The organism is Ferruginibacter sp. SUN106, assembly GCF_050611765.1.
GTDB lineage: Bacteria > Bacteroidota > Bacteroidia > Chitinophagales > Chitinophagaceae > Ferruginibacter.
Genome location: NZ_JBODJC010000002.1, coordinates 461,372 through 576,714, shown reverse-complemented (window position 1 = coordinate 576,714; position 115,343 = coordinate 461,372). Strand labels below are relative to the sequence as shown.

Sequence of the window (115,343 nt, the reverse complement as noted above, 5' to 3'; positions counted from 1 at the left end):
TTTCCAGGCCACTTACTTCTGGCATAATGCTGTTATTATATCTTACGCCATTTTTAAAAGTATTGTTGCTGTTAAATGCAAAACCTCTTGATGCCAGTTCTTCCTGGTAACCGCCGGTGGTACCCATTACATAAACGCCATTTAAATTCTGTACTGCATCACCTAATGTTTGTACCTGCTGGCGTTCAATTACCTGGCGCTCAATTACAGCAGTGGCTTGTGGCAGATCCATTGGTTTAACAGGCAATTTACCAATAGTTGCTATCCGGTCTAATTTAGTTTTAGTGGCAGCAATAATGATCTCTGTAAGTTCGGTGTAGTTTTCCACCAATATAAAATTGATGATTTCTTCGCCATTCTCTTTTATAATAGTAAAGTGTTTTACCTGTGTTGCAAGGCCTGTATAAGAAACCACTAAATTGTATTTCCCCGGGTTGAGTTTCGAAAAATGATAGCTGCCATCTTCAGCAGTGATCGCTGTTTGGTTGGTTTCTGTAAGCTGCACATTTACTTTAGCTGCAGGTTTACCGTCGCTGGTAGTTACCATTCCTTTTAATAAAAAATTTTGCGCCCCGGCTGTTATAAATAAAAAGGAACTTATAGAAAGCAGGAGTAGTTTTTTAAGCAGTGTATTGTTCATAAATAAAATTTCTGTTGGTTGATTTGATAATGAACGCAAAGAAAGTTTAACTGAACTGACTGGTTGTTACGCAATCGGTAACTCGGTTTACATAAAACGGAAAACTAAAAATTAGTGGAGTAATAATTCACAAGGCTTAATGCCGGTGTGTTTTTTAAACGCAGTGCTAAAGTGAGAGATAGAGGAGTAGCCCAGTAAAGAAGATACTTCGGTTACACTCAACCCTTTATCGTACAATAAATATTTAGCATGTTCCATTCTCTGGGTTTGATAAAAATCAAAAATGGTGGTGCCGAATAATTCTTTAAATCCTTTTTTAAGATAACATTCGTTGATGGCAACTTTACGGCTTAAAGCTTTAATGGTTAAAGGTTCGCCGATATGCTGCAATAAGATAGCTCTTGCATTGGTGATCTTTTCCCTGTCATCGGCATTAGCCAAAAACTTACAACTGAATTTTTCTTCGTGGTTATGATCACCCATCATACAATCCATGCTGTACAGCAACAGAATTTGTGTCTGGGCATTTAAAAAGATATTCTCTAAACTTTCGGTATAGGTATGATTCAGTAAAGCTTCAATGGCCATTCTGGTTTTACCGCACAAAGGCAATGTTTTGGTAAAAGAAGTGGTATGATCAAAAGAAAGCACATCATCCGAAAGCGTAGCATTCTTTTTGCCGCTGGTAAATTGTTTTAAATAAGAAGGAGAGAAGCTGAAACTCAATACATCCACACTATCCACTTTTTCCACGCAGGTTTTAGAGGAATTGAATTTACAGTAATCACATTCCGTCTTTTTTTCACGGCAGTATACATTGCCACTCACGCAAAATTTAAGCTGGATATAATTTTCTGAAGGATTGTTCTTTTCGGTATGATAAATGAGCATACCGGTATCATCAATATTCCACTGTGGTTCCTTAGCGTACCTTTTAATGGAATAATTTACGCTACCCGGAATCTGCTTTTCCTTATGCATTAATAGTTGCATCTGGTTCTGCATCAACGGCTGACGGTAGGCTAATTCTAATATGTCTGCGTGCTCTGGCATCTTTGTATATGCAAATATAATGCATCCTGCATTATCCTGCAAACTGATATTGATCAGGGCTTAAATTTTCCGCTTTTCGGCAATTAAAATTTTGTGGAAAAGTTATCGATAATTAACAGTTTTAAAGCCGTTTTGCATCACCAAAAACCCTTTATTTTTAGTATATTTGCCGATAATCGATTTTATAAAAAAATAAAGCCAGATTAACCCATTTATGAGTACAGAAACAGTAGAAAGAACCGAAGCCCAGAAAGCCAGCTATGGCGCCGACAGTATCCAGGTTTTAGAAGGTTTGGAAGCCGTACGTAAACGCCCCGCCATGTATATTGGCGATATCGGCGTAAAAGGTTTGCATCATCTTGTTTACGAGGTTGTAGATAACTCCATTGATGAAGCATTAGCGGGCCATTGTAAAAATATCAGCGTAACTATTAATGAAGATAATTCCATCACTGTTGAAGATGATGGCCGTGGTATCCCTACAGGCATGCACACTAAAGAAAATCGTAGTGCACTGGAAGTGGTAATGACCGTTTTGCATGCCGGTGGTAAATTTGATAAGGATTCTTATAAAGTATCCGGCGGTTTGCATGGCGTGGGTGTAAGTTGCGTTAACGCATTAAGTACTAAACTGCATGTTACCGTTAACCGTGATGGTAAAATATTTGAACAGGAATATGGTATCGGTATTCCAAAATATCCCGTAAGGGAAATCGGTACATCTGATACACATGGTACCAAAGTACAGTTCTGGCCCGATCTTACCATATTTACATCCGGTATTTACAATCGTGAAATCTTAGAGGGCAGATTAAGAGAGTTGGCTTTCTTAAACAGGAAGATCACTATTCACATCAGCGACTTACGTGAAAAAGATGACGAGGGAAAAGTTTACAGCAAAACATTTTACAGCGAAGGCGGTATTGTGGAGTTTGTGGAAATGATTGATAAAAATGCCAATCGGTTGCCCTTAATACCAAGAGTAATTTATTGCGAAGGTTTAGATACCGGCAGTAATGTAATGGTGGAAGTAGCCATGGTGTACAATGCAGGCTACCAGGAAAATATCTTCAGTTATGTAAATAATATCAATACCATTGAAGGGGGTACGCATGTGGCAGGTTTCCGCCGCAGTATTACCAGGGTATTTAAAAGCTATGGCGAAAAACAAGGTTTGTTCGAAAAAGCCAAAGTGGTAATTGAAGGAGATGATTTCAGGGAAGGCCTATCAGCTATTATTTCTGTAAAAGTTCCCGAGCCACAATTTGAAGGACAAACCAAGACCAAGCTGGGTAACAGTGAAGTAATGGGTGTGGTGGATACTACCTTAAGCCGTGTTTTAGAAGCTTATTTAGAAGAAAACCCTAAAGAGGCTAAAACCATCATCCAGAAAGTAATACTGGCAGCACAGGCAAGAGCAGCAGCCCGTAAGGCAAGAGAAATGGTACAACGTAAAAGTGTACTCACCGGTGGCGGCTTGCCTGGTAAACTGGCCGATTGCAGCGATAAAGATCCCGGAAAATGTGAGTTATTCCTTGTGGAAGGAGACTCGGCGGGAGGTACAGCCAAGCAGGGGCGTGACAGAAGCTTCCAGGCTATTCTGCCTTTGCGTGGTAAAATACTGAATGTAGAAAAGGCAATGGAACATAAGATCTACGATAATGAGGAAATAAGAAATATGTTTACCGCATTGGGGGTTAAAATTGGTACAGTAGACGATCCTAAAGCATTAGATACTTCTAAACTGCGTTATCACAAGCTGATCATTATGACGGATGCGGATGTGGATGGAAGCCATATCGCTACTTTGATCCTTACTTTTATTTTCCGTTACATGAAAGAATTGGTGGAACAGGGAAATGTATACATCGCACAACCACCATTGTATTTAATTAAAAAAGGTAAAGAACAGGAATATGCCTGGACGGATGAAGAACGTAAAGGGTTGATACAATTATTCGGACAAGGAAAAGATGAAAGTGTAAATACACAACGCTATAAAGGTTTGGGTGAAATGAACGCCGAACAATTATGGGAAACTACCATGAATCCTGTAACAAGAACATTGAAACAGGTTACTATTGAAAGTGCTGCAGAAGCTGATCGTGTATTTAGTATGTTGATGGGTGATGAAGTGCCGCCACGCAGGGAGTTTATTGAAACCCACGCCAAATATGCAAAGATTGACGTGTAGTTTTGAAAATAATTTTAAAGGGTTGAATTTTCAACCCTTTTTTATTGGTACTAACCTGGTTAAACAACTTGCAATAATTCCTGCTCCTGGATAATTTAGGTATCATTGCCAAATACTGTAAAGCTGAAGCTGTATTATGCCTTAGTGTAACATTTTTTCAATATAAAATAGTATAAGACACACTAAAGGATAGTCGTATCAACGCCCCGGCTAAGCCGTACTAAAGCCGGCATTACTCCGTACAGAAGCCGGCATTACTCCGTACCAGATTCGGCTTTCTTCCTTATCATCTTCTATACAACCTCTGCGAATATACGTTCTGGCATCAACTATTGTTCTCCTTATTAACCGTCACAAACCAATTGTTAAAGTCGGGTTTTTAACAAGTGTCAATGCAACATTTCAGTAATTTCAATGTCTGAATAAAAAAATACCTTTTATGAAATGGAATAAAAAAATTGGATTTACAATTCTAACGCTTGTATTAGTAGTGGCATTAAACAGTGATATATCAGCACAGCGTCGTCATTACGACCGTGGTGGTTACCGTAACAATTATTATGCTTACAATTACAGGCCATCACGCCCTTATGTTTCAGTAAATATCGGAAGGCCTTATAACTATAATTACCGCCCTTACGCCTATGCCAGGCCGGTTTACAGGGCACCTTATTCGTATGTGCATTTTGGCCCCTCATTCGGGGTACATATAAATGTGCTGCCATTTGGCTATTATCCTTTTTATGTAGGCGGCAATCCTTATTATTATAATGATGGGGTGTATTACCGTCCTTACAGTGGTGGCGGTTACGAAGTAACAGCTCCGCCATTGGGCGCTACTGTTAAACATTTGCCTTCCGGAACTAAAGTAACAGTTATTGATGGCGTAAAATATTACGAACTGGGCGGTACTTTTTACCAGGAAGAAATTACCGACAAAAATAAATTGCGTTATATAGTAGTAGGTACCGATGGTGTTTTAAATACAGGTACAGGTGAAGACACCAACACCGATGGCGCTCCTGCACCAAACAGCAATACCGTAACACCAAACAAAAGTGCTGTTACACCACAAAATAATACTCCTGCCGAACAACTTCCGGAAGTGGGAACAAGATTTGATAAATTACCCGAAGGTTCTAAAACAGTAGTACTTAAAAAAGAAAAATATTACGTATCGCCGGCCGGCGTTTATTACCAGGAAGTCATCGATGGCAATAACATCCGTTACGAGGTAACAGGCAATTCTGAAACTGAAAAATAGCGTCAAAAGCCGTTTTTAAGCTGAAAAATCAGAAAAGTTATTAAGATTTTCAATCACATAAATCAGGTAAACAAGTGGAGCTTAACGGCTCCATTTGCTTTAAAGACAGCACACCCTAAGCTTAAGCCGGCTCTGTAAAAGCCTGTAAGCAAGTGGATTTGAGCTGGTGCCAGGCTTTCTACGAGCGACTGATAAAGTAAAAATTAATCAAATGTGAATGGCTGCAAACTGACTGAATACTGAGGCTATACTGTGGAAAATCAGCCTGTTCAATACGGTCAGGTTTTGGTAAATGCGCTATTTTCTGTAGCTTGTACCCCGAAGCCAACTACTTCATTCATTATTTCTAACTATAAATTCTACAAAAATGAGTAACATGATTACAGCCTACTGCATGAAAACCAAAGAAAAGAACGTTCCTATGCAGGATGCAGTTATTACAAAAACTTCACGTGGCGGTTATATGGCGCAGGGCCACGACGGTAAAGGCAACAAAATGACCACCATGCTGGGCGAAGCAGCTGCATTAAAAGCAGTAGCAGATGGCGTAGCTAAAAAAGGTTGGGACTAATAAAATTTTTTTAAAAAATTGCTAAGGCTATCCTATTTTTGGATAGCCTTATTTATTTCGCTTGCTATAATACAAACAATTAAATTTATTTTTATAGCATGAGAAATCTGCCACTCAAAAGATGTTTATCTTTTATAATAGTTACGCTTTTAGCATCGCCTCTTTTTGCGCAATACACGGTTAATGGCTTTGCAGCACAAATTACTTGTAACGAGTATAGGCTTACTCAAAATTTTGGCCAGCAAAACGGTTCTGTCTGGAATAATATAAAGATAAACCTCACTCAATCTTTCGATTTTAATTTTAATGTTATACTTAGTACTCCCGGAGTACCGAATGATGGCGGTGCAGATGGGATCGCATTTGTAATGCAACCAATAAGTACTATTGTGGGTTCAAGTGGCGGAGGTTTAGGTTATGAAGGCATCAGTCCTGCTGTTGGTGTTACAATCGACACTTACCAAAACGCAGGTGACCCTACCTACGATCATATTGCAATACAACTAAACGGAGATATAGGTCATAGTTCCGCAAATAATATTGCCGGACCGGTTACAGCTTTAAGTGGTAATGATAACATTGAGGACGGGATATGGCATTCACTACGTATTGTATGGGATGCACCTACAAAAACGTTGACTGCATATATGGATGGGGTTTTAAGAGTTACGGTAGTAAAAGATTTTGTAACAGATGTATTTGGTGGTAACCCATTAGTATATTGGGGCTTTACCGGCAGTACAGGAGGATTAAGTAATTACCAGGGATTTAAAACTGCGTTAAGCCCTGCTTATACTTTCAGTACATCACAAAAAAGATGTATAAACGAACCCATCACTTTTAATAACACTACTGTTTCATTTTCAACCATAGCAAAATTTTATTGGGATTTTGGAGATGGCAGTCCTTTGGATTCTGTTAACTACAGCCCCACACATACCTATGCAACCGGAGGTACTTTTACAGTTAAACAAAGAGTGGTAGGAGCCGATGGCTGCGAAGCCACTAATACGCAGGATATTTTTATTGGCAGTAAACCAATAGCAGCTTTTACTAATAATGGGAATTGCATTTTTTATCCGTCGAATTTTCCTTTAGTTTTTTCGGATGCATCAACTACACAATTTGGAACGGTGCAGTATTACTATTGGGATATGGGGAATGGACAAACTTCTGTGGGGGCTACTGCTCAGCCTACTTATCCAACCCCCGGCGATAAACTTATCAAACATGTTGTTACCAGTGTAGAAGGATGTGAATCAGATACACTATTCAAAACTGTACACATGTATGGAGAACCGTTAGCGAATTTTACTTTCACTGATTCAGTTTGTTTGGGCCAGCCTACTTTGTTCTTTGGTAATCTAACACCTGCTGTTGGAGATACAGCTACACTTAACTGGAGTTGGAATTATAATGGTAATGTACAAGACTTAAATGTTTTAAATCCTGCACACACATTTACTGTACCCGGTATCCAGAGTGTTCTGCTGGTAGCCAGGCCAGCCTACGTTTTTGGCTCCGGCGCCTGCCTGGGAATTGCAACAAAAGCTGTTTTTGTGGTTAATAAACCTACGGCTTATTTTAAATTCAACACTATCTGCCAGGGCACTATAACTACATTTACCGATTCTTCTTATACATCTGATGGTACACCTGTAAATCAATGGTGGTGGGGTTTAGGCAATAGTGGTACATCAATACTCCAAAACTCTTCCGGCATTTATCCTATTCCTGGTAATGATACTATTAAACTGGTGGTGCATAATAGCAAAGGCTGTGCATCTGATACTTTAAAACAACCGGTTGTGATTAATAACAAGCCTATTGCTAATTTCGGTTACAGCACACCGGTATGTAATGGATTGCCGGTATCTTTTTCTGATTCATCTAAAACAACAACAGGTGCAATCAGCAAATGGTCGTGGGTGTATGCAGGAACTGAATTCAGTACACAGCAAAATACTACCCATATTTTTACACCAGGATTGCAAACCGTAAAACTGGTAGCAACAAATAGTCTGGGCTGCGTAAGCGATACTGCTTTTAAAACCTTTTTGGTAAACCCTAGTCCCAGTGTTAGTATTAATTTTAAAGATGCCTGCAAAAATGCACTGGTTGATTTTACAGCTGTTGATAATTCAGCTACAGTTACGCAATGGAAGTGGGTATTTGGTGATGGCGGCACGGCACTTACCCAAAATGCACAACATGCTTATAGTGCCAATGGTACTTATAAAGTGAAATTATATGCTACAGCAGCCAATGGCTGTTATTCTGATTCACTTACAAAAGATATTGTTATTTACAGTACCAACGTATTTGCCGGTAATGATACTATTGCAGCAGCCGGACAGCCGGTACAGCTAAACGCAACAGGTGGATTAAGTTATAGCTGGACGCCGGCAACACCACTTAACAATCCTAATATTGCTAACCCTGTTGCTATACTAAATGCCACGCAAACATTTACTGTAAGGGCATTTACTCCCGAAGGCTGCGAAAGCTTTGATGATGTAACCGTAAATATTTATAAAGGCCCGGATATTTATCTGCCTACAGCATTTACACCCAATGGTGATGGCAGGAATGATTTGTTCAGGGGTATTCCTGTAGGCATAAAACAATTTAATTACTTAAGGGTGTTCAACCGCTGGGGGCAATTGATATTTGCCACTTCAGATTATAACAGGGGATGGGATGGCAGCTGGCAAGGTCAGCAACAACCTGCCGGCGTATATGTGATAACTGCCAATGGTATTGATTTCAGGGGAAATGAAATTGATAAAAGACAAACGGTGATGCTGATCAGGTAGTCATTTTATTCTTCAACAAAATCTAAATCTTTACCATAGGTTTCTTTGGTAAAATATAATGCTGATACAGCAATGAGCATAACGCCAATACCAATAAACCCGGCAGCTTTTAAATAATGCTCGCCCTTATCACCTCTTGTTAATGTAAAGATCAAAAGCAGCAGCGGCGTAAAACCTCTTACAAAATTTGTAATGGAAGTGGCTGCAGATGCCCGTAAGTTGGTGCCAAACTGCTCGGCACTGCTGATAATATATAGCACAGAAATGCCCGAGCCAAACCCAAGGCCTGAACATATAAAATAAAACCAGGCAGCAGAACTGTTTTGCTGGGTAAAAAACAGGATCATAAAAACAATAAAGACCGAATAAAAAATATACAATGCTTTTTTCCGGCTTTTTAATTGGTGGCTTATTAACCCTGCTGCAACATCGCCAAAACCCAGGCCGATATACTGGAACAGAATGGCATTACCGGGTGTAATACCGGTGATTCCCATTCGTTTTGCAAATTCATCGGCAAAAAATATCAGTATGCCAATGCAATACCAAACAGGCATGCCTATTAGTATTCCTTTTGCATAGCGGTAAAACCGGCTTTTGTTATTAAAGAATTGTAAATAATTACCTCGTTGCACTGTTGATTTTTCTAAAGAAGAAAACATGGTGCTTTCTGCAACGGATACCCGTAAAGCCAGTAATACCAGGCCAATACCTCCGCCAATAAAATACAAGGTCCGCCAATCAGTGATTACTTTTGAAAGCAATGCCGCAGTAATACCACCCAGCACTCCACAGGTAGCAATAATGGTGCCTGCAAGGCCACGTTTTTCTTTAGGTAAGATTTCTGAAGTTAAAGTAATGCCAGCACCTAGTTCGCCTGCCAAACCCACGCCTGCAATAAAACGGATGACCATATACCAGTTAATATCATGCACAAAACCATTGGCAATATTGGCAATGGAATATAAAAGTATGGAACCGAATAAAACTTTTAACCTGCCGAATTTATCGCCGATAATGCCCCAGATAATGCCACCCACCACCATGCCAATTAACTGAATACTGATGGTTAATTCTCCTTTTGATAATACTTCTGCAGAGGAAAGGCCTGTACCTAATTCAGCAAAACTGCTTTTACGCACCACGCCAAATAATAGGAGGTCAAAAATGTCAACAAAAAATCCGAGGGCAGCAACAATTACAGGAAGCGACAGAAGGCCGTATTGTTTTTTAGTCATGTAAACAGGTTATAGCAAGGAAAAAAGTAGTTGATAACAAATGTAAGGAGAAAAATATTCTGTATACAATTAAGATTTTACGCAGGAATACTCTCCATCATCCGCTTCAAAAACAAATGCAGGCTGTTCATTGTTTTTACATCTTCCACTACCAGGATGCCATTTTTACCTACCTGTTTTAGTTTGGCTTTATTGGTACCTTTTTGTAAAAATTGTAAAATGCCGTTAAAGGTGGTGCTGGTAAAATACGGACTATCAGGGTTGCTTACAAAGAAGCATTTTAATGTTTCATTTTTCAGGAACATTTTTTCAAAGCCTAATTCAATAGCTAATTTTCTGCAGCGCACAGTTGTAAATAAATCTTCTACCTGGGGTGGTATGGGGCCAAAGCGATCTGTCATTTCTTTATGAAAATCCTGCAGGTCTTTTTCATTTTCACAATTATCCAATCTGGAATAAAGCGAAAGCCTTTCAGTAATACTTTCTACATAACTATCAGGGATAAGAATTTCCAGGTCGGTATCAATACTGCAATCACTTACAAAATCATCCTGCTGCTGAATTTCTTCCTTGTATAATTCTTTAAACTCTGTGCGTTTTAATTCACGTATCGCTTCATCTAAAATTTTCTGGTACATTTCAAAACCGATCTCTGCAATAAAACCACTTTGTTCACCACCTAACATGTTGCCTGCACCACGAATGTCTAAATCTCTCATAGCAATTTGAAAACCACTACCCAAATCACTGTATTGTTCTAAAGTAGATAATCGTTTCCTGCTATCAGGCGGCAAGGTGCTCATGGGCGGTGCCAGTAAATAACAGAATGCCTTTTTATTACTTCTGCCAACTCTTCCTCTTAATTGATGCAGATCGCTCAACCCAAACTGGTGGGCATTATTTACAATAATGGTATTTACATTGGGAATATCCACGCCACTTTCTACAATGTTGGTACAAACCAAAACATCATACTTTTTATCCATGAAATCGAGAATGGTATCTTCCAGTTCATCACCATCCATTTGCCCGTGTGCAAAAGCAATGCTTAAGTCGGGACAAAGGCCTTGTATCAAACCTTTCATTTCTGACAGGCCATTTACACGATTGTGTATAAAGAACACCTGTCCGCCTCTTTCTGTTTCGTAATAAATGGTATCACGTATGGCATCTTCATTAAACACCATCACTTCCGTTTGTATTGGCTGTCTGTTAGGCGGTGGTGTGTTAATAATACTCAGGTCTCTTGCCCCCATTAAACTGAATTGCAAAGTTCTTGGGATAGGAGTAGCCGTTAGCGTAAGCGAATCTACCGTTGCTCGTAGTTGTTTTAATTTTTCTTTTGCGGCCACACCAAATTTCTGTTCCTCATCAATGATCATCACACCAAGGTCTTTAAACTTTACATCCTTGCCCAGCAATGCATGTGTGCCGATGATGATATCTACTTTCCCTTCGGCTAACCTGGCGAGGGTTTCTTTTTTTTCTTTAGAAGATTTAAAACGATTGATAAAATCCACAGTAACCGGAAAATCTTTTAACCTTTCTCCAAAAGTTTTATAATGCTGGTAAGCTAAAATAGTTGTAGGTACTAAAACAGCTGCCTGCTTGCCATCGCAGCAAGCTTTAAAAGCGGCACGAATAGCAATTTCTGTTTTACCAAAACCTACATCACCGCAAACCAGCCTGTCCATCGGTGATGGTTTTTCCATATCACGTTTTACATCTTCTGTTGCCTTGCCCTGGTCGGGGGTATCTTCATAAATAAAGCTGGCTTCCAGTTCGGTTTGCATATAATTATCAGGGCTGAATGCAAAACCTTCCTGGCTTTTTCTTTGAGCGTATAATTTTATCAGGTCGGTGGCAATGTCTTTTACCTGCTTCTTTGTTTTGTCTTTTAATTTTACCCAGACATCACTTCCTAATTTATTCATTTTAGGAACACTGCCTTCTTTACCACTATACTTTCCGATCTTATGCAGTGAAGAAATGTTTACATACAACAGATCACCATCTTTATATTGAATGCGAACAGCTTCCTGCAATCTTCCATTGGCTTCAATTTTTTGTAAGCCGCTATACACACCTACACCATGATCGATATGTGTTACATAATCTCCCGGTTGTAATTCCCTCAGCGTTTTTAAAGTAAGTGCTTTGTTTTTGCTGAACGCCTGTTTTACTTTGTATTTATGGTAACGCTGAAAGATCTGGTGATCGGTATAGCAAATACATTTCAGGTCATCATCAATAAACCCTTCGTGTATAGAAGTTGGAACAGGAATAACATTGATCTCTGCTTTCAGATCAGTAAAGATCACATGCAGCCTTTCTAATTGTTTGGGATTTTCTGCAAACAAATAGATATTGTATTTCTTAGCTTCGTATTCTTTTAAATTTCTTATTAAAATTTCAAATTGCCTGTTGAATGCCGGCTGTTCTTTTATTGAATATTGAACATTGATTATTGAGTGTTGAGTATTATTTTGAAAATGAGCTTTACTTCCGAACTCAATGATATGCCTCGATTGAATTTGTTCTTCAACCAATTTTGCAGTAACAATATCATTAGGCGTAAAATCTTTTCTGCTTAAGGTATCTTCGCTTTCATCAATCTTCGGACGGTTACCAAATTCGCTGGTCCATATTTCAAAATCCTCTTCCTGCTGTTCAATTTTTTCTTTGATGAAATTCCAGTCCTCACTCCACACCACGGCATTCTCCGGCAAGAATTCTAAAAAAGAAATTTTTTCACCGGTTTCATTTTGCAAAATATCTACATTGGGAATAATATTGACCTGCAGTAATTTTCTTTCACTCAATTGTGTTTCCGGATCAAAAATCCTGATGCTGTCTACTTCGTTGCCAAACAATTCTATGCGGTAAGGTTTTTCGTTACCAAAAGAATAGATATCCAAAATACCACCACGTACCGCAAATTGCCCCGGTTCATACACAAAATCAGTTCTTTCAAAACCATAATCAACAAACTTTCCTAAAATGCCATTTACATCCAATGTATCGCCCTGCTTTATCGAAATAATATTTTCGGAAAGTGTTTTGGATAACACCACTTTTTCAAACAATGCTTCCGGGTAAGTGATGATGATATTCTTGTTGGTGCCGGCCGCCAGCCTTGTTAAAGCTTCTGTCCGCAACATTACATGGCTGGGGTTTAGCAGGCTGTAATTCTTTTTATTTTTAAAAGAAGAAGGAAAATAAAACAGGTTTAAAGCACCAGTAAGATTTTCTAAAGTATTATGAAAATAGGCCGCTTCTTCGGCATCCCTTAACACGATCAGGTGGTTGAGCTGGCTTGCCGAAGGGTGATTAAAAACAGCTGCAATAATAAATTGAGAAGCACTGCCATGCAGCCCTGATAAGTGCAAGCGCTGCGGTTTAGACAAAGTGATGCCATCCACTATTTTAAAACAGCGGGGGTCATTAGCGTATTCTTTCAGCAACACTTCCAGGTTCATCAGGGCGCAAATATACGATAAGTAGAAAAAAAGGGCAATCAAATAAAGAATTATACGTTATCAAAGGCACAAAAGCCTTGCACTGACTGTCTTATACCAGTATTTGTGTATATTTTTGATACCAACAGACAAGGAGATCCAAACACATGAATAATTACCGATTCTTACTACCGCTATTTGCAAGCCTTTGCTTTTCAGCTTTTTCGCATGCACAAACTGCTACAGTGCCGGTGCATTTTGCCAAAGGCGATTTTATTACCGGTAATAATGTTACCAGCAAAAATTTTGCTCAAAGCAATCTGCAAAGTTCTTTATTTGGTGGCCAATATTTTTCATTGATCCAGTTTGCGGCATTACCTTCTTTGGAAACGAGGCAACAATTAAAAAATGCTGGTGTTGAATTGGGCGAATACATTCCCGGCAATGCTTACCTGGCCGCCATACCTTCAAATTTTGATTTTACTTCAGCTGCTAATTACAAAATAGTATCCATTAATACTTTGCCGGCAATGTATAAAATTGATGCGGCTGCATTGAATATTAAAAATAGTGTTGCTAAAAACGATACTAAACTTATAGCGGTAACCTGTAATGCTGCTGTAAATAAAATTACTGCTGGGGATGAAATTAAAAAGACAGGCGCACTCATTGTGCCTACAAAATTTGACCGGCCAGATATTATTTTTATCAAAGCAACATCTGCAGATATTATCAATACTATTGCTGCACTGCCTTTTGTAAACTACATCGGTGTACAACAAATGAATGCTACGCCAGTTAATTATAATGATATTGCTTTGCATGGCATCAGCAGCGTGCAATCTTACCTTGGAAGAAACCTGAGAGGAAAAAATGTAACTATCGGTGTAGGGGATAATGCAGATATTTCTACGCACATGGATTTTACCGGAAGATTGATCAACCGTGTGTTCAGTGTGCCATCAGGCCATGGTACACATACATCTGGCACAGCAGCGGGGGCTGGTATTATCAACCCGATGTACCAGGGCATGGCGCCTAAGTCAACTATCATCAGCCAATGGTTTACGGATGTAATCACTAATACCCCGGTATATGTTACCGATAATAACATGATTGCGACCAACAATTCTTATACCACAGCGGATAATGCCTGCCCCGGCGAAGGCGTGTATGATGTTACCAGTAATTACATAGATGCCCAGATGAAAAGTTATGATGAAGTGCTGCATATTTTTGCAGCAGGTAATGATGGCATTTACACTTGTAGCCCTTATCCGGCTGCATTTGGTACCGTAAAATCAGGATGGCAATGTGCTAAAAATGTATTGACGGTAGGAAATATTGACGGAGCTACGTATACTGTTTTTTCAACCAGCAGCCGTGGCCCGGTGCAGGATGGAAGAGTGAAGCCGGAAATTGTAACCAGCGGTACCAGTATCACATCAACACAATTGAATAATGCCTATGGCACCAGCTCCGGTACCAGTATGGCTACACCAGTTGTTACAGGTGCCAGTGCATTATTAAATGAAAGGTATCATCAATTGCATGGCAGCAACCCTAAAGCGGCGTTGATAAAAGCATTGATGTGTAATACTGCAGAAGACCTTGGAAACAGCGGCCCTGATTATACTTATGGTTTTGGTTTGCTGAATGTAAGAAGAGCGGTGGAAGCAATGGAAGCCAACCGGTATATCATCAGCAGTACACCTAATACTTCCTTCCCGGTTACTATTCCTGCGGGAGTACGCCGTGTAAAAATAATGTTGTATTGGGCAGATGCACCAGCAGCTGTTGGCGCAGCAGCTGCATTGGTAAATGACCTTGACCTTACAGTAACGGATAACCCGGTAACTGTTACACACCTTCCCTTAGTATTAAATGCAACACCAGCTAACGTTAATGTTGTTGCAGCGGAAGGCGCTGACCACAAAAATAATATTGAACAGGTGGTGATTGATAATCCTGCACCTGGCAATTACCTGATGAACGTAAATGCATTTGCTTTACCGCAAGGGCCGCAGGAATATGTACTCACTTATCAGTTTGATATGAATGGTATTACTGTAGAATATCCTTTTGGCGGAGAAACACTGGTGCCATCGCAGGCTGAAAAAATACGGTGGTCGGCTTACGGAGACGAGAGCAATACTTTTACCGTGGAATATTCCACCAATAATGGAGTGGCATGGACTACAGTAAATAATAATGTTGCAGCTACGGCACGTTCAATAAACTGGACGGTGCCTATTGCGGTTACCAATGATTACCTGGTAAGAGTTAAACGTAACAGCAGCGTATACACTGATCAGAGTGATTATAATTTTTCTGTAATTGGCCAGCCCGTTGTTACTGCTACTATACCCTGCGAAGGATTTGTACAGCTCAATTGGGGCGCTATTACAGGTAATACGGGTTATGATGTAATGCAATTGAAAGGAGATAGTATGGAAGTGATTGCAACTACTTCGGGTACTTCTTATTTAGTACAAGGGCTTAATGCCAATACCACCTATTGGTTTGGAGTAAGGGCAAACAATGGCACTGTTCATGGAAGACGTTCGGTATCGGTGAGTGCATTACCAGCAACAGGAGTTTGTACGTTATCAAATTTTGATAACGATTTTAAGGCCGCTTCTATTGATGCACCCGTAACCGGAAGACAATTTACTTCTTCTGCATTGGGTGCTGCTGAAATTATAAAACTTACAATAAAAAATTTAGACAATATAGCGTCAGCAGGAACTTATGATCTGAGTTACCAGGTGAACGGCGGTGCAGTAATTACCGAAACCGTTTCGGCAATTGTTCCTTCACTTGGTACATATACGCATAGCTTTGCTGCAACTTTCGATTTTTCCCTAACCGGAATATATACTATTAAGGCATGGGTGAAAAGGCCGGGAGATACGCAGGTGCTGGATGATACCATTAGTGTAACAATAAAAAGCTTAGCAAATGCTCCGGTAACACTTCCTGTAACAGATGGATTTGAAACAACTACCAATAAAGAGTACACGAATACAAAGATTGGGCTGGATGGCGATGACAGGCTGGATTTTAAAACCAACAGTGCAAGGGGAAGAGGCAGAACATTCGTAAATACAGGCTTTGCATTAAATGGAAGCAGGGCAATCACACTGGATCAGTTTCCTAATGGCGTATTAAGTACGGATAGTTTGCTGATGACGTATAATGCAGCCACTTATAATAGTGGTAATCAATTACGCTTAGAGTTCAATTATAAAAATCACGGGCAGGATAATAATCCTGACAATAAAGTATGGATAAGAGGAAGCGATACCAGCCCATGGATATATGCGTATAACCTGGTAAGCAACCAGGCTGCACTAGGGCAATGGAAAAATGGTATCATTAATGTAAATGATGTATTAGATACGGTATTACCTGCTCAACCCATAACGTCCAGTTTTCAGATTAAATTCGGGCAGCAGGGTAATACTTCTGCTAATGTGCCCAATCCTTTAGTTGACCAGGATGACGGTTATACTTTTGACGATGTAAAATTTTTAGAAGCATTCGATGATGTGGCAGTGCAGGCTGTTGTATCTCCTGTGTTAAGTGGATGCAATGCTACAGGTGTTCAGCCGGTTTCTGTAACAATAAAAAATTATAGCGGCACAACCTTTAATAATGTACCGGTAAGTTATCGTATTAACGGTGGCGCTATAGTGGCCGATATTATTCCTGTGATAGCACCTAATACTTCTACCGCATTTACTTTTGCTGTTCCGGCAAACCTTACGGTTAATACTGATTATAGTTTTAATTTTTGGGTAACTGCTGCAACCGATACTTATCGTGGTAATGATAGCATTCTTAATTATTCATTTCACACCAGTGCAGTAATGCAGGTAACTTCTGCACAGCCTTATCTTGAAGGTTTTGAAATTAACGATGGCGGGTGGTACACCAAAGGAAATAATACCAGCTGGCAATGGGGTACACCTGCTAAAACGATTATTAATAAAGCGCCAAATGGCGTTAAAGCATGGGTTACCAATTTAACCGGTAATTATAATGATAATGAATTTTCTTACCTGTATTCGCCCTGCTTTGATCTGAGTGCACTAACACATCCGGTTTTATCATTCAGCCATATATTTAATGTGGAAACAGATTATGACTTTACCTGGGTGGAATATTCTGCTGACGGAGGTGTGACCTGGAACAAACTTGGTATTTCAGGAACGGGTACCAACTGGTATGATATGGCTGCTCCGCCACGCTGGCGTTTATCACAAAATAAATGGCATGTAGCCAGTACCGATATACCCGTTAATTCTTCCAATGTACGTTTCAGGTTTGTAATGGCAAGCGATGGCGGACTGGATATGGAAGGTGTGGGTATAGATGACATCCATATTTTTGAAAAGGCAAATATTTATACGGGTGCAAATATCACTGCAGGCATCACACAGCCGGTTTCAGGCAATAACTGGATACATTTTGAATCAGGGGGTAAACGCATCGCCTCTGTAAATCCTAATGGAAATAATCTCGGATCAACAAGTGCCTATGTATATTTTAATCCTGCTGTTCCTGTACGGTTTAGTAGTAATAAACAATATTACCTGGACAGGAATATTGTACTTAAAGTTTCGGCACAGCCCACCGGGCCAGACGTTGGGGTACGTTTTTATTTTACCGATGCAGAAGCTAAAGCGCTGATGAATGCAACAGGTTGTGCCCTGTGCACCACTATCAGTGATCCATATGTATCGGGTGTTACACAATACAGCGAAACCGGTAACACCAACGAAGACGGAGACCTGGCTAATGATGTGAACGGGTTCTTCCAGTTTAAATTGCCAGCCAATGTTGATATCATACCTTATGATACAGGCTACTACGCTGAGTTTTATGTGAACAGTTTTAGTGAGTTCTGGATAAATAATGGTGGTTTAGGTGCTAACCAGCCTTTACCAGTCAGCCTTCTTTCTTTTGAAGCCAGTAAACAAAACGGAAGTGTATACCTGCAATGGGTAACCGAAAATGAAGTAAATCTTGCTTCATTTATAATTGAAAGAAGTAGTAATGGAGGCAGTTTTTCTGCAATCGGAACAGTTACCGCAAATAATACCAATGGAACAAGCCATTATAATTTCACTGATGCACATCCGCTTGAAGGAAACAATTATTACCGTTTAAGAGTGATAGACAGGAATAATGTTTTTAGTTATTCACCCATAAGAAAAGTGAATTTTAAAACTGATGGGGGCGATATTGTTATCTATCCAAACCCGGTAACTAACTCAATACTTACTATAACTTCCTCAGTTAATTGCAGCAGGGCAGAATTATTTGATGCCGCAGGAAAACAGGTGCGTCAATTTGTATTGAATGGCCGCAATAATGTTTTAGGTTTAACCGGAGTTGCCAAAGGCATATACCAATTAAAAATTGTGACAGAAAAAGCTGTATACACCAATAAGATAATTGTACAGTAATTACGTAATTACTTCCCGGAATACACAATTTTACAAGCTACAATAATGGCTTGTTTATGCCTGCAATTTCTTCTTTTTGCTACAAAAATGTAAACTTGCATTATTCAGTTTATTTGTATCTTCCAAAAAAATTAACTCATGGCACTTGAACCGTGGCGTATTGCCAAAGTAATAAAAATTGAAAATGAAACATTCAATACAAGGCGTTATTGGATGCAGGTACCGGAACTGGATAAAGTGGATTTTAAACCCGGACAATTTGTAACACTTGATCTGCCAATACATGAAAAGAAAAATAAGCGCTGGCGTAGTTATTCTATTGCCAGCTGGCCCGATGGTACCAACGTGTTTGAACTGGTGATTGTATTGCTGGAAGATGGCGCAGGCACTTCTTATTTATTTAATGAAGTTAAAGAAGGCGATGAAATTTCTTTTCGTGGACCGGTAGGTGTTTTTACTCTACCTGATGTTTTAGATACGGATTACTATTTAATTTGTACAGGAACGGGCATTGCACCATTCAGAAGTATGTTACATAGTATTGCTATCAACAATATACCACATCAAAACGTGTATTTAATTTTCGGTACCCGAAAAAAAGAAAATTTATTGTACTACGAAGAATTAAAAAATCTGACTGCTGCCCATCCGGGCATTCATTATATTCCTGTATTATCGAGGGAAGAGTGGGACGGCGCAACAGGTTATGTACACCAGGTATACAAAGATCTGATATTGGCAAAAAAACAAGGTGCAGAATTACCGGCGGCGCATTTTTATTTATGTGGCTGGAAGAATATGATTGACGAGGCAAAAAAAACAATTACTGAATTGGGCTATGATAGAAAAATGATTCACCAGGAACTGTACGGATAAATTTAAAATTATGCGATACCTGCTATTGGTTTGTTTTGCAATTGCAGTACAATATGGTTTTGCACAAGATGCTGAACCGTATATTAAAAAAACATTTGTAATTATACAATCAACCAAAAACTATGCTGCTGCAAAAGCAACCGCAGAAAAGGCAACGAAAGAATTAAAACAAAAATTGGATTTCCGTGGTTTAAAGCCCCATAAAGAAACAGGATTAACTTTTTCAAACGCTATTTGTAAAAATGATGGCGGCTATCCCTGTTACATAGCAAGAGGCCGTTACGATGACGGCGATTATATAAGCATAGAATGGAGTGATGCTTTTGATAAATTTGCAAAAGGGTATTATGTGGTGGTGATATATAGTGGCAATAAAACAGCTGCAGAGATAACTTTGCAAAAAGCAAGAAAGACATTTAAAGACGCTTACGCTAAAGATGCAGCAATTTATGTAGGCTGTATGCACTAAAATACATTTTATAAACTGAAAAATTAATTGCTAATGGAAGTGAAAAATTTATTTGATACCAGTGTTAAACAGGATATCATCACCAGGATAAATAAATTAACACCGCAGAGCCAGGCGCAATGGGGCAAGATGAATGTGGCGCAAATGCTGGCGCACTGCCAGATGCCTTTGGGTGTGGCTACAGGAAAACATACTTTAAAGAGAAATTTTTTTCTGAGCCTTATTGGTCCTTTATTTAAAAAGCAATTGTTTAATGAGCAGCCGTTCAAACGTAACCTGCCTACAGATAAATCTTTCATTATTGCTGACCCGCAAACATTTGAAAAAGAAAAACAAAACCTTATTGATATGGTGAATAGTTTTTCAGCAACTTCTATGTCTGGTGAACCTCACCCTTTTTTTGGTAAACTCACCAAAGAAGAATGGAGCAAGGGTACGTGGAAACATTTAGACCATCACCTGCAACAGTTTGGTGTATAATTCCGTCTTTTATACAATTAATTAATTTGTACAATGAAAAACATACTCTTTTTAATTTTACTGGTTTTAATGGCACCATTTGCAGTACAGGCGCAGGAGTTTCCTGATTTTGGAAATGTAAGTGCAGAAGAATTGCAACTGAAAGAATGCGCATTTGATAAAGATGCCAATGCGGTGGTATTGCTGGATGAGGCCATTTCTGATCATGATGACGAACGTCACCTGCTTACGTACCATCATGTACGGATAAAAATTTTAAAAGAAAAAGGTTTTGATGAAGCCAATGTGTCACTGCACTTTTACAGGAAAGATGATTTTGAATTTATAGACAGGCTGGAAGCAGTTGTAATTAATGGAAATGACCCGGCAAACATTACAACACAAAAATTATCTAAAAAAGATTTTTATACCCGTGATTTTAATGACCGTTTGGGTGTAGTAACATTTACTTTTCCCAATATAAAAGTAGGTAGCATTATTGAGTATAAGTACCGGAGTTTTATGAAGCATTATGGCGGCTTGCAGGATTGGTATTTTCAACAGGAATTGCCAACGGTAAAAAGTAAATACACACTTACAGTGCTGCCCAACCTGGAGTTTAGTTATCGCATTAGTAAAAGGGAAGACCTTGCTGTAATTGCAAAAACGGATAAAGAAAGTGGTAAAGTGTATTTTGAGATGAATAATATCCCCGGGCTTACTGATGAGCCGTATATGGATGCCAGGAAGGATTATATACAGAAGGTAGATTTTCAATTGAGTGGTTATAATACCGGTTTTGGAAAAACAAATTATATGACTTCCTGGGATGAAGTGATCAGGGAATTACTTACCACGAAAGAGTTTGGAGTTCAATTAGGGAAAAATATTCCCGGTACGGGATCATTTACCGACGAGGTAAAAAAACTTACAGCAGAGGAAGATAAAATGAAAGCTGTTTATAAATACGTTCGTAGCAATATGAGCTGGAATAATATACACAGCAGAAATGCCTATGATGGGGTGAAAGATCCCTGGGAGAAAAAGAAAGGCACCAGCGGAGAAATAAACCTGATATTGGTGAACCTTTTAAAAGATGCAGACCTGGAAGCTTACCCGGTTCTGGTAAGCGAAAGGTCGTATGGCAAAGTAAATGCACAGGTGCCTTTTGTGGATCAGTTTAATTCAACTGTTGCCTGTGTGGTAATAAAAGGAAAAAAGTATTACCTGGATGCTACAGATACTTATACACCGGCACATATAACTCCCAATGGTATTCTTAATACCACAGCATTGATCGTACACAAAAAAAATGGCGGATTAGTTAGTATTACCAACGACTCTTTGCAGTATAGTGATTATATAAGTGCACAAATGCAACTTGATACCAGTGGTGTTCTTTCAGGAGAAGTGTATATAAAAAGTGAAGGGTATTCCCGTATAAAAAGGCTGAGTGCATTTAAAAAAGAGGGACAGGAAAAATATGTGAACTTTTTTTATCAGAAGAATGGAGTTACGGTAAAAGATTTTGAATTTTTAAACCAGGACAATGATTCGTTACCTGCGGAACAAAATTTTAAATTCAATACCAACCTTACAGGCGGAGACCAGTATTTGTACCTGCCGGTAAACATGTTTTCGGGCTTTGAAAACAATCCTTTTACCAGGGCCAGCCGTTTCAGCAATATAAATTTTGGGTATAAAAGAACCATCAGCACTTTTGCTACCGTTACCTTACCTGCCAACTATACCATAGATGCATTGCCGAAAAATATAAGGATGACCACGCCTGATAAAGATATTGTGTTTAGTAAATCAGTAACTTATGATAAAGAAAATAATTCGGTGACCTGTATGCTGATGTTTGATTTTAAAAAGAGCTTATATACCGTAGACGAATACCCTGTTTTAATGGAAGTATATAAAAAGATGTTTGACTATTTAAAGGAGCCGGTGGTACTGAAGAAAAAATAAATTGGTTTAACTTATTCTACATATAGTTTCTGGTAGATATCTGATACCACAGTACTGGTTTCATTAATATTCTGAAGGCTAAGTTGTAGCCTGTTGATGTAATCCACACAGTTTTTCCGGGAGTAAAACCCTTTTAAGGCAGATGGATCCTGGTAAGCATCAAAAGTGTTTTTGGCATCCCATTCTATAGCTTTTTTTGCCAGCACCTTATTACCCGTTTGTGCAGCCAGGAAGCCGAGCACTTTGCAGGCTAAAGGTTGATTAATGGAAAGGTCATTGAATTTACCGGCCATCAATTCCACCCATTTTTTAGCATTGCCGGTATCTTTTTTAGCCAGGTAGTACTGAATGATAGCCATATGTATTGTCACCAAGGTATTATCTCCATCAAAAGAAACAAAGCTTTGCGCTGCTTTATAATTGCTTGTAACGGTCATGTGTTTTTCAGTGATAAATTTCTCCAGGTCTTTTATTTCTCTCGTATCAGGATCGGTGCCGGGTTTTCTGGAAAAATTTATTTTGTACACAATGCCCGATGGCGAAAGATAATTGCTGAAATAATCATCAGCAGCATTGGTAGTATAAATGGGGCGTTTTAAAATATTATTATCAATGATATCCAGGATCAGAAAATCGTTGATGAACAAATAGTTCTTAAGTTCAATAGTAACCGGCTTAGCGGTTGCAATAGCCGGGGGAATAATAATTTTTTTTGAAGCATAAGCAGCAGCTGCACCGTTTTCCTGCAGGGCCGATAGCAATAGCTTTTTTGAATAAATGGATTTGATAAACTCATGCAATGATAATGGCTTAACCGTTTTTGTCTTGTCTTTTGGTTCTTCAAAATAAGCGATGTCTGATGCGACATCTTCTAAATACGATTCAGGTGTTGAAAAACTAACCAACCCTTTTTTTCTTAGCAATACCGGGTAAACAGGCAAGCCTAATAAACTGTTGTTGATGACAACGATATCTTTTCTGTAATTTAATTTTTCCTGCACATACCATAATTGGTAGGTATCATTATCACCATAGGTAAACAGGATAGCATTTTTGTCGCAGGAGTTTAAATAGTTTTTTGCCTGCTTGATGTAACGTTCATCAAGAGAAATTTTATCCATGTATCGTTTAGCTTCTTCATCACGGCCACACATGAATAACTGGTTGTAGTAATTCATGTATTCATTAAATAATTTCAGGTTGCCGTTCCCTATTAAAGTTTGATAACTTGGATTTAATGCATTTAGTTTTTCAAACTGCTCAATACCATGATTGATATTTAATTTTACTTTTTCCACTCTTGCATCAGAAGGAAACTGTGTTCTTTTCAATGGCGTTTGCAATGAATCATCTGACTCGTAAGAGCCACCCTGGCTCCATAAGTAAGTATAAGCCATATTATCATAAGCCCTGCCCAGGCCATCTAACATTGTATCAGAAAGATTGCCGGCATTACCAAAATCGCTGATCATATCACGCTGCCAGTTTTTGTAACCGTAATAACGGATATGATCGTAGTTATACCAGCCATCCTGCAGATAAGGTTCCAGTTTGGTTTCAAACTCAAGACTGTCAGAGGTTGTGGAATAAGTATTCGTTAAATCACGGTACATTCCATCTGCAAGGCTCCAGAATATTTTTTCACTAAGCAGTGCCTCTTTTTTTATCCTGTTTATTTGTTGCACATACCAGCCATCTTTTTTTTTGGCAAAACTGGTAAAATTGTCATAACTCTCCTCAGTAGTATATTTTGTAAAAAAAGTTTTTAAAACATCGTAGTAAGTGGGTATTTTATGCTGGGCAACAACAACAATGCTTAGCAGACTTACAACAATACTCAATACAATTTTTTTCATAAAAAGGCTTTAGCTGAAAATTAAGGTAAGACTAAATTATTATTCTTCACTGAAAAGGTGGGTTATTGTTTTGAAATTAAAATACAAATGAAAAACCTTTACCTTTTGTTCCGCTTTTTTGGGATTGTTCAAATTTATCAATTTCCTGCTGCAGGTACCTGGCATACTGTGTGTACATAAAATTTTGAAAGAGCGTAATATTTTCTTCCTTTCTTGTTTGTTGCAATGCTTCAAAGTAAGCGGCTTTGTCTTCTTTAAAAACAATGCTCAATGGCAAATCAAAAAACAACTGGAGGTAATTCATCAGCAGGCGGCTGGTTCTGCCATTGCCATCATAAAAGGGGTGAATAGTTACCAGATCAAAATGAGCATCAAAGCAAACATTCAGTTTTTCTATTACTGAATTGGAGGTACTTATTTTTTCATTAATACCGGTGCAAAGCTTTTTTACCAGCGGTTCAACTTTTTCGTAGCCCACAAAATAGGTGCTGCCTGCACTTACATTTCCTTTTCTGAAAACGCCTTTTGTAGCATTCAGCTCTCCAAATACAGTCTGGTAAATGCTGCCTGTTTGTTTCATTACAGTAGCATTTATCTGTTGTATAAATTGGGGGGTAACTGCAATTTTTTCTTTGGCTTTTTGCGTAACTAACAATAATGCATTGTAATGGTCCTGCACCATCAGGCTATGCAGCAGTGGTTTGCCCGCAGGTGTGATACCTTCATCTAATAAAAGCCTTGTTTCAATTTCGGTTAATGTGCTGCCTTCAATGGTGGTGGAGTGATGGGTAATAGCATAGCCATTAAATTTATCAAAGTCTATTATAGCAGATAAATTTAAGGATTGAAATTTTTCGATTAATGATATAATGGTTTGTTCGTTCACTTAGATGTAAATCTACAAAGATATTTGTGATTAGAATATAACTGCATTGATTATTGCCTTTATTACAGGAATAAAAAACCTGCTGTATTTTATTACAGCAGGTACAAAATATCGGGTAGTTATTATTAAATTATTTTCTCCAACACCAGTTTCTTTACTTCACTCAACGCAATTCTTTCCTGCACCATGGTATCCCTGTAGCGAATGGTAACGGTATTATCTTCTTTTGTTTGATGATCGATAGTTACACAAAACGGTGTACCAATGGCATCCATGCGGCGATAGCGTTTACCAATGGCATCTTTCTCTTCGTAAAAACACATGAAACTACCTTTGCAATCATTCATCAGGTCTCTTGCAATTTCGGGCAAGCCATCTTTTTTTATCAATGGAAGAATGGCTAGTTTGGTAGGTGCAATTTTTGCAGGAATGCGTAACACTACACGGCTATCTTCGGTACCATCTTCTTTCAGCCATTTTTCTTCGGCATAAGCTAAACTCATAATGGTTAAAAACAAACGATCTAAACCAACAGAAGTTTCTAACACATACGGCACATAATTACCATAAGCTTTGCCGGTTTCAGGATTGATATCATTATCGAAATACTGTATTTTTTTTCTGCTGTAGGTCTGATGTTGGGTCAGATCAAAATCAGTACGGCTGTGGATACCTTCCAGTTCTTTCCAGCCAAAAGGAAATTCAAATTCTATATCCAGCGCAGCATCTGCATAATGCGCTAATTTTACATGGTCATGAAAACGCAATTTCGCTGCAGGTATACCCAAACTTTCATGCCATGCTTTTCTTTCTTCTTTCCAGAAATTATACCATTCCATTTGTGAGCCGGGGCGAATGAAGAACTGCATTTCCATTTGTTCAAATTCTCTCATCCTGAAAATAAATTGCCTTGCTACAATTTCATTACGGAAAGCCTTACCGGTTTGTGCGATACCAAAAGGTATTTTCATACGGCCGGTTTTTTGCACATTTAAAAAGTTTACAAAAATACCCTGAGCAGTTTCGGGGCGTAAATACACTTTATTGTCTTCCGGGTTATCTGCTGCCACAGCACCAAATTCTGTGGAGAACATCAGGTTAAACTGGCGTACATCTGTCCAGTTGCTGGTTTTGCTAACGGCGCATTTTATTTTATTGTCTTCAATTAATTTTTTCAATCCTGCATAATCATCTTTGGATAGCAGCAAATCCATAGCAGCCAGTAGTTCTTCTGCTTCTCCCTTGCGGCCTGCAGCTTGCAGCTCATCTGCATACCCTTCAATCAGATGATCTACACGGTAACGTTTGTTACTGTCTTTATTATCAATCATCGGGTCGCTGAAATTATCTACGTGGCCACTGGCCTTCCATGTAGTAGGGTGCATAAAGATGGCCGCATCAATACCCACGATATTGTCGTGCAGCTGCGTCATACTTTTCCACCAGTAATCCCGGATATTCTTTTTTAACTGGGCACCATTCTGGCCATAATCATATACTGCTGCAAGACCATCATAAATTTCACTGCTTTGAAAAATGTAACCGTATTCCTTGCAGTGCGCAATAAGTTCCTGAAAATTGTTTGTTTCGTTTGCCATAATGCTGCAAATATAAAGATTGATTAGCGGCTCATAAAAATAAGCTGCGCTATTTTTATGAGCCGGGCTAAAACAGCAGCTATGGCCGGCATCGTTGTGTCACTCACTTGTACAGAAAATCTTTATTGAACTTTTACCAAAGCGTAAATGACATATTGGGAGCTAAAATATATAATGAATGATAAATCTACCTGGGTTGCTCTTCTCCCTTAGCGTTTATTTTTATTTTTTTTGAATTGCTCTCTACTATTGCAATACCGTTCTCAAAGTCCTGCGCTACATCATATAAAAGCGGTATTGCCAGGTTGCCACCGGTATCTATATAGCCCCATTTATCTCCTGATCTTACTTTGGCCATTCCGTTCTTAAACAAGCCACCTTCGTCATATAGATAAGGGATTATTTCTTCTCCATTTAAATTCACGTAAGAAATTCTTTCAAAAACATTTTCCGGGTCACTCTTTCTCGCCATGCTTCTGCTTACAGGCGACAATCCTTCATTAAAAATAAGCCAGGTGTTATAAATGCAAGGAATTTTAAGATTGAAATTCCGGTCTATGCATCCCCACAACCCATCGTTTTGAACACTGATTAATTCATCTGTTGAATTCCAGGCAAAAACCTGTTCATAATCAAAAGTTCTTAAGATATTTCCATTGATATCTATTGCACTCCAGGTATTGTTAAGGTATACGAATGCACACTCTCCATTATAACCCCAGGTATCATCATAAATAAATGCGGTCATTTCATTTCCGGAAGGGTTAATAAAACCGTATTTATCATTCAGCTTAACAGCCGCAAATCCATTTTTAAAATGTCCTGCATATTCGTATTGTAATGGAATAACGGTGTTATTGTGCATGTTTATGAATCCATACTTATTATTATTTTTAACGGCGGCCAATCCCTCTGCGAATGGTTTAATTTCATCATAATCTGCAGGAATAAATTCTTCTCCTTTTGAATTAACATAGCCCCATTTGCTGTTAACGGAACACCTGGCAATGCCTCCGTGTTCTACATCTTCTATACTATCATATTTAAAACGGCTAAGTTTTTTGCCACTTTCATCAATCAGTCCATACTTGTTGCCTATCCTTGCTTTTGCAACTCCATTAATATACGGAGAAGTGTGATCATATTGATCCCGGAGTTCGGTTTGTCTATCAGTTTCGTTATTTAATTCAACCAGCCATTTTTTATCAGCTTCACTAAGCCCGGGTGCTTCGTTGGTAAATTTATAACGGGATAATTTTAAACCAGGTTCTAATTCATAAATGCTGCTGCCAATAATCGATTTTATTAATTCAATCATTAAATCAAAACCGTTGGAATACGCAATGCCAAAATTATTTATTTGCTTATTTATTTTATTCCCGTTGAATTCTATTAATGAAATTTTAGTTTCAATGTTTTCAAAATAATCAACAGTATAAACCATTGATGTTTCTTCAACAGCAAACGACCCTGTTTTGTTGCCAAACGAATTTTTCCTTGCGTCAAGTTTTTCTAAAGCTTTAGGAGAAGCGCCAAAAATAAGTGTTCCCTTTTCTAAAAATAAAATATCAATATACTCAATGTTATAATTGATAGTCATGCTCTCTTCAAGATAAACTTCTTTTTCAAACATTAATCTGTTGCAAAAAAAACGGCAGGAAAAAGAATCCATTTCATTGGCTGAGAACGTGTCTGTAGTGGCTATTGCCGAAAACTTAAACCCCATTAAATAATTTTTGTTTGATTAGAATATTGCAATAAAATTATGCTACAGGCGGCACATCCGGTGTTTTTATCACTGCCTTTTCTTCCGGCTGCTGCTGAATAGATTTTACAGATTCCACTTCTATCTGCTGTACCCATACCGCATAATCATTGGGATAGATTCTTGAGCCGGTATGCACAGCATACACATGCGTGAACACTGCTCCAAAATACAATATCATAGCAGAGTAATATACCCACAACAACATTACAATTACAGAACCTGCTGTGCCATAAGTGCTGGACATTTTGCTATGTCCCAGGTAATAACCAATTAAAAATTTACCCACCATAAAAAGTGCAGCGGTAGTAAAAGCACCTGCTCTTACATGTCTCCACCTTATCCTGGCATCGGGCAGCACTTTAAATATCATGGCGAATAGTAATGCGGTAATGCCAAAGGTGAGTACCAGGTTAAGGATATACACCAGTATCACCGTTAGCTGCGGAAACATTTTAGTAAGATGATTGATCAATGCATCCATGGCTCCATTGATGAGTAAAGAGACGAGCAATAAAAAACTAAGGCTTACTACTATGGAAAAAGAAAGCAAACGGTTGAGCACCATCTTAATAAAACCTTTTCCTTTTTTGGGCCTGGCTTTTAATTTCCATATCAGGTTAATCGAATCCTGTATTTCACTGAATACACTGGTGGCACCAAACAATAAAGTAATGATACCAACAATAGCTGCAAAATTACTGTTGTTGGATAAAGCTGCGCCACGTATAGTTTGTTGAATTTGTATAGCGGCATCGGTACCCACAAAGGCTGATATCTGGTGGTATAATGTGCCTTCTATTGCAGCCCTGCCATAAAAAATATCACTGACAGAAATAATGATGATGAGCATAGCAGGCAAAGAAAATATCGTATAAAAAGCCAGCGCTGCACTCAGCTTAAACACTTTGGTGTCTATAAAATCAGCAAAGGATTGTTTAGTGATTGTCCATATATCTTTTACTGAAAATTTCATGTGGTCATTTTAATTTATCATTGTTCTTATGCCTTTCTCCATCCCTTATATTTTTCTTTTCAAAATTCTTTTGCAGCGCAGTCGTTAAATCTACACCTGTTTGGTTGGCTAAACAAATCAATACCCACAAAACATCTGCCATCTCATCACTCAACTCTTTTCCTTTATCACTTTCTTTAAAAGATTGCTCACCATATTGGCGCACCATCAACCGGGATAATTCACCAACTTCTTCCATTAGTATGCCAAGATTGGTCAACTCACTGAAATATTTTACGCCAACTGTTTTTATCCATTGGTCAACATCTTGTTGTGCCTGCCTGATTGTAATGTCATTCATACTTACATTGTTTAATGGGCTAAAGCCCGAAAGGAATTTGATGCATTGCCCCCGGCTTAAGCCAGGGGCAATGCAAGTATAATTAGCCCATCATTCTTTGTTTTTACTGTCAATGATAATCGTCACCGGCCCGTCATTCAGCAATGAAACTTTCATATCCGCACCAAATTCTCCTGTAAAGATTTTCTTCCCCAGGTCATTTTCCAATTGCACAATCATTTTTTCATACAGAGGGATAGCCACATCGGGTTTGCTTGCTTTAATATAAGAGGGACGATTTCCTTTTTTGGTTGCGGCATGCAAAGTAAACTGGCTGACCAATAAAATATCACCATTAACCTCTTTTACTGAAATATTGGGCACTTTATTGTCGTCATCAAAAATGCGCAGGTTAATGATCTTGTTGCTTAACCATTCGATGTCTTCCATAGTATCTGCATCTTCTATACCCACTAAAACAAGCAGGCCTTTTGTGATAGCCGATTTAATATGGCCATCAATAGTTACTGATGCATTATTTACTCTTTGAATTACAACTCTCATTATCGCATATTTAATTCGGCATCTAAAATGATATCTTCCATTGCCACATCTTCTTTGTTTATACTTTCCACTACATAGGTGTTGGTCATGGTATCGTGCCAGCCTCTCGGCTCCGCACCAAAAAAACTAAATGCTTCAAAGGGAATTAAGCGACAGAAAGTTCTTCCCAGTATTTTTGCAAAACCAGGGCGTACGCCATACTCATTTACAATGGTAGTACCTGTTGCACATTTACCTGCAGTAGTATTAAATATTCCTTCTAAAACAATATAATAGATCAGTAAAACAGGTATTTCAATAGCAATAAATATTTCTGTAGAAAATTCAAAATGACGCCTTAACTGACTACTGAATACCTGAAGGTTAGTGAGAACGATAAAAGCAACTACTATTGCATCTACCAACCTGTTGATAAAACGCAATCCTGCCGATGCCGGCCAAAACTGACCGGTACGTTCATTACCCAGCTCAATAAAATTCAGCTTGGCAGTTTTATTAAAAGACAACATCCGTAGTCCTGTAATGCTGCATATGATTAATGACAGGTTAATTACACAGCCCACATAAAAGGTCCAGTTTACATCCGGTGGCCTGTTATCCGGCCCATAGGTTTGAGAAAAAAACTGCACATACCAGAATACCAGAAAAGGAAAAGACATTATTTCCAGGCACATGATTATCCGCAATAAATTACTGCGTTTAAATTGCGATGCAATAAAAATAACCACGCCTGCTATACCTGCAAAAACAGGAATGTACCTGATGAAAGCACCGATCTGAAAACCATAATCACCGGCATCAATTAAAGTTCGGAAAAACCAGTATAAATTATAGCCGTAAGTAACGGCAAAAACAATGGCAATAACAGTGTATATTTTTTTAGGGTTCATCAGGACAATTTTACTCAAAGAAATAGCTAATTATCTACACCAAAAAAAATTAAAAAAATAAATGGCGGGAATGATGGAAATGTCAGATAAAGTACTTTGAAATTTTCACCCGGAAGCGAAAATGCCCTGAAACACAGGGAAAGAAATTTTACTGAAAAAAACAAGATTTTAAACGAACATTTTTTTTAATAAAGTGGGGAAAAGTGAGCAAACGCAATACAGGATTGCGTCTTTAAAATTATCCACCAATTTTGTCCACAAGTGTTAATATTAAAAAGTTTGTTTGTTCGTCTGTAACAAATATTTTCGTTTGCTTAACAATTACTTAACCCACTTTAAGCACTTATTATATGTCAACGAAGAAACCATTATCCCCCAAGGCGTTGCAATTCAGCCGCCAGTTCACTAAAGAAGGTGTTAGTCCGTACGATATGTTTGAATATGATTATCGTACCTCTGTTATCAAAAACCCAACAGGCGAAGTAGTATTTCAAATGGACAATGTGGAAGTGCCGAAACAGTGGAGCCAGATAGCAACAGATATCCTGGCACAAAAATATTTCAGAAAAGCTGGCGTACCACAGGCAGATGGTACTACAGGAAGAGAAACAACAGTGAAACAAGTGGCCCACCGCATGGCACATTGCTGGCGGGTATGGGGCGAAAGATATAATTATTTTGCAACCCCCAACGATGCAGAAGTTTTCTACGACGAATTGGTGTATTCAATTTTAAACCAGGCTTGCGTACCAAACAGTCCGCAATGGTTTAATACCGGCTTACATGAAGTGTATGGCATTACCGGCAAACCTCAGGGACATTATTATGTAGATGCCATTGACGGGCAATTAAAAAAATCTGCCAATGCCTACGAACGTCCTCAACCACATGCCTGCTTTATCTTAAGTGTAAATGATGACCTGGTGAACGAAGGTGGCATCATGGACCTATGGGTTCGTGAAGCAAGAATTTTTAAATATGGTAGTGGTGTAGGTACTAACTTCAGCAGCATCCGTGGCGAAGGTGAAAAATTGAGCGGCGGCGGTACATCAAGTGGTTTGATGAGTTTCTTAAAAATTGGTGACCGTGCGGCAGGTGCAATTAAGAGTGGTGGTACTACAAGAAGAGCAGCTAAAATGGTTTGCTTAGATCTTGATCATCCTGAAATTGTAGAATTTGTTACCTGGAAAACCAAAGAAGAAGATAAAGTGGCGGCGTTAATTGCTGCAGGTTATTCTAACGATTACGAAGGCGAAGCATACAGAACTGTCAGCGGACAAAACAGTAACAACTCTGTTCGTATCCCTAACTCATTCTTTAAAGTATTAGATGAAGACGGAGAATGGGAATTGAAAGGCAGGAGCGATGGCCGTGTGATGAGAAAAGTAAAAGCAAGAGATCTGTGGGAAAAAATTAATTACGCTGCATGGCGTTGTGCTGATCCCGGAACACAATACGATACTACTATTAATGAATGGCATACTTGTCCCGAAGGCGGGCCTATCAGGGCTTCTAACCCATGCAGCGAATACATGTTCTTAGATAACACTGCCTGTAACTTAGCCAGTGTTAACCTGCGCCAGTTTTTTGAAGAATCAACCAACACTTTTGATGTAAAAGGTTTTGAACATACTTGCCGTTTATGGACAGTAGTACTGGAGATATCTGTATTGATGGCACAATTCCCCAGTAAAGAAGTAGCGCAATTAAGTTACGATTACAGAACATTAGGTTTGGGGTTTGCCAACTTAGGTAGTATGTTAATGGTAAGTGGTATTGCCTATGATAGTGAAGAAGCAAGAGGTATTGCAGGTGCTATCACCGCAATTATGACGGGTGTTGCTTATTCAACATCTGCTGAAATGGCCGGCTTCCTGGGTGCATTTGATAAATACGAAGAAAATAAAACCCACATGTTACGTGTAATGCGTAACCACCGTGCGGCTGCTTATGATGCACAGGATGCATTTGAAGGCATTGAAATTAAACCACAAGGTATACAGGCAAAATATTGTCCTGATTACTTGTTGAAAGCTGCCACCAAAGCATGGGATGATGCAGTACAGCTGGGTGAAAAATATGGCTACCGTAATGCACAAACCACTGTAATTGCTCCAACCGGTACCATTGGTTTGGTAATGGATTGCGATACAACCGGTGTAGAACCTGATTTTGCTTTAGTGAAATTTAAAAAATTAAGCGGCGGTGGTTACTTCAAGATCATCAACCAAAGTGTGCCTGCTGCATTACGCAATTTAAAATACAGCGAAAGCGAAATTGAAGAAATTGTAAACTATGCCAAAGGCCATGCTTCATTAAATAACTCTCCTTTCATTAATGCCAAAACATTAATGGAAAAAGGATTTACCACAGAAGATATTGAAAAGGTAAATAAAGTTTTAGGCGCTGCATTTGAAATTGGTTTTGTGTTCAACGTATATACTTTAGGAGAAGATTGTTTGCAACGTTTAGGATTTAAACCTGAACAATACAATGATTTTGGCTGGAGCTTACTGGAAGCATTAGGATTTAGTGATGAAGAAATTGAAGCAGCCAATACTTATATCTGCGGAACCATGACTGTGGAAGGTGCGCCTTATTTAAAAGACGAACATCTTTCTGTTTTTGATTGCGCTAATAAATGCGGACAAATTGGTCAGCGTTACATACATGCACACGGCCACATCCGCATGATGGGTGCAGCACAACCATTCTTGAGCGGTGCCATTTCTAAAACTATTAACCTGCCTAACGAAGCTACCCAGGAAGAAATTGCTGATGCATACCGCATGAGCTGGGAACTAGGTTTAAAAGCGTGTGCACTATACCGTGATGGTTCTAAATTATCACAACCATTAAGCAACAAATCTGATAAGAAGAAAAAACTGGATGACCCTATCAGTGAAGATAAAGCAGCAGAATTAGCAGCTAACATTTCTACCATGGTGGATATGGGTAAACTAACCATTGAAGAGTTGCTGGATGAAATGAACAAACGTGTACAGAACAGCGCCGATACTTCTTTAAAACGCCAGCTGGCAATGATTGTTGAACGCAGGGCTTTACCGGCAAAACGCAGGGGCTTTACACAAAAAGCAAAAATTAATGGCCAGGCATTGTTCCTCCGCACCGGCGAATACAATGATGGTACATTAGGTGAAATATTTATCGACATGGCAAAAGAAGGTGCTACCATGCGTAGTATGCTTAACTGTTTTGCTATCGCTATCTCTATCGGCTTACAATATGGTGTGCCTTTAGAAGAGTATGTAGAAAAATTTGTATTCACCCGTTTTGAACCAAGTGGAATGGTGGAGCATCCGAATATCAAATCAACTACTTCTATCATCGACTTTATGTTCCGCTCATTGGCGTATGAATATTTAGGCCGTAACGATTTAGTTCATGTTTTAGATAAACAACCGGAAGTACAAAATACAGGTAATGAGCCATGGGATGAAACCACACCCACTATCGGCGACCGTAAACCGGAGTTGAGTGAAGTAAGGGTAATGGGTAGCGCAGCACCACAGCCTGTAAAAGCAGAGCACCGTACTGCAGCAGCACCAAGGGTACACAACCCGATGGATGCGGTAAATGCAGCTGCTAAAAGTATGCAAAGCGATGCGCCTGCATGTAACACCTGCGGACACATTACTGTACGCAGTGGTACCTGTTACAAATGTTTAAACTGCGGTAACAGCATGGGTTGCAGTTAATAATTCGTCAGAACACACAAGCACATAAAAAAGCCATCAGCGTAAAAGCTGGTGGTTTTTTGTTGACTGCCATTCTTCAAAATACCATTTACAGGGTATAGATTTCTTTCACTACAACAATAGCTTTACCAAAAAAAGAATGGCTACAGAATTTATTACGGGATGGGTGTACAAAAAAGGAGAACTTACCAGGCAGAAAATGGATAACTGGATCATTGGTATAGCAGTAGTTGCATCGCTGATACTCACTTTTACTGTGGCCTGGCCATTAACGCATACCGGCATTCCGTTTACTGGTAAAATAAATAAGTGGCTGTTGCTGATAGTATTTTTCGGTATTGCAATCCTGTTGTATTATAGCTTAAGATTTTTTTCAGGAAGTTTATTTATGCTATATGGTAAAATTGCGGGTATTAAAGAAGAAGAGATCATTTTCACCAATCATAAAATTACCAGCACTAATAAAACATGGGTGTTGAATGATGAAATAAAAAAACTGACAAAAGTAAGTTTTACTACAGCAAAAGATAATGAACTGGTATTTAAAGGAACAGCAACCAAACCCGGAAAAACTCCGGTGAACTATACCGTTACTATTCCCGTGCCACTGGGAGAACTGCGAAATGCAGAAAAAGTATATGAATACTTTAAAGCCCTTCAATCCTGATACCCTTCTTCCGGTAATGCCTTAACAAAAGCAAATAACGTATTAGTAGTACCTTTATCGTTTCTGGTGAACCATGCAAAAGAATTTTTTTACCCGGCCCGGTAAATTAATTAAAAGTGCTGCACTCTTAATTTTTATCCAGGTTGCTTGCCTTAATGGAATTGCCCAGTCTTATATTGGGTACCACTCTTCTGCCTATGCAGGCGTGTATAGCATTGTAACCAGCCCTGCCGATATTTTAAATCACCGTGTAAGAGGCGATCTTAATATAGTTGGTGTGTCAACAGGTATTGGCAATAATACCATCAAATTCAATTACAAAAAGCGCAACGATGATAATGGCGGTGTTACTTTTCCGAACCCCATCACAAAAAATGGCAAGATGAATTTTAATACCGATGTACTCGGTCCATCTTTATTGATAAGGTTATCAGATAAAAATGCCATTGCACTTACTACGAGAGCAAGGTTGTTTACCAACATACATGATATCAGTAGTGCTATTTTAAATTCAGAATTACCCGATACCATACGAGCACAATTTATCGGCACTACACTTTTAAATACCAATATGTCGGTGAATATGCATGGCTGGAAGGAAGTAGCACTTACGTACAGCAGGCAAATTGCCAATACCGATTTTGGTGTGTGGAAAGCAGGAGTATCGGTAAAGTACCTGGGAGGGATAGCCGCAGTTTCGCTAAGTACCAGTAAATTTTCTTTTATCCATGATTCTATTGTAGACCCTGTTGATAATAAAAAGAAGGATGCCCTCGTAAACGCACAGGGAAGTATTATTTTGGGGTATACTAAAAATATAGATTCGCTTTCGGGCAATGATTTTACATCATTTAAAAACAAAGGCCTGGGGCTTGATATTGGCGTGAGCTATGAGTTCAGGGATGAGATGCAGGTTTATGAAACCCGTTACAGCGATAGAACCGCTAACTACATCTGGAAAGTGGGTGCTTCTATTACCGATATAGGATTTATCCGTTATCACAGGCAACAAACAAAAGGTATCATAACCAATTTTAATGGCAACACCTATACTATCGATCAGCTAAGTCTGCCATCAGATTCCACTGATGTTTATCAAATAGCAAACTATTACAAAAATCTTTTTAATGCAAGAACAGAACCTCCGGAACTTACTATGCAATTACCCACCACCTTGCACTTAACTTACGACCGCAATTTTAATAAATGGCTGGGTGTGCAAGGGCAATTGAACGTACCATTGGTATTTTCAAAACTTAGTTATTATATTGGCAATTACAATCCTGTTGCAGTTTTTGTTACACCAAGAGCAGAAATTCCTTTAGGTGGTTTGTATTTACCGGTAAGCTATAATTCCATTTCAGGTTTCCAGGCAGGTGCAGCTTTACGTTTGGGCCCGTTGGTAATCGGGTCATCTTCAATTATCAATTCAAGAGTTTTGGGTAATACAAAAACAGCAGATATATATTTTATTCTAAGACTGCCACTATTTGGTTACAGGGAATACAAAAATAAAACGTACAACCAGGAAAATCCTAAGCTCACTAAAAAGCAGCGCAAAGCATTAGATTGCCCGAAATAGTTGTATCAACTATTATTTCCTTTTCACAAAATCTTTAAGATAACTGCAGCTGTTAAATGCTTCTTTATAAAAAGGGGTATTGCCATATTCTTTTACCAGCTGCGGAAAATATTTGTTGTGTTTAAAATTGTCGAAGAATTTTTTTTCTGCTACTTCCATCTGGTCGTAGTTATTACTGTATTCTTCATATTGTGGCCGGTGCAATTGTTTCTGGCTGCATTTGGCCATCATAAATAAACAACGGGCTTTAAAATTTTTATCTGTACTGGCCGCCATTGCCTTTTCAAAATATTCCTGTGCTTTATAGCAACCATAATATTCTTTTTGAAAACTGGTGGCTCCATCCGGAATATAATACCCATCACTGCCACTGCGGTAATATTGTACCAGTTGCCAGGCATGGCCGTAGTAGGTCATATTGTAAAAGCCATTAGCCATTTTGTATAAATATTTTGCAGCATTTGCTTTATCTGTTGCTGCTGCTTTTTGTAAGCGCAGCATTTCTTCTGCAAAAGCTAATTTGGTAGTGGTAAATTTAGCTTCGGCAGGCAATGCTTCTTCCTGGTCGTATAACAGATCAATAAAAGGATTGGTAGTAAGCACGCCGGTTTTTTTATCCGCAGCTTTTTTAAACCAGGCAATAGCATTTGCATAATCGTAATCTCTTAAATAAGCAGTGCCTGCAAAATCAGTCACGTCTGCTTTTTTTACTACATTATGACTGATAAGATAGGCTTCAAATTTATTGGGCTGTTTGCTGTCTAATAAAGCGTATAATTTTTCTACATCTTTACTCACCAGGTTATTCCTTAAAAAATCAATTGCATTACTATAGCTATAAGAAGAGTTGGGTGACTTTGTAATAAAGTCAGCTGCGCCAATAGCTAAAGTTTCTTTGTGCAAGTCGCCCTGCTGGTGGTAACGTTGTGCCAGTATTTCACTCATCAGGTTGCGGTAAAAAGTTTTCCACGGCTCAATGCTGCTATAGCTGATGGTTTCAGGCTTTTCTGTTTTTACTTTTTCTTCCAGCCATTTTATCGAAGGTAAAAGCTGTTCTTCAAAAGCCGCATCTATTGTTTCTTTTTCGTTAATGGTAACCAGTATATTCGTTAGTGCCCACTGGTCTTTCACTTTTGCAGTAAGATTCATTTTTTCTGCAGTGGCTAAATATTTTTTTGCAGTGGCATAATCTTTCGTCATGTAAGCAGTATATGCTGCGCCTGTTTCAAATAAGCCTGCATTTTGTACTTTACCTTTTGAGGCAACATCATGCAAAAACGAAGACAATTCTTTTACTCTTTTAGTGTTTTCATTTAAAGCGCTATCCGCAACATTGTCTGCCCAGGAATAATATAATGCTTTACCACCTTTTTCCTTTTGCAGTAACGGCGTAAAATATTTTTCTTCCAGTTTATTAATTTCTCTGATGGCTAAAACTTCCAGCACATCTGCATTGGCATCAATAGCATAGATTTCCTTCATGGTGCCGGTTTCATTATCTGCACTGCCAATGGCAAACATGGCCAGCATGGATGCTTTCTCGCTATTGTTTTTGCACAATTGTAAATATTCACTTCTTGGCGTATCATATTTCACACTCCACTTAAAGCCTAAATAATTAGAAATTCTTTTTACCATCGAAGCACTGAAAGCTTTGCTGAATAAATAAGCCGCTTCCTTATCATTTCCTGTTCTGAATAAAGCACCCGCTTTTAAGCCAAGGCACAGCGGCTGTAAAATACTATTACCGGTGGTTATGCTGGCTGCATAATCATCGTACCATTTAATAACATCGGTATAGCGGCCACTGTAATGTGCCAGGCGCAATACCTGGTAAGCATATTTTAATTTGAAAATATCTTTTTTAGCTACTGTATATAATTGCTGTCCATTCTTTATCAGCTTTGCCATTTTCATACTGTCACGTTGTGGCATATCCCAGCTGGTTTCGCCTCCATACGCATACGGCTCCGCAAGTTTTGCATACATGATATAACCCAGGCCTTCAAGATCTTTTTGTTGTAAAAAATAATCCGTCATGCCGTTGCGCTTTACACTATCGGGTATTTTTAAAGGCTGATTTTTTTCTATGTTGAAATAAAGATTGTTCAGGTCTTTCCAGGCAAACTTGTTCACAAATTTTTTGGCGTCAGTTTCGGTAACACCAGCACCGCAGTACGTACTCCATTCTTTTGCCAGCACATCACTTGCTGTTAATGGTTCTGTTTCGTCATACAAAAAATTATAGCCGGTATAGTAAAATGGTTTGTAGCCTTTTGCGTCAGACAGGTTTTGATGAAAGAAAGAAGTGTAATAATCATATGGGTCAGCATCGGGGCCGCAGCCAATAATATTTTGGGGAAAAGCGATGAGTGCAGCACTAACGCAGGCTATTGTAAATTGTTTCCAGTTCATGAAGGGAATATTTGCTTAAAATTACAGAATCAAGATGGTAGAGTGATACCCTTGGATGGGTATTTTTCAAACGGGTATTTATTGCGGCTGCCGCAGATAATATTTCGGAGTAATTACTCTGCTCATTGCGTAGAATGTCTCCTTTTCTCAGGTCATAACCTTGCAGTAAAGTGTCTTTGAGTAATTCCAACCTGTTTTCTTTTTTTATCACAAAGTCGTTGGTAAATATGGTGTCAGGCAGGTTTTCAATTAGCCCGGTATACATATTGTTGTGGAATAAAACTTTCCATTCAAATAATGGTAATGCCACATCCAGCGGTAATGGATAAGTAGAAAGGTTACCAATATATTTTTTTAGTTCTTCAGTTTCAAGAATAGAATTTTTTGTAGCGGGGTTTTTAAGGTTGCCCATATTGTAGCACATCAGTAAACCTTTATCAACCGGGGGCACGCCTGTTTTATAAAAAAATTTTACTTGGTGCAAACGAATGGTAGCAGAAAGCAGTACAATACCAGATTGTTTTTTTATAGCACTTAGCAACGCAAAATACTTGGCTCTTGTTACGGCCGTCCAGTCGCAGTCAATTTGTATTTCAGGAATATTTGTAAAATTGTTCGCCTTAATAATATCATTGACAAGGGTATGAATATTACCTGCTAGTGCTTGTATTTGTAAACTATCTATCTTTTGTATGCACTCATTGGTAATAAAAACTGTTGGAATAAGCTGCATACCCTCTTGTTGCTTGTTGCTTATAGTTTGCAGTTTTGCTACGGGTAATGGCGCTTTTGAAACATCGTCCCAGTCCACATCAAAAAATTTAATGTAGATAGTTTTTACATGCAGAGAATCTAGCCGTTGTTTCTCAAAATCACTTAGTTTAAAAACAGATTTCCAGTAATAAAATGCAGGCTCAGTATTCCTGGCCTCTTTATTTTCGTTGCAGGAAAAAAATACAGCCGTCAGTAGAACCAGTATGCTGCCAATGATATCTTTGTAGCTATATTTGTTAGCGGTTATTTTAAAATGCATCTTTCTTCTTAAAAATGATTCTTGCTTTTTGCACACTGTAAATATAAACAACATGAAATACTGTCTATTTTTTCTTTTTGGTTTCATAAGCCTTGTTGCCACAGCACAGGATTATAAACTGGAAGGCAACGAAGTGAAAATTGAAAAACAAATTGTATTTGAAACCAATGCTGCCATATTACAACCAGAAAGTACTGCAGCGCTGGAGATCATTAAAAAATATCTCGATGATAAATCCTACATCAGTTTATTAAGAATAGAATGTCATACCGATAATAGTGGCGACAATGATGCCAATCAAACACTTTCAGAAAAAAGAGCACTGGCTGTTTGTAAAGCACTGGTAAAAATGGGGGTGGATTGCAAACGCTTGATTGCAGTAGGTTTTGGCAGCACCAAACCTGTTGAAGATAATGCAACACCTGCAGGCAAGGCAGCTAACAGGCGGGTAAGCTTTATCAACGCCGCATTGCGCAATCATCCCATTGGTGGTATGCCCGTAGATGGTGGTGGCAAAGTTGCCGGCGATACCTGTAATTAAAAGAGTAAAGCCATTCCGTGGCAAATCATAAATCCAAAATCCAACATCATCAATCCCTTCATATCTTTGCAGCATGACTTCACAATACTTTACCTACAACAAACCAAAAGTAATCCAGGCATTGCGTTATCATTTTATTACACGCCGTGAAATAAAAATAATGATCATACTGGTAAATGTTTTTGCCATTTTATCTGCAGGCCTGTTCTTCTTTAAAAGGATTTCCCCGTTTGCTTTTTTAGTAAGTTCTGTTTTATGGTTTGTGCTGATGATCACATTTTGGTTTTTACTGCCCAATATGATCTATAAAAAAGCACCTGCTTTTCAAGACAGGCTTAAAGCAATATTAAGTAACGACGAATTCAGAATTGAAAATGAAAGGGGAGGAAGAAGCTGGCTCTGGGCTGATTTCAGCACCTGGATGGAAAGCCCGTATTTTTTTCACCTGTACTTTACCAGCCGCTCATTTTTTATAGTACCAAAAGATGCTTTTGTGGATGATGATGTACACGAAGCCAGGAAGATATTTAAGGAGAAGATTACAAAAAACAGTTAATAAAAAAGTTACGAGTTACGGGTTATTTGATTGTTTGCGAAGTTGTGAACAGCCATATCAAAACAACAATCAAATAACCCGTAACTCCCAAAACTCGTAACTGTATTGTTTACAAAGTTGTGAACAGCCATATCAAAACAACAATCAAATCACCCGTAACAAAAACAACCCGTAACTGTATTGTCACAATCTCTTCTCCATCACATGATGCGGTACGTTCACTTCAATAAATTCATTGCCCTTTACTTTAAAGTCAAATTTTTCGTAAAAGCCGATCGCAGTATTACGGGCATGCATCATTAATCTTTTGTATCCTTTATCCCGAGCCACAGTTTCGGCAAAGCTCATAATACTGGCGCCAATACCCTTGCCCTGTAAATTATTTTGTACTGCCATCTGCCGTAATTTAATAGTAGCATTATCTACTTTGGTCAAAAGGCAGCAGGCCAGAATTTTTTCCTCATCAAATGCGCCGATTAAAATATCCTCTTTTTCTTTCGCCAGTTCTTCTTCAGTAAAATTAAGTCCGAGTGGTTTGCGTAGTATTTCCATCCGCAACGAAATCATTTGCTGGTATTCTTTAGAGCCGTGGTCTATTTGTTTTAAGGCCATATTCAGTATCGTTTTAGTAAAGTATAGCAGCTTTGTGTTGGAGACACACTTACAATATACAATTTTTTTTATAATCTTTATATATGATTAAGCAGTACTATATAACGGTGTTGTTATAATTTATTCATTGATATTTTTTGCTATTGCAAATCTAAATCATTATCTGTTTGCTCCCTGTATTTTAATAAACTGGTAAGGATAAAATAACCCCGTTATAAAACAATTGGTTGGCAATATAAAAACCCTCATTTTTGCCCTTATTTATATTTCTTTGTAATTATTGCAAAATGTATATTTTTGCAGCCAGACAAACTAAATTTTAAAATTATGTCAGACATTGCAACAAGGGTAAACAAAATAATTGTTGACAAGTTAGGAGTTGATGAAGCCGAAGTAACCACAGAAGCTTCTTTTACTAATGATTTAGGTGCCGATAGCTTGGACACCGTTGAACTTATTATGGAATTCGAAAAAGAATTCAACATTTCTATTCCGGATGAGCAGGCCGAAACCATCACTACTGTTGGACAGGCTGTTGCTTACTTAGAAGAGCATGCTAAGTAATTTCATTTAACTATCACAGGCAAACTATATGGCTTTTAAACGTGTTGTAGTAACCGGGTTGGGTGCCCTTACACCGTTAGGAAAAACTGTTGACGAATATTGGCAGGGTTTAGCTAACGGCGTAAGCGGGTGCGATTTTATAAAGCAATTCGATTGCAGTAAGTTTAAAACCAGGTTTGCCTGTGAGGTTAAAGATTTTGACCCCACTACTTATTTAGACCGTAAAGAAGCCCGTAAAATAGACCGGTATTGCCAGTTTGCATTGATTGCCAGCGATGAAGCAGTTAAAGATGCAGGCATTACCAAGGAAAATGCCGATGGCGACAGGGTAGGTGTAATATTTGCCAGCGGTATTGGCGGGCTGATAACTTTCCAGGAGGAAGTTATGAATTTTGCCAGCGGCGACGGTACTCCCAGGTTTAACCCTTTCTTTATTCCCAAAATGATATTGGATATTGCCGCAGGGCAGATATCTATCCGCCACGGTTTTCGTGGACCCAACTTTGCCGTAGTTTCTGCCTGCGCTTCTTCTACTAATGCCATTATTGATGCTTTTGACAATATAAGATTAGATAAAGCTGATATTATTATCACCGGCGGAAGTGAAGCAGTGGTAAGTGCCGCAGGCGTGGGTGGTTTTAATGCCATGAAGGCCCTGAGCGAAAGAAATGACAGCCCCTCAACCGCAAGCCGCCCGTTTGATAAAGAACGTGATGGTTTTGTAATGGGTGAAGGTGCCGGTGTTTTGGTTTTGGAAAGCCTGGACCATGCTTTGGCAAGAGGTGCTAAAATCTATTGCGAAATTGCAGGTGGCGGCGCTACTGCCGACGCTCATCATATTACTGCGCCGCATCCCGAGGGCCTTGGCGCAAGAAATGTAATGAATGCAGCTTTAAAAGATGCCGGTATGGTGGCCAGTGATATTGATTATATCAATGTTCACGGAACTTCTACACCATTAGGTGATATTGCAGAAACAAAAGCGATACTGAGTGTTTTTGGCGATCATGCTTATGATTTAAATATCAGTTCTACTAAAAGTATGACAGGCCATTGCCTTGGTGCAGCAGGTGCTTTGGAAGCACTGGCCTGTATTATGGCGGTATCACAGGATATTATTCCTCCAACGATCAACCACTTTACCGACGATCCGGAACTGGACCCTAAACTTAACTTCACCTTTAATAAAGCACAACACCGTACAGTAAATGCGGCACTTAGCAATACATTTGGTTTTGGCGGGCATAATGCCAGTGTGATAGTAAAAAAATACAAGCCATAACAAACAAGCTAAGGCGACATATCTATACCCGTTTTAAGTCTTTATCTGGTAGAAAATGATTGTTTTAAATAGCAACCATTTATCTACTGCAAAAACAGTAATTTTACTATCATAATAAATAAGAGTAATTTCATCCAAACATTTTTCAAGCATTTTGCAATTCATAAAAGATTTTTTTAAAAGTCAGAATAAAACCAGGGAGTTTAAAAAGCAACTGAGTAATATACTCGGCTTTACACCAGGCGATGTTGCATTATATAAAACAGCACTCAGCCATCGCAGCGTACGTGAAGGTGCTGATGAAAATAATGAAAGGCTGGAGTTTTTAGGTGATGCCGTTCTTAGTTCTATCATAGCGCATTACTTATTTAGAAAATATCCCTACAAAGGCGAAGGTTTTTTAACCGAAATGCGTAGCAAAATGGTGAACCGCCAGATGCTGAATGATATTGCTTTAAAAATGGGCCTGAAGAAAATTACCTTTTACAATAAATACGATAACTCCCTTAAAATTTCCCAGATATTTGGTAATACATTAGAAGCATTGATTGGTGCGGTATATTTAGATAAAGGCTACGCAGGTACACAAAAATGGGTAGAGAAATATATCATCATGCCGCACTTGTTTATTGATGACCTGGAAATAATTGAGATCAATATTAAAAACCGCTTATACGGCTGGGCCAATAAAAATGGCAAAGCACTTGAATTTGAGACCTTAGATGAAAAATTTGAAAACGGCCGTCGTTTATTTACCATTGGCGCTACGGTAGACGGCGAATTGATTGCTGAAGCCAAAGGCTATAATAAAAAAGATGCCAGCCAGATTGCGGCGCAGTTGGCAGTGGAAAAATTAGGGTTATAAAATACGGGTTACGAGTTACGGGTTAACTGATCGTTGTTTTGATCTGTCAGTCTACTCCTTCGCAAACGAAAAATTAACTCCTAACCCGTAACTCGTAACAAAAAATAACTCGTAAAAATGACTTTCGGAATACTTGGAAGCGGCAGCTGGGGAACAGCCCTGGCAAAAATTTTAACTGATAACGGCAATAGCATTTATTGGTGGAACAGAAGCGAAGCTGCAATTAAACATATACAAACCCGCCATCACAATCCACACTATTTACCTTCTGCGCAGTTTGATGTTTCAAAATTGACTTTGACAACTAACGCAGCTGAAGTAATTCAACATTCGGATTGTATCATCATTGCTGTTCCTTCTGCATATGCAGCTGATGTTTTACAAAAACTGGATAAAAAAATATTGCAAGGCAAGAAGATCATCTCCGCTATAAAAGGGATTTTACCTGAGCAGAATTTATTACTGAACGATTATTTGAAAAATGAATTTCAGTTTGAATTGAAAAATTATTTTGCAGTATTAGGCCCTTGCCATGCAGAAGAAGTGGCAGCGGAAAAATTATCTTACTTAACTTTTTCGGGTATTGATGAAGCGATGACAATAGAACTGGCGGCCTATTTTAAAACCGATTACCTCAACACCATTGACAACAACGATATTTATGGTGTACAGTATGCCGCCATCTTAAAAAATATTTATGCGGTAGGTTCGGGCATGGCGCATGGACTTGATTACGGGGATAATTTTTTAAGTGTACTGATTGCCAACAGTGCCGATGAAATGGCGAGTTTTCTTATAAAATCAGGTATTAAACATATAGAAGTAGGCCATACAGATAACAGGCCGCAGCCCAGCGACCACAGAACGGCAAATTATGCAGCTTCGGTTTATTTGGGTGATCTTTTAGTAACCTGTTACTCCCTTCACAGCCGCAACCGGAGCTTTGGCAATATGATCGGTAAAGGCTACTCTGTAAAAGCAGCGCAACTGGAAATGAGTATGGTTGCCGAAGGGTACAATGCCAGCAAATGCATGCACCTTATCAATCAAACAGTTAAGGCGGATATGCCCATTGCTGAAACCATCTATAAAATTCTTTGGGAAAATCTGCCTGCAGGCAAAGGATTTAACGAAATTGAAGCAACATTGGTGTAAAATATTATTTAGCTGAAATTTTTTCTTGAGCAATAAATCTATCAAAAAGATCTTTCAGCGCACTTTCGTTTTTTGCTGGAGCATTTTGAATTTCAAAGCTATTGATATAAAAATTCTTGAACTTAGGGGCGGTTTTGCTATCATCGTGTTTAATAAAATATTGCACTTTTAGCAGTTTAGAATTATTTACTGAATCCAGGGTATTAGAAATTGTAAACCTGATAGTTCTTAATTCATTTGAATAATGAAAATACGCCGAGTCATAGAAATTAGGATTTGCAAAGTAATATTTGTCTATAAATTCATTTTCAGAAAGGCGTTCACGAACTATAGTGGTTTTACCCAGAGCTTTTAAACTATCAGCCATATCAAAATTTCTATTATCTCCATTAAATGCCCTTGCTGCTAAAATTGTATCCCCGGCAATTTTTTTACCTAAACTATCTCTGATATCTTTTAGCAAAAAGCCCTGTCTGTTATTTTCATTACAAATAAAGTATTCATACTTTACCGAATCGTAAACTAAACGTTCGTTAATAGAATAAGTTTTATGATAGGGTAATTCATAAATGGTATAATTCCGGTTATAGGTTATGAATATTTCAGTATCGAACCAATATTCTTTATCATCAATAATATAATCCGGGCTTTTGAAAACTACTTTTATTCTTGTATAATTATTGGGCTGGTTCTTTGTTGTAAATAAACAAGAATGGATTACTGCAAGAGTAATGAATAATAAGCGGCGGGCAGGCATTTTAAGTCTTTTTTAAATTGGCTATAAGATAATAAAAATTACCTTATAGCCAATTTAGATGGATGGAATATATATAATTTTATTACTCAACTATTACAAAAGTATTTGGGGCATTAAATGATTTTTGGCTATTCAAAACAGTTGTAACAGCCGGGAGACAATTTAGTGGCTTACTTGTTACACTATAGTCAACCCTATCCCAAACGCTGGTTCTGCCGGGGAGAATATTAATTGTAGCCCCTAGGTCAAGAAATGTTCTTGTGCCGCCAATATTGGCACCAATTTCGGCAAGGTGTTGGTGTTGAAAATCAATAAATTCCCACCTGTCTGTATTGTTTGATGCGTAATGAATTTTTTCAAAAGTTGCCTGATCGAAGCTTAATAAACCCCATGTACCTGCTTGGAAAATGAGCCAGTTATATGTTTTTTTCCAGATCATACCATTATTAAAAACATCAACGGAATTGAGGGTACCACTTTGGGCTGAACCTGCATTAAGAAAAGCTTGCGCTTGCTCACAGGTAGTACTGCCAGTACCGCCTCCACTACCATCTCCATCCTCACAAACAACAATTTGTGTGGTATACAAATATTCTTCATTAACTAAAACACCGTTTACATAAGTTTGCCAATACCAATCTACTGTTATATAGCTACACCCTTGATTTAAAGGAGCATAACCAGGTGTTGGTTCAGGAGATTTGCTTTTTCTAACTTCAATTTTATCAGTTTTGGGTGATAAATTTCCATTTTCAAAGTGATTAGATGAGACGAAGTTGTTGTCTTTGTCATATCTGATAATTGCTCCATCAAAATCTGCAGAAATTTTCTTTCCACTTAATAAATCGGGTGTAACGGCAACATTATTTTTGCCGGCACTTAGTATAACATAATAATTTTCAGCATTAACTTTTCCATTTTCATCCGTTTTAGTTACAAAATACTTTGTTGTAGCTATCTTTTTGTCTACAGAAACAAGATCTATCGGAACAATAGAAGTCCTACTATCCAAATAATAACTTGCTTTTTCCAGGTTAAAGCTGATAGGGACATTGACCATTTTTTGATCAAGCAAAATTTTTTGAAAAATAGTGTTAGCCAAAGAGTTAGGGACATTTGGCTTAGGTAAGGCTTCATCTCCCTTATTTTGTTTTTTGCAGCTTGCAAATACGAGAAGAGAAAATGAAAGGGAAACGATTGAAAAGAACTTTGCTTTCATAAACGAAAATTTTTGGTGATAAATGTGTAAAAATTTTTGTGTTATCGATTTTGCAGTTCAGGGGTTAATTAAAAGATGATAATTTTTTATATTTAGTTGCATGCGTTTACGCAATATTGAAACGTAACTATACAAATATTGAAGAGTATACTATCAGAAAAAGGGAGTATCAGTAAGACAATATCTCAAAGGAATTATGGTATTTGATAAAAATGTCGGTTGGTTTTTTTGTATTATGGAAAATTCAAAGTACAAGACAAAACGGAGCCTTAATCAAATTAATGAAATTGCAAAAATTTCAGAATATTCATCGAAAGTTTTTTTACCGGGAAAACAAAAAAAATATTGAATAATTTGTACTAACTTTAAGGAAGAAATTAAAACAATGCCTTTCTCTTTTTCAAATATCAGTAGTGCAGCAATAATCATAATGATTGTTTGCTTATCAGTTGCAGAGCTGGTAAAATATATAAGAAGACATACTCATCACTTAGGAAAATAAATCCGCTGCAATTCCATCAGCAAATAATTTCCCCTCTTTAGTTAAAATAATTTTTTCGTTTTCAATTTTCAATTTACCAGTGCTTTCATATTTGCGGCTTGCAGCTATTACCTTGCGGCTTTCTTCCTCCCCAAACTTGGTGCTGATGTACTTTGTGCTGATCCCTTCCATCGTTCTTAATGCCGTCATAATATATTCATTCAACTGCTGCGTTTCAGTTAACACTTCTTCTTCAAACGGAATAAGGCCTTTTTGTAAAGATTGAATGTATAAAGCATTGTTGGCAATATTCCATTTGCGTTTGGGTGGGTCACCCCTCAAGGGTGGCTCACCCAGTTGCGCCGCAGATAATTCACCCAGCGGAAAATAAGAATGCGCCGAAGGACCAAAGCCATAATATTTTTCACCACTCCAGTAACTGCTGTTGTGTTTACTTCGTAATCCCGGCTTTGCAAAATTACTGATCTCGTAATGTTCATAACCAGCTTCCTGCATCCAGTCCATCAATAACAAAAATTGTTGCGCCTGTCTTTCTGCATCAACAGGAGCTTTCTTCTTTGTTGCAATCATTTTGTCAAGCGCTGTCTTTGGCTCTACCGTTAATGCATAGCAGCTGATGTGCGGAATATCTTTTTCAATAATAGTCTGTACATTTTTTTTCCAATCAGCATCGCTTAACAACGGTGAGCCATAAATAAGATCAACAGAAAAATTAGTAAAACCTGCTGCTTTAATTTTATCAATACAAATTAAAGATTCTACAGCAGTATGTGCCCGGTTCATCCATTGTAATTCATCTTCTAAAAAACTTTGAACACCCACACTTAACCTGTTGATGCCAATGGCTTTCCATTCCTGCAATTTTGCATCGGTGATATCGTCCGGGTTTGCTTCTAAGGTAATTTCAATACCATCTGCAAACACAAAACGTTTTTGCAATGCTTCAAAAATAACTTTCAGCTCATCAATACTTAAAATACTGGGCGTGCCCCCTCCGAAGTAAAGCGTTGCAATAACTTCTTTATCCGTATCCGCACTCATCTCCTCTTTCACCTTCAGGGGATAGGGGCAGCTGATTTCCTTAACCAACGCCTCAATAAAATCACTTTTCAATTTGAACGAAGTGGAAAAATGAAAGTTGCAATAATTACAAGCCTGCTTGCAAAAAGGAATATGTATATATATGCCGGCCAAAGATTTTAGTTTACATCCTGATAACTATCGGGATATTATTTTAGATTTGATTATTAATGAACAAAGGTAAATCCACAAGTCTTGTTTTTTTTCTGCTGGCAGTAATTGTTTGCAAGGGTTTGTTTTTGCAGACTGTGTATGCTCAGCCACCTTTGATAAATAGTAAACCTTCAACCGGTAACAATCCAAAGTTTCAGCTTAAAATTCACCTGGTAGACAAAGATACCACCTTTAACCTGCAGGCATTACAATTACAAACTGTTTTTGATGATGCGCTGCAATGCAGAACTTATATCAGTACACTTACAACAGTACTGCATTCCAAAGGTTATCCTACAGCTTCTGTGGATAGTGTTTGGGAAGACAGCACAGCCGCAGGTATTCGTCTTTTTTTAGGACAGCAATACCATTGGATAAAACTACTGCCCGACAGTATAGAAAAAAAAGCCATTGATGAAAGCGGTTATTACGAAAAGAATTTTTCAAACAAGTTGCTTAATATGCAGCAATTGCAAACGGTGCAGTTGCGTATTTTAAATTACTACGAAAAAAATGGCTATCCCTTTGCCCAGGTTTTTTTAGATAGCATCCGTTTGCAGGAAGATAAAATTAATGCTTTGCTTAAAGTAAATAAAGGCCCCTTGTATCGTATCGACAGTATAAGAGTTTTTGGGAAAGCAAAAATTTCGAAAAACTTTTTGAATCATTATTTAAGTATACCCAAAGCAAGTTTGTACAATAAAGAAAAACTGGAACAGGTAAGTAAAAAGATCTTAGAACTGCCTTACCTGCAGGAGGCACAAGCAAATGATATAACCATGCTGGGCACAGGTTCGGTACTTAACCTTTATCTGCAACCCAAAAAAAGCAGCCAGTTTAATTTTTTAATTGGTGTGTTACCTGCTGCCAACCAGGCCAGCAAATTTCAATTAACGGCGGATGTAAACCTCAACTTAAAAAATGCTTTGAGCGGCGGTGAATCCATTTTATTTAACTGGCAGCAGTTGCAGAAAAAATCGCCCCGTTTAAATTTAGGGTATCAGCAGCCGTATATTTTCAATTCTAATTTTGGCTTCGATTTTTTATTCGACCTGTTTAAAAAAGATTCTACCTTTTTGCAGGTTAACGGACAAGTGGGTTTGCAATATCTTTTATCTGCCAATCAGTCGGGTAAGTTTTTTGTGCAATGGCAAAATAGTTTTTTACTGGCTAACGGGGTAGATACCAATCTTGTAAAACTGACTAAACAACTGCCTGTTAATATTGATGTAAGCGCCGCCAGTTTCGGACTTGATTATGATTGGATAAAAACTGATTACCGGTTAAATCCACGCAGTGGTAATGAAGTTAAAATAACCACATCAGTAGGTATAAAAAATATCAAACGGAATAATGATATCCTGGGCATTAAAGATCCTTCGTTTAATTATGCCAGTCTTTACGACTCTTTAAAAGAACGTTCTTACCAGTTCAGGATAAAAGCAATGATAGCACATTATTTTCCAATAGGTAAACAGTCAACACTTAAGGCGGCACTTAATACAGCGATCTATAACAGCCAGAGCATATTCAGGAACGAATTGTTCCAGATTGGCGGCTACAGGTTGTTACGTGGCTTTGATGAAGAAAGCATTTATGCCACACAGTACGCCGTTGCTACAGCAGAGTACCGCATAAGGGTGAGTTTAAATTCTTACTTTTTTGTTTTTACAGATGGCGGTATGGTAAAGAATAAATACCAGAATATTAACCTGAATAACACTTTTATATCAACCGGGTTGGGCATGGCACTGGAAACAAAACTGGGTTTATTAAATATCAGTTACGCTATTGGAAAAAGAGACGATATAAAATTCAATATCAGGGAAGCTTCTAAAATTCATTTCGGTTATGTGAATTACTTTTAAAAATCTGCGTTACTACATTTACTTTTGCAAAAAAATATCAGGGTTGTTAAACAGGTTATTTCTTTTACTTTATTTATTTGCTTGTGCGCCATTATTGGTAAATGCACAAAAGGGGGATACAACCCTGCCACCAAAGGTTGATACCAGTGCCTCCCAAAAAGTTGACACCATTCCAAAACAAAAAGATTCTCTACAAACAGCTGTTGTTATTGCACCCGGGCAAGATAAATACCAGTCTGCGATAGATTCACTTCTGGCCCGTAATATTTTTATAAACAGCAAAGGCACTCCGGTATCAATGGTTATAAAAACAAGAAGTGCAAAATCATACGACTCTTTATTTTACATACTGGCCGGCCTGGTGTTTTTGATGGGCCTGATCAAGTTTTATTTTGCCCGTTATTTCTCTAATCTTTTCAGGGTATTCTTTAATACGTCGTTGCGCCAAAGCCAACTTGCCGATCAGTTATTGCAGGCAAAATTGCCCTCGCTTTTTTTTAACGCCTTTTTTATTCTCAGTGGCGGTGTTTACATTTATTTTTTATTACTGCAATACAAACTGGTAACAGATGAACATAAATGGATGCTGTTGGCTTCCTGTATTGTTGTTTTAGGGCTCATCTATCTCGCCAAATTCAGTACGCTTAAATTTACTGGTTGGGTAACCGGTTATAAAGAAGCTACCAATACCTATATTTTTATCATCTTCATGATATGTAAGATCATCGGGATAGTTTTATTGCCTTTTACGGTACTGATGGCTTTTTCTGATTACCCCATTGCGGCAACAAGTGCGTTAATTTCGTTATTATTCATCGGCTTTTTGCTGCTGCTGCGCTTTTTCAGGTCCTATGGATTAGTTCAAAATCAATTGAAAGTCAGCAGGTTTCACTTTTTTTTATACATAGCTGGTGTAGAAATTATCCCCCTTTTGTTGATTTACAAGGGCTTATTGTTTTTATTGACTAAAAACCTGTAATTTTACAAAACCATTTTCCCCTTACAGTATGGTTAAAAACGGTTCAACAAAGGCTGATACTTCAGTTCCTAAAGTAAAAAAGATACTTATAACCCAACCAAAGCCCGAAGGCGAAAAGTCTCCGTATTTTGATTTGGCTAAAAAGCACAGTCTGACCCTTGATTTCCACCCCTTTATAGTTGTGGATGGCATCGTTGCAAAAGAATTCCGAAAGCAAAAGATTGATATTGTCAATTACTCCGCGGTAATATTTACCAGCAGGCATGCTATCGATCATTTCTTCAGGATCTGTAGTGAGATGAAGGTGAGCATTTCGCAGGATACCAAATATTTCTGCATTACGGAGGCTGTGGCGCTTTACCTGCAAAAATTTATTTTATACCGCAAGAGAAAGGTTTTTTATGGTGCTGATGGTAGCAATAAAAGCCTTTTTGATGTGATCAATAAACATAAGGATAACGAAAAATTCCTTTACCCTTGTTCAGAATCTTTTGATAGCGAAATTACCAACTGGCTTAAAGGTAATAATTGTGAATATGCCACACCGGTATTGTACCGTATTGTAAGCAATGATGTGAGAGAAGTAGTGGAAAGAAACTATGATGTGATTTGTTTCTTTACTCCCGGCGGTGTTAAAAGCCTGCTCGAAAATTTCCCTAAATTCAAACAAAACGGAACCAGGATCGGCGCCTTTGGTGCTAATACACTTAAAGCTGCAGAAGAGGCAGGATTAACCCTTGATATTAAAGCGCCGCAACCCAAAGCACCAAGTATGGTAAGCGCACTGGAATTGTATCTTTCTACTTACAAAAAGAAATAAAAGCAAAAAACATAACAAAAAAAGAGGCCTTCAAAAGGGCCTTTTTCTTTTTTAATAACAAATAACACGGCAAACAGTTTATGCTGATATTTGTAAGCCAGGCTTATCTGGAACAGCATCTTAAAAATCATTCATGACGCATCAATTCACTAACCGTTTAATTAACGAAAGCAGTCCTTACCTGTTACAGCATGCACACAACCCGGTAGATTGGTATGCCTGGGGAGACGAAGCTTTGCAAAAAGCAAAAGCAGAAGATAAGATTATCCTGGTAAGCATTGGTTATGCTGCCTGTCATTGGTGCCATGTAATGGAAAAAGAAAGTTTTGAGAATGAAATAGTGGCAAAACAGATGAATGATAATTTCATCAATATTAAGATCGACAGGGAAGAGCGCCCAGATCTTGATCATGTGTATATGGACGCTGTACAAGCCATTACAGGCAGCGGAGGGTGGCCTTTAAATGTTTTTCTCACGCCGGATGCAAAACCCTTTTACGGAGGTACTTATTTCCCCCCGGTTAAGGCTTATAACCGGTCTTCCTGGCCGGAGGTATTGACTGCCCTGGCACAATCATGGAGAGAAAAAAGAGGGGAGATAGAATCGCAGGCTGATAACCTTGTAGGGCACTTGCAGCAAGCCAATAACTTCGGACAAATACTGGCACCGGTAAACGACACTGTTTTTACAAAAGATAATTGCTATTCAATAACGGAAAACATTTTAAAACAGGCAGATAAAGAGTGGGGTGGTTTTGGAAAAGCACCCAAATTTCCGCAGACATTTACTATACAGTACCTGTTGCAATATCACTATTATACAAAGGATACCGCAGCATTAAACCAGGCATTGCTTTCAGTAGATAAAATGCTGGAAGGAGGCATTTACGACCATGTTGGCGGGGGCTTTGCAAGATACAGTACCGATAACGAATGGCTTGCACCGCACTTTGAAAAAATGCTGTATGACAATGCCTTATTGCTGAATATAATTTGCGATGCTTACCAGGTTACACAAGATAAAAAATACGAAGGAGCCATCAGGAAAACAATCAGTTTTGTACAAAGAGAATTGATGGATAAACAAGGTGGTTTTTATGCCGCTTTAGATGCAGATAGCGAAGGAGAAGAAGGTAAATTTTATGTGTGGACTAAAAATGAGATCGATACAATACTTGGAGATGACGCACCGTTGTTCTGTGAATTTTTTGATGTAAGTGAAAAGGGGAATTGGGAAGGGAATAATATTTTACGCACTTTAAAAAATGAGGCCGTTTTTGTTGCCGGAAAAGGGCTTGAAAAAGAACAATTTGCTGCTACAATAAACAAATGCCTTCAGCAATTATTAACTGAAAGAAATAAAAGAATAAGGCCGATAACCGACGACAAAATTTTACTGGGCTGGAATGCTTTAATGATAACTGCATTGTGTAAATCTGCAGCTGCCCTGCATGATGAAGAATACAAAAACCTGGCAGTTACTACCATAGATTTTTTATTACAGAAATTCAAGAAAAATACAGCTGGTTTTGAATGCCTGCATACCTATAAAAACGGCCTTGCAAAATACCCTGCTTTTCTTGATGATTATGCTTACCTGGTGCAAGCCTGCATTCAATTACAGGAAATAACCTCCAATACAAATTACCTTGATTTTGCAAAGGAGATAACACAGTTGGTGATCGATAATTTTATGGACGCTGATACAGGTTATTTTTTCTTTACACACCAGGGCCAGGAAGATATTATTTTACGAAAAAAGGAAGTGTATGATGGTGCCACACCATCCGGCAATAGTGTAATGGCCGAAAATTTATTTTATCTTGCTGTGGTGTTTGATAACAGAGTATGGTACACAATGGCTGAAAAAATCACTGCTTCCCTGGCTGCTGCCATAGTTAAGTACCCAACTTCTTTTGGTATCTGGGCATCTTTATTACTTAAAAATACGTTGGGGATAAATGAGCTGGTAATTGCCGGAAAAAATTTTAACAGCTTACGTGACCAGCTGTTACAGCTATACCTGCCGGGCAAAATTGTACAGGCAGCTGCAAATGAAAATAAAAGATATCCAATGTTAACAGGTAAAACTGCCGGCAACGAAACATTTTTTTACCTGTGCAGGCAATATAATTGCAAGACGCCTGTTAATACTCTGGAAGCACTGATGAAACAGATTACGGAAGAATAAAATTTAACAATTTGTCACAATAATTGGATTTTTTAGTCGTTTATCATTTTTGGGGATCATATTTTTCAAAAAATTTAATCCGGTAAAAATTCACAAAATGACGTTAAATCAAAATAATCGTTACATTTGCTTATCACCCTCAAAGTTAAAAACAATGAAGAACAAGTTGTTCTACATGGTAGCAGTTGTCGCTATCGCATCTACTTCTACAAGCTGTAAAATGCTTGGCGGAAAGAACAAATCCGGCGGGTCGCTTCCCAACGATGGACAGTTACACGGTGTTGCTCCGGCAGCAAGGTGGAGTTTGCCAAAACCTCCCGGAATGGTTTACATTAATCCAGGTACCTTTCATATGGGCCCAAGTGACGAGGATGTGAGCTATGCTTACACTGCCCGTAACAAACAGGTTTCTATCAGTGGCTTCTGGATGGATGCAACCGAAATCACCAACAACGAATACCGCCAGTTTACCAACTGGGTACGTGATTCTATAGCTGGTCATTTAATGGGATTTGAAAAACAGGCTTCAGATGGTAATACCTACCTGGACTGGAAAAGGATCAAAACCATCAAATGGGGCGACAAATCAACTTTAGAAAAAATTGATGCGATGATCGTTACTCCTGATAACCGCATCTTTGGCAAAAAAGAAATTGACGCTACTAAAATTTTATACGAATCTGAAACTTTCGATTATAAAGCTGCAGCTCAAAACAGGGATGCTACTATTCCAAGGTCAAAGTTCATGATGAAAAAACCAGTGAGTATTTATCCTGATACACTTTGCTGGATCAGAGACTTCTCTTACTCTTACAATGAGCCAATGGCTAAACAATATTACAGTCATCCTGCTTTTGGAAACTACCCTGTAGTAGGTGTTAACTGGAAACAAGCTACTGCGTTTTGCGAATGGAGAACTCATTACCTGAATGCATTCCTGGAAGGAAAGAAAAGAAATGCAGAATCAGATTTCCGTTTACCAACAGAAGCACAATGGGAATATGCAGCACGTGGCGGCAGAAGTCAGGCAGCTTATCCATGGGGCGGATATTATCTCAGAAACAAAAAAGGATGTTTGTTAGCTAACTTTAAACCAGGCCGTGGTAATTATCCTGAAGATGGTGGATTATATACGGTTAGAGCTGATGCTTACTGGCCAAATGATTTTGGTTTGTATAACATGGCAGGTAATGTTGCAGAATGGACATCTTCTTTATACTACGAAGGAGCTTATAACTTCCAACACGATTTAAACCCGGATATCAGGTACAACGCAAAAGATACAGACAAACCTCGTGACAAACGTAAAGTATTACGTGGTGGTAGCTGGAAAGATGTTGGTGCATTATTAAGGTGCGGTACCCGTAGCTACGAATACCAGGATACAGCTAAATCCTACATTGGATTCCGTTGTGTGATTGACTTGCCGCCTGCACCAAAAAAAGGCAAAAAATAAAGCATTTCCAAAACTAAAAAATTATTGAGACTGCCCGTGATACAAAATATTACGGGCATATCATAAACTTTTGTATAATTCAAACTAAAAAATAACCCCCAGTTAAAACTTTTAAAATTTAAAACGCCATGGCTAAGTACAAAAAAAGGACCTTCTTAACAGTGATTGATGTATTGGTGAGTGCGGGTGCCGCAGTAATCATTTTTGCTGCATGGGCAAAATTAACCCACAAATCTTACGCTGATGTAATGCTTACAACAGGTATGTGGACAGAAACAGCGATCTTCTTAATTTATGCGGCTATTGAATGGATAAAACCTAAACATCACGAAGAAGATGACGACATTCCTGAAGTTGCAGTTGCAGGCAGCAACCCACTGTTATCAATGGATAAAATGTTACAGGATGCAGATATTAATCCTGCCAACATGAAAAAATTAGGCGAAAGCTTTAATAAATTACATGGTACTGTTGCTAACATTGCTGATGTTAGTGATGTAGTTAAAAATACAAGTGACTTTGGTGCTAAAACTAAAGAAGCTACTGTTGCTATAGGAAGTATGAGTGCTGCATTTACTGCAAGTGCTAATTCTATGGCTTCATTCAATAATGCATCTGAATCTGCAAAAGGTTTCCACGAGCAGGTACAAGGCCTTACTAAAAACTTAAGTTCATTAAATACCATTTACGAATTAGAATTGAAAGAGGCTAATAACCACTTGAAATCTCTGAACAACTTCTATGGTAAACTGAACGAAGCCAGTGCAACTATGATGTCGAGTGTTGAAGATGCTACTAAAGCAAAAGAACAAATTGGCGCATTGGCTACTAACCTTGGTAAATTGAACTCAGTATACGGTGGTATGCTTAGCGCAATGCAGGGCAGATAATAACGTTTACGGTTTGTAGTTTATGGTTTTTTGATGCAGAGTGTTTTTAACTAAACCTCTAAACTTCTAAACCCCTAAACTCCTAAACCCCCAATAAAAGGAAACAACTATTAAATTAAACAACCCGTAAATTTATAATATTATGGCTTTACCTAAAGAGCCCCGGCAAAAGATGATCAATATCATGTACCTGGTATTGACAGCAATTTTGGCGCTGAACGTTTCGGCAGAGGTTATTGAAGCGTTTAAAACAGTAGATAAAAGTTTGACTACTTCAAGTTCAAACTTAGGTACATCAACAGCTGCAACATTTAAGTCATTAGGAGATAAAACGAAAGATCCTAAGACTGCGGAGCAGGCAACAAAATGGTACCCGAAAGCCGATGCAGCGGTTAAACTTACCAAAGCTTTAAATGATTATATAGAATCGTTAAAGGATTCATTGGAACTAGCTGCTGGTAGAAAGATGGTTGAAAAAGACGGAAAAATGGTTAAGGATTTTAAACTGGATGGTTTAGATGCTTCTACCCGTTTATTTGAAACAGAAGGCAGGGGCGATCAGTTAAAAGCAAAGTTAGATCAATACAAAAAAGACATGTTAGCAATTGATCCGGAGATCAAAGCAAAATATGAAGCAACTTTCCCGGTTAACACGGATCCAATTCCAAGTCAGGAAGGTGGAACTAAACCATTTACCCAGGGTTATTTTCATATGACTCCAACAATTGCAGCATTGACAATGTTGAGTAAGTTTCAAAATAATGTGAAGAATGCAGAAAACCAGATTGTGAGTTATATCCATAGTAAGGTAGGTGCTGTAGAATATGTTTATGATCAGTTTAAACCGATCATTGGTACAAGCTCTACTTACCTGATGCCTGGTGAAGATATGACGATCACTGCCGGTATAGGTTCTTTCAGTAGTTCAGCAAACCCAATAATTACTATTAATGGTGTATCAAAGCCAGCAGATGCTGACGGTGTTGCAACTAATACATTTAAAGTATCAGGCTCTGGCTCAGCTCATGTAAAAATTAGTTTTAAAAAGCCAGATGGAACCGAAGGAACTGTTGAAAAAGATATTCCTTATACAGTAGGACAACCAAGTAGTGCTGCTGTTTCACTTGATAAAATGGATGTATTTTATATTGGTCTTGATAATCCAATTACAATAGCTTCTCCAACAGGTATGGAACAGACAGGTGTATCAGGAACAGGATGTGTAATAAGTGGATCAGGACCTAAACGTACTGTATCAGTAAGTGCTCCGGGAACTTGTACAATTACTGTTTCGCCTAAAGGAAGTACACCTTTCTCACATACATACAGGATCAAGAGAATTCCTGAACCTGAATTTAAAGTGGGAAGTGGTAAACCAAGGATGCCATCTGTTGAGTTTAAAAATCAGACCGCCTGCAGAGCGGATATGGGGCCAGACTTTATCTATGACGTAAAATATTCTGTATTAAGTGCTACAGTTTATTTTTCCGGAGCAGGTTTTCCAAACGTAGCAACTACTACAATTAACAGTAATAATTTATCAGCTCTTTCTTCATACTTTTCAAGATGCGTACCAGGTACGTCAATCACGTTTGATAATGTGAAAGTGCAGGGGCCTGATGGTGTAAGAGTAATTGAGGGTAAAACTTTTTCTCTATTTTAATGTATAATATATCTCAACATGAAAAAGCAAGTAATTAAATATCTTTTCTTAGTACTCTGTTTCGGAGTATTTGTAACCCTGTCTGCTGAAGCTCAAAAAGCTAAGGCAAAGCCAAGAACAGGAACAAAACGCTCTTCCAACAAAACTGCCAAGGGTAAAACTAATGCAAAGATAAAACCTACTGCACCAGTTACTGATACAGTAAAAGCTGTAACTCCAGTGGCTGCGCCGGTTGTAAATAGTGATTTACCTATCAAAAAGGTATTGCCCTCTTTACGTCCTGACGAAGCTGTAGAAACATCTAACCTGCGTGACAGAACGCCGCTGCCTTACGAAAATTTAAGAGCAGATGATGCATTGTTCCGTCATAAAATATGGAGAGAGATCGACATCAGGGAAAAAATAAATCTTCCTTTCCGTTACTCAGCAGATGAGAATAATGGTAACCAGAGGTTTATATCAATTTTGTTACAGGCTATACAAGACAGTGCGGTTACTGTATTCGATAATATAGATGACAGGTTTACAACACCAATGACCAAAGCCAATGTAGCTAAGAATATCACTGGTGATCCTATTCCGGTTCACTTATATGACCAGAATGGTAATGATAGTGCTGTTATTTACAAAAACAGGGAATTCAATCCTGATTCTATTTATAAATTCCATGTAAAAGAAGAAGTTATTTTTGATAAAGAAAGTTCTCGTTTATTCTGGAGAATATTGGGTATTGCACCTGTAATGAATGTGATCAACTCACAAGGCGTTAATCTTGGTGAATCTGAATTATTCTGGGTATACTATCCTGATATGAGACCGGTATTTGCTAAGTACGAAGTGTATAATGGTAAAAACTTTGGTGCACGTATGAGTTGGGAAGAACTGTTTGAAAGCAGGATGTTCTATGGCCGTATTGTTAAAAGCACTATTGATAATCCGTATGATCTTAAGATCAAAAATTACCCAGGCTTAACAGATCAACCAATCCTGCAATTGCTGGAAGGAGAAAACATTAAAGAAAAAATATTTAATTACGAACAGGATCTCTGGAGTTATTAATATTTTATAAAATATATTTTAAAACCCTCGTATTTGCGAGGGTTTTTTGTTTTATAATACAATTACCAATTGCTAAATGAAAGATACCATTCAAAAAATACCACTTAAAGGGTATTTTTTGTAACTCAAACGGTCTGTATATTTGTATCGGTTTTTCATAGGATATTGGATTTTAAAACGGGGCAGGATTTCTATCCAGCCCCTTGTTTTTTTAATTACTTCCTGCAACTCCTATGTTTGTTTAAAATAATCAGTGAGTATTTTAGTTTTTGCTTTCCCGATAATCTTTTCAAGTTCGTCTACAGTTGCCAGTTTTATATTTTTTACAGAACGGAATTCTTTTAAAAGCAGATCTATGGTTGCATCACCAATACCCTTCACCTGTTCCAGTTCATTTTTAAAAGTGCCCTTGCTTCTCAGGTTGCGGTGAAAAGTAATACCATGATTATGTACTTCATCCCTGATGCGCCTGATTAGCTTAAGGCTTTCACTGTCCCAGGGAAGTTTTATAGATTGTGTATCTCCCGGAAAAAAGATCTCTTCTTCATTTTTTGCAAGGCCAATTACAGTTAAGGAGTCAAGACGGTTTTGAACCGTCAGACTTCCTGCAGAGGAGGGATGGTTGGGGGCTGACGGCTTGGAGCCGTCTTGACCCCTAAGTGTTGCAATGCTTTGCATAGCTGCGCTTAGCTGGCCCTTACCACCATCTATGATAACCAGCTGAGGTAAAGATTTACCTTCGTCTATAAGGCGTTTATAGCGGCGGTACACCACTTCTGCCATAGAAGCAAAATCATTGATGCCGGTTACTGTTTTTACTTTATACCTTCTGTATTCAGCTTTAGCAGGCTGCCCGTTTAAAAAGCATACCATTGCCGATACAGGGTAACTGCCCTGGAAATTGGAGTTATCAAAGCATTCTATATGTACCGGTATGTCAGGTAATTGAAGGTCTTTCTGCAATTGTACCAATACTTCCAGTTTTTCGTCTGCTGTTTTTTCTTCCAGGTTCAGCATTTTCTTTTTTCTCAGATCTTCCTTAAAATAATTTACGTTCTTCTCCGAAAGATCTAACAGCTTTTTCTTGTCGCCACCTTTTGGAACGGTGATGATAATATCAGTTTCGGGATAATCAATTTCAAAAGGAACAATAAGTTCTGTAGCATCGCTGCCAAAAGTGGAACGTAACTGGGCGATACCAAATGCCAATACTTCTGCTGCAGTTTCTTCCAGCTTTTTTTCCAGGATGATTGTTTTGGTTTGCACAATTGCACCATTGCTTACCGCCAGGTAATTGATATAGGCAATATTTCCATCTTCAAGAATAGAGAAGGCATCCACCTTTCCAATGCTGGTATTAACAACTGTAGATTTTGATTGGTAACTCAGCAGGTGTTCTATTTTTTTCTGGTAGATCTGTGCTTTTTCAAATTCCATCCTTTCTGCATGATCTTTCATCTCTTTTTTAAAATGCTGTACTACTGAAGAAAGATTACCTTTTAAAAGATTAGCCAGCTGATTCAATTCTTCATTATAATCTTCTTCAGTTTGCAATCCTTCGCAAGGCCCTTTGCAATTGCCGAGATGATATTCTAAACACACTTTAAATTTCCCTTTTTTAATATTGCTGTCGGTTAAATTTAATTTGCAGGTACGCAACAGGATATTTTGTTTTATAAAATCTAACAGCTCTTTTACTTTAACAACAGAAGTATAGGGCCCAAAATATTTAGATCCGTCATTGATTCTTCTTCTTGTAAAAAATACCCTGGGGAAAGGTTCTTTTTTTATTACGATAAAGGGATAACTTTTGTCATCCTTAAGGTTAATATTAAATTTAGGCTGAAACTCTTTGATGAGTGTATTCTCTAATAAAAAAGCATCCTGCTCACTATTTACAATGGTAAATTCAATGTGATGGATACGCTGTACCAGTTCGTGTGTTTTATAACTGGTAAAAGTTTTAGAGAAATAAGAACTTACTCTTTTACGCAGGTGCTTGGCTTTGCCAACATATAGTAATTCATTTGCAGCATCATAATATTTGTATATGCCGGGCTGCGTTGGTATTGTGGAAGCTATTTCAGCAAATTCTTGTTGTGTCATGATTAATAATCCCAGGAAATTTTTTCTTCTTTTTCTACCGTAGATGATCCGTCCGGCTTATGACTAAGAGTAACTATTTTACACCACAGGTTGCTTTGCCAGGTTAGCTGCAGGGTTTTGGTACTGCCATATTCCTTTATCATGTACACTCTTTTTACTTCGCTGGTTTCGGGATCAATGTATACATCCCAGTGTTTAAGATGAATAGAGTCGGGCAATTTAGCTTTGGGATCGTAGGTAAAAGTAAATGCATCTACTGTTTGGTCAAGAAATTTTGTTTCTGTAAAAAACGGCACCATATTTAAAGAATCAATTTCAGGATGCAAAAACTCTGTCAATAATGAATCTAACTGCTCCAGTTTTACAAACACAGAATCCGTAGTATGATTTACAGTAGTGTATTTTAACGGCGCTAAACCCTTTTGGTTAATATTATAGATCTGCCCTTTTAAAAAAGAGGTGACAGGGAAAAAATCCGGTTTTTCAACGGTAGTATCCGCAGCATTACTTTGCGGCTTTGGTTCAGGTACCGGATGGTTGTTACAAGCGTTTAAAAATATAATTACTGCAGCAAATAAATAAAGTCTCATGTTTCAAAATTAAACGTAATCTATCGTAAAACAAAGAATGGGTGTTCCAAAAGTATTGCTAAGATTGAAAGGCATTAAAACAAAAATGCAACAACCTTGGTTGTTGCATTTTTACTGAACTATATTTTTAAAAATTCTTTAGGATGCCAATTTTAAGGCCTACGTTATAAAGATTTTCTTTAACAGTGTATTTGTTATAATAAGTAGATAACAACTGGTAGCGGAATTGAGGGCCGGCCTGGAATGTAAAGCCATCCATTTTATAATTGATGTAAGTCTCAAATCCGGAGTTTAAATTCCATTTCCGGATCAGGGAAGGGTCAGCTACATAATTCTTCCTGTCTGCTGAAATTAAAAATGCCTTACCACCAATAACAAATGATGGTTGTATAGTGGCACCGGCATACCATTCCAGTTTACTATTACCGGCAAGTTTTAGAGCAAAGCCAATGGGTATAGAAACCTGGTATGTTTGATTATGAGTTTTGGCATGTTGTGCCCCCGGAAGATTGGATAATGTGCTGACTGCAGGATGCATATATGGATATCCCGAATTAGGATCCAGTAACAGTAAGGTGGTGAGAACCGGGTGATTGGTTTCATTTGCATTGATACCATAGCTGGTATAATTAGCTTGTAAACCGGCTTTAACACGTATATTTTTAGCCAAAGAATAATTGATACTCACCCCTGCTTCAAAACCTGCTCCCGGGTTTTGATTTACTGAGCTACTGGCATCAGCAACTGTAGTAGCTGCGAAAGATGGCGTAGCTGCAGGGATATTATATTTAGGGTCGTTGGTTATGGTACGATAAACAACACCTGGTGTAAAATAAAATTCAAATGCAGTACGATCCTGCCATTTCTTGCGCCTTGATTTATTGTGAAATGCGTAATCTTCCATCCAGGCCTTATCCTCTGTTAAAGTAGTTTTTTTAGCTACATCAGATTTTGATTTTAGCGTATTATCTTCTTTAATTTCTTTTTTATCAGTACTGTTTTTTTCGTTACTATTATTTTCATTTGCTGCAATAACAGTTTTGCTGGAATTATTATTAATAAAAGTATTTACAGGGTTAACAGTTTCGTCATTACTTTCAGCATGGTTTATTTTTTCATCAGTTTGTAAAGGATCAGCAAAGGCAGTAACTTCTGTTGCAGCCATTTTTGCGGCACTACTATTTATGCCGCTGATTGTAGCACTTACAGTTGCTTTGGTTCCGTTTTGTTGTAAGGATGAAATACCCGTTTTTGAATTTGTATTTGCTATGGCATTGGGTGTTACCGCATTCAATTGCTGATCATTATTACCTGTAGCAGCAATACCAGCAGTTGCTTTTTGAATTTTGATAGCGTTGCCAGCTTTTACATCAGCATTATTTTTTCCCTGTAAAGCAACATCATTATTATCTGCTGCTATTGTTGAAAGAGGGTTATTACTATGCACTTTAAATGTGCTGCCGTGTTTAATGGTTATGCTATTGGATGCAAGCCCGCTATTCACAGCAGGGGTAACTGCACTATTATTTTCCGGGGCATTTTTTGCAGCGGTATTGTTAGCAGAACTGACCTCAGTATTTACAACTGTATTCAACTGCGAAACAGTGTTTGCATTATTTTTTGTATTGCCTGTAAAAGCTGTAATGTTATTTTTTGGGGAAGAAGTTGAAGCAAGCGTTTTTGAAGCAGAATTATTATTCCAGTAACCAGTTAAGAGCAAAGCAATAATTAAGATCATACTTACAGCCACAGAAGGCCATTTTCGACCCGGGTGCAAATCGTTGTAAATGCTGTGCCAAACCCGTTTAGAAGGATACATCCTGAATTCATCCGACTTCTCCTTTAACAGTTGCTCAAAATTGTCCGTGTAAAATTTTCTTTCCATCTTTCACAAAAAGCTATTAGTTATTGGTAACTCACAAAATAATTTTTCAAATTGTAATTTACCCTTGTCCACCAGCTACAAAAAGCCTGGTTCTTTCTTTTGGTTTTTGAATAATCTTTTTCTTTATTAATATTTCTTCAAGCATAGCTTTTGCCCTGGTGTACTGACTACGGCTTGTACTTTCTTCAATATCCAGCATGCCTGCAATCTCTTTATGCGGAAATCCTTCAATAGCATAAAGGTTAAGCACAGTGCGGTATCCCAAAGGCAACATTCTTATACACTCCACCACCTGCTTTGCCTGCATAATAGAAGGTATCATCTCTTCATTAATGTGCACACTGTGTGCATGTATGATATCTAAACTGTCAGAGAACTTTTTGTTCTTTTTAAGATTGTTGATACAGGTATGAACGATAATCCTTCTTATCCATCCTTCCAACGCTCCTTCATTCCTGTATTGGTGCATTTGAGTAAATACTTTGATAAACCCTTCCTGTAGCATATCCTCAGCATCTTCCCGGTTTTTGGCAAAGCGGTAACACACACCAAGCATACGTGGGCTAAAACGATTATACAATGCCTCCTGTGCTGAGGCATTATTTTTAAGACATCCGGCTAGCATTAGCTCTTCCGTCATATTTGTTTGTGCTTTGGTTTACCCTATAAATTTAAGACAAATTATTGTAAACTATTGCTGCTTTTATTATTAAAAGACTTAAACTTTAATACGCTTTGCCTTTGAGGATGAGAACGGGATTTGCAGCGGACTGCCTTGTGGCGGTTGGCTAAACCATCAGTAAGAGAGGTGAAACGAAGGTGTTAATGATGTGGTTATCAGGCGTAAATAACTAAGGGTGTGTTAGTTATAGGGTTTTCAATAATTGTGGTATCTACCCCAAACACTACTTTTATAAGCGCCTGGTTTAAGATCTCTTTTGGCCGGCCATGGGCAATTAGTTTTCCTTGTTTTAAGAAAAAGAGTTTGTCACCGTATTGGGTAGCCAGGTTAATGTCGTGCATTACGGCTACCAGTACGGTATCTTTTTTTGCAAATTCCCCGGCTATTTGCAAAAATTCCTGCTGGTAATTAATATCCAGGCTGGCAAGGGGTTCATCTAAAAAAAGGTATCGGATACCTTCTTCCGGTTGCTCCCATACCTGGGCAAGTACACGTGCAAACTGTACTCTTTGTTTTTCGCCACCACTCAGCGTTAAATAATTTCTTTCTTTAAAGGAAGATAAATTCATCCGCTCTATCACTTCATCGCAAATAGCAAGGTCTTTTTTATTGGGAGAAAAATGGAAGTGCGGATAACGGCCCATCATCACTACTTCGTCTACCATTAACGGGAAGCTGAGTTCGGGTTGCTGACTCATTACCGCCCTGTACCTGGCAAGTGTTTCTTTTTTTTGGGTAGCGATATTTTTATTGTTGTATGAAACGGAACCTTTGTAACCATTTATCTCGCCACTGAATATTTTTAGAAAAGTAGATTTGCCTGAACCATTTGGTCCTAATATCATATTAAATTCACCGGGATTAAACTCGGCAGAAATATCATTTAAGATTGATTTTTTGCCAATGCTATAGTATATGTTTTTTGCTTTAAGCATTGTACCCTCCTTTTTGCTGCAGCAAATTAAATTTCTTTAGTAAGATGATAAAGACAGGTGCGCCAACTAATGAAGTGATGATGCCTATGGGAACTTCGGCTGGCGCTAATATCAATCTTCCGAACATATCCGCCAACGTTAGTAGTATGGCGCCAAGTAACATAGAGGCAGGGAGTAACCTTTTATTATCACTGCCGATAAGTAAACGCAATACATGTGGTACTATAAGTCCCACAAAGGTGATAACACCTACAAAGGCTGTTGCCACGGCTACCATGGCTGTATTCAGCAGCATGATCCTTCTTTTCAGTTTATCGGGATCAACCCCCAGGTAAATCGCTTCTTCTTCCCCCAACAATAAAGCGTTCAATTGTTTGGAATAACGTAGTGAAACTATAAAAATAATGGTAGCCACAGTGCCTACAATAAATACCTGTTGCCAGGTAGAACCGGAAAAATTTCCCAGGTTCCAGAATGTGATACTTCTTGCCTGCGCATCCCTTGCGATATAGCTCATAAAACCCATACCACTTAAGCAAACCGCATTGATGGCGATACCGACAAGCAATAGTGACATGATAGAAACCCGTTTTGCATTTTTTGCAAGCGAATACACTGCATAAGTGGCGAGCAATGCACCGAAAAAAGCAACTATGGGCATCAGTAATGGTCCTGCCAGTGATTTTATTGCCGGACTGAATTGCGGCGCCATTACAAATACAATGGATGCGCCCAAAGCGGCACCAGAACTGGTGCCTACCAATCCCGGCTCAACAATGGGGTTGCGGAATAAACCCTGCATCAATACACCACTAACGGATAAAATAGCGCCTGTAATAGCACACAATAAAACCCTGGGTAAACGCAATTGCAGAAAAACGCCTTCGTAAATATTGGCTGGCCCCTTGCCCTGTAAAAAATGTTGGAGGGCTGAGAACATATGGGCAGGTAGTATTGCAACTGCGCCAAATGCAATGGCGCAGAGCAATACTATAACCAATAAGACAATCAAAAACGGGAAGAAAAATTTATTTTGCCGGAACACTAGCGGGTGTATGTAGTAAGCTGATCAATTTAATAACATTATCTCCTGTGCGGGGGCCAAAATAAATCAGGTCATGTTCTTCGAAACGAACAATGCGTTTATTTTTTCCTGCATTGGTTAAAGCAACACCCGGAACGGTGGAAATAAATTTATCCATGCTGCCCATTCTGTCGTAACCAAAATCGGTGGCAACAATAATATCGGGGTTTGCTAAAGCAACAGCTTCAGGGCTCATTTCCCTTGCGCCTTTACCATCGTATGTGGCAGGGGTACAGCCAGCCAGGCGTAACATTTTATCTCCCACACCATTTCTTCCACTCATTACAAAATAGTTATTATTGCGCAGGCCAAAATGAATGATCATTACTTTAACAGAATCTTTAATGCCCAATGCTTTTAAAGTATCGGCAGCTTTGGCTACCCCCGCATCAAACACTTTAATCAGTGAATCAGCTTTTGTTTCCACGCCAAAAAACTTGCCTAATTCTGTCAATAATAATTTAGCACTGTCGATAGTATTAGCACCGCCAAAGGCTTTAATGTTTAAGCCTGCTTTGGTTATTTGCGGCAATACATTTTCGGGACCAATGTCATTACTGTGAATTACAAGGTCGGGATTCATAGCAATAATTGGTTCAGGTGCCAATGCCCTGTGATAACCCACAGTCTTCAATAATTTTGCGCTATCAGGATAAGTACTGCTTAAATCAACTGCAACAATGTTGTGGCCTTTGCCTAATGCAAAAACATACTCCGTTAATTGTTTGGATAAACAAACAATACGCATATCTTTTTTGCCATCAATTTCTTTATTGCCAAACCTGCCGCAGGACAATATTGCAATAGATAAAATAAGAAATGGAATAATTTTTTTCATATAAGAATTTTAATAAAGAGGCAGTTGTATCAACTGCCTCTTTATACATTTTAGAAATTATATTTTACATTAACGCCGCCATAAGAATTTGCTTTAACCGGCCCTACCATAAATGCATCTGGTATCTGATTTACAAAAACCATGATAGGGTATTTGGTACCGGTAATATTGTTTACACCAAAATACAGGTCCATATCAAAGTGTTTTGAAAGGCTTTTCTGATAGCCCAATTTAGCATTAAGCAAACTATAGCTTGAGGCATTGAACAACGGTGTACTTACGGTGCCATCTGCAGTGCCTAATGACGTAACAGGCATTTTATCTTTATAAAAATAACTCATGTTGAAATAAACACCAGGTTGCGTTGCAATATCAAATCCTAAATTTGCAATTATTTTAGGAACGCCAGCCACAGCATGGCCGCTGTAATCAACTACAGTTTTGTTAGCCGGTGTGGTACCGGTTTCAAAAGTATAGTTCTTGTATTTGAAATCAGAATAAGTAATATTGGCAAAAGGTGTAATGGTTTTAAAGAAACCTTTTGACGATTCATAAACAGTGTATTTTATCAAAGCTTCAATGCCTTTATTATCCTGCTTACCACCATTTACCACATAGCTGTAAAGTGTAGCTGTATTAGCTGGATTAGGTACAGCAACAGTGGTCATTTTTTTAGAGAATACAGCATTAAATAATGCTACCTGGTAAGTGAGTTTATTTTTTAGTATGTTACCTTTTGTGCCAATTTCAAACTGGTCACCAACTTCAGGTTCCAGGTGACTGTTTATTATTCCTGAATTAGGCCCCAAAGCAGCAGTATAAGGAATAAAGAAATAAGAACTTACCGGAGCTTTATAACCTCTGCTATAAGATACATACGCAGAGAATTGTTTGTTGAATACTTTATTCAGAGCAATGTGTGGAGATACCAGGCCTTTGTAAGTGGTATCATAATGTGTAGGTTTGTTGGCCACATAAAACCTGTCATCAAGTTTGATTACCATATTGCTTAAACCTAATCCTGCAGTTACTGAAAAATCTTTAGGTAAAGCCAATGTCCATTCTGTAAATAAGGAAGTGGTGGATTCTGCAGCATACAGGTCAGATGTAATTCCATTGGAACCGGCAGCAGTGCTGCCAATGATAAAATAGGGATCGCCTAACTTCCATACATGAGCAGTTCCCTGCGGATCAATCATACCATAACCAATAGTAGTTGCATTCTGGCGTTGTGTTTCTACACCGGTAATACCACTCAAAGTAATATTATTTTTTAAAGAGAATTTCGTATCAAAGGTTGAACGTACACCAAAATTAGTAGCCGCTTTATCTGTCCACCCACCGGCGGAACTTACGTTGCTGTTAAAGGCGGTAGCAAAAATAGTGGTGGTATTTGCTAAATGGCTATTAAAAGTATAAGTGTGGCCTAAACCTGCTCTTACAGTGTATACGTTACTGTGGCCATTTCTTTTAATGTATTCAATATTGCCCGAAAAATCATTGGCATCATATTGTGCTACCGTTAATTCACCACTTCTTTCATCATAGCTGTTGCTGTAGCCAAAATAGGTAGTGATAGTTTGTTTGGCATTAGGCTGAAAATCACCCACAAAATTTACAAAGTCTTTATGCGAAGCATTATGAATAGTAAAGCCGTCAGATTTCTGATGGCCATAATTAAGTAATAAAGAAGAACGTTCGCCACTGGTTGCAAAATGTGTGGTATAACGTTGCAAGCCATAATTCCCCACTAATACGTCCTGGCCAACAGAAGTTTTTCCTGTTGCAGGTTTAATAGTTTTAAGATTTACTGCGCCGGCAATTGCCAGGCCATATAAGGTTCCTGCAGGGCCTTTAGTAACTTCCACATTACCAATTGAACCAAAATCAAGATCATCCATGGTTGTGATGCCTTCTGCATCCGTTATAGGAATACCATTTAAATATACTTTATAACCTTGTCCATCAAAATTACTGCTAACGCCTCTTGTACCCCTGCTGCCATTACCATAACCTCTGATGTTGAATTGCTGGCCTGATGATACGCCACGTCTTTGCATGGTTACGCCAGGCACATTACCGTTAATAGCGTCATCTAAAAATAAACCGGTGCTGCGTTTTAATTCTACCGGTGATAATTTAGTAATAGATGCCGGCTGATATAAAATAGATTTGTTTTGAGCAGATGTAGCAGTAACTTCCACTTCGTCTAAAGTACTTGTGCCAGGCATCAGGCTAACTGTAATGTTATCATCACAGTTAGTAATAATAACTTTCCTTGGTTCAAAGCCCACATGCGATACTGTTATGTTGGATGCTTTGCCGCAATCGATAGCAAAACTTCCTTCCTTATCAGAAGTAGTTATGGCCTTGCCTGCAAAGGTTATAGTGGCACCTGCAAGCGGGTTGCCGGTAGCGGCTTCAATCACTTTACCCTTTAATGTTTTTTGTGCAAAAGAACCAATCGAAAAAATAGTAAGTAATAATATAGATAGAAATATACGTTTCATATTGAAATTTAGTTTGGTAAATAAAATAGACAACAGCGCAACTGAATTGAAAAATCAATTGCGGCAAAAGCCAATACTGGCAAAAAAATACTATGCGTATTTGGGTGGATGTGTAATTACAGTGAGATGGTGTTCGGGTATTTTTTCTTTGTAGTAAGGAAAAAAATGACGTTCAAGATGCTTCCAGTTATTCTGGCAAACTAAACTGGCAGGGTTATTATACAATGGTGGAAAAAGAAACTTTACTACTACATTACTCATGGGGGACGAAGCTCCGTTTTTTTGCTGCATAAAATTTTTCAACTGCTCATGCAAATGATCTTCATCTTTATCATATAGCCCCGTAAGGATTATTGTATTGCCTTTTGTAGTATAATATCTTACATCAAATAATTTATCATCAATAACGGCTTCTTTATTTTCCTTCAGCCATTGTATACCGGTAATTTTAACAGTAACGGTTTGAAGGCAGGCGGTCTCAAGCCTTTCTTCCATTTCATGTTCAATCAGTTTTTGTTTAATCCAGAAGCCGGTAAAAAAGAATAAGGGTGCAGCTACTGCAAGCAGCATTACAAAAGCCAGTATCTTTTTTTTGGTAAACATTATCGTAAAGCTAATCAATTATTTTGTTGGAGGTTGTTGTGGCCTCTGTGGTCTTTTTAAACTGTCTTCAGGGTAATGGGCTTTAATGCTATCTCTTACACTAGTTACCCAATTAGCTATGCTTAATTTTTGTTGTTCATTCAATATTGCATCTTTATGTATCAGCGTGTAAGAACTCAGCGGCATTCCCCCTTCTTTAACTTCGCCATTAATTTTTTCCAGTTTATTGTATTGCTTTCCTATCCTGTAAGATGCAAATTCCGAAAAATTTAATTCTCTTTTGCCTTCATTTACATGATCGGCAAGCCACCAGGCAACAGGCTGTATATTGTTGTACCATGGATACCTGGTGTTATTACTGTGGCAATCGTAACATGCTGTTTTAAGAGAAGCCTGTACATCTTGTGGTATAGCATATTTTGTTGTAATATCATTAGCACTAATACCTTCTGCTATATTTTTTGCCGGCCTGAAAAACTGGATCACAATAAATGCCAGTAACAACAGGAGGAATAATCTTTTAAAAAACTTTTTCATGATCGGTATTATTAAAGGTTAAAGCATGTTTTGATTTAGCTCAGTACATTGCCACTCATTTCTTTTGGTATAGGTAAACCCATCATGGTTAAAATGGTAGGAGCAATATCTCCCAATTTACCATTTTTGAGAGTGCCTTTCCAATTGTTGTCTACAATAAAAAACGGCACCAGGTTTAATGTATGTGCTGTATTGGGGGTACCATCTTCATTGATCTCGTAATCGGCATTGCCATGATCGGCTAAAATAAAAACAGCATAGTCCTGTTTTAATGCCGCAGTAACTACTTTTTCCACGCAGGTATCTACTGTTTCCACCGCTTTTATTACTGCATCCCAAACACCTGTATGGCCTACCATATCTGCATTGGCAAAGTTTAAACAAATAAAATCTGTAGGATTGGTTTCAATTTCTTTTACAATTGCATCGGTTACAGCAAAAGCACTCATCTCTGGCTGCAGATCGTAGGTGGCCACTTTAGGAGATTGAACCATAATACGTTTTTCTCCAACAAATTCTTTTTCTCTGCCACCACTAAAAAAGAAACTTACGTGAGGATATTTTTCTGTTTCGGCAATGCGTATCTGTGTTTTATTATTTTGTTCTAAAATTTCTCCCAGTGTATTTTTCAGATCGTCATTCTCAAAAACAACATGTACGTTTTTATAAGTATGATCGTACTGGGTCATGGTAGTATAATGCAGGTCTAGTTTTTTCATACCAAAATCTGGGAAATCAGTTTGCGTGAGTACCTGCGTAATTTCCCGGCAACGATCAGTACGGAAATTGAAACAGATTACCACATCACCATCCTGAATTTTTGTTTGCGGAATGGCTGAATTGATAATCGGTTTAATGAATTCATCGGTGACATTGGCGTCGTAAGATTTTTTTACTGCGGCTAAAACATTATCTGATTTTTCTCCCACTGCATTTACCAATCCATCATAGGCCAGTTTTACTCTTTCCCAGCGTTTATCCCTGTCCATAGCATAATACCTTCCGGTAATAGTTGCAATATGGCCGGTTGATTTATCTAAATGGCTTTGGAGGCCGGTTAAAAATCCAAGCCCGCTTTTAGGGTCGGTATCCCTGCCGTCGGTAAATGCATGGATCAATACATTTTGTAAACCTTTTTCGGCACAAAGTGAGGTTAAGGCTTTTAAATGATTAGTATGAGAATGCACGCCACCATCACTTACCAGGCCCATTAAATGCAAAGGTTTATTATTTTGTTTAGCAAAATCAATGGCTGCCAAAAGAGTAGGATTGGCTGCAAATTCGCCGGTTTTTATCGCCACATTAATACGTTGCAGTTCCTGGTACACTATACGGCCGGCACCCAGGTTCAGGTGGCCTACTTCGCTATTACCCATCTGGCCTTCGGGCAGGCCAACGTCTTCTCCGCAGGTTATTAAGGTGGAATTTGGGTGTTTTGAATAAAGTGAGCTTACAAATGGGGTTTTAGCATGCTGGATGGCATCGCTGCTTTTTACAGTACCAAGGCCCCATCCATCCATGATAATCAGTATAACTTTCTTATTTTCCATACGTAAAACTAAAATATTTGCAGCTAATTACTCGTTATTTATCGTAATTAGCCTCAAATTTTACGTCAACATTTGTGATTTTAACACAGGTTGGCATACTTTTAGTAAAAATGATAGCATCTAAATAACCTGAAATGAAACGATTTTTTACGCTTTTTGTAACTACAGTCCTGCTTTCTTCTTTTACCTTTTTTTTAAGTATTGATGAAGTGGTAAATGCTTTAAGGGCAGGTGACGCGGCACAAATAGCCAAATACTTTGATAATACCGTTGAAATAACAATGCCCGATAAGAGTAATAATTACAGTAAAAACCAGGCAGAAATAATTTTAAAAGACTTTTTCGGCAACAATGGTGTAAAGGGTTTTGAAATTATTCATAAAGGTGAAAATTCGGGTTCGCAATACTGTATTGGAACCTTGGTTACCAGGAATGGCTCCTTTAGAACCACCGTTTTTATGAAGCAAAAAAATGATAAGCAACTGTTACAGGAAATACGATTTGAGATCAAGTAATGTCTGACACCAACAATACAGAAGCCCCGGAAATTTCCGGGGCTTTCTTTTTGTGTTACTGTTCTTCCTTAGCTTTGCCGCTATGGAGTACAACGAACAATTAAACCTGCTGATAAAAAATGCATTGCAGGAAGATATAGGCGATGGGGATCATTCTACATTATCCTCAATTAATGCTGATGCAAGAGGAAAAGCAGTGTTGAAAATTAAGCAGGATGGGATTTTAGCTGGTGTAACTGTGGCAGAAAAAATATTTCGTTACATGCAGCCGGATATTGTTTTTACAGCGTATAAAAAAGACGGTGATGTAATGCAATTTGGCGAAATAGCTTTTGACGTAGAAGCAAAAGTACATACCATTTTACAATGCGAAAGATTGGTGCTGAATAGTATGCAACGGATGAGTGGTATTGCCACTTTAACCAGGCAATATGTTGATAAATTGAAGGGGTATAAAACAAAATTGTTAGACACCCGGAAAACCACACCCAACTTTCGTTTGTTAGAAAAAGAAGCAGTAAAAACCGGTGGTGGCGTAAACCATCGCTTTGGCTTATACGATATGATAATGCTGAAGGATAATCATATTGACTATTGTGGCGGCATTGAAAAAGCAATTAATAAAGCATACGATTATGTGCAGGCAAAAAAGCCAGGTTTAAAAATAGAAGTGGAAACAAGAAGTATTGAAGATGTAAAAAAAGTAATGGCCACAGGAAAAGTGAATCGTATAATGCTGGATAATTTTACGCCAGAATTAATTACCGAAGCATTGAAAATAATTGATGGTAAGTATGAGACGGAAGCCAGTGGCGGTATTAATTTAGATAACATAGAGTTGTATGCTGCTACCGGTGTAGATTATATCAGCAGCGGCGCTGTTATTCACCAGGCAAAAAGTGTAGACCTTAGCTTAAAGGCAAAAATTATTTAAGTTTTATTTGCAATTATATGAGTAAAAAGAAAAGCAGTTTAAATTCCTTTGGAGGATTGGTATACTCTACCGACCCGGGTTTTAAATTGGAAGAAACGGAAAATAATGACCAGGAAACTTTAGCTCCTGCCAAACAAAAATTAAGGATACTGTTAGATAAAAAACAAAGGGCGGGCAAGATGGTTACTTTAATTGAAGGCTTTACCGGCACTCAAACTGATATGGAAGAACTGGGCAAAAAATTAAAATCTTTTTGTGGCACCGGCGGCTCGGTCAAAGATGGCGAAATATTAGTGCAGGGGGATAACAGGAATAAAGTGTTGCAATGGTTGCAAAAGAACGGTTATTCTGCTGCAAAAAAAATATAGCAACTACTTTGTAGTTTTTTAGCCACTACTAACACGAATTTACACAGCTTGCCCCGACTTGGCGGGGAATAATAAAATGCCAATAGTGAAAATTTGTGTCATTAGTGGTTGTTACTAAAGTTTGCGTGGCTAAAAGCAATTCATTATTTTAACAACAAAACCCCGGTTTTATTGCTATTTTTACAGCAAACTCAATACATGGTTTCTCAAATTTCTGAGGGTATAAAAATAAGTGTGGAAACGTACTACCAGCCGGATTACAGTAACCCGGTGAACAATGAGTTTATGTTTGCCTACAAGATCACCATTGAAAATAACAATGCATTTCCTGTAAAATTATTAAGCCGCCACTGGTATATTTATGATAGTAATGGCAGCCTCAGGGAGGTTGAGGGAGAAGGAGTTGTTGGCGTGCAGCCACAGATCAATCCAGGCCAGTTATACCAATATATCAGCGGGTGCAACCTGCGTACAGAAATAGGCAAAATGCATGGTACTTATCTTATGGAGAATATCACTAATAAAAAAACCTTTACGGTATCAATTCCTTCTTTTCAAATGAGTACACCTTTTAAGCTAAACTAAAGCTTATTTATATCAATTTTAAGTGTACCTTAGAGCGTCTCATATAGGTAACATCAATACCTAATAAAATTTATCAAAAGTCTTTTTAAAAAACCAGTTACGGAAAACCTTTCACTTCAATAGTTTGCTATGGCAAAAATTACCTTTTCAAATCGGAACAACGAGTTTTATCAGAGCCTTAAAACAGCAGTGGACGAATATTTTGAAAAAAATAACTTTAAGAAAACAGGCGATTGGAGATTGTATAGTAAAAGCATTGTTTTAATTGGAGCAGCTGTTACCGGCTATTGTTTTTTGATGTTGCCTGGTTTACATTTAACTGCATTGCCTGCATTATTAATTTGCGCTGCACTGGGATATATTTTTGCCTGTATTGGTTTTAGTGTGATGCATGATGCTAATCATGGCAGTTATTCCACCAGGCCATGGTTGAACGATATGATGGGCCTGAGCGCAAATGCATTAGGTGCCAGTTCTTTTTTCTGGAAACAAAAGCACAATATTCTTCATCATACATATACCAATGTAGATGGAATTGATGATGATATTGCCAAGAGCCCGATCATCCGCCAATGCGAAACACAAAAGTGGGTGCCGGCACATAAAATCCAGCATTTATATTTATTACCTATCTATGCTTTGTCGTCTATCTTCTGGATATTTTTTATGGATTTTACAAAATATTTTACTGGTAAAATCTATACTACAGAGGCATGGAAAATGTCGGCAAAAAACAAAACTATTTTCTGGTTAACCAAAGCAGGGTATTTAACTTTTTATATAGTGCTGCCGATTATTAAATGGGGTTTTTTACCATGGTTAGGAGGTTTTTTATTGTTGCATGCTGTGATGGGTTTAACGCTGTCTGTTGTTTTTCAATTAGCGCATGTTGTTGAAAATACTGAATTTGAACATGTAGGTTTAGAGGAAACAAAACATGTGGAATCTGCATGGGCAGTGCATGAATTAAAAACCACTTCTAATTTTGCAATGGGTAGCAAAGTAATTTCCTGGTTTGTGGGTGGATTGAATTTCCAGATAGAGCACCATCTTTTCCCCAAAGTAAGCCATGTACATTATCCTGCTATCAGCAAAATAGTGCAACAAAAATGTGCCGAATACAATTTACCCTATAATCACTATACTACTATGTTAGAAGCTGTGGCTTCTCATTTCAGAGTAATGAAACATTTAGGTAAAAAGCCTGCGGAAATGCAGCAGCAGATTGCGGCGTAGGGGTAAAAAGTAAATAAGTAGAAAGAGTAAATAGAGTAGAAAAGGTAAATAAGTAAGAAATAATTATCAGCGTTTACATAATAAATAAGTATGCCGATGTGAAAACATCGGCATACTTATTTACGGCATATACTTTATTTACGGCATATACTTTATTTACTTCATCTACGGTTTATACTTCGCTTCCTGGAAAATGGTATCATCATCAGTGGCCATTAGTTTTTGCAAGCTCGTCTCCGGATATTTTTTCATGTATTTTTTTACGATCTGCCAGCCGGCAAAAGAACCGATATTGCCTGGTGATGCGTCACCCAGCTCCTGTGTTTTAGGCGATTCGCCAATGTAGTTTTTAATCAGGTTATCATCAATAGTTTGCAGTAAACCATTTTGTACAAACAGGTCCCAGATATTTTCTTCATGCTGGTAACAATCTTTTAATTGTACAGCAGTATAACCGATCAGTTTATCCTCATCCATGTAAGGCAATAGTTTGCTTAATACATACAATCGTTTTCCTTTTTCTACCATTTGTTGTACTAAAGTTTTGTCTTCCAGTTTTTCGGGAAACATGTCATCTACAATATTTTTTAAACAATTAGTTGCAATGGTGGTTGGTTCAAAACGATTACTAATGTATGTGGGGTATAACTGCTGTCCTTGTTCAGATTTATAAAAAGAAAAATCTTTTCCCAGGTGCAATTGTAGTCCGGCACCAATAAATCCGCTGTTTAGTATATCGCCTTGCAAACCAAAAGATGTTTTAAAAGATGCATCCATTGGTGCGATGAAAGTGATAATTTCTGAGGGTAATTTGTAAGAAGGGAAATAATGTTTTACAAATTGTAATCCTTTTATAATCTCTTTTTCGGTGCCGGAAAAATTGGCAAATAAAAGTTTTGAACTATCATAAACAGGCAGGTAAGAAGTATAGAAGGACTTTATGGCTTTATTAGCTTCGCCGGTTTTGATCATTTCTCCATCCACTCCTACAAGCTTCTCCAGGAAGTCGCTAAAAAAAACAGGGTACTTATTTTGTAATTGCGTTAATCCAGCATCAATATTGTTGGTATCAAGGGAGAAGAAATCTTTTTCAAAGCGTTTGGTTGTCACCTCCACTTTTACATCAGATACATCAGGGATCTTTTCGCCGCTGTTGCAGGAAAAGACTACACTGCTTAGAATAAGTAAACCAAATAATAACCGCATTGTTGAATAATTTAACTTTGCAAAGAAAAAGATTAATTTCTAAACATAAAGATAAATAGGAGGAACAGGCGTTATGAAGATTTTTTTAGCACAGCAAAACTATCACATCGGCAATTTTGAAAGCAATACACAAAAAATAATTTGTGCTATTGAAGAAGCCAAAAAGCAAGGCGGTGACCTGATCCTTTTCAGCGAACTGAGTGTATGTGGCTATGCGCCAAAAGATTTTTTAGAGTTTGATGATTTTATCGGCAAATGTTATGCGGCTATTGACGAGATAAAACAATATGCAGATACCATTGGTGTATTGATAGGGGCGCCAGACAGAAACCCGGTAAGAGAAGGAAAGGACTTGTTTAACGCTGCTTATTTTCTGTATGAAAAGGAAGTGAAAGGCATAGCACATAAAACCTGTTTACCCAATTATGATGTGTTTGATGAGTACCGTTATTTTGAGCCGGCTTACGACTGGAAAGTGATGGAATTTAAAGGGAAGAAATTAGCCATTACTATTTGTGAAGATATCTGGAACCTGGGCGATAACCCCATGTACCGCATTTGCCCGATGGATGAACTGATGAAACAGCAGCCTGATGTAATGCTGAATTTATCTGCATCGCCATTTGATTATACACACGATGAAGATAGAAAAGCAACTATAAAAGCCAATGTTACAAAATACAAACTGCCTTTGTTTTATTGCAATGCGGTAGGTAGCCAGACTGAGATAATATTTGATGGCACATCTTATGTGTTTGATAAGGATGCTAATTTGTGCGGCAAGCTGCCTTCGTTTCAATCATCCTTACAATCTTTTATTTTAAATGATGATGGCACTATTGATGCACCAATTATTGAACCTGCCAGCCGTGTGCCGGATAAAGAATTAAACCCTATTGCACTGGAAGAAAATTTAAATATTGAACAGGTATATGATGCTATTGTAATGGGCATAAGAGATTATTTTACCAAGATGGGTTTTACCAAAGCAATCCTGGGCAGCAGTGGTGGTATAGACAGCGCAGTGACATTAGCGCTGGCATGTGAAGCATTGGGTGCGGATAATGTAAGAGCTGTTTTAATGCCATCAGAATATTCTACAGGGCACAGTGTGAGTGATGCGGAAGCATTGAGTAAAAATCTGAACAACCCTTACGATATTGTACCGATAAAAAATATTTACGATAGTTTTTTACAGGAACTGAAACCCATTTTTAAAGACCTGCCTTTCAGCATTGCCGAAGAAAATATACAAAGCCGAAGCAGGGGAAATTTACTAATGGCCATTGCCAATAAGTTTGGTTACATTTTATTGAATACGTCTAATAAAAGCGAACTGGCAACAGGTTATGGTACTTTGTACGGCGATATGGCCGGCGGCCTTGGTGTATTGGGAGATTGTTATAAAATGCAGGTGTATGCTTTGGCAAAATATATCAATCGCAATGCAGAAATTATTCCGGAAAATATTATTACAAAAGCGCCTAGTGCAGAATTAAGGCCCGGGCAAAAAGATTCGGACTCTTTACCAGACTACAGCATTCTGGATAAATTATTATTTCAATACATTGAAAGAAGGCAGGGGCCTAAAGAAATAAAAGCACAGGGATTTGATGCCGCCTTGGTAGACAGGGTTTTGAAAATGGTAAACATCAATGAATATAAACGCAACCAGTTTTGTCCTATAATACGTATTTCACCAAAGGCATTTGGGGTGGGCAGGCGGGTGCCGATTGTGGGGAAGTATCTGAGTTAGCGGATTTGCTTTTTGGGGATGAAGTTTTTTCGAATAAAATTATATACGAAAATTGTTTTGGTTCATCAATGGTCTTACCGTTGAAAAAACAAGGTTTCCACCTGGTACGTTTTAATATTCTGATTATTTCATTGTCACAATCATAACCTACAAATTCCGTTGTTTTAAATTGGCAGGGTCTACCTTTTTTGTTGACAATAAATGTTACAACACCACTTTTAGAGAAAGAACTATCTGGCACAACATAAGGCTGAATAAATTGATTATTTACAAAACGATGTAAAGCTTCATATCCCCCAGGAAAAGTTGCTAACACAGGAAAAGCGCAACTGATTGCTATTTCTTCGTCATTTTGCGAATGTGCGGTTGAGCAGATGAATAGGGCGATAATGATCGTGAAATATCTCATAATGATTTGAGATGCAGGTAAAAAATAATTCCATACAGGATTATATTTTTTCTACCACCACAGCTGTACCATAAGCCAGTACTTCAGTAACGCCATTCATTACTTCATTGGCATCATAACGCATATTGATGATGGCATTGGCGCCACGTTCTGCAGCATGTTGCAACATCAGTTGAAAAGCTTCTTCCCTCGTCTTTTCGCATAATTCAACATAGATAGAGATCTTGCCACCAAATAAAGTTTGAAAGCCGCCTGCAATATTGCCAAACAGGCTGCGGCTGCGTACAGTAATGCCTCGTACAATACCTAAATGTTTTGTAACACGGTATCCTTCCAACTGGTTGGATGCGGTGATTAATTGCTGATCTACCATAACAATGATTTTTTTAAAGATAAACTCATTTTAACAGATTTTTGCCCCACTCATCAAGATGGCAAAATTTTTGTTAAGGGAGAGTACGTAAATTGCAGCTTGTGCCTGGTACAGGGGAGGTTCTTATAAAACAGTAAATTTACCTGCAGGATAGAATATTAGGTATGATACTTGCAAAGCTCTGGTGACGAAGGTTATTTTGTATAACACAATGAATGCTGAATGAAGAAATATTGTACAAGAGTGGTTATTTCACTTTTGTACTAAAAAAATGAAATAACAAACGGCCGTTGCCAATGAAGATGAATAAAGAGATATGGCTAGGCTCCAAAAAAAGAACATATGTTACAAACCGCAGAAGACATCCGTTTGCTGAACGAAAAAATTAATCATGCAGCCGGATTTGTTACCAGGATCAATGATGAATTGAGTAAAGTAATTGTGGGCCAGCATGGCATGATAGAACGCCTGCTGATTGGCTTGTTAAGCAACGGGCATGTGCTGCTGGAAGGTGTGCCGGGCCTTGCCAAAACATTGGCCATTAAATCGCTGGCGCAAACAGTGCAGGCTAATTTCAGCCGTATACAGTTTACACCCGATCTGTTGCCAGCGGATGTTGTGGGAACAATGATCTACAACCAGGCAAAGAATGAATTCATGGTGCGTAAAGGGCCTATTTTTTCTAATTTTATTTTAGCGGATGAAATTAACAGGGCGCCGGCAAAAGTGCAGAGTGCTTTGCTGGAAGCCATGCAGGAAAGGCAAGTAACCATTGGTGATACTACTTATAAATTGCCCGAACCATTTTTAGTATTGGCCACACAAAATCCTATTGAGCAGGAAGGTACTTATCCATTGCCAGAAGCGCAGGTGGACAGGTTTATGTTAAAAGTAATTATTGATTATCCTACAAAATCAGAAGAGCAATTAATTATCCGGCAGAATACATTGGGGTTAAGTTTTCAGACTATAAACGCAGTAGCTTCTACCAGCGAAATCTTAACGGCAAAGGAATTGGTGAGACAAGTTTACTTAGATGAAAAAGTAGAAAATTATATCCTGGATATTGTTTTTGCTACCCGCTATCCTGAAAAATATAATCTGCCTAAACTAAAACCATTGATTGGTTTTGGCGGAAGCCCAAGGGCAAGTATTAACCTGGCATTGGCTGCAAAAGCATATGCCTTTTTAAATAAACGTGGTTATGTTATTCCGGAAGATGTGAGAAGTATTTGTAAAGATGTGTTGCGTCATCGTATAGGATTAACCTATGAGGCAGAAGCAGAGAATGTAAATGTAGAACAAATTATCACTGAAATATTACGTGTTGTAAATGTTCCTTAAAGCGTTCAACGAACCACCATGTTAACAACAGAAGAAATACAACGCAAAGTCCGGGAGCTTGAAATTAAAAGCAAAAAGATCACCACGCATTTATTTACGGGGGAATATCATTCTGCTTTTAAAGGAAAGGGTATGAGCTTTAGAGAAGTGAGGGAATATTATGCAGGTGATGATGTACGCTTTATTGACTGGAATGTAAGTGCAAGGTTCAGTCACCCTTTTACAAAAGTGTTTGAAGAAGAAAGAGAATTGACGGCGATGTTGCTGATCGACATCAGCGCAAGCAATTTATTTGGCACTATTGCAAGGCAAAAGAAAGATCTTATTGTAGAAATGGCGGCCGTACTTACTTTCAGCGCTGTAAGTAACAATGACAAAGTGGGCGTTATTTTTTTTAGTGATAAGATTGAAAAATATATCCCGCCTAAAAAAGGGCGGCAACATGCATTGTATATTGTACGGCAATTATTAACTGTTGAAGCCAAAACAAAAGCTACTAATATCGACCAGGCTATAAAATATTTTACTACGTCTGTAAAACAAAAAAGTATTGCTTTTATTTTAAGTGATTTCTTAGATGCCGGTTATGACGATGATCTGAAAGTGATCGGTAACAAACATGACGTTATTGGAATACGAGTGTATGACAAAATGGATATGCAATTGCCTGATGCCGGATTGATACAGGTACAGGATGCAGAGACGGAGAAAAGTAAATGGATCGACAGTAGTAATGCATTGGTTCGTTACAATTACCAGCAGCATTTTATGCAGCAAAGTGAATTGAGTAAAAATTATTTCAGAAAAGCAGGTGCCGAGCTGCTGCATGTGCGTACAGATGATGATTATGTAAAAATATTACAGCAGTTTTTTATAAAACGAAATTAAAAAACCAATAGATAATTGGTTAATGTATAATTGATAATGGGTAAGAGAAATATAAACCGGTTTGTGATAATTGCAATAGTATTAACCTGTTTTTCTTTTTGTACGCAGGATATTTTCGCTCAATCTCCTTCTGTAAAAACAGTTGTTGATAAGAACGACATTCTTATCGGAGAACCAATACAATATAAAGTAACATCAACATTTCCTTCCGGTGTTTATAAAGTAAGCGGCATTATACTGCCCGACTCTGTGGCGCATTTTGATATAGTGGAAAAAGGTAAAATTGATACCAGCATACAGGATAATACCACTACACTTCAGCAAACGATCACCTTAACAAGTTTTGATTCGGGAAGATGGAACATACCGGCATTTAAAATAAATTTTGACCCGGTAAAAGATGACACCACGATATTTTTATCAACTGATTCTATTGCGGTTAATGTTGGCTATGCGCCTGCAGACAGTACCAGTCAGCTTCGGGATATTAAACCCATTATGGAAGTGGAGATTAAAAGCTATTTGTGGTATTATATCGGTGGTGGAATTATATTGTTAGTCATCATCGGTTTTCTCATCTGGAAATATGTGATCAAAAAAGCAAAAACTGACACTACAGATTTTACTGCAAAGCTTTCTCCTTATGATGAGGCCATACAAAATTTAGACAAACTCAAACAACTGAACCTGCAAAATCCGGAAGATATAAAGCAATACCATGCAAAACTTTCATCCATTTTTAAATGGTATATCAGCCGCAGGCAAAAGTTAAGCATCATGAATAAAACTACCGGTGATGTGCTGGTACAATTAGCAGAAAATAACCTGCCAAAAGATACCCTCACTAATGCCGCTACTGCATTACGTTGCGGCGATGCGGTAAAGTTTGCAAAATATTTGCCTGTTACATCAGAAAGCGAAGAGTGTTTTAATAAAATAAAAGCTACCATACATTTCATACATTCATCTAAACCATTAAACACCTAAACTACTTAACTATTTTGCTTTTCGATTATTTCAACGATATCACTTTTGGCCAACCCTGGTTTTTCGCATTGTTTGCATTGCTGCCCCTATTAATTGTTTGGTATGCAATAAAAAATAATACACAGCAGGGTGCTATCATAGTTTCTGATGCAAGTGCTAAAGGTTTATCCTCCTGGAAAAATAGTTTTCGCCACCTGCCATTTGTATTACGGTTGTTAGCATTGAGTTGTATTATAGTGGCATTAGCAAAGCCACAAACAAAATACGAATTACAACAGGCGGAAGGAGAGGGCGTGGATATTGTGTTGTGTATTGATGTTAGTGGTAGCATGACAGCACAGGATTTTCAACCTAACAGGTTAGAAGCTGCAAAAGCGGTGGCTGCTGATTTTGTAAATAAAAGAAGTACCGACAGGATTGGCGTAGTGATCTTTGCGGGAGAGAGTTTTACGCAATGCCCGATAACAACTGACCATAATGTTTTACTCACGGCTATAGAAAATATTCACAATGGTTTATTGGAAGATGGTACTGCCATAGGCAGCGGACTGGGTACAAGTGTAGACAGGTTGCGTACAAGCAAATCAAAAAGTAAAGTGATTATTTTACTGACGGATGGAGAAAATAATGGCGGATTGATAGATCCCAAAACGGCTAAAGAAATTGCGAAAACATTCGGTATTAAAGTATATACGATTGGTGTAGGTACCGAGGGCTATGCGCCACAACCGGTGAATACACCATTGGGGGTGCAAATGCAAAACACCAAGGTTACTATCGATGAAAAACTACTGAATGAAATTGCCAGCGAAACTGGTGGTAAATATTTCAGGGCAAAGGATAATGAAAGCCTCAGTAAAATTTATGACGATATCAATGGCCTTGAAAAATCAAAAGTGGAGATCTCTACCTTAACAAGATATACCGATAAATTTTTTCCCTTTGTAATGGCAGCATTGGCGTTACTCTTATTAGAAGTGTTATTCCGGTTTACAATATTTAAAAAATTCCCATAGTACATCCACATGGTCTGACGCCCTCGTCTGACCATGTGGATGTACTAGGCATGATCAGGCGAGGCGTGAGATCATGTATTAATTCGTCTAATTCATTTTAATTCGTGAAATTTGCAACCAATGAAAGCAATCGTTTATAAATCTACCGGTAGTTGGTATGTTGTTAAGGTGTCAGACGGCTTAGAGCCGTCAGGACACCTGAAAACATTCAATGCCCGCATGTTAGGCAAATTTAAAATTGATGGGCTTACCAGCACCAACCCGATTGCTGTTGGAGATACTGTAGAGATTGAGATGGAAAATGAATTGGAAGGAGGTGTAACCATTACAAAAATTTATGACCGTAAAAATTATATCACCCGTACTTCCCCTGCTAATAAACACCAGCATCATATCATTGCTTCAAACTTAGATCAGTCGTTGTTGTTTGCTACCATTAAAGATCCCAAAACATCACAAGGGTTTATTGACCGGTTTTTAATTTCTTCCGAATCATTTCATATACCTGCTGTAATTGTTTTTAATAAAGCAGATTTATATAAAAAGAAAGAAGAAGAAAAATTTGAAATGGTGAAAGCAATTTATGAAGCCATAGGTTACACTGTAAAAAAAATAAGTGTGGAAACCGGCGAAGGGGTAGAGGAAGTAAAAAATTTATTGAAAGATAAAGTGACTTTATTAAGCGGCCATAGTGGCGTTGGTAAATCTTCCTTTCTGAATAAAATTTTTCCGGAGATGAATTTAAAAACCCTGGCTGTAAGCGACTGGAGCGGAAAAGGAATGCACACTACAACATTTGCCGAAATGTTTGATGTGCCCTTTGGAGGAAAAATTATTGATACACCTGGAATAAGAGAATTAGGATTGGTGGATATTCCAAAACAGGAACTATCGCATTATTTTCCTGAAATGAAAGCGTTGATAAATGATTGCCAGTTTAACAACTGTATGCATACCAACGAACCTAACTGTGCAGTAAAAACTGCAGTAGAAAATAATACCATTTCAATGGACAGGTATATTAGTTACTGTAATATCCTCGAGAGTATTGAAGAGAGAAAATTTTAGATCTATGATGTGTGATTTATGATTTCTTTAGTTGCAATAGTCCGCTAATTTATCCTACTTTCTTTAAATCATACATCAAAAATCCTGCATCAAAAATCAATAAGCCATGCGCTGCAAATAATTCGCCAGCTCCATTACGGCAGTACTGTCCTTCTTTTTATTTTCTAATTGCTGAGGTAAAATACTCACACCATTAAAAATGCTGTAGTGCAGCGTTAAAAAATTGTCTTTGTACTGAAAATCCCAATCTAAGGATTCAGCATCATCAACCTGGTTTAAAAATTTTACTTGTAAATCATCTGCAAGTGTGGTGGCAATAGCATAAAATTTTGAAATGCCACAGTTATCGTCAATAACTGCTTCAGTAGCGCCGTTGGGGGTTTTCAATTGGTAGCACATAAATATTCGGATTTAGGTTTTATCTTTTTTAGCCTCAAGCTACACAAGTAATAAGCCTCAAGCTACAAGCTTCAAGGGATAAACGTTATGTTCTTAGCAGCTTGCTTCATTCTTGCAGCTATTCCCCTTGTAGCTTCTTACATTCCCCTTGCGGCTTGCATCTATTCCCCTACTGCTTTCTTACCACCTCTGTACTTTGCCTTCTTTACTTTTTCTCCTGCCAGTATTTTTTCGGCACCTACATTTCTGCCATCACTCGGGCAGCCATATTTTTCTTTTTTACGAAACAGGTTGGTTATAAAGCATCCGCTTAATAAAAATGATACGCAAAATATGGCTACTATAATTTTTTTCATGTCTTAAAGATATATTTTTCTCTGCTTCTGTAAAAGCCCAATTAAAAAAAGCTTCAGGTTACAAGCTTCAAGGGACTATCATTCTATCTCTTTCAGCTTGCTTCTCCCTTGTAGCTATTTCCCTTGCAGCTTTCTCAGCCTCAAGTAACAAGCTTCAAGGGTTAAGCATTTGGTTTCTTACAGCCTGCTTCCCCTTGCATCTATTTCCCTTGCGGCTCTTTAAACCACCCGCTATACATCAAATAGTTATTCGCTATCCTGTCAATTTCTCCACTGATCTTTTCCTGGCTGATATCTTTTACTTTTTTTGCAGGAACGCCTGCATAAATGGTGCCCGGCTCCACAATCGTATTTTCAAGCACTACAGCGCCGGCTGCTATAATACTGTTGCTGCCAATATGGGCATTGTCCATCACAATGGCGCCCATGCCCACCAGCACATTATCATCTATAACGCATCCATGTACGATTGCATTGTGTCCGATGCTAACATTATTTCCGATGGTAGTACCCGTTTTAAGGTAAGTACAGTGAATTACAGCGCCATCCTGAACGTTCACTTTATTGCCTATGCGTATGAAATTAACGTCGCCACGCAGCACCGCATTGAACCAGACACTGCAATCATCACCCATTACCACTTCACCTACAATGGTGGCATTAGGGGCTATAAAACAATTGTTACCCATTACTGGCATTACTCCTTTTACCGGAAGAATTACTGGCATATTGTAAGTTTTAATCCTGCCTTGGCAGTGTGGTCATAATTTTTTTATACGAGCTGTTGAATTCCTGTTGGGCTGCATTGGCAGCGTTTATCCCGAAAGCATTCGGGGCACTCTGCAGCAATACATCTTTATTGTGCAGATTAAATGCAGCCAATACTTTTACCTGTTGCAATTTAACCAAACATTTATAATTCAATTAATCTTTACGAACTTTGAATAATATGAGTAACAGGAATTTATTTTTGCAACACGTAGGCCAAACCTCCGAAGCTCCTTTAGCATTGGAAATAGTAAAAGCTGAAGGCAGTAAATTATTTGATATAAACGGCAAAGAATATATTGATCTTATTGGCGGCATCAGTGTTTGTAATGTAGGCCATCGTCATCCCAAAGTTATTGAAGCCATAAAAAAACAATTGGACGATTACCTGCACATCATGGTGTATGGAGAGCTGGTGCAAAGTCCGCAGGTGCAATACGCCACAATGCTTACACAACATTTACCAGCTTCTTTAAATTCCGTTTTTTTTACGGCAAGCGGTAGTGAGGCAACAGAAGGCGCTATGAAATTAGCCAAACGCTTTAGTGGCAGAACGCAGATCGTCTCTTTTAAAAATAGTTATCACGGCAGTACACAAGGGGCGTTAAGTATTATGGGAGATGAGTATTGGCGCAATGCTTTTCGTCCATTGTTGCCGGATACCATGCAACTCCATTATAACTCTTTTGAAGACCTGGAAAATATTACTGAACGCACTGCCTGTGTTATTGCAGAAACAGTACAGGCAGAAGCCGGGGTGATAGTACCACAAAATAATTGGCTGAAGGCATTACGGGAAAAATGTAATGCTACAGGAACACTTTTGGTTTTAGATGAGATACAATGCGGCTTTGGACGCAATGGTTCTTTATGGGCATTTGAACAATTTGATGTGGTGCCTGATATTTTATTATTGGGCAAAGCGTTAGGCGGCGGTATGCCATTAGGCGCTTTTGTTGCGGATAAAAAAATTATGGATTCACTATCGTATAATCCTGTATTGGGACACATTAATACTTTTGGAGGCCACCCTGTTTGTTGTGCTGCAGGCTTAGCTGCTTTTAAAGTATTGCTGGAAGAAAAGTTAATTGATAGGGTAAAAGAAAAAGAAGCATTGTTTGTACAATTGCTCAAGGGGCCAGACGGTTCTAAACCGGCAAAACCCCAGTACACTAAAGCGTCAGACGGCTTGGAGCCGTCAAGACGCTATAGTGTACGCAGCTGCGGATTAATGCTTGCAATTGAGTTTGAAAGTTTTGAGGTAAATAAAAAAATTATTGATGTATTAATTGCGGAAGGAATTTTTACCGATTGGTTTTTGTTCGCTTCCAATTCTTTAAGGATTGTGCCACCATTGGTGATCAGTGAAGAAGAAATTAGAATTGCCTGTAAAAAAATTACAGAGGTACTCTGCAACAACTGAACACTATACCCATATGAAAAAATTAAAGAAACTATGCCTGCGTAGTTTGATGGCGCTGATACTTCTCTATCTTGTATTACTAATACCAGATACTAAAAGCAATACTGCAATTGTAACGGCAGATAAAAAACCATTTTTCTGGAACAGGGATAATGTGTGGCAATTGATGGAGCAGCGATTTAAAAATGCTAAAGCATTAACAGCAATAAAATTAGATTCAATAATTCGGGCAGAAAAAAGTGTTGCAGAAAATAAACTATCTGTTTTTCAAAATGGCACTTATACTGCAACTGATACCATCTTTACAACAATTGAAAATAATTTTTTTAGCCTTGCAGCTTTAGTTGCTGCAAAGCCCGGTGAGGTAGAATGGTTTACCGGTTATTATAACCGATTACGTAGTTATATAAAACTGCAATCACAGTATTGGGATATGAATGATACTGCCGTAAAAAATGAAATGTACGCCTTACTGTATGGTATGCGTTCGGCGGTGGAGGAAGTGTTATTACAAAGCAACCCTCAGCATTTTCCACCAGCTATGATGGTGATGCAGGAAAATTCTGTTACCCCTTTTACACAAATTTTTGGTATAGAGGTACACAGCGGCGATTTACTGGTATCCCGTGGTGGCGCAGAAGTTTCTGCACTGATATCAAGAGGTAATGATTACCCCGGAAATTTTTCTCATGTAGCATTGATCTATATAGATACTAAAACCAATACGCCTTACTTAATTGAAGCACATATAGAAAAAGGCGTTGCTGTTTCAACAGTGGAGCAATATGTAAAAGATAAAAAATTGCGCTTTATGGTACTGCGGTTAAGGAATAATTTACCTGCGATTCAAAAAGATAAGATGCTTCCGCAAAAAGCCGCACAGCTAATGTATGATGAAGCATTGCGCCGGCATATTCCTTACGACTTTAAAATGAATTTCTATGATTCCACTGAAATGTTTTGCTCTGAAGTAGGCTCTTATGCCTACAGGAAAAATGGTGTACAGCTATGGAAAAATATTTCTACCATTTCATCACAGGGTGTTGTAAACTGGTTGCAGGATTTTGGGGTAGAAAATTTTGTTACCCAAATGCCATCCGACCTGGAGTATGATCCGCAATTGACCATTGTTGCCGAATGGCGTGACCCGGAAACCTTGTATAAAGATCATATAGATAATGCAGCAATGGATGCATTACTGGAAAAAGCTGACAAAGGCCAGGTGATTGGATATAATATGTGGATGTTACCCGTTGCAAGAACATTGAAAGCTTATTGCTGGCTATTAAACAGATTTGGTAAATATGGTATCATACCTGAAGGTATGAGTGCTACCCGTGCATTAAAGAACGAAACTTTTGTAGCCATGCATAAAGCTGTAAAAATTAAAACAGAAGCATTGGCTGCAGATTTTGAAAAACAAAACGGGTATCGTCCTCCTTACTGGCAGTTGATAAAATTTGCAGAAGCAGCCGCAAAAGAATAGGATAAAAAACAGAGGTAATAATTAAAAGTTGATCAATAACTATTTCTTTTCCGTTATTTCATAACTCTCCACCTGGTTAAGGCTGCCTATTATTGTAGTACGGCTATAATAAATACGGCTGAGCCAGCCACTGGAGATTGCATACGTAAATTGATTAACATCACTCATCTCCATATCCTTGATCTGTTTGTCAATTTCCGCTTCATCTTTAATGGGAGTGCTGGATAATTTTTTAAGCATTGCAGCCATTATGGGGCCGGCTTTACCTTTATCAATTACCTGGTTCAGGCTTATCTTACAATAATCCTGTTTTTTATTCAGCTCATTAAGCATAAGTGTTACAGTCGCAGGAAATGGTGCACCGCCGGTAACATTTGGTAATTCAGTGGCTACTATTGTTCCGCCTGTGTTGTATTCTATACCGTAAGGAGAATGGAAAAGCTGCACTTCTTTTATCAGGATGGTTTGTATATTTTCTTTAGACTGAAAAATTGCTTTTACCTGGTTTAAGCCGGCTACAAATTCTTTAGTCTGTGGCTTACCCGCTATGGCTTTTTCATAACTGCTGATTGCAAAATCTCTTACCTGCTGCCAGTTAACCAATTCAGAAAAACTGCCTACATCATCTGTTTTATAAATTATTTTCAAACCTTCCATAATAGAGTGGAGGCTGTTGAGTGTTTGTTCTGACGCACCTGAAGTGGCAAAATTTTTATACACCCATTCAATAGTAAAACCGGCAGCAGAAGAGTCAATCACTTTTAAATGTGCCTCGTAAGTTGCGGCAGATATGGATTTGCCTTTTACCAAGTCAGTTTTTTCTTTAGAATGTTTAATCTGATAAACCCTGGTGTCTTTATTTTTCCAGAAAGAAATGCAGGTGGCGCTGGTATCTGTAGTACGGTTTTGAGCAACAGCAATAAAGCCGCTGCCTGATAGCAATACAATAAATAAAAATTGGATAGTGGTTTTCATGCAGATGATTATTTTAAAACGAAAGATAAATAAAAACTGCTTAATCAATTAAAGTAACTAGTCCGGATGGTAAATACGCTCAGCATTTTTATACACCGTTGCTTTATCTAATGTCATGGTTTTAGTTTGTTGCTTTAAATACATTTCCACCTGGTCGTTAAAATGTATGTTGCCTGGCCTTGCACTGGCACCATACATATTGATGGTTTCAATTTTTGGTAAACCTTCTTTTGCAAAACGAACAAACATGATCAGCCCATCGCCACCAATAGATTTCAGTGTGCCTTTTTTATAAGGTGCTGTCCATTGAGGAGATAACTGATCGGGCAAACCTCCTAATGGCCATTCTTTGTCACCACGAACTAATTTTTGCAGATCACCCAGTACAATATCTGTTCTTCCAAAATTAGTTTGCATGTACTCCTGCACATATTTAAAAGTTGCCACTGCTTCTGCAGTTGTTATGGGTCTTGAATCCTGGCCTTGCAATAATTTTTTAAGGTGCTCATAGGTCAGTAAAAATATGGCCGCACCTTTATTGTTGGCATCACCACGTTTATCCCAGTTTTTAAAAGCAGCAATCAATGATGCGTATTCCGGAAATGCGGTTTCGCTTAATAAAAACATGCTGTCAATCTTATATTGAAATTGTAAAACTGAAGGATATTGCTGATCAAATTTTATCTGTTTAAATTTTTCGTAACTCAGTTTGTCGTTTTGAGGAAACAATTCTAAATAACGTACACTTCTGTTTAAATGATATTGTTCCCAGCCATCTTGTTTTGCAAATGCCGAAGGTTTTAAATTATCATTGGCACCCGTTGCTAAAAAAGAAGAATGGTTAGTGTTAAATAAAAATCCGCTTGAAGGATTAATGTATTGTGGCAATTCTTTTATGCCCCTGAAATTTGTCCATAAGGTTTTTGAAGTATTGCCGGGTAATGTTCGTTTCCAGTTATAACCAGCTTCTCTTATTGGCATTAAAGCATTGTTGATATAAAAAATGGTATCATGCTTATCTGCGTACATGATGTTAAACATACTCAGTTCCTGTTTACTCAATGCTGCATAAAACTCCGTAAAGTTTTTTGCTTTATCCATATGATACCATTGATCCAGTTCCCCAATACGCATATTGGCGCCAAGGCGTATAGAAAAGAAACCTTGTTTATTTTTCATGGTAGCGCCATACTTGCTCCAGTATACTTTTCTTTTAATAGTCACCGGCACGCCTTTAATTTTTAATCGTACTGTTTTTACTTCCAGGTTTATCCATTCACCGTCAAATTTGTATTGCAATGAATTTTCAGGATTCATCTCTAACTGGTATTCATCCATCCTGTCGCAATAGTTTACCGTATGTGCCCAGCCTAAATTTTCATTTACACCATGAAGGATGCAGGGGCCGCCGGCAAGTAAACCACCTGTAACATTTAATCCTTCTTCGCTGCATAAGTGAGCTTCGTAAAAAGCCTGCGGGCCTGTATTAGGCTGGTGTGCATTAATTAAAAGAAAGGCTTCGCCTGTTGTAGTTTTTGTAGCACTGATAGCCGAAGAGTTACTACCTTTTTTATTCAACTCAGGTGCTTCCCATTCTGCATTATTAAAAATTCTTTGTAAGGCGCCATCGGCACCATTAAAAATGGTAAGTGCTAATACAGAAGAAGCAATGTAATCTTTAACCGTGATGGGAAATAATTTTTTGTGTAACACTTCCTTAGGATGTGTTGCAGCATAATGATTCAGCGCCTGTACATAACCAGCAATGAGTTGTAAAAATTCAGGCGAAAGTGTGCTCCATTTTTCTTCGGTGATTTCCCTGCAACGGAATAAAGCAAATGCATAATCACCGGCAGCACCTTGTTTACCTAATACTTTACCCATCAGGCCTTTGGTGGGTAATACCACTTGTTGCATACTTTCAAAATCATCTTCCGCTTCGGCCCAGGCAAGGCCATAAGCTACTTCAGCATCAGTTTTGGCAAAGATGTGCGGTACGCCGAACGAATCTCTTACAATATCAATGGCAGCAGGATTGATTTTCAGTTGTGCAAAAAGAGACGAATTAATACAGGCAATGGCCACGAGAATGGCTAAAACATGTTTTCTCATTTTTTATAGGCAGTGTTTGGTAAATGCAGCTGATGCTGCTGTTGTAAGATAAGACGAAAAATGATTTATCACCACATTGTCATTCGAAAATACTTTGGCAAGTGGTAAAATTAATTTGCAAAAATCAAAACCAATGATTTACTTTGTATTTCAAAGTGCTTTTTTATGAATGAGCAACAACAATCCCTCCAGGACCTTCAGCAAATAAAACAGATGATGGAACGCAGCAGCCGTTTTATCAGCCTTAGTGGTTTAAGTGGTGTTGCTGCCGGCTTATGTGCGTTGGCAGGTGCATGGTTTGCTAATGATGTTATACTTGCAAGCGGGGGGCCATCTGGCGCAAGGGCTATCATTAACAAAACCCTTGAAACAGAAACGATCCAGGATTTTATGGGGCACCGGTTGTTTAAAATTGCAGTGATCACTTTTTTTGCTGCATTGTTATCTTCTTTTTTATTTACTTACCTCAGAAGCAAAAAAAATAATATCCCTATGTGGGGTTATTCTTCTAAAAGGCTTTTAATAAATGTGGCCGTGCCAATGATAGCAGGTGGCATTTATTTGTTCAGGCAAATGCAGTTTGGAAATTACGGATTGATAGCGCCTGGCTGTTTGATCTTTTACGGGCTTGCTTTAGTAAATGCCAGTAAGTACACATTGAGTGAAATAAGGTACCTGGGTTATTGCCAGATTTTATTGGGTATAATTAATTGCTGGTTTGTTGGCTACGGTGTATATTTTTGGGCGGCAGGTTTTGGTTTGCTGCATATCATTTATGGTATTGTGATGTGGTACAGGTACGAAAAAAATAACGACTAGTTGTAATGAACTTAATTGAAAACTTAAATAAAATTTTTGACAGCCGTATCCGCCTGGGCATTATGAGTGCGCTGATGGTAAATGAACAATTAAACTTTAATGAACTAAAAGAGCTTTTAAGTATTACCGATGGCAACCTGGCCAGTCATTTAAAAACCCTGGAAGAAAGTGCTTTTGTAAAAGTGCAAAAAGGTTTTATTGGCAGAAAGACCAACACCACGTACTCAATTACCAAGGCAGGAGAAAAAGCTTTTAAGACACATTTAACAGCATTGGAAAAAATGATTGGCTCTATGAAATAATTTTTTTTATACTTTTACTTTGAAATACAAAGTACTTTTAAAAACAAAAAACAAAATGGAAACAGAACCCACCCTTAGCTTTTGGCAAAAAAACAAACTGGTGCTTAAATCTTTTTTTATCGCCTTTTTAATTCTTGCACTCCTTATTCCCACTTTTTTAATAATGTCCCTTGTTACTGACCGCAAAGACAGAAAACAGGAAGTAACCAAAGAGATCAGCAACAAATGGTCTGCAGCACAAACCATTACCGGCCCGTTTTTAATTATACCCTACACCGAAAATGACATCAGCAACGGCAATGCAGTAACAGTGAAAAAAAATCTATTCCTGATGCCTGAACAATTGAACATCTCCGGCACAATAGAACCGGAGATAAGATACAGGAGTATTTATAAAGTACCTGTATTTACTGCAAAGCCGTTACTGTTGAATGGAAAGTTTGCCAAACATAGTTTTACTGCGGTTGGTGTAAATCCTACGGCAATAAAATGGAGTGAGGCAAAACTCTGCATTGGTATATCCGATCTTAAAGGTATCAAGCAACAAAGTATTAAATGGAACGGGCAACTACTGAACATGGAAGCCGGCGTGCCAGATAACAGTGTCGTCTCTCAGAGTATCTCTGTACCTATGCCGCTTGATACTTCTTTTATTGACAGCGAAAATAATTTTTCCATACAACTTACTTTGCAAGGCTCAGAAAAAATATACTGTACACCGCTAGGCAGCAACACTACTGTACATTTTTCTTCTTCATGGAGTAATCCTGCTTTTGATGGAAAATATTTGCCCGATACAGAACGTATCACTCAAAAAGGTTTTGAAGCGGATTGGAGTATCTCACAATTTAATCGGGATTTCCCTAAAATATTTAATGGTGCAGGTACTGCCGCACAGTCAGTAAAAGAAAGTGCATTTGGTGTAATTCTTTTATCACCTTTTGATGCCTATGCTCAAACCATGCGTTCGGTTAAATATGCTATCCTTATAATCGCACTTACTTTTTTTGCTTTATTTTTTACGGAGATCTTTCAACGCAAACCTGTTCATCCTTTACAATACATTCTAATTGGAATGGCATTAGTAATATTTTATATCCTGCTGCTTTCTGTTTCAGAATATATTCAGTTTCCCTATGCTTATCTTTTGGCATCAGCAGCAACAGTGCTCTTGTTAAGCTGGTATACCAAAAGCATTTTTAAAAAATGGAATGTGGTTTTAGTTTTTGCTGCATTACTTTCTGCACTATACCTGTTTATTTATGTATTGATTCAGATGCAGGATAACGCATTATTATTTGGCAGTGTTGGCCTCTTTGTATTACTGGCAGCAGCGATGTATCTCAGCAGAAAAATAGATTGGTTTGGTTTTGATAAGAAAGCAGCTATCGTACAGCAACAATTATAACGCTAAAACAATTACAATGAAAACATCTCAGGAATGGATCACTTACTTTAATACTAACCTGCAGGAAAAAAGGATTGACTGGTCGCAGGCTCCTGCCATAACAAAAGAAGAACTTAAGGCAGTTTTAAAATCACTACAGGCATGGCAATTGGGCGAAACATCGGAAGGAAAAAACTTGATTAAGGCCAGTGAAAAATATGCGGCTAAACACGGCGATGTTTTATATGTAGATGCGATAAAATTATTTATTAAAGAAGAACAGAAGCACGGCAATAACCTGGGCAGGTATTTGGATGCCATCGGCCAGGCAAGGATTAAAAAAAACTGGGGCGATACTTTATTCAGGAAGATACGCTATCTGAATGCCAGTATGGAAATGTGGACAATTGCCGTGATCACGGTGGAAAGCGCTGCACAAATTTTTTACCAGGCATTGAAAGATGCTACGCAGTGTTCGCTGCTGAAAGAAATATGTACAGATATTTTAATTGACGAAGCACCGCATATCAAATTTCAGCAGGAAAGGCTGGCAAGGATATTTAATGCCAAGACTATGGCGGGTATGGCCATATCCTATTATGGCTATAAATTTTTTTACAAGGTTACCTCTTTGGTAGTGTGGCTGGCACATAAAAAATTATTTAAAGCGGGCGGTATTGATTTTAAAAAGTACTACAAAAAAATGAATATGAAACTGGAGAAAACAGTCGGGAGGTTAAAATATGGAACGAATGAAAATGAATTTGTTCCATCTTATCGCCCAACAATATAAAAGTTATGGATAAGTATTTAAGAGCAATGTCGATATATGCAGGTATCTGGTTTTTTGCATCGCTTATTAATGCAGGCATTAGTACTCTTTATATTATTTTATCCTCTCATGAAGTGAATGGTATAATGATTATCTTTTTTTTCTTATCAGTATTTTTCTCCTTTCTCCTTTCAATACCTGTTTTATTTATTGCCATGATATTGTCTCTTTTTCTTCTAAGGATTAAGGCCTGGCCCAATGCATTTCAATTGGTATTACTGGTAACTTTTGTTGTTGCAATAGCAGGTGCTGTATTTTTTAAAGATTTTCTAACTGAAATTAATAGTACCCCTCTTTTTTTATGTATTTCAATTGTAGTATCTGCTGTAAGTGCAGTGATTATATTTCAGGATAAATTAAAAGCAATTGATACTATGGAAGAATAATTTAAAAAAAGATTCAAACAAATTGTTTATGAAAATTTTAATCATCAATCCGCCGCATTTATCAATCGGAAGCAGGATGCCACGGGAACACCTGCCTCCATTAGGATTGTTATCTGTAGGCGGGCCATTGATTGATGCCGGTTATGAAGTGCAATTACTGGATGCAGAATTCGGGCCCTTAAAATTCTCTACCATTGTTGAAGAAGTAGCGCATTACGATCCTGGTATCGTAATGCTGGGGCATTCCGGTTCTACTTCTGCACAACCTATAATAAATGATATTACCAAACTGATCAAAGAAAGAAATCCTGCTGTAACAATTATCATTGGTGGCGTATTTCCTACTTACCACTGGAATGAGATACTGGAAAAAAATCCACAGATAGATTATATAGTTTGTGGCGAAGGAGAAGAAATTACATTAAACCTGGTAAATGCCATTGCAAATAAACATTCACTTGAAACGATTAAAGGATTAGCATTACGTGTAAACGGCATACCATTAAAAACTGTCGCTGCAGAAAATATTAGAAACCTCGATCAGTTTCGTATTGGCTGGGAACTGATGGACAAGTACAATTATACTTACTGGGGAAAACGAAAAGCAGTGGTGATACAATTTTCAAGAGGTTGCCCTTACCCCTGTACTTATTGCGGCCAAAGTTTATTCTGGAAAAAATGGCGCCACAGAGACCCACAATTATTGGCCGATGAAATTGAAATGCTGCATTACAGGTATGGTATTGAAGTGATCAATTTTGCAGATGAAAATCCATCTTCTAATCCCAAAGCCTGGCGAGAGTTTTTAGAAGCATTAATTGCAAAAAATCTGAAACTCATTTTAGTAGGATCCATTCGTGCTGATAATATTGTACGTGATGCTGATTTTTTACACCTGTATAAAAAAGCCGGCTTTGAAAGATTTTTATTGGGCATTGAAAATTATGATGAAGTAGTACTGGAGAAAATAAAAAAAGCCGGTACCATTTCAAAAGATAAAGAAGCGATACAGTTGTTAAGGAAGCATGGCATTTTATCAATGGCTACTTATGTGGTGGGGTTTGGAGAAGAGAAGACGAGAGATTTTTATAACAGCCTTAAACAATTACTGGCTTACGATCCCGACCAGGTGCAACTGCTTTATGTAACGCCTCATAAATGGACGCCTTATTTTGAAGATGTAAAAGACAAGGAAATAATTTTAACCGATCAGCGCAAATGGGATTATAAACACCAGGTAATTTCAACACGGTATTTAAAACCTTCTACTGTTATCATTTATGTAAAGCTGATAGAAATTATTATGCAAACCAGGCCTAGTGCCGTTATACGTTTGCTGTTTCATAAAGAAGCAAGATTGCGTAGCGCTATGCGATGGTACACAAGGATCGGCCGGAGGGTTTGGTTTTACGAATTGTACCAGTTTTTCTTTGTGACCAAACTGGTAAAAAATAAAATTAAGATGCATGAGTTCTGGACATAAAATAATAAAATCATTTGCTTTTGCATGGAACGGATTAAAAACTTGTTTTATCTCCGAGACCAATTTTAAGATCCACCTGCTGTTGGCCGTAATTGCCATATCATTTGGTATTGGATTTTCTATATCCGGTACCGAATGGTTGGCATTAATTTTTTGCATTGTTTTTGTTTTAGTGATGGAAATGATCAACACTGCAATAGAAAAAATATGTGATGTAGTGCATAAAGATTTTCATCCCGGCATAAAAAAAATAAAAGACATAGCTGCAGGTGCCGTCCTGGTTGCTTCCGGCGGTGCATCAATCACAGGACTTGTTATTTTTCTTCCTAAAATAATTATCTACATCAAATCATTTTAAAATGAAAACAGATATTTCCTTCTCTAAAATATTATTGGCATTTTTTGCTTTTATTGGTGTAATGATAGCCGTACGCTTTATCTATTCCGATGGCCACGGGTTTGTATTTTTAATATGGAATTTATTTTTAGCATGGATACCTTTTGCTATCAGTGCTTCCTTTAAAAAAATGAGGACTGCAGGTAAATGGAAACAAGTATTAGTGTTTGCGGTGTGGCTTATCTTTTTTCCGAACGCACTGTACATTGTTACCGATCTGTTGCATATCGATATGGAAACAACTATTCCCAAATGGTATGACGTAGTATTGTTATTTACTTCATCCATAACCGGTTTAATAATGGCCTTTGTTTCTTTATTGAGAGTAGAAAAATACCTCTCTTACAAATTCAGTAATAGCAAAGTACATGTAATGATGATCGCCATTTTATTTATAAGTTCGTTTGGTGTTTACCTGGGCAGGTTTTTACGCTGGAACAGTTGGAATATCATCAGCGACCCGGTAAGTTTATTGTATAGCATTGCACAACGTTTTATTTTTCCTTTTCATTATTTGCAAACCTGGGGTATTACTTTAATGTTGACGACGCTTTTTTATCTGCTTTATCTTGTTATCAGGTGTCAGGACGGCTCTAAGCCGTCAGACACCTGATGCTAAAAGGGTCAAGACGGTTAAAAACCGTCAGACCCTTTTAAAAGATCTTCTTCAACAGATCATCGGGCAACTCTTTATAACTATCTGATAAAAATGTTTTTTCATTGATTGCAAAAAGAGAAAATGCAAGCGCTTTGTTACATAACCTGCCATTCCTTAATCCGGCATAATCTGCAAAAGAGCTGAACTCCCAATCTTCCAGCCTCCTTACCAGGTTTGCTTTAAAAGGATTTTGATGTGTATATTGAAAAGTTGTGTAGCCGTAATTTTTATCTCCGTCTGTAATACATTTGGATTTTGTTTTTTGCTGAAACAAATTTCCTGTGGTATTATTTTGTTTATTGATTCCTTGTGTATAACTGCTAAGCAAAAGCCTTATCCCTTCTGTTAAGGCATTAATCTCAATTGGATTTTCTTTTACAATTTTTACGGTAGCAATATTGGCATGAAGTAAAAAGTGAAAATGATTGGGCATCAAACACCATGCAAGGATGTCGCAATTAGGTTGAATGTGTTTTTTTACTTTTGTTAAGAAGTATAAATAATTATCTCTATTGAAGAAAATAGGTTGTTTGTTATTGCCACGGTTATAAATGTGGTACAGATTGGAAACCTCAAATTGCATAGCTGGTGTAGCATTTACAGTTAAAGGTTTTTACAGGTAGGTTTATGCAGCTTAGGTGTCAGACGGTTTAAAACCGTCACGACACCTAAGTCAAGGGGTCTGACGGCCTGGAGCCGTACTGACCCCATTAAAAATCTAATCCCATAGCAAAATACATTATGGGTTTGCCTTTAAAGAAACCACTCATTGGCCAGCCGGCATCAAACTTTAAAAAATAACCCAGCAATGTACTTCTGGCACCAAAGCCGTAACCTCCTGCAAAAGGACCTACACCACCGGCTTTAATTATTACTGTTACATTATTATCGAGATTGGTGAAGTAAGTGCTTGGCCTTTTAATAGAATTATAACCACCGTTCCATGCGGTACCAAAATCTGTAAATTGTATCAATTGAAAATTACGCAGAAACGCATTGTTGATCGGGCGCTTTAATAAAGTACTGAACACTGGTAACCTGAATTCGCTATTGATCACCACTGCATTATTACCATTCGCCACGTTTTGTATATAGCCCCTCATGTTTACTGCAAGGCTTTGGAAAGCATAATCCTGGTCGTTAGCAACCGGCGTGCTGCTGTTATAATATCTTTCTTTGATCAATGCACCGGTGGTGTTATCAATTTTTTGATTTTGTCCAAACATCAACCAGCCATCTACTCCCCCTAAATAATAGATCATCTTTTGATTACCCCAGCTAAAATCACCCGCTGCTCTTCCTGCCCAGATAAAATTCTGGAAAATGGGGTAGTAGTAACGGGCATCAAAACCTAAATTAAAGGTTTGTGGCCCATCGGAACTCACCAGTTTATTTACCTGGTAATTCCAGTCGAAATAAGCTTTGTACCGTAAGCCATTCCAGATATTCATGGTTGGGTTAAGGGTGTTATCATAAACGTATTCAAGATGCGAAACAGAATACAGCTTCTTGTTATTCGGGTAAGTCAATGAAAAAGGATCTACACCACTGATCACATCTTTGTCAGACCTGATGCCTGAACTGAAACGGATGCTTTTATGAATGTCAAAAGGATAAGTAACATTGGCCTGGTATAAATTGGTAAACGACCTGCCCGGATAGCCAACCGTACCACTGGTATCCGTAAACGTTACAGTTTCCACATTCCTGTAATAAGAAACACCCCAGTCAATTCTCCTTTTTAAATTTTGATAATTGGCAAACCATTCGTTGTCTTTTAAATTAGTGGAAATTTTATAAGCACCGGTTATCTTCACATCTTCCATTAATTCAGAAGTACCAATTCTTGTAAGTCCGTTGAGCGGTGTAGAAGAACTAAGTCTAATTGGTCCGGATTGCTTAGCACCACCAAAAGCCTGGTAGCGGTTCACCAATACTGAATTATTAAAGCCGGCCGATCCGCTTTCAACATAAAATTTTGGTGGCTTATAAGGATATAATTTTATCGCTTTTAAGATGGCTGCATTTTCAGATTCCTCTATCGCATCAGCTGCTTTAGCGGCAATGGCAGCGCTATCCGGTTTTTCTTTCGCAAATTCACTTTGAAAAAAATCATCTTGTTTCTTAGCGGTATCAGCAGGTGGTGTACCTGAAGTTCTTAAACCTTTTTCTGCATTGGCAATTTTATATTCCGCCATTTTCTTCTTCATGTATTCCGTTGGTGGTACGGTAATATTGCGGCGGCGCAATGCATCTTCATTTATTTTTAATTTATACAATACTTTTTCATCACTCTGCCTGGTTACTTCACTTACCTGGTTATTATCGCCGGCAATTCTTGTTTCGTACAATTTGCTTTCGTAATTACTTATAGGAAATGTATAGGCAGAATCTGCAGACACTGCAACCACTGCAACAGAATCCACATCTGTTTTCTTATATAGTTTTAAAGTACTGTCTACTTGTTTTGGCGTTGGGTTGCGTAAAATTTCGCCGGAGATCAAAACCAGTGTATCCAATCCTTCTGCCTTGGTAGTAAAGAAACCTGCATAGCGGTTGCCAACGCCATTCTCATCACTTACAAACGTAAAGTGATTTTGATTGTACTGCATCGGCGAACGGGCATCGCCATATTTTAAATGGGATAACTGTGTGATCTGGTTCAGCTCGGGCTTATCGCCAAAGTTGGTGATTAAAAATACATTGTAATGATTATCGCTGGGTAAAGAAGTATCGCCGCCTTTTGCAGTTGCAGTAGGCCTGTTACTGGCAAATAAAATACCAGTTTTATTGGGGAAGGCTGCAAAGGAGGCATCACGATCGTCGTACACATCGTTGGTAATTTGTTTTACTTTTTCTTTTTGCAGGTCTAATGTAAAAATATCAGTATGGCCATCTTTAACTGCAGTAAGTAATAATGTATTGCTGTTATTGATATAGCTGATGTCCTGTACCAGGTCAAACTCTTTGGTAAGGTCTAATTTGTATTGTTTTATTTTAGTAACAATATCGTACACAAACATATTGATCTTTCCTTCGGTAGTGTACAATACAGTTATTCTTGTTCCCTTAGGATCCCATGCCATTAAAGGATAGTTAGGATTGATTTCATTTTTATAACTGCGAACGCCGTACTTTAATAAGGTTTTGTTTACATCCTCATCATTGTAAATAACCCTTACAATACCTTTTTTGTATTGCATTACCACATATGAATTGTTGCGTTTATTGGGGTTTACATTAAAGCGGAAATAATCCAGGCGTTTATTCACGTCAAAGCCTTCTACATAACTTCCTTTTGGATAAGCTTTTCTCCGGGCAATGTCATTATAATATTTATCGTTTTCATATTCCATAAAATCAGCCAGCACATCTTTAAATTTCTTTTTACAAACCTGCATGCAGGCTTTGTTTAAATTTTTGTAGATACGGGCCAGGTATAATAAATAGGTAACGTTTTCTTTTTTATACTTTTCTTCAATGTAATACCAAAAACCATGACCGGCAATTTCAGGCCTGGCAAAAACAAAGCGGTTAAAATTTTTGTAATCGCCGCTGAGTATCTCACTTTTTAAATCATCATCAAGATCGGTGCTCCAGTTTTCGGCCAGGTAGGCAACATAGCCATCGGTAAGCCATTTGGGCAGGTCCAGCAATGCCTGGTTGCCGGCAACTTCACCAAGGTCTTCGCCAAATAAAACATTATCAGTTAATACCTGTGCTATACCTGTTCTTATCTGGTGGCGTAGTTTGTAATGGTCGGCATCAAAATAAACCACCATTTTATTGTTCACCAGTTTGGTGGTGCCTGTGGTGTTCTGCCAATCGGTACCTAACCCTATATTACTTTGTACCATATCGGCATAACTGTTGTACAATACAATATTGGCACGGCGCTGTAAACTGTACTCTGCTGCAGTTTCAATCTGGGGCAATTCTTTTTCGGCGCTTTGCGCAACAAATTTTGCCAGTTCCTGTCCGCCCTGATTATAGTAAACATTAAAATTTTTGGTTTGATAATACTGCCATTTGAATTTTTTAAACTGTACCCTGTTTTTGCCAAATTCTACTGCATTTACCTGCGCTTTAGAGGCGATAGGCAACAGGCAACAAGCAAATACAAAAAGAGTAACAAACAATTTGCCTTTGGCAAATATGTTTTTTTTGTAACCAGCTGTAGTATTTTTATCTGGCATCGTTAGTGTCGTCCCGATATATCGGGATACGTTATACCTTTCTTCAACTTTTTTAGAAGTGCTGTTGGCCATAGCATTCGTCGGTATTTTCATATCATCTTTATTGAACTGTATCAGTAATTATTTTTCTAAATTTTCTTTTTAACCTCTTCCCGTTATTTCAGGTGGTTTGGGTAAAGTGGTCTTACTTTGTGTAAAGTATGATTTATACCTTAAAATTAGTTGTTTTGTAATAAATTATGCCAATCAAAATTATACCTGAATGTTAAAAATAGCCTCCTTTGTTTTCAGTCCCATACAGGAAAATACGTATTTATTGTATGATGAGTTTAATAATTGCGCCATTATTGACCCTGGTTGTTACTTTGATGAGGAAAAAGAGCAATTGGTGGGGTTTATAACAAAGAACTTTTTGCAACCCAAAATGCTGCTCAATACCCATTGCCATTTAGACCACATTTTTGGTAATAAATATATCGCTGAAACCTACGGTTTAGTTGCTCAGATCCATGAAAAAGAAAAGGCGGTGCTGGAATTTGCCCCTACCAGCGGCCTGATGTATAATCTTCCTTTTGACAACTATGCAGGCGAATTCATTTATTTAAAAGAAGGGGATACCATTACTATTGGCGAAGATGAACTGAAGGTGATTGAAGCACCCGGCCATTCCCCGGGGCATATTTGTTTTTATTGCGCTACACAAAATTTTTTGATAGGGGGGGATGTGTTGTTTAACCATAGCGTTGGCCGTACCGACCTGCCTGGCGGCAATCATGAACAACTGATAAAAAGCATTAAAGAAAAATTGTTTGTACTACCCGATGAAACGGTGGTGCTCAGCGGACACGGGCCTGCCACTACTATTGGCGAGGAAAAACAGTTTAATCCTTATGTGCAATAAAAAATAAAATGGCAGCAGCGGTAGCAATAAAATAATTTTATATGGTTAACAAATTGGTATAAAAAAACGTCGCCAACTTGTTGGCGACGTTTTTATGTGCTGTGGTTTTTTATCTTACCGCAGCATTCGGGTCATTGTCTGCAACATTTTTTACCCTGTTCCACCCGGCTTGCAGCGTGCCTGATTTACCTTCTCCCAGCCCTGCTCTGTTTATAGATATTATTTCGCTGCCATATTCAAATCCAATTTCTTCTGAAAGGGTTGTACAACCATTAGGGCAGGTGTTCGTCCACGCCATAGTTCTTATGCCTGCAAGTTTATAAATGTATTTTGCAAAGATGATATTTTGTGGGGTTACAAAAAATACTTCCACTGTTTTAAATGGGGTGCCCGAGCAGGAATTTTGCATTAAAGTTGGTGTAAGGGCATCCATTGTTTTAATAATATGCATATCGTTAAAAGTAATTTTACCTGCACCTGCTCCGTTTGTAGTGGATACAATACTTAAAGTTTGTTCTATATCGTTTTTAAAAGAGGACACTTTAATAAATTGATTGCTTGACGGATCAAAATTATTGCCTTTTAATTCTGCTGAATTTTCAGGCATACCACTTGTAGTAAGTACTTGCCCGCTAAATTCTGTTAATCGTATATAGGTACTAAATTGTGCATTTGCATTGAGGCAAAAAATGGTGAACAAAAGCACTGAGGATAATAATTTTTTCATGATATGTTTTTTTATAATTAAAAGTTTATTAAAAAAATTAAGGCTTATTATATTCAGTAATTATATTCCACCAAACTTTATTCTGGTGCGCCTGCCCCGTTACAAAAGCATACCAATAATCTTTATCCTTACTTTTTATTTTTTCGGCAAGTACAGGTTTATCAGCAACGATATTGCTCACTTTTTTTTCGAAATCGGGTACAAACTTATTATCGCTGAACTGGTATATTTTATCATTGGTGGTATTGGGCAGTTGTACAAAATATACCAGCACATCTTTGTATTCAATATAGTTCTGGCCATTTTTTGTACTGGTGTGGTTTAAGTATTCATACATGGCCATTTTGCTATCTGCCGGTGTCAACCGTTTTACAATGGTCTTTTTTAATGGTGTATTGATGGCGCCTCCGGCACCTAAGAATTTTGGTTCGTAATAACTATCGCCCATTTGAAAACCTTTGATTTCACCTGCTTTATAAAACTTTGCTTTTTTAGAACCGTTTTCAAAAAAATGAATGCCGATCTCGTTATTAAGGCTCCAGTCTTTTTTGCCCAATAATAATTTGCCGTATAAAACAATGGAGTCGTTAATGAATAATGTAGCTTGTTGTGCATAATCTTTGCTGATGGCCTGGCCGGGTTCAATAGTTACAGGACGATTAGGATCTATGTTAATGGCTACATTGGCAGTATTGTTATTGCCAATGTTGGTTTGATTGCTCAAGTGATACAATGAAACAGTATTGCCATCTGACGTATAGGCACCGGGCGGCTGAAAATTAGCCGTATATCTTGCCACGTTTGAAATTCTTGCATCACCAAATGCGGATTGCGAAAAGAAATTAGTGTTATTAAAATTGCCTGAAAAATTATGATCCAAAGAAGCGCCACCAAATGTGAGCGGTGCACTGTTGGTTATCAATTGCCTTCCCGAAACTAAGGAACCCACAATATTTCCATCAACATATAAATTAAGAGTCTGCCCGTTATTTACTGCCGCAATATGGTGCCAGAAATTATCATTCACACGAATGCTGGTAGATAAAAATTGCTGATCGGTATTTAAATTAGAAATGCCTTGATACATACCGATGTAACCATTGTTGATGGTGATACCAAGATCACCGGAGTTGTTGCCATTGGTTTCGTTGCCAAAGAGATAAGGACGTTGCCAGTAGGTATCATTGCTTTTGGTATTACTCGTTTTAACCCAAAACTCCACAGTAAAAATGGATGCACCATTAAGCAAACCGTTTTGTGTTTTTGTAAATGCGGCATTGTTATTTTGTGCCAAAATTTGATTGACGTAAAATAAAATAATGAGTAAGAAATATTTTTTCATGTTTGTATTTTTTGTTCACACAACTAAAACAGCCCCTTAATACTGTTTACTTTTGAACGATTTCCGTTACAAAAAAAATTGCTTCCTGCGAGTGAAAAATTATTTATTTATCGTTTCTACATTAATTTTTCCGTATTGATAATTTCCTAATTGACCATCGGCACCTGCCACCACCCATAATTCGCCGCTTGCATGTATGCCTTTTTGAAAGCCACTTTTCATAATATCTGTTTTTGAATCATCAATACCCATAATATCGCCTGCAACCCCTGCATTGCCAGAAGTTTTTGCAGTTACATCAAATGCCACACCTTTCTGGGTAAGATTTCCTTTTTGATCAAACTGGTCAAAAAAATCCATGGTAGCTTCTGCTTCTGCTTTTATACCGCCTGCTGCAGTAATATTTACATCGCCTATTCCTTCGGTTAAAGATTTGCTGATACCCATGCTTGCTTTTGCATGTATTATAAAACCGTTCCTTGTATAATCATCTTCTGTAAATCTTGAACGGCATGTTTCCCAAAACATTGATTTTGTTATTTCAGCACCTCCTTTTATTGGTCCAATAGGTATGGTTGTACCCAATGTGCCTTCATCAATAACCAATTTAGAATGGCTGCAATCGCTTTCATAATGCACTTTCCAAACATCAACTTTTGTTGCTCTTGGATTTAGTAAATTTTTTGAACTATTGCCACTATTTGAATAACTACCATTACATGGTGGTGCAAGTGTTTTTAAATCTTTATATTTTGATTGTATTTTTTGTTGTAAAATTCGCAATTCAAAAACACAGGATACTTTTAAATCAGCAGCCATAATTTTGGCCTGCTGTACAAAATTGGCCGCTATTGCAAGTGCATGCTGGTATAATGCCATAAGGTTTAGTTTTAGTGATCGCATGTCCACTTCTCTTACCGCATTCAAATATTTGTTCCAATTTGGCTCTGCAATAAATTGCAGCATGGGAGAACTTGCATTTATATACCAACCACTTTCATCATCCATACGGCTAAAACCTTTTGTAGTAATATCGCCTATGCTCATACCAAAATTTCTTAAAATGCCACATAATCTGGGAATGTAATCGCAAAGTACACTTCGCTGGCACTCTTCATTTTTACAACCAGATAGTGCTTTTAAAAAAGCATTGTATTCACCTATCCAACTTGCTGAAGTTGCTTCAATAGCTCTTTCAATTTTTGAACTTGATGCTGCCATAATTGCTGTACTTCTTTTTTCGAACTGTTGGTGTATTTTGTAAAAAAGTTTGTAGTGTGAATCGTTGGCGTAATCATAAATAGTTTCTAAATCGCCATCGCTGTTTATAAATTGCTGTGGCTTTGGAAGGGTGGATAACAAAGAAGTAACGTAGGCAACATCTTTTTGTTTTGCTTGCATGTATTTACTTTGAAAGCCTGAGCATTCGGTGCTTGAAATGTGTTCCATATCATTTGGGAAATCTGCTACATAAGAAGGGTAATCAATCTCTTCATCGCCTTCAATATTTATATCGTTGCTTTGTGCATCCGGGTTTGGTGAAGGCATATTATTAAAAACATTATCGGCTGCATTACCTTGGCCACCAGTTAATTTATTTACTTCTTCTTCTGTAAGCACTGCATCTGCAAAAGAACCCATTGCATTACTTGTTCCACCAAGGCCTAACCCATTACTTTTGCTGTTATAAAATAATTGTTGCGTTAAGCTTTTCCAAAATGTTTGTTTATCACCTTCTTGGTAAGCAATTAAAGAAATTCCTTCTAATGCAGAACCATATTTAGGATTTACTTTTAAAATAGTATTGAAATATTTTTTTGCATTGCTAAAATCGCCGGCATAAGCATAAGTCCATGCTAAGTTGCAGCTTATTTCAAGGGATGTATCATTTAAATTTTTTGCAAATAGGAAAACAGGAATGGCTTTTGCATAATCTTTATCTAGGCGTAAAAAAACGCCAAAATCATTAAGGGTAGATGCACTTTGAGGATGTGCCGCTAAATATTTACAAACCAGATATTGCCCTGTGCATTTTGGTAAACCAGTTGCAATCATCATCATCCCTGCACTTGCAGGGTTTGTTGCAGTATCGTTGTAAGCGTTTTCTAAAACTGGTAATAGTACCGGGCCTGCTTTTACTTTTGCTTTATCAAACATGCTGCTTGCCCAGGTAAGTATTTGGGCAACAGTTGTTTTAGTGGCAGAAAAAGGAGTATTAGATTTTTGAGGTAGCCCTTTTTTGTTTGCAGCAGCATTAGTGCTAAGTACTTTGTTTAAACTACCCATGCTTTGCCCAACTGTTTTATTTAATTTAGCCAGATCTGGCTGTTGTGGTAAAGTAGGTAAACTAAATTTGGTATTTTTATTATCACCATTTGCTATTTTTATTGAGTCTAATCGCTGTTGTACTTCTTTAGGAAGCCCATTAACATTACCCTTCATAGCTGCATCAATTTCGGGATGAGCTTTTTTTAAAGAGTCCATTATATATTTTGCATTTTTTAATTGCTCATTAATATTAACCTTAGCAGGCTTTTGGCAAAAAACTGGGTTAACAATAATTGATAACAGTATTAGCAAATAAATTTTAGTTGCAGTCATAGTATTATTTTGAAATTAAACTTTGTAACGCGGTAAAATCAATATTAGCAATAGCTTTATCCATTAATGCTTTGCCGCCTTCCATTTTTATGATAATGTTATAAATACCTAATTTATTTGCGTTGACTGGATAAGTACAATTGGTTGCCATGTCATTATTTATTTTTTTTGGTACAGAAAAATGGCCAAAATATATTGCTTGTTTACTTTTTGCCCAATTACCATCGCTGTATTTAAACATGGGGCAATAAGTTTCAAACAAAGCACCTTTTACATTATGGGTAACTATAGCATTGTTGCCCTCACCCACAGGTATATTTGTTTGCGTAGCATTTGTAGGATTAAAAATTATAGAGATGTACAAATTATGTTCGGCTTCTAATTTTTGTATATCCATAGAACTATTTGCACCAGCTATATTTGTAATAGCTTCTTTCATCCCTTTGCTATACTGCTCCATCGTTATTTTTTTTTCAGTAAAGAGTTGTCTTAATGAATCAATTTTGGCAGTTTGTATTTTTCTATTGGCTTCAGCATCATTGTTACTATTTGTATTTTTCATTTGTACAATTGGCGATTTATCTATGAACCGCAAACCAAACCTATCTTCATTACTAAATACTTTTTTGTGTGCATTTATACCCGTTAAGCCATTATTAAAAAAATCTGCAGAGCAATAGGGACGATCTTTTACAGCCACATTAATATCAATACAACCTGGTTTCATCACCACATTTATCTCCTCTTTATTATCAACATTGATAAAAACGTTCGCCATACTTTTTTGTACTGCATCAAATAATTTGTGGTTAAGGGCTACTTCGCAATCGGATGCTGTACGAACATCTGAAGCATCATCTAAAACTTTGGCATAAATAGTTGGGTTGCAATTGCAGCCTGGCAACACATCACTTTTTGCATATTTTGCTTCTCTATAAAAATGCCCTGTTGCATTTATGGTGCCTGTGCTTATTACACCTGCATAACCTTCTGTGCTGCTTAATGTGGCTGTGCCTGTTAGCGTAAACACAATTTCTGATGGAGAAATTGAAGTGATGTGAATGTGCATCGGCTTATTGTTATCGCCAATTTTCGGGTCGTACCTTGGTGCAGCAATTACATTTTTATTTTGCTGCAACGATACAGAAATGCTATCATTCAAATCGTAAAAATCAATATCATTTTCTGTTTGATTAAATGTAATAAATGCTATGCCTTTTGTTTCTTCTTTTCTGCTAGAATAACCAGCATCAGGCTGGGTATTAAAATGTTTGTAATTATTGGCAGGGTTTACAAACCAGTAGCCGTGTGGGTTTTCGTAAGTAAAAGCTTGTTTTGTAAAAGATAAAGTAACTGGTTTTACCTTTCCGTCTTTTGGAGTAAAGCTGGCGTTAAAGCTGCTTTGCTGGGCTGTAATATTTTTAGATAGCAATAAAAAAAATACAGTAATAAAATTTTTGTATCGGTTCATAAATGTTTATTTGCAGCGATGGTATCTTTTTAAATTTGTTTAACCTCATCCCAACCCCTTTCTTTTGGAGAGGGGGGTGGGGATTCTGATGTGTTGAAGAATTATTTTACAATTTCTAAAACAACACTTTTAATAACCGCTTTACTTCCCTGGTGCGTTTGCCCGCTGGTATTAGTTACGCTAAAATCAAAAACCAGTTCGCCATTTACAGTTTTTGCTGCTTTAAAAATTGGATTATCAATTTCATCGCTAAATGTTACCAACAATGTTTTAGTTGTGTAACCACCTGATGACGGTAAGAGGTGTTCTGCATCTTCTTCAGTTCGTAATGTTCCATTTACCTGGTTGTCGGAGTTATTTGTATTGCTGGTAAACTGTCCACCAAATCTGAAAATGTCGTTGCCTATTGGCAAAAATTTATAGGTTATCGTAAGCTGCACTTTAGCAGCAGCAGTTACTTTAAATTTTAAACCTTCACTGATATCAACGCCAGGCCGCCAATTTTCTAACTGCCCTTCGGTACGGCATTTATTCTTTACAGGCAGCACAATACTATCTTTTGTAAGTACTACGTTTTTACAATCTGGTGCATTGTTGGTATGCCATTTTAAAAATGAACCAAGTGGAATTTTTTGTGCAAAGCTTATTGCTGTGAAAAATAATGTGGCGGTGATGAGAAAATATTTTTTCATTTTTTTGTTTTCGGTTAAGCAAATAACAGAATCAAAAAGTTATTGTGTTCGACTCTGTTTGCACAGGTGAAATAATTTTAAATGTTAATTTTTTTTGTGCATTGTTATTCACATGATCCCGTTCAGTAAAAAGGAAATCTGTACCTGTACCACTTAACTGCAGTGTGCCTTGTACAACGGGTGGTTGAGTGGGGGCACCCATGTTTATCAATACCCACTGATATTGTATAGTGCCGGGGCCGGTATAATTTATGGTAGCTTTAAAATAATGTTTGGTTGCACCAGCACCCGAAGTAACATGTACTGATGAATCTATTGACAGGGTAATGCCGCTTATATTTAAAAGATGTACAGATGCATTCGGCTGCTGCACCACCACAGTTTTTGGTGGTATGTTAGCTTGTGGTATGTTGTTTGGCGGTATGGTATTTTGCGCCTTTGTTTGTATTGAAAAAAGAAAAGCAACGGCGATGGCGAATGTTTGTTTTTTCATAATTTTTTATTTGCACTTTGATTTAAAATGAATAGCAGTTGAACTTTTATGAATGCTGGCAGTATTAACATGAAGGGTTAAAAGGCCATTAAAATTGCTGTTAACTAACCATTCGTAGCTAACTGTATCATTTCCTTTACCCGAAAGAGTTACATTATTTTGTGCCACGGTAGAGCCATCGTTTTTATCCCATACCAGGTTTACTGTTTTTAATTGCCCTGCAGAAGTTATTACAGCATTAAATTTTATTTTGTGCGGACAACTTCCACTAAGTGTAGATGTATCAACCGATAGCGCAATGCCGGAAATAGTTTGGGCCTTTGCACTGGAAACACCTGTTATAAATACTGATAGAAATAAAATGTTTATTGCTTTCATTTTTTAAGTTTATTAAAGATGTATTTTATTTTTTCACAAACTCAACACGCCTGTTATTGGCCTTCCCTTCGGGTGTGGTATTATCACTGATGGGTTTTGTTTTGCCAAAGCCTTTTGCAGTTAACCTTGCAGCATCAATACCCATGCTTATTAGTTGAGAACGTACTGCATCTGCCCTGGCCTGCGATAGTTTTAAATTCAGTACATCATCTCCATCACTGTCAGTATGCCCGCCCACTTCAAATTTAATATCCGGATTGTCTTTCATTATTTGTACAATACTGTTTAATGTGCCCATACTTTCTGGTTTAATATTGGCTTTGTTCACATCAAAGTTGATACCGTGCGTTACAATTTTTGTATCAGTAAATTTTTTGCCCAGCATGTTCATGCCTGCGCCATCAGCAATGCGGAAGTTGGTCATTATAACAGGTTCTTTTTCATCACCAATACCTTCAATATCAAAAGCACGTGGCGTTATGCCGATATTGGGAATTACTAAAACCCTGTACTGGTCGATATATATTTTTAACTGCTTTGCTTTATAAGCAATGGCTATATGGTGCCACTTATTCCAATAATTTTCCCCCAGGATGTCTTTTGGAAATTCTCCGGTAATTTCATCTTTATCGGTTTCTTTATATCCTGCGCTGTTCCATATATTACCAGAATTCATATTGATTTGCGCTCTGTCACGATTGCCGCCTTCTGCATCTGTACTATTATCGTATAAATAAATATGAGGGCCATAACCGCCGGTGCTGTAACTGTCATATTCAATAGTGAAGGCATCAGGTAAATATGTTTTCGATTTCATTAAAGGAGATACGTGTGCAAAGTTGCCGGCTGTTAATAAAAGTGCATTCTTTCCCGCAACATTATTTATAGTGGCCTGTCCTGCACCTAAATGCCAGTGTGCAGGAAATTCTCCCACCTGGTCGTTCATAAAATTGTCTTCAAACAATATTTTTTCTCCGGGTACAAAATCATAATTATTGTATGCTGTAAAAGCAACCGGTGTAAATGTGGTGTCGATTTTTGCTGCACTGCTGCTGTTTGCAGTGGTAGCACTGCCGGGATCAGTACCAACTTTTTTTGCGGTAGTTTTTGTTGCAGCTTCTGTTTTATCAAGACCTTTGTCAATAGCGTTATCTACTTTCTGATCGGCACGTTGCGATGCTTTGTTTTTTACTTTGCTACTTATTTTTTTAATAACCTGGCTTTGCGTAGTAAAGCTGATGGTGAATAAAGCAAGCAAAACCGTAAATAACTTTTTCATTGTTTTTTTTTATAAGATTAAAAGGGTGTATCGTTATAGATTAATTGTGATGGTATCTAAAATGGTAGGAGGCTTGCCGGTGCTTACAATAAGTGTGTAGTCGCCATGCGGTAAATGGCTTACTTCCAGTTTTTCTGTAAAAGAGGTGTCTGAAAAATTCATTACTGTTTTACTCATCACCATTTGCTTTTGGTTATTCAGTAATTCATAATGTACTTCGGTATTCAATGGTAATTTTTGTTTTAATACCACCTGCTGTACTTTTCTTATAAACTCTATGTCGGCCTTGGTCATAGCATAAAGTAAAGGCATGGTATAGCCGCAAACGAGCGCTAATGAATAACTGGTTGGTTTAAAAAATAAGTGGAGGAAAAATTGCGGCTATTTAGTTTTGCAGGGCATTAAGGAATTCCTGTTTTTTTCTGCGGCTTACTTCCAGCTCTTTCTGGTTGCTGAGTATTACGCTGCCACCTTCGCCTTTGATGTACCTGGCTACGTGTTTAAGGT

The 115,343-nt window shown here is 37.9% G+C and carries 97 protein-coding genes (2 of these 97 running past the window's edge); 48 read left to right on the top strand and 49 right to left on the bottom strand.

Annotation, left to right across the window (positions count from 1 at the left end; genetic code table 11):
- Positions 1 to 640 carry the beginning of a TonB-dependent siderophore receptor gene (locus tag ACQ334_RS08420; protein ID WP_430987747.1) on the bottom strand. It extends 1,772 nt beyond the left edge of the window, so 640 of the gene's 2,412 nt are visible here — the first part of the coding sequence; it begins with the start codon at positions 638 to 640; the stop codon falls past the left edge of the window.
- Between the two features lie 111 nt (positions 641 to 751).
- Positions 752 to 1,693, bottom strand: a complete 942-nt coding sequence (locus ACQ334_RS08415) for a helix-turn-helix domain-containing protein (protein WP_430987746.1) — start codon at positions 1,691 to 1,693, stop codon at positions 752 to 754.
- A gap of 214 nt (positions 1,694 to 1,907) precedes the next feature.
- Between ACQ334_RS08415 and gyrB the strand changes: the two genes are divergently transcribed.
- From gyrB to ACQ334_RS08395, 4 genes are all read left to right on the top strand, one after another.
- Positions 1,908 to 3,887 (top strand): DNA topoisomerase (ATP-hydrolyzing) subunit B, encoded by a 1,980-nt coding sequence (gene gyrB, locus ACQ334_RS08410; protein WP_430987745.1) that lies wholly within the window; start codon positions 1,908 to 1,910, stop codon positions 3,885 to 3,887.
- A 439-nt stretch (positions 3,888 to 4,326) separates the two neighbouring features.
- Positions 4,327 to 5,151, top strand: coding sequence for a DUF6515 family protein (locus tag ACQ334_RS08405; RefSeq protein WP_430987744.1), 825 nt, complete (start codon positions 4,327 to 4,329; stop codon positions 5,149 to 5,151).
- A 376-nt stretch (positions 5,152 to 5,527) separates the two neighbouring features.
- Positions 5,528 to 5,722 (top strand): hypothetical protein, encoded by a 195-nt coding sequence (locus ACQ334_RS08400; protein WP_430987743.1) that lies wholly within the window; start codon positions 5,528 to 5,530, stop codon positions 5,720 to 5,722.
- A gap of 98 nt (positions 5,723 to 5,820) precedes the next feature.
- On the top strand, positions 5,821 to 8,538 hold the full coding sequence (locus ACQ334_RS08395) for a PKD domain-containing protein (RefSeq protein WP_430987742.1): 2,718 nt from the start codon (positions 5,821 to 5,823) through the stop codon (positions 8,536 to 8,538).
- A 5-nt stretch (positions 8,539 to 8,543) separates the two neighbouring features.
- Here ACQ334_RS08395 and ACQ334_RS08390 read toward each other — a convergent pair whose 3' ends face one another.
- Together ACQ334_RS08390 and mfd are read right to left on the bottom strand one after the other, a co-directional pair.
- Entirely contained in the window at positions 8,544 to 9,776 is a 1,233-nt protein-coding gene (locus ACQ334_RS08390; RefSeq protein WP_430987741.1) for an MFS transporter, read from the bottom strand.
- 77 nt (positions 9,777 to 9,853) lie between these two features.
- Positions 9,854 to 13,255 carry a transcription-repair coupling factor gene (gene mfd / locus ACQ334_RS08385; protein WP_430988327.1) on the bottom strand — a complete coding sequence of 1,134 codons (3,402 nt, stop codon included), beginning with the start codon at positions 13,253 to 13,255 and terminating at the stop codon, positions 9,854 to 9,856.
- A gap of 146 nt (positions 13,256 to 13,401) precedes the next feature.
- On the opposite strand from mfd, the gene ACQ334_RS08380 reads away from it, so the two are divergent.
- The 5 genes from ACQ334_RS08380 (at position 13,402) to ACQ334_RS08360 (ending at position 22,486) form a co-directional block, all read left to right on the top strand.
- On the top strand, positions 13,402 to 18,708 hold the full coding sequence (locus tag ACQ334_RS08380; protein WP_430987740.1) for a S8 family serine peptidase: 5,307 nt from the start codon (positions 13,402 to 13,404) through the stop codon (positions 18,706 to 18,708).
- A gap of 138 nt (positions 18,709 to 18,846) precedes the next feature.
- Positions 18,847 to 19,584 carry a ferredoxin--NADP reductase gene (locus ACQ334_RS08375; protein WP_430987739.1) on the top strand — a complete coding sequence of 246 codons (738 nt, stop codon included), beginning with the start codon at positions 18,847 to 18,849 and terminating at the stop codon, positions 19,582 to 19,584.
- Positions 19,585 to 19,594: 10 nt separating this feature from the next.
- Positions 19,595 to 20,053 carry a hypothetical protein gene (locus tag ACQ334_RS08370; protein WP_430987738.1) on the top strand — a complete coding sequence of 153 codons (459 nt, stop codon included), beginning with the start codon at positions 19,595 to 19,597 and terminating at the stop codon, positions 20,051 to 20,053.
- Positions 20,054 to 20,086: 33 nt separating this feature from the next.
- Positions 20,087 to 20,533, top strand: coding sequence for a DUF1569 domain-containing protein (locus ACQ334_RS08365; protein WP_430987737.1), 447 nt, complete (start codon positions 20,087 to 20,089; stop codon positions 20,531 to 20,533).
- A 33-nt stretch (positions 20,534 to 20,566) separates the two neighbouring features.
- Positions 20,567 to 22,486, top strand: coding sequence for a DUF3857 domain-containing protein (locus ACQ334_RS08360; protein ID WP_430987736.1), 1,920 nt, complete (start codon positions 20,567 to 20,569; stop codon positions 22,484 to 22,486).
- A gap of 11 nt (positions 22,487 to 22,497) precedes the next feature.
- Here the strand turns inward: ACQ334_RS08360 and ACQ334_RS08355 are convergent, their stop codons facing one another.
- The 8 genes from ACQ334_RS08355 to ACQ334_RS08320 all read right to left on the bottom strand — a co-directional run bounded on the left by ACQ334_RS08355 (position 22,498) and on the right by ACQ334_RS08320 (position 31,340).
- Entirely contained in the window at positions 22,498 to 24,342 is a 1,845-nt protein-coding gene (locus ACQ334_RS08355; protein ID WP_430987735.1) for a hypothetical protein, read from the bottom strand.
- A gap of 76 nt (positions 24,343 to 24,418) precedes the next feature.
- Positions 24,419 to 25,228 (bottom strand): Fic family protein, encoded by an 810-nt coding sequence (locus ACQ334_RS08350; protein ID WP_430987734.1) that lies wholly within the window; start codon positions 25,226 to 25,228, stop codon positions 24,419 to 24,421.
- A 125-nt stretch (positions 25,229 to 25,353) separates the two neighbouring features.
- Complete coding sequence (locus tag ACQ334_RS08345; protein WP_430987733.1) at positions 25,354 to 26,826, bottom strand: glycine--tRNA ligase; 1,473 nt, start codon at positions 26,824 to 26,826, stop codon at positions 25,354 to 25,356.
- 187 nt (positions 26,827 to 27,013) lie between these two features.
- Positions 27,014 to 28,552, bottom strand: a complete 1,539-nt coding sequence (locus ACQ334_RS08340) for a WG repeat-containing protein (protein WP_430987732.1) — start codon at positions 28,550 to 28,552, stop codon at positions 27,014 to 27,016.
- A gap of 37 nt (positions 28,553 to 28,589) precedes the next feature.
- Positions 28,590 to 29,567, bottom strand: a complete 978-nt coding sequence (locus ACQ334_RS08335) for a YihY/virulence factor BrkB family protein (protein WP_430987731.1) — start codon at positions 29,565 to 29,567, stop codon at positions 28,590 to 28,592.
- Between the two features lie 4 nt (positions 29,568 to 29,571).
- Positions 29,572 to 29,907 (bottom strand): nucleotide pyrophosphohydrolase, encoded by a 336-nt coding sequence (locus tag ACQ334_RS08330; RefSeq protein WP_430987730.1) that lies wholly within the window; start codon positions 29,905 to 29,907, stop codon positions 29,572 to 29,574.
- 90 nt (positions 29,908 to 29,997) lie between these two features.
- Positions 29,998 to 30,450 (bottom strand): D-aminoacyl-tRNA deacylase, encoded by a 453-nt coding sequence (gene dtd / locus ACQ334_RS08325; protein ID WP_430987729.1) that lies wholly within the window; start codon positions 30,448 to 30,450, stop codon positions 29,998 to 30,000.
- The gene (locus ACQ334_RS08320; protein ID WP_430987728.1) at positions 30,450 to 31,340 is read right to left on the bottom strand and encodes an RDD family protein; all 891 of its coding nucleotides are present in this window, start codon (positions 31,338 to 31,340) and stop codon (positions 30,450 to 30,452) included. The genes dtd and ACQ334_RS08320 overlap by 1 nt, the downstream gene beginning before the upstream one ends.
- A gap of 350 nt (positions 31,341 to 31,690) precedes the next feature.
- On the opposite strand from ACQ334_RS08320, the gene ACQ334_RS08315 reads away from it, so the two are divergent.
- From ACQ334_RS08315 to ACQ334_RS08305, 3 genes are all read left to right on the top strand, one after another.
- The gene (locus ACQ334_RS08315; RefSeq protein WP_430987727.1) at positions 31,691 to 35,059 is read left to right on the top strand and encodes a vitamin B12-dependent ribonucleotide reductase; all 3,369 of its coding nucleotides are present in this window, start codon (positions 31,691 to 31,693) and stop codon (positions 35,057 to 35,059) included.
- Between the two features lie 139 nt (positions 35,060 to 35,198).
- Positions 35,199 to 35,726, top strand: a complete 528-nt coding sequence (locus tag ACQ334_RS08310; RefSeq protein ID WP_430987726.1) for a hypothetical protein — start codon at positions 35,199 to 35,201, stop codon at positions 35,724 to 35,726.
- A 73-nt stretch (positions 35,727 to 35,799) separates the two neighbouring features.
- The gene (locus tag ACQ334_RS08305; protein ID WP_430987725.1) at positions 35,800 to 37,308 is read left to right on the top strand and encodes a DUF5723 family protein; all 1,509 of its coding nucleotides are present in this window, start codon (positions 35,800 to 35,802) and stop codon (positions 37,306 to 37,308) included.
- 12 nt (positions 37,309 to 37,320) lie between these two features.
- On the opposite strand, the gene ACQ334_RS08300 is transcribed toward ACQ334_RS08305, so the two are convergent.
- Complete coding sequence (locus tag ACQ334_RS08300) at positions 37,321 to 39,723, bottom strand: hypothetical protein (RefSeq protein WP_430987724.1); 2,403 nt, start codon at positions 39,721 to 39,723, stop codon at positions 37,321 to 37,323.
- Entirely contained in the window at positions 39,689 to 40,756 is a 1,068-nt protein-coding gene (locus tag ACQ334_RS08295) for a hypothetical protein (RefSeq protein WP_430987723.1), read from the bottom strand. The genes ACQ334_RS08300 and ACQ334_RS08295 overlap by 35 nt, the downstream gene beginning before the upstream one ends.
- Before the next feature lie 52 nt (positions 40,757 to 40,808).
- Here ACQ334_RS08295 and ACQ334_RS08290 point away from each other — a divergent pair, with 52 nt between their 5' ends.
- Together ACQ334_RS08290 and ACQ334_RS08285 are read left to right on the top strand one after the other, a co-directional pair.
- Positions 40,809 to 41,297: an OmpA family protein gene (locus ACQ334_RS08290; protein ID WP_430987722.1), complete on the top strand. Its 489-nt coding sequence runs from the start codon at positions 40,809 to 40,811 to the stop codon at positions 41,295 to 41,297.
- Positions 41,298 to 41,370: 73 nt separating this feature from the next.
- Positions 41,371 to 41,853, top strand: a complete 483-nt coding sequence (locus ACQ334_RS08285) for a YcxB family protein (protein WP_430987721.1) — start codon at positions 41,371 to 41,373, stop codon at positions 41,851 to 41,853.
- Between the two features lie 183 nt (positions 41,854 to 42,036).
- Here ACQ334_RS08285 and ACQ334_RS08280 read toward each other — a convergent pair whose 3' ends face one another.
- Positions 42,037 to 42,465: a GNAT family N-acetyltransferase gene (locus tag ACQ334_RS08280; protein WP_430987720.1), complete on the bottom strand. Its 429-nt coding sequence runs from the start codon at positions 42,463 to 42,465 to the stop codon at positions 42,037 to 42,039.
- A 327-nt stretch (positions 42,466 to 42,792) separates the two neighbouring features.
- Between ACQ334_RS08280 and ACQ334_RS08275 the strand changes: the two genes are divergently transcribed.
- The 4 genes from ACQ334_RS08275 (at position 42,793) to ACQ334_RS08260 (ending at position 46,331) form a co-directional block, all read left to right on the top strand.
- On the top strand, positions 42,793 to 43,029 hold the full coding sequence (locus tag ACQ334_RS08275) for an acyl carrier protein (RefSeq protein WP_430987719.1): 237 nt from the start codon (positions 42,793 to 42,795) through the stop codon (positions 43,027 to 43,029).
- Between the two features lie 28 nt (positions 43,030 to 43,057).
- Positions 43,058 to 44,311 carry a beta-ketoacyl-ACP synthase II gene (gene fabF / locus ACQ334_RS08270; RefSeq protein ID WP_430987718.1) on the top strand — a complete coding sequence of 418 codons (1,254 nt, stop codon included), beginning with the start codon at positions 43,058 to 43,060 and terminating at the stop codon, positions 44,309 to 44,311.
- Positions 44,312 to 44,465: 154 nt separating this feature from the next.
- Entirely contained in the window at positions 44,466 to 45,176 is a 711-nt protein-coding gene (gene rnc, locus ACQ334_RS08265) for a ribonuclease III (protein WP_430987717.1), read from the top strand.
- 117 nt (positions 45,177 to 45,293) lie between these two features.
- Positions 45,294 to 46,331: an NAD(P)H-dependent glycerol-3-phosphate dehydrogenase gene (locus ACQ334_RS08260; RefSeq protein ID WP_430987716.1), complete on the top strand. Its 1,038-nt coding sequence runs from the start codon at positions 45,294 to 45,296 to the stop codon at positions 46,329 to 46,331.
- A gap of 4 nt (positions 46,332 to 46,335) precedes the next feature.
- On the opposite strand, the gene ACQ334_RS08255 is transcribed toward ACQ334_RS08260, so the two are convergent.
- The 3 genes from ACQ334_RS08255 to hemW all read right to left on the bottom strand — a co-directional run bounded on the left by ACQ334_RS08255 (position 46,336) and on the right by hemW (position 50,003).
- A complete protein-coding gene (locus ACQ334_RS08255; RefSeq protein ID WP_430987715.1) occupies positions 46,336 to 46,794 on the bottom strand; it encodes a hypothetical protein in 459 nt (152 codons plus the stop codon).
- Between the two features lie 376 nt (positions 46,795 to 47,170).
- A complete protein-coding gene (locus ACQ334_RS08250) occupies positions 47,171 to 48,307 on the bottom strand; it encodes a hypothetical protein (RefSeq protein ID WP_430987714.1) in 1,137 nt (378 codons plus the stop codon).
- 490 nt (positions 48,308 to 48,797) lie between these two features.
- Positions 48,798 to 50,003 carry a radical SAM family heme chaperone HemW gene (hemW, locus tag ACQ334_RS08245; protein WP_430987713.1) on the bottom strand — a complete coding sequence of 402 codons (1,206 nt, stop codon included), beginning with the start codon at positions 50,001 to 50,003 and terminating at the stop codon, positions 48,798 to 48,800.
- 56 nt (positions 50,004 to 50,059) lie between these two features.
- On the opposite strand from hemW, the gene ACQ334_RS08240 reads away from it, so the two are divergent.
- The 8 genes from ACQ334_RS08240 (at position 50,060) to gldN (ending at position 60,968) form a co-directional block, all read left to right on the top strand.
- On the top strand, positions 50,060 to 51,910 hold the full coding sequence (locus tag ACQ334_RS08240) for a ShlB/FhaC/HecB family hemolysin secretion/activation protein (protein ID WP_430987712.1): 1,851 nt from the start codon (positions 50,060 to 50,062) through the stop codon (positions 51,908 to 51,910).
- Positions 51,911 to 51,953: 43 nt separating this feature from the next.
- Positions 51,954 to 52,889, top strand: a complete 936-nt coding sequence (locus ACQ334_RS08235; protein WP_430987711.1) for a DUF4271 domain-containing protein — start codon at positions 51,954 to 51,956, stop codon at positions 52,887 to 52,889.
- Between the two features lie 28 nt (positions 52,890 to 52,917).
- Entirely contained in the window at positions 52,918 to 53,709 is a 792-nt protein-coding gene (locus ACQ334_RS08230) for a uroporphyrinogen-III synthase (protein ID WP_430987710.1), read from the top strand.
- A 133-nt stretch (positions 53,710 to 53,842) separates the two neighbouring features.
- A complete protein-coding gene (locus ACQ334_RS08225) occupies positions 53,843 to 55,900 on the top strand; it encodes a thioredoxin domain-containing protein (RefSeq protein ID WP_430987709.1) in 2,058 nt (685 codons plus the stop codon).
- A 154-nt stretch (positions 55,901 to 56,054) separates the two neighbouring features.
- Positions 56,055 to 57,356 (top strand): SUMF1/EgtB/PvdO family nonheme iron enzyme, encoded by a 1,302-nt coding sequence (locus ACQ334_RS08220; protein ID WP_430987708.1) that lies wholly within the window; start codon positions 56,055 to 56,057, stop codon positions 57,354 to 57,356.
- Positions 57,357 to 57,484: 128 nt separating this feature from the next.
- On the top strand, positions 57,485 to 58,246 hold the full coding sequence (gene gldL, locus ACQ334_RS08215) for a gliding motility protein GldL (protein WP_430987707.1): 762 nt from the start codon (positions 57,485 to 57,487) through the stop codon (positions 58,244 to 58,246).
- 196 nt (positions 58,247 to 58,442) lie between these two features.
- Entirely contained in the window at positions 58,443 to 59,909 is a 1,467-nt protein-coding gene (locus ACQ334_RS08210) for a GldM family protein (RefSeq protein WP_430987706.1), read from the top strand.
- Between the two features lie 18 nt (positions 59,910 to 59,927).
- Complete coding sequence (gene gldN, locus ACQ334_RS08205) at positions 59,928 to 60,968, top strand: gliding motility protein GldN (RefSeq protein WP_430987705.1); 1,041 nt, start codon at positions 59,928 to 59,930, stop codon at positions 60,966 to 60,968.
- A 231-nt stretch (positions 60,969 to 61,199) separates the two neighbouring features.
- On the opposite strand, the gene uvrC is transcribed toward gldN, so the two are convergent.
- The 11 genes from uvrC to gpmI form a co-directional block, all read right to left on the bottom strand.
- The gene (uvrC, locus tag ACQ334_RS08200) at positions 61,200 to 63,074 is read right to left on the bottom strand and encodes an excinuclease ABC subunit UvrC (RefSeq protein WP_430987704.1); all 1,875 of its coding nucleotides are present in this window, start codon (positions 63,072 to 63,074) and stop codon (positions 61,200 to 61,202) included.
- A 2-nt stretch (positions 63,075 to 63,076) separates the two neighbouring features.
- Positions 63,077 to 63,664: a hypothetical protein gene (locus ACQ334_RS08195; RefSeq protein ID WP_430987703.1), complete on the bottom strand. Its 588-nt coding sequence runs from the start codon at positions 63,662 to 63,664 to the stop codon at positions 63,077 to 63,079.
- A gap of 127 nt (positions 63,665 to 63,791) precedes the next feature.
- Positions 63,792 to 65,549: an outer membrane beta-barrel protein gene (locus tag ACQ334_RS08190; protein WP_430987702.1), complete on the bottom strand. Its 1,758-nt coding sequence runs from the start codon at positions 65,547 to 65,549 to the stop codon at positions 63,792 to 63,794.
- Between the two features lie 58 nt (positions 65,550 to 65,607).
- A complete protein-coding gene (locus tag ACQ334_RS08185; RefSeq protein ID WP_430987701.1) occupies positions 65,608 to 66,189 on the bottom strand; it encodes an RNA polymerase sigma factor in 582 nt (193 codons plus the stop codon).
- 197 nt (positions 66,190 to 66,386) lie between these two features.
- The gene (locus ACQ334_RS08180; RefSeq protein ID WP_430987700.1) at positions 66,387 to 67,166 is read right to left on the bottom strand and encodes a heme ABC transporter ATP-binding protein; all 780 of its coding nucleotides are present in this window, start codon (positions 67,164 to 67,166) and stop codon (positions 66,387 to 66,389) included.
- The gene (locus ACQ334_RS08175; RefSeq protein ID WP_430987699.1) at positions 67,159 to 68,211 is read right to left on the bottom strand and encodes a FecCD family ABC transporter permease; all 1,053 of its coding nucleotides are present in this window, start codon (positions 68,209 to 68,211) and stop codon (positions 67,159 to 67,161) included. Before ACQ334_RS08175 ends, ACQ334_RS08180 begins: the two co-directional genes overlap by 8 nt.
- Positions 68,195 to 69,088 (bottom strand): heme/hemin ABC transporter substrate-binding protein, encoded by an 894-nt coding sequence (locus ACQ334_RS08170; protein WP_430987698.1) that lies wholly within the window; start codon positions 69,086 to 69,088, stop codon positions 68,195 to 68,197. The genes ACQ334_RS08175 and ACQ334_RS08170 overlap by 17 nt, the downstream gene beginning before the upstream one ends.
- 50 nt (positions 69,089 to 69,138) lie before the next feature.
- Positions 69,139 to 71,598, bottom strand: coding sequence for a TonB-dependent receptor (locus ACQ334_RS08165; protein ID WP_430987697.1), 2,460 nt, complete (start codon positions 71,596 to 71,598; stop codon positions 69,139 to 69,141).
- 90 nt (positions 71,599 to 71,688) lie between these two features.
- Positions 71,689 to 72,201, bottom strand: a complete 513-nt coding sequence (locus tag ACQ334_RS08160; protein WP_430987696.1) for a hypothetical protein — start codon at positions 72,199 to 72,201, stop codon at positions 71,689 to 71,691.
- Between the two features lie 18 nt (positions 72,202 to 72,219).
- Positions 72,220 to 72,738: a heme-binding domain-containing protein gene (locus ACQ334_RS08155; RefSeq protein WP_430987695.1), complete on the bottom strand. Its 519-nt coding sequence runs from the start codon at positions 72,736 to 72,738 to the stop codon at positions 72,220 to 72,222.
- A 35-nt stretch (positions 72,739 to 72,773) separates the two neighbouring features.
- A complete protein-coding gene (gene gpmI, locus ACQ334_RS08150) occupies positions 72,774 to 74,288 on the bottom strand; it encodes a 2,3-bisphosphoglycerate-independent phosphoglycerate mutase (protein ID WP_430987694.1) in 1,515 nt (504 codons plus the stop codon).
- A gap of 134 nt (positions 74,289 to 74,422) precedes the next feature.
- On the opposite strand from gpmI, the gene ACQ334_RS08145 reads away from it, so the two are divergent.
- The 5 genes from ACQ334_RS08145 (at position 74,423) to ACQ334_RS08125 (ending at position 77,926) form a co-directional block, all read left to right on the top strand.
- Positions 74,423 to 74,803 (top strand): DUF4783 domain-containing protein, encoded by a 381-nt coding sequence (locus ACQ334_RS08145; protein WP_430987693.1) that lies wholly within the window; start codon positions 74,423 to 74,425, stop codon positions 74,801 to 74,803.
- Positions 74,804 to 74,885: 82 nt separating this feature from the next.
- Positions 74,886 to 75,737, top strand: coding sequence for a carboxylating nicotinate-nucleotide diphosphorylase (gene nadC, locus ACQ334_RS08140; RefSeq protein ID WP_430987692.1), 852 nt, complete (start codon positions 74,886 to 74,888; stop codon positions 75,735 to 75,737).
- Between the two features lie 17 nt (positions 75,738 to 75,754).
- Positions 75,755 to 76,105, top strand: a complete 351-nt coding sequence (locus ACQ334_RS08135; RefSeq protein WP_430987691.1) for a translation initiation factor — start codon at positions 75,755 to 75,757, stop codon at positions 76,103 to 76,105.
- A 198-nt stretch (positions 76,106 to 76,303) separates the two neighbouring features.
- A complete protein-coding gene (gene apaG, locus ACQ334_RS08130; protein ID WP_430987690.1) occupies positions 76,304 to 76,690 on the top strand; it encodes a Co2+/Mg2+ efflux protein ApaG in 387 nt (128 codons plus the stop codon).
- 129 nt (positions 76,691 to 76,819) lie between these two features.
- Complete coding sequence (locus tag ACQ334_RS08125; RefSeq protein WP_430987689.1) at positions 76,820 to 77,926, top strand: fatty acid desaturase family protein; 1,107 nt, start codon at positions 76,820 to 76,822, stop codon at positions 77,924 to 77,926.
- A 165-nt stretch (positions 77,927 to 78,091) separates the two neighbouring features.
- Here the strand turns inward: ACQ334_RS08125 and ACQ334_RS08120 are convergent, their stop codons facing one another.
- Entirely contained in the window at positions 78,092 to 79,132 is a 1,041-nt protein-coding gene (locus ACQ334_RS08120; protein ID WP_430987688.1) for a hypothetical protein, read from the bottom strand.
- Positions 79,133 to 79,205: 73 nt separating this feature from the next.
- Here ACQ334_RS08120 and ACQ334_RS08115 point away from each other — a divergent pair, with 73 nt between their 5' ends.
- Positions 79,206 to 80,888 (top strand): NAD+ synthase, encoded by a 1,683-nt coding sequence (locus ACQ334_RS08115; RefSeq protein ID WP_430987687.1) that lies wholly within the window; start codon positions 79,206 to 79,208, stop codon positions 80,886 to 80,888.
- 449 nt (positions 80,889 to 81,337) lie between these two features.
- Here the strand turns inward: ACQ334_RS08115 and ACQ334_RS08110 are convergent, their stop codons facing one another.
- Positions 81,338 to 81,670, bottom strand: coding sequence for a YbjQ family protein (locus ACQ334_RS08110; protein ID WP_430987686.1), 333 nt, complete (start codon positions 81,668 to 81,670; stop codon positions 81,338 to 81,340).
- A 342-nt stretch (positions 81,671 to 82,012) separates the two neighbouring features.
- On the opposite strand from ACQ334_RS08110, the gene ACQ334_RS08105 reads away from it, so the two are divergent.
- The 5 genes from ACQ334_RS08105 to rsgA all read left to right on the top strand — a co-directional run bounded on the left by ACQ334_RS08105 (position 82,013) and on the right by rsgA (position 86,973).
- On the top strand, positions 82,013 to 83,014 hold the full coding sequence (locus tag ACQ334_RS08105; protein WP_430987685.1) for an AAA family ATPase: 1,002 nt from the start codon (positions 82,013 to 82,015) through the stop codon (positions 83,012 to 83,014).
- An 18-nt stretch (positions 83,015 to 83,032) separates the two neighbouring features.
- Positions 83,033 to 83,902 carry a DUF58 domain-containing protein gene (locus tag ACQ334_RS08100; protein ID WP_430987684.1) on the top strand — a complete coding sequence of 290 codons (870 nt, stop codon included), beginning with the start codon at positions 83,033 to 83,035 and terminating at the stop codon, positions 83,900 to 83,902.
- A gap of 63 nt (positions 83,903 to 83,965) precedes the next feature.
- Positions 83,966 to 84,889 (top strand): hypothetical protein, encoded by a 924-nt coding sequence (locus ACQ334_RS08095; RefSeq protein WP_430987683.1) that lies wholly within the window; start codon positions 83,966 to 83,968, stop codon positions 84,887 to 84,889.
- A 14-nt stretch (positions 84,890 to 84,903) separates the two neighbouring features.
- Positions 84,904 to 85,905, top strand: coding sequence for a vWA domain-containing protein (locus tag ACQ334_RS08090; RefSeq protein WP_430987682.1), 1,002 nt, complete (start codon positions 84,904 to 84,906; stop codon positions 85,903 to 85,905).
- A gap of 120 nt (positions 85,906 to 86,025) precedes the next feature.
- Positions 86,026 to 86,973 carry a ribosome small subunit-dependent GTPase A gene (rsgA, locus tag ACQ334_RS08085; protein WP_430987681.1) on the top strand — a complete coding sequence of 316 codons (948 nt, stop codon included), beginning with the start codon at positions 86,026 to 86,028 and terminating at the stop codon, positions 86,971 to 86,973.
- Between the two features lie 96 nt (positions 86,974 to 87,069).
- Here rsgA and ACQ334_RS08080 read toward each other — a convergent pair whose 3' ends face one another.
- The 4 genes from ACQ334_RS08080 to ACQ334_RS08065 all read right to left on the bottom strand — a co-directional run bounded on the left by ACQ334_RS08080 (position 87,070) and on the right by ACQ334_RS08065 (position 88,637).
- A complete protein-coding gene (locus tag ACQ334_RS08080; RefSeq protein ID WP_430987680.1) occupies positions 87,070 to 87,372 on the bottom strand; it encodes a hypothetical protein in 303 nt (100 codons plus the stop codon).
- 161 nt (positions 87,373 to 87,533) lie between these two features.
- Positions 87,534 to 87,728: a hypothetical protein gene (locus tag ACQ334_RS08075; protein ID WP_430987679.1), complete on the bottom strand. Its 195-nt coding sequence runs from the start codon at positions 87,726 to 87,728 to the stop codon at positions 87,534 to 87,536.
- Between the two features lie 200 nt (positions 87,729 to 87,928).
- On the bottom strand, positions 87,929 to 88,456 hold the full coding sequence (locus ACQ334_RS08070; protein ID WP_430987678.1) for a gamma carbonic anhydrase family protein: 528 nt from the start codon (positions 88,454 to 88,456) through the stop codon (positions 87,929 to 87,931).
- A 10-nt stretch (positions 88,457 to 88,466) separates the two neighbouring features.
- Complete coding sequence (locus ACQ334_RS08065; protein ID WP_430987677.1) at positions 88,467 to 88,637, bottom strand: hypothetical protein; 171 nt, start codon at positions 88,635 to 88,637, stop codon at positions 88,467 to 88,469.
- Between the two features lie 40 nt (positions 88,638 to 88,677).
- On the opposite strand from ACQ334_RS08065, the gene ACQ334_RS08060 reads away from it, so the two are divergent.
- Both ACQ334_RS08060 and ACQ334_RS08055 read left to right on the top strand, forming a co-directional pair.
- Complete coding sequence (locus ACQ334_RS08060; protein WP_430987676.1) at positions 88,678 to 89,919, top strand: aspartate aminotransferase family protein; 1,242 nt, start codon at positions 88,678 to 88,680, stop codon at positions 89,917 to 89,919.
- 13 nt (positions 89,920 to 89,932) lie between these two features.
- A complete protein-coding gene (locus tag ACQ334_RS08055) occupies positions 89,933 to 91,405 on the top strand; it encodes a YiiX/YebB-like N1pC/P60 family cysteine hydrolase (protein ID WP_430987675.1) in 1,473 nt (490 codons plus the stop codon).
- A 39-nt stretch (positions 91,406 to 91,444) separates the two neighbouring features.
- On the opposite strand, the gene ACQ334_RS08050 is transcribed toward ACQ334_RS08055, so the two are convergent.
- Positions 91,445 to 92,380 carry a hypothetical protein gene (locus tag ACQ334_RS08050; RefSeq protein WP_430987674.1) on the bottom strand — a complete coding sequence of 312 codons (936 nt, stop codon included), beginning with the start codon at positions 92,378 to 92,380 and terminating at the stop codon, positions 91,445 to 91,447.
- 57 nt (positions 92,381 to 92,437) lie between these two features.
- Positions 92,438 to 94,492: a penicillin acylase family protein gene (locus ACQ334_RS08045; protein WP_430987673.1), complete on the bottom strand. Its 2,055-nt coding sequence runs from the start codon at positions 94,490 to 94,492 to the stop codon at positions 92,438 to 92,440.
- A 165-nt stretch (positions 94,493 to 94,657) separates the two neighbouring features.
- Between ACQ334_RS08045 and ACQ334_RS08040 the strand changes: the two genes are divergently transcribed.
- From ACQ334_RS08040 to ACQ334_RS08005, 8 genes are read left to right on the top strand one after another with little or no spacing between them, the layout of a single operon-like run.
- Positions 94,658 to 95,311 (top strand): hypothetical protein, encoded by a 654-nt coding sequence (locus tag ACQ334_RS08040; protein WP_430987672.1) that lies wholly within the window; start codon positions 94,658 to 94,660, stop codon positions 95,309 to 95,311.
- Between the two features lie 5 nt (positions 95,312 to 95,316).
- On the top strand, positions 95,317 to 95,613 hold the full coding sequence (locus ACQ334_RS08035; RefSeq protein ID WP_430987671.1) for a winged helix-turn-helix domain-containing protein: 297 nt from the start codon (positions 95,317 to 95,319) through the stop codon (positions 95,611 to 95,613).
- Positions 95,614 to 95,668: 55 nt separating this feature from the next.
- Positions 95,669 to 97,021: a cell envelope integrity protein CreD gene (gene creD / locus ACQ334_RS08030; RefSeq protein ID WP_430987670.1), complete on the top strand. Its 1,353-nt coding sequence runs from the start codon at positions 95,669 to 95,671 to the stop codon at positions 97,019 to 97,021.
- A gap of 16 nt (positions 97,022 to 97,037) precedes the next feature.
- Positions 97,038 to 97,793, top strand: coding sequence for a ferritin-like domain-containing protein (locus ACQ334_RS08025; protein WP_430987669.1), 756 nt, complete (start codon positions 97,038 to 97,040; stop codon positions 97,791 to 97,793).
- Between the two features lie 5 nt (positions 97,794 to 97,798).
- Entirely contained in the window at positions 97,799 to 98,218 is a 420-nt protein-coding gene (locus ACQ334_RS08020) for a hypothetical protein (RefSeq protein WP_430987668.1), read from the top strand.
- Positions 98,219 to 98,246: 28 nt separating this feature from the next.
- Positions 98,247 to 99,701 carry a magnesium-protoporphyrin IX monomethyl ester anaerobic oxidative cyclase gene (gene bchE, locus ACQ334_RS08015; RefSeq protein WP_430987667.1) on the top strand — a complete coding sequence of 485 codons (1,455 nt, stop codon included), beginning with the start codon at positions 98,247 to 98,249 and terminating at the stop codon, positions 99,699 to 99,701.
- Entirely contained in the window at positions 99,685 to 100,059 is a 375-nt protein-coding gene (locus ACQ334_RS08010; protein ID WP_430987666.1) for a diacylglycerol kinase family protein, read from the top strand. The genes bchE and ACQ334_RS08010 overlap by 17 nt, the downstream gene beginning before the upstream one ends.
- A gap of 1 nt (position 100,060) precedes the next feature.
- Entirely contained in the window at positions 100,061 to 100,711 is a 651-nt protein-coding gene (locus ACQ334_RS08005) for a DUF1361 domain-containing protein (RefSeq protein WP_430987665.1), read from the top strand.
- Between the two features lie 40 nt (positions 100,712 to 100,751).
- On the opposite strand, the gene ACQ334_RS08000 is transcribed toward ACQ334_RS08005, so the two are convergent.
- The gene (locus tag ACQ334_RS08000; protein WP_430987664.1) at positions 100,752 to 101,339 is read right to left on the bottom strand and encodes a transposase; all 588 of its coding nucleotides are present in this window, start codon (positions 101,337 to 101,339) and stop codon (positions 100,752 to 100,754) included.
- Between the two features lie 127 nt (positions 101,340 to 101,466).
- Positions 101,467 to 105,045, bottom strand: a complete 3,579-nt coding sequence (locus tag ACQ334_RS07995; RefSeq protein ID WP_430987663.1) for a hypothetical protein — start codon at positions 105,043 to 105,045, stop codon at positions 101,467 to 101,469.
- A gap of 169 nt (positions 105,046 to 105,214) precedes the next feature.
- Here ACQ334_RS07995 and ACQ334_RS07990 point away from each other — a divergent pair, with 169 nt between their 5' ends.
- Complete coding sequence (locus tag ACQ334_RS07990; RefSeq protein ID WP_430987662.1) at positions 105,215 to 105,853, top strand: MBL fold metallo-hydrolase; 639 nt, start codon at positions 105,215 to 105,217, stop codon at positions 105,851 to 105,853.
- A gap of 109 nt (positions 105,854 to 105,962) precedes the next feature.
- Here ACQ334_RS07990 and ACQ334_RS07985 read toward each other — a convergent pair whose 3' ends face one another.
- The 10 genes from ACQ334_RS07985 to ACQ334_RS07940 all read right to left on the bottom strand — a co-directional run.
- The gene (locus tag ACQ334_RS07985; RefSeq protein ID WP_430987661.1) at positions 105,963 to 106,580 is read right to left on the bottom strand and encodes a type VI secretion system tube protein Hcp; all 618 of its coding nucleotides are present in this window, start codon (positions 106,578 to 106,580) and stop codon (positions 105,963 to 105,965) included.
- Between the two features lie 37 nt (positions 106,581 to 106,617).
- Positions 106,618 to 107,922, bottom strand: a complete 1,305-nt coding sequence (locus ACQ334_RS07980; RefSeq protein WP_430987660.1) for a LamG domain-containing protein — start codon at positions 107,920 to 107,922, stop codon at positions 106,618 to 106,620.
- A gap of 99 nt (positions 107,923 to 108,021) precedes the next feature.
- Positions 108,022 to 110,406, bottom strand: a complete 2,385-nt coding sequence (locus ACQ334_RS07975) for a tetratricopeptide repeat protein (protein WP_430987659.1) — start codon at positions 110,404 to 110,406, stop codon at positions 108,022 to 108,024.
- Between the two features lie 121 nt (positions 110,407 to 110,527).
- Complete coding sequence (locus ACQ334_RS07970; RefSeq protein WP_430987658.1) at positions 110,528 to 111,994, bottom strand: hypothetical protein; 1,467 nt, start codon at positions 111,992 to 111,994, stop codon at positions 110,528 to 110,530.
- 101 nt (positions 111,995 to 112,095) lie between these two features.
- Positions 112,096 to 112,686 carry a hypothetical protein gene (locus ACQ334_RS07965; RefSeq protein ID WP_430987657.1) on the bottom strand — a complete coding sequence of 197 codons (591 nt, stop codon included), beginning with the start codon at positions 112,684 to 112,686 and terminating at the stop codon, positions 112,096 to 112,098.
- A 31-nt stretch (positions 112,687 to 112,717) separates the two neighbouring features.
- Complete coding sequence (locus tag ACQ334_RS07960; protein WP_430987656.1) at positions 112,718 to 113,179, bottom strand: hypothetical protein; 462 nt, start codon at positions 113,177 to 113,179, stop codon at positions 112,718 to 112,720.
- A 6-nt stretch (positions 113,180 to 113,185) separates the two neighbouring features.
- The gene (locus ACQ334_RS07955) at positions 113,186 to 113,557 is read right to left on the bottom strand and encodes a hypothetical protein (protein WP_430987655.1); all 372 of its coding nucleotides are present in this window, start codon (positions 113,555 to 113,557) and stop codon (positions 113,186 to 113,188) included.
- A 25-nt stretch (positions 113,558 to 113,582) separates the two neighbouring features.
- Positions 113,583 to 114,836, bottom strand: coding sequence for an OmpA family protein (locus tag ACQ334_RS07950; RefSeq protein WP_430987654.1), 1,254 nt, complete (start codon positions 114,834 to 114,836; stop codon positions 113,583 to 113,585).
- Between the two features lie 33 nt (positions 114,837 to 114,869).
- Positions 114,870 to 115,148, bottom strand: coding sequence for a hypothetical protein (locus ACQ334_RS07945; protein ID WP_430987653.1), 279 nt, complete (start codon positions 115,146 to 115,148; stop codon positions 114,870 to 114,872).
- A 73-nt stretch (positions 115,149 to 115,221) separates the two neighbouring features.
- On the bottom strand, positions 115,222 to 115,343 hold the end of the coding sequence (locus ACQ334_RS07940) for a LytR/AlgR family response regulator transcription factor (RefSeq protein WP_430987652.1). 622 nt of this gene lie beyond the right edge of the window; only the last 122 of its 744 coding nucleotides appear in the window; the start codon falls outside the window, past its right edge — the gene reads right to left on this strand; it ends in the stop codon at positions 115,222 to 115,224.

Coding starts and splice junctions, on each gene's coding strand:
- ACQ334_RS08415 (WP_430987746.1), bottom strand. CDS start 1,693: ATGCCAGAGCACGCAGACATATTAGAATTAGCCTACCGTCAGCCGTTG.
- gyrB (WP_430987745.1), top strand. CDS start 1,908: ATGAGTACAGAAACAGTAGAAAGAACCGAAGCCCAGAAAGCCAGCTAT.
- ACQ334_RS08405 (WP_430987744.1), top strand. CDS start 4,327: ATGAAATGGAATAAAAAAATTGGATTTACAATTCTAACGCTTGTATTA.
- ACQ334_RS08400 (WP_430987743.1), top strand. CDS start 5,528: ATGATTACAGCCTACTGCATGAAAACCAAAGAAAAGAACGTTCCTATG.
- ACQ334_RS08395 (WP_430987742.1), top strand. CDS start 5,821: ATGAGAAATCTGCCACTCAAAAGATGTTTATCTTTTATAATAGTTACG.
- ACQ334_RS08390 (WP_430987741.1), bottom strand. CDS start 9,776: ATGACTAAAAAACAATACGGCCTTCTGTCGCTTCCTGTAATTGTTGCT.
- mfd (WP_430988327.1), bottom strand. CDS start 13,255: ATGAACCTGGAAGTGTTGCTGAAAGAATACGCTAATGACCCCCGCTGT.
- ACQ334_RS08380 (WP_430987740.1), top strand. CDS start 13,402: ATGAATAATTACCGATTCTTACTACCGCTATTTGCAAGCCTTTGCTTT.
- ACQ334_RS08375 (WP_430987739.1), top strand. CDS start 18,847: ATGGCACTTGAACCGTGGCGTATTGCCAAAGTAATAAAAATTGAAAAT.
- ACQ334_RS08370 (WP_430987738.1), top strand. CDS start 19,595: ATGCGATACCTGCTATTGGTTTGTTTTGCAATTGCAGTACAATATGGT.
- ACQ334_RS08365 (WP_430987737.1), top strand. CDS start 20,087: ATGGAAGTGAAAAATTTATTTGATACCAGTGTTAAACAGGATATCATC.
- ACQ334_RS08360 (WP_430987736.1), top strand. CDS start 20,567: ATGAAAAACATACTCTTTTTAATTTTACTGGTTTTAATGGCACCATTT.
- ACQ334_RS08355 (WP_430987735.1), bottom strand. CDS start 24,342: ATGAAAAAAATTGTATTGAGTATTGTTGTAAGTCTGCTAAGCATTGTT.
- ACQ334_RS08345 (WP_430987733.1), bottom strand. CDS start 26,826: ATGGCAAACGAAACAAACAATTTTCAGGAACTTATTGCGCACTGCAAG.
- ACQ334_RS08340 (WP_430987732.1), bottom strand. CDS start 28,552: ATGGGGTTTAAGTTTTCGGCAATAGCCACTACAGACACGTTCTCAGCC.
- ACQ334_RS08335 (WP_430987731.1), bottom strand. CDS start 29,567: ATGAAATTTTCAGTAAAAGATATATGGACAATCACTAAACAATCCTTT.
- ACQ334_RS08330 (WP_430987730.1), bottom strand. CDS start 29,907: ATGAATGACATTACAATCAGGCAGGCACAACAAGATGTTGACCAATGG.
- dtd (WP_430987729.1), bottom strand. CDS start 30,450: ATGAGAGTTGTAATTCAAAGAGTAAATAATGCATCAGTAACTATTGAT.
- ACQ334_RS08320 (WP_430987728.1), bottom strand. CDS start 31,340: ATGAACCCTAAAAAAATATACACTGTTATTGCCATTGTTTTTGCCGTT.
- ACQ334_RS08315 (WP_430987727.1), top strand. CDS start 31,691: ATGTCAACGAAGAAACCATTATCCCCCAAGGCGTTGCAATTCAGCCGC.
- ACQ334_RS08310 (WP_430987726.1), top strand. CDS start 35,199: ATGGCTACAGAATTTATTACGGGATGGGTGTACAAAAAAGGAGAACTT.
- ACQ334_RS08305 (WP_430987725.1), top strand. CDS start 35,800: ATGCAAAAGAATTTTTTTACCCGGCCCGGTAAATTAATTAAAAGTGCT.
- ACQ334_RS08300 (WP_430987724.1), bottom strand. CDS start 39,723: ATGAACTGGAAACAATTTACAATAGCCTGCGTTAGTGCTGCACTCATC.
- ACQ334_RS08295 (WP_430987723.1), bottom strand. CDS start 40,756: ATGCATTTTAAAATAACCGCTAACAAATATAGCTACAAAGATATCATT.
- ACQ334_RS08290 (WP_430987722.1), top strand. CDS start 40,809: ATGAAATACTGTCTATTTTTTCTTTTTGGTTTCATAAGCCTTGTTGCC.
- ACQ334_RS08285 (WP_430987721.1), top strand. CDS start 41,371: ATGACTTCACAATACTTTACCTACAACAAACCAAAAGTAATCCAGGCA.
- ACQ334_RS08280 (WP_430987720.1), bottom strand. CDS start 42,465: ATGGCCTTAAAACAAATAGACCACGGCTCTAAAGAATACCAGCAAATG.
- ACQ334_RS08275 (WP_430987719.1), top strand. CDS start 42,793: ATGTCAGACATTGCAACAAGGGTAAACAAAATAATTGTTGACAAGTTA.
- fabF (WP_430987718.1), top strand. CDS start 43,058: ATGGCTTTTAAACGTGTTGTAGTAACCGGGTTGGGTGCCCTTACACCG.
- ACQ334_RS08260 (WP_430987716.1), top strand. CDS start 45,294: ATGACTTTCGGAATACTTGGAAGCGGCAGCTGGGGAACAGCCCTGGCA.
- ACQ334_RS08250 (WP_430987714.1), bottom strand. CDS start 48,307: ATGAAAGCAAAGTTCTTTTCAATCGTTTCCCTTTCATTTTCTCTTCTC.
- ACQ334_RS08240 (WP_430987712.1), top strand. CDS start 50,060: ATGAACAAAGGTAAATCCACAAGTCTTGTTTTTTTTCTGCTGGCAGTA.
- ACQ334_RS08230 (WP_430987710.1), top strand. CDS start 52,918: ATGGTTAAAAACGGTTCAACAAAGGCTGATACTTCAGTTCCTAAAGTA.
- ACQ334_RS08225 (WP_430987709.1), top strand. CDS start 53,843: ATGACGCATCAATTCACTAACCGTTTAATTAACGAAAGCAGTCCTTAC.
- ACQ334_RS08220 (WP_430987708.1), top strand. CDS start 56,055: ATGAAGAACAAGTTGTTCTACATGGTAGCAGTTGTCGCTATCGCATCT.
- gldL (WP_430987707.1), top strand. CDS start 57,485: ATGGCTAAGTACAAAAAAAGGACCTTCTTAACAGTGATTGATGTATTG.
- gldN (WP_430987705.1), top strand. CDS start 59,928: ATGAAAAAGCAAGTAATTAAATATCTTTTCTTAGTACTCTGTTTCGGA.
- uvrC (WP_430987704.1), bottom strand. CDS start 63,074: ATGACACAACAAGAATTTGCTGAAATAGCTTCCACAATACCAACGCAG.
- ACQ334_RS08195 (WP_430987703.1), bottom strand. CDS start 63,664: ATGAGACTTTATTTATTTGCTGCAGTAATTATATTTTTAAACGCTTGT.
- ACQ334_RS08190 (WP_430987702.1), bottom strand. CDS start 65,549: ATGGAAAGAAAATTTTACACGGACAATTTTGAGCAACTGTTAAAGGAG.
- ACQ334_RS08185 (WP_430987701.1), bottom strand. CDS start 66,189: ATGACGGAAGAGCTAATGCTAGCCGGATGTCTTAAAAATAATGCCTCA.
- ACQ334_RS08180 (WP_430987700.1), bottom strand. CDS start 67,166: ATGCTTAAAGCAAAAAACATATACTATAGCATTGGCAAAAAATCAATC.
- ACQ334_RS08170 (WP_430987698.1), bottom strand. CDS start 69,088: ATGAAAAAAATTATTCCATTTCTTATTTTATCTATTGCAATATTGTCC.
- ACQ334_RS08165 (WP_430987697.1), bottom strand. CDS start 71,598: ATGAAACGTATATTTCTATCTATATTATTACTTACTATTTTTTCGATT.
- ACQ334_RS08160 (WP_430987696.1), bottom strand. CDS start 72,201: ATGTTTACCAAAAAAAAGATACTGGCTTTTGTAATGCTGCTTGCAGTA.
- ACQ334_RS08155 (WP_430987695.1), bottom strand. CDS start 72,738: ATGAAAAAGTTTTTTAAAAGATTATTCCTCCTGTTGTTACTGGCATTT.
- gpmI (WP_430987694.1), bottom strand. CDS start 74,288: ATGGAAAATAAGAAAGTTATACTGATTATCATGGATGGATGGGGCCTT.
- ACQ334_RS08145 (WP_430987693.1), top strand. CDS start 74,423: ATGAAACGATTTTTTACGCTTTTTGTAACTACAGTCCTGCTTTCTTCT.
- nadC (WP_430987692.1), top strand. CDS start 74,886: ATGGAGTACAACGAACAATTAAACCTGCTGATAAAAAATGCATTGCAG.
- ACQ334_RS08135 (WP_430987691.1), top strand. CDS start 75,755: ATGAGTAAAAAGAAAAGCAGTTTAAATTCCTTTGGAGGATTGGTATAC.
- apaG (WP_430987690.1), top strand. CDS start 76,304: ATGGTTTCTCAAATTTCTGAGGGTATAAAAATAAGTGTGGAAACGTAC.
- ACQ334_RS08125 (WP_430987689.1), top strand. CDS start 76,820: ATGGCAAAAATTACCTTTTCAAATCGGAACAACGAGTTTTATCAGAGC.
- ACQ334_RS08120 (WP_430987688.1), bottom strand. CDS start 79,132: ATGCGGTTATTATTTGGTTTACTTATTCTAAGCAGTGTAGTCTTTTCC.
- ACQ334_RS08115 (WP_430987687.1), top strand. CDS start 79,206: ATGAAGATTTTTTTAGCACAGCAAAACTATCACATCGGCAATTTTGAA.
- ACQ334_RS08110 (WP_430987686.1), bottom strand. CDS start 81,670: ATGGTAGATCAGCAATTAATCACCGCATCCAACCAGTTGGAAGGATAC.
- ACQ334_RS08105 (WP_430987685.1), top strand. CDS start 82,013: ATGTTACAAACCGCAGAAGACATCCGTTTGCTGAACGAAAAAATTAAT.
- ACQ334_RS08100 (WP_430987684.1), top strand. CDS start 83,033: ATGTTAACAACAGAAGAAATACAACGCAAAGTCCGGGAGCTTGAAATT.
- rsgA (WP_430987681.1), top strand. CDS start 86,026: ATGAAAGCAATCGTTTATAAATCTACCGGTAGTTGGTATGTTGTTAAG.
- ACQ334_RS08080 (WP_430987680.1), bottom strand. CDS start 87,372: ATGTGCTACCAATTGAAAACCCCCAACGGCGCTACTGAAGCAGTTATT.
- ACQ334_RS08075 (WP_430987679.1), bottom strand. CDS start 87,728: ATGAAAAAAATTATAGTAGCCATATTTTGCGTATCATTTTTATTAAGC.
- ACQ334_RS08070 (WP_430987678.1), bottom strand. CDS start 88,456: ATGCCAGTAATTCTTCCGGTAAAAGGAGTAATGCCAGTAATGGGTAAC.
- ACQ334_RS08060 (WP_430987676.1), top strand. CDS start 88,678: ATGAGTAACAGGAATTTATTTTTGCAACACGTAGGCCAAACCTCCGAA.
- ACQ334_RS08055 (WP_430987675.1), top strand. CDS start 89,933: ATGAAAAAATTAAAGAAACTATGCCTGCGTAGTTTGATGGCGCTGATA.
- ACQ334_RS08050 (WP_430987674.1), bottom strand. CDS start 92,380: ATGAAAACCACTATCCAATTTTTATTTATTGTATTGCTATCAGGCAGC.
- ACQ334_RS08045 (WP_430987673.1), bottom strand. CDS start 94,492: ATGAGAAAACATGTTTTAGCCATTCTCGTGGCCATTGCCTGTATTAAT.
- ACQ334_RS08040 (WP_430987672.1), top strand. CDS start 94,658: ATGAATGAGCAACAACAATCCCTCCAGGACCTTCAGCAAATAAAACAG.
- ACQ334_RS08035 (WP_430987671.1), top strand. CDS start 95,317: ATGAACTTAATTGAAAACTTAAATAAAATTTTTGACAGCCGTATCCGC.
- creD (WP_430987670.1), top strand. CDS start 95,669: ATGGAAACAGAACCCACCCTTAGCTTTTGGCAAAAAAACAAACTGGTG.
- ACQ334_RS08025 (WP_430987669.1), top strand. CDS start 97,038: ATGAAAACATCTCAGGAATGGATCACTTACTTTAATACTAACCTGCAG.
- ACQ334_RS08020 (WP_430987668.1), top strand. CDS start 97,799: ATGGATAAGTATTTAAGAGCAATGTCGATATATGCAGGTATCTGGTTT.
- bchE (WP_430987667.1), top strand. CDS start 98,247: ATGAAAATTTTAATCATCAATCCGCCGCATTTATCAATCGGAAGCAGG.
- ACQ334_RS08010 (WP_430987666.1), top strand. CDS start 99,685: ATGAGTTCTGGACATAAAATAATAAAATCATTTGCTTTTGCATGGAAC.
- ACQ334_RS08005 (WP_430987665.1), top strand. CDS start 100,061: ATGAAAACAGATATTTCCTTCTCTAAAATATTATTGGCATTTTTTGCT.
- ACQ334_RS08000 (WP_430987664.1), bottom strand. CDS start 101,339: ATGCAATTTGAGGTTTCCAATCTGTACCACATTTATAACCGTGGCAAT.
- ACQ334_RS07995 (WP_430987663.1), bottom strand. CDS start 105,045: ATGAAAATACCGACGAATGCTATGGCCAACAGCACTTCTAAAAAAGTT.
- ACQ334_RS07990 (WP_430987662.1), top strand. CDS start 105,215: ATGTTAAAAATAGCCTCCTTTGTTTTCAGTCCCATACAGGAAAATACG.
- ACQ334_RS07985 (WP_430987661.1), bottom strand. CDS start 106,580: ATGAAAAAATTATTATCCTCAGTGCTTTTGTTCACCATTTTTTGCCTC.
- ACQ334_RS07980 (WP_430987660.1), bottom strand. CDS start 107,922: ATGAAAAAATATTTCTTACTCATTATTTTATTTTACGTCAATCAAATT.
- ACQ334_RS07975 (WP_430987659.1), bottom strand. CDS start 110,406: ATGGACTCTTTAAAAAAAGCTCATCCCGAAATTGATGCAGCTATGAAG.
- ACQ334_RS07970 (WP_430987658.1), bottom strand. CDS start 111,994: ATGAACCGATACAAAAATTTTATTACTGTATTTTTTTTATTGCTATCT.
- ACQ334_RS07965 (WP_430987657.1), bottom strand. CDS start 112,686: ATGAAAAAATATTTTCTCATCACCGCCACATTATTTTTCACAGCAATA.
- ACQ334_RS07960 (WP_430987656.1), bottom strand. CDS start 113,179: ATGAAAAAACAAACATTCGCCATCGCCGTTGCTTTTCTTTTTTCAATA.
- ACQ334_RS07955 (WP_430987655.1), bottom strand. CDS start 113,557: ATGAAAGCAATAAACATTTTATTTCTATCAGTATTTATAACAGGTGTT.
- ACQ334_RS07950 (WP_430987654.1), bottom strand. CDS start 114,836: ATGAAAAAGTTATTTACGGTTTTGCTTGCTTTATTCACCATCAGCTTT.
- ACQ334_RS07945 (WP_430987653.1), bottom strand. CDS start 115,148: ATGCCTTTACTTTATGCTATGACCAAGGCCGACATAGAGTTTATAAGA.